A 110,222-nucleotide genomic window follows, 5' to 3' on the forward strand; every position below is an offset into this window, starting at 1 on the left:
GATGGTAGTGTGGCATTCGCCATGCGAGAGTAGGACACTGCCAGGCACCCAATTTAAGAACCCCGCTCATCGAGCGGGGTTTTTTATTGCCTGAAAATTACGCCACTTTCCTGAAAAGCCTCTATTTCCACTAATCCATTCAATCACTTCGCTTTTTAATCCTTCTCTATTCAATTTTGTCGCACCAAAACCGGAGTGATCTTGCTCTCGCCTTTTTACTTGCCCGTCCGGGGTTGGGCATAAAAAGTACAGAATGTGATGATTCTACCTTTCTTGTGATTCCGGCTCTGCTTTAATGCCTTCGTCCACATGGATGGACCAAGGAATCACAATAAATTAAGGAATAGAGACATGTTCAAAAGAACAGTAACGATGATACTGGCGGCGGGAACCCTGGTATTAGGTGGTTGCGCATCCCACAGTGGAGCAGAGCAGGCTGCTGACAATAGCGATTTTGGTGGCAAGTCCATCTATCTGCGCGGTGAGATGAACGACTGGATGGCGACCGATGCGAGCAAGGTGGTCAAGGTAGCCGACAAGCTCTACATGGCGAAAGGCACCCTCAAGAAAGAGTGGGCTCCCTACAAGTTCAAGTTTGCGGATTCAGGCTGGAGCTGCGGTACCAACTTTGGTTACAAGAGCCCGAGCGATGGCGTTGCCGTACTTGGTGGCGAGGCTGTGCCGGTCAATCCCTGTTCCAAATATGAGGATATGAAGTTCTCACCGGATGCCGACGGGGTTTATGAGTTCTATCTGAATATGGCGGGTGATACGCCGACCGTTTACGTCAAGAAGCCCTGATCCATGTCTGAGTGTTAAATCTCTCAGTAAATTAATCAGTTAAGTGCCCTGGCGCAGAAACCTGCTGGCCAGGGCATTTTTTTAGGATAGAATCTGCGCCCTCATAGCAGTACCATCACTATATATTGTGTTGTTTTTTTTAAATGGTGCTATTGGTTGTGTTTTCTACTACTGTCATGACGTTGATGCATTCATATAAGGTTGATTGAAAATGGCTAAATCCAACCCGGTGCTGGAGAGCGAAGCTGGCTCCCGCCTCATCCCCCTCCAGGAAACGTCCCTCGAGATCTGGGATAGCAAATATCGCCTCAAGAGCAAGGATGGGCATCCTGTCGATGGCACTATCGACGAGACCTACCAGCGCGTTGCTCGGGCGCTGGCGGAGCAGGAGCTGGAACCGGAGGCCTGGTATGGGCCTTTCCTGTGGGCACTGCGCAATGGCGCCATTCCGGCGGGCCGGATCACCTCCAACGCCGGGGCTTTTGAGCATAAGCCTGCCACTTCGACCATCAACTGTACCGTCTCCGGCACCATCGAAGATTCGATGGATGATATTCTCGGCAAGGTGCACGAGGCGGGGCTGACCCTGAAGGCTGGCTGCGGTATCGGCTATGACTTCTCGACCCTGCGCCCACGCGGTGCTTTTGTCTCCGGTGCAGGTGCTTACACCTCAGGTCCGCTCTCGTTCATGGATATCTACGACAAGATGTGTTTCACCGTCTCGTCAGCCGGTGGCCGTCGTGGCGCCCAGATGGGCACCATGGATATCCGTCATCCTGATGTGATCGAGTTTATTCAGGCCAAGCGCGAAGATGGCCGTCTGCGCCAGTTCAACCTCTCCCTGCTGATCACCGAGGATTTCGTCAAGGCAGTGAAAGAGGATGCGCCCTGGTCGCTGATCTTCCCCTACACCGCCAAAGAGGTGGAGCAGGATGGCATTGCGCTGGACGATCCTGCGCAGGTGCTCTGGGCTGACTGGCCCAACAAAGAGGGGGTTGTCTTTAACGAGCTGGGGCAGGTCGCCTGCAAGGTCTACAAGACCCTGCCTGCACGCAAGCTCTGGAACGTTATCATGACCTCCACCTATGACTATGCAGAGCCCGGTTTCATCCTGATCGACAAGGTCAACCAGATGAACAACAACTGGTTCTGTGAGGAGATCCGCGCCACCAACCCCTGTGGTGAGCAGCCTTTGCCGCCTTATGGCGCCTGCCTGCTGGGTTCGGTCAACCTGACCCGCTTCGTTCGCGATCCCTTCACTGACAAGGCGGCTTTCGACTGGACAGCATTTCGCAAGGTAGTGGCCATCTTTACCCGTATGCTCGACAACGTGGTGGAGATCAACCAGCTGCCGCTGGCCAAGCAGCGCGAGGAGATCACAGCCAAGCGCCGTCACGGCATGGGCTTCTTGGGGCTTGGTTCGACCCTGACTATGCTGCAGATCAAGTACGGTTCTGCCGCGTCCGTCGCTTTTACCGAGCAGGTATCCCAGGAGCTGGCGATGACCGGCTGGCAGGAGTCCCTGCGTCTGGCCAAGGAGAAAGGCTCTGCCCCCATCATGGAGCAGGAGTTTGAAGTGACTGGCAAGATGCTGCGTCTGCGCCCGGAAATGGCGGCTGATGGCATCAAGGTGGGTGACAAGGTGAAGGGTAAGGTGCTGCATGCGCGCTACAGCCGCTATATGCAGCAGGTTGCCGAAGTGGATCCTGCGCTGGTCGCCGAGCTGGCCGAAGTGGGTGGGCGTTTCACTCACCACAGCAGTATTGCACCGACCGGCACCATCTCGCTGTCACTGGCCAACAACGCCAGCAACGGCATCGAGCCGAGCTTTGCTCACCACTACAGCCGCAACGTTATCAAGCCGGGCAAGAAGAGCAAGGAGAGCGTAGATGTCTACTCCTTCGAGCTGCTGGCCTATCGCGAGCTGGTAAATCCGTCCGCCATGCCCTATGCCGATGATGAGGCTAGCCAGCTGCCGGACTATTTCATTACTGCCGATGACATCACCCCGGCGCAGCATGTGGACATTCAGGCGGCGGCCCAGCGCTGGATCGACTCCTCCATCTCCAAGACTGCCAACGTGCCGACTGATTTCCCGTTCGAGCAGTTCAAGGACATCTACATGTATGCCTCGGACTCCGGCCTCAAGGGCTGCACCACCTTCCGCTTCAATCCGGAGGCCTTCCAGGGCGTGCTGGTGAAGGAGAAGGATCTGGAGAACACCCTGTACGATTTCACCCTGGAGGATGGCTCCGTCATCTCCGTCAAGGGGAACGAAGAGATTGAATACGATGGTGAGCTGCACACTGCCGCCAACCTCTACGACGCCTTGAAAGAAGGCTATTACGGTAAATTCTGAGAACGACATTATGGTCAAAAAGATCGACAAGAAAATCGTCGCCTACAAGGTGCGTACCAAGGATGAGCCGCAAGAAGAGCTGGCCCCGCAAGATGACGTGGTGCACATGCATGAAACCGTGCTGCGTCCGGAGCGACTGATGGGCACCACCTACAAGCTGAAGACGCCGGAGCATGTCTCCGAGCACTCGCTGTTCATCACCATCAACGACATCATTCTCAACGAGGGCACTGTTCACGAAACCCGCCGTCCGTTCGAGATCTTCATTAACTCCAAAAGCCTGGAACACTACCAGTGGATCGTGGCGCTGACCCGCATCATCTCCGCCGTATTCCGCAAAGGTGGGGATGTCACCTTTCTGGTGGAGGAGCTGCGCTCGGTGTTTGATCCCAAGGGTGGATACTGGAACAAGGGCAAGTACGTTCCATCGCTGATCGCCGAAATTGGCAACGTGATCGAGAGCCATCTCACCGAGATCGGCATGCTCAAGGCGCCGGGGCTGGACGAGCATCAGCAGGCGTTTCTGGCCGAGAAACAGGCTGAATTGAAAGCCGCTCAGGAGGCCGAAGAGCAGCAGGCTGGCAGCGGTTTCCCGGCCAATGCGGCGCTCTGCTACAAGTGCCATACCAAGGCGCTGGTGCTTAAGGATGGCTGCATGACTTGCCTCAATTGTGGCGACTCCAAATGTGGTTAATCCGCTAGATAAATAAAAAGACCGGCCCGATGGCCGGTCTTTTTATTGCTGCTTTTCTGTTCGAACGATTCTGGCGATGCAAGTGATTTGTTGCGTGATGGTAAAATCGGGCGTAGCGTTGAAGGTAATAAAACTGTCACGGCCGTGTGGTTTCAATGACATCCGAGATTCACACACGTGGCCCTTCAGTGCCAAGGAGGATGCTTATGGACAATACGGACCGAAAGCTGTTTATCCTGGATACCAACGTTCTGCTTCACGAACCCCTCGCTATCTACTCCTTCAAAGAGCACGATGTGCTCATCCCCATGACGGTGCTGGAAGAGCTCGATAACATCAAGGATCGTCACAAGGATGTCAGCCGCGACGCGCGGGTAGCCATCCGTGCGCTGGAAGATGTGTTCCGCGATGCGACTCCGGAGCAGATTGCGCAAGGAGTACCGCTGGCCGGCGAGGCGAGCGGCCATATCTGCATCTTCAGCGATCACCATCTGCCGCAGGATGCCGAAGTGTTCACCGACAAGGAGGCCGACAACCGCATCATCAACGCGGCCCTCTATCTGCAAAAGCATGAGTTGAAGCGTCAGGTGGTGCTGGTCACCAAAGACATCAACATGCGCCTCAAGGCCAAGGGGGCCGGACTTGCCCACGTCGAGGATTATCGCAGCGACCAGCTGATCGACGATATCCGCCTGCTGGCCAAGGGCTTTCAGGTGGTGCCCGGCAGCTTCTGGGAGCGCGTCGGCGAGTGCGAGAGCGAGACCCACGGCCGCGACACCATCCATGTGATTGATGCCAACCTGCTGGAGGGGGTTCACGTAAACCAGTATCTGGTGGATGAAGAGAATTTCTTCGCAGCCCGGGTGCTCAGTCACGATGGCCAGAAGATCCGCATCAAGGATCTGGGCCGCGAGCGACTGATGTCCCGCAAGGCGTGGGGTGTACATCCCAAGAACGTCTATCAGGGGATGGCGCTGGATGCACTGTTGGATCCGCACATCGATCTGGTGATCCTGACCGGCCCGGCCGGTTGCGGCAAAACCTTGCTGGCCATGGCTGCCGCGCTGGAGCTGGTGATCGAGAAGGGGATCTACGAGAAGGTGATCGTCACTCGAAATACCCCGGAAATTGCCGAGAGCATCGGCTTCCTGCCCGGTACCGAGGAGGAGAAGATGATGCCTTGGCTGGCGGCGGTAACCGACACCCTGGAGGTGCTGCACAAGCAGGATGAGAACATGAGTGGCTCGCTCAGTTACATCATGGAGAAGGCCAATATCCAGTTCAAATCGGTCAACTTCATGCGCGGGCGCAGTATTCAGAACACTTTCGTGCTGCTGGATGAGTGTCAGAACCTGACCGCATCCCAGATCAAGACCATCATTACCCGTTGCGGGGAGGGCACCAAGATCGTCTGTTCCGGTAACCTGGCCCAAATCGACTCCAACTACCTGAGCCCGGTGACCTCGGGTCTGACCTACATAGTCGAGCGTTTCAAGGATTTCGACGGCAGTGCCAACATCTTCCTCAACGGGGTGGTACGCAGCCGACTGGCTTCGTTCGCCGAGGAGAACCTCTGATTTCACCCGATATGTTTGCATTAAAAGGGGAGGCCAATCGGCCTCCCCTTTTTGATCCCGGTGCAGTCTTGTGCCAAGGGCTATTGACCCAGATAGCGCAGCAGCCCAGGGTGGTTGCTGTTTTGCAGAATATCCGGCTTTCCCTGCAGGGCGATGCGGCCCTCGTCTACAAAGAGCACCTTATCGGCAATCAGCTGGGCATCTTCCGGATTGTGGGAGACCATCAGTACGGTAATGCCCTGCTCGCAGGCGAGGCGGGCCACTTCGGCCAGCATCTCCCGACGCAGGGCCGGATCGAGGGCCGAGAAGGGTTCATCCAGCAGCAGCAGCGGTTTGCCCCGAACCAGTGCGCGGGCCAGCCCGACCCGCTGCTGCTGGCCGCCGGAGAGCTGCTCCGGCAGGCGGCTTAGCATCTCACCGAGACCAACCCGCGTGGCTGCATCGATCACCTGTGCCCGCTGGGCGGCACTCAGGCGCAGACCCGGGTGCAAGCCGATAGCGATATTGTCGAACACCGACAGGTGCAGGAACAGGTTGTGATCCTGAAACATGGTGGTAACTGGTCGCTCGGCCGGACCAAGCGGCAACAGATCTTCGCCCTCGAAGCTGAGGCTGCCTGACTCCACCGGCACGAAACCGGCGATCATCCCGAGCAGGGTCGACTTGCCTGCGCCGCTTGGGCCAATCAGTGCGGCGATCTCCCCCTTGGGCAGGGTCGCGCTGAAGCTGACGCGCCAGTCGGGGTAGCTGGTCACCAGCGTATCAATGTTCAGCATGTTTTCCTCCAAGCCCCCGTTCCACCAGCCAGAACAGGGAGAAACAGAGTGTCAGCAGCAGCAGGGCGGTGGCGGCCGCCTCGGTCAGCCGGTAACTGCCGAGCTGCTGGTAGAGCAGCCAGGGCAGGGTGGTGAGCTCCTGGCTGCCAAACATGGCGATGGCGCCAAGATCCCCCAGCGAGAGGATCATCGACAGTGCCATCGCCAGTGCCAGCGGACGGCGCAGCAGTGGCCACTCTACCAGCCGCAGGCGATGCAGGCCGCGTACCCCCAGACTGTCCGCCAGCCGGTCATACTGGCGTACCACCAGCTGCATGGGGGCGGAGAGGGTGCGCAGCACATAGGGTAGCGCCATCAGGGCGTTGACCAGCACCACCAGCCAGGGCCCGAGGGCGAACACGTCGGCAAAGGGCATAAACAGGATGAAGAGACCGGTAGAGAGCACCACCGCCGGGATCATCAGGATCACCGAGCCGCTGGCTTCCCACAGGGCGGCAGCCCGTCGCTTGCGAGCCCGTACCCGCAGATGACGGCTGGTGAGCAGCAGTGCGCCACCGAGCAGGGTGGCCAAGGCACCGGCTGCCAATGCGATCAACAGCGATTGACCGCTCGCCTGCCACAGCTTGGCGGAGGTGAGCGCTGTCAGCAGGCCCGGGTGGAGGCCGGCGACGACGATGGCCAGCAGCGGCGGCAGAAAGATGGCGAGGCCGATACAGAGCGAGAAGAGATCCACCACGGCCGTGCCCGGCTGACGGCGATCCGGCCGCAGACAGGGACGACGGGGTGTCACCCGACTGGCTGGCGTAGTCTGCAGCTTGTGCTGCAGGAGCAGCAGGGTGGCGGTCAGGATCAGCTGCACCAGCGCCAATCCGCCAGCGGTGGCGAGATCGAAATCAAAGCGCAGCGCCTGATAGACGGCCACCTCCAGGGTGGTCGATTTGGGGCCGCCGCCCAGCGCCAGCACGGTAGTGAAGCTGGTGAAGCAGAGCATAAAGATGAGGCTGGCCAGCCCCGGCAATATGCCGCGAATGAGCGGCCACTCCAGCAGCCGGAAGATATGGGATGAGTGCATGCCAAGCTGGCTGGCGAGGCGCCAGCTAGATTCGGGGATACTCTCGATGCTCTGCAGGATGAGACGTGCCGCCAGCGGCATGTTGAAGAAGACATGCGCCAGCAGAATGCCGAACAGGCCGTAGAGATAGTTGCCGGGATCCAGTCCCAAGCTGCGCAGCAGTTGCGGCAGCCACCCTTGCTTGCCGTGTACCGCCACGATGCCGAAGATGGCGATGATGACCGGCAGTACCAGCGAGAGACCGAACAGCTTTATAAGCAGGGTTCGGCCAATGAAGCGGCGCCGAGCCAGCGCGCGGGCCACCGGAATGGCGAGCCCCAGACTCAGTAGGGTGGAGAGCAGCGCCTGCCAAAGGCTGAAGCCCAGCACATGGCGCAGATAGGGGTCAGCCAGCAAAGTGCGCGGCGCCAGTGAACCGGCCTGCCACAGCAGGGCCGCCAGCGGCCCGAGAGACAACAGCAGGATCAGCAGGGTGGCTGCACTGCCCGGCAGCCACCAGAGGGGGCGATCCTGTCGCTTCAGCGCGAGCTGGCTCACTGGGCGACGGCTTGCAGCCATTCGCGGATCCACCCTTTGCGATTGGCGGCCACCTCATCGCTGCTGAAGGCGAGCGGCTTGGCTACGGTGATCATCTGCTCGAAGCCCTTGGGTAGCGGCGTGTCGATAACCGGATACATCCAGTTGCCGGTCGGGATCTCGTTCTGGAAGGCGGGGCTCACCATAAACTGCAGGAACTGGTCAGCCAGCTTCTCCTGTTTGGCGCTCTTCAGCTTGGCGGCCACTTCCACCTGACGGTAGTGACCCTCCTCAAAGGCGGCAGCCTGATACTGGGGCTTGTTCTCGGCAATAAGGTGGTAAGCAGGGGAGGTTGTGTAGGAGAGCACCATGTCCGCTTCGCCATCGAGGAACATGCCATAAGCCTCGGACCACCCCTTGGAGACGGTGACCGTCTTTTTGGCAAGCTCGGCCCAGGCGGCAGGCACCTTGTCGCCATAAACAGACTTCATCCACAGCATCAGCCCCTGTCCCGGGGTAGAGGTACGGGGGTCCTGATAGATCACCTTGAGATCGGGGCGCTCCACCAGCTCTTTCAGGCTTTTGGGCGGCTGCTTGAGTTTCTCCTTGTCATAGACGAAGGCGAAGTAGCCGTAGTCGTAGGGGACAAAGGTGTCATCCTGCCAGCCACCCGGCACCTTGATGCCATCCAGCTTGGCGGGATGGGGGGCGAACAGGCCGCTCTGCTTGGCTTCACTGATGAGTGCATCATCCAGCCCCAGCACCAGGTCGGCCTTGCTGTGGTTGCCCTCCAGTCGCAGCCGGTTGAGGATGGCTACGCCATCTTCGAGGGGAACCAGATTGAGGGTACAGCCGCACTCCTTCTCGAAGGCTTGCTTGATCTTGGGACCGGGTCCCCAGTCGGCAGTGAAGGAGCTGTAGGTGTAGACGGTGAGGGTGTCGGCGGCGAAAGCCTGAGCCGAGAGCAGGCTGGTGGCGACCAGCAGCAGGGTTTTCATCAAGGGCACTCCATTATGAGGTGCCAGCGGATGAGGGCGCAAAAAATGAGCGCCGTGCCTCAAATTCCTCCGCCAGCATTATCTGGATCAGGTTCACGGGTATAATCTCAGCGGTAAACCGCACCCCGTTTGAGAAACGCACCGCATTGTATTAACGTTCTTTTGGGTAGACCAGCACAATTGTGCGTTGCCCATGAGATGATTCCCACTCAACAGAGGATCTTCGCGTGCTTACCAGTACCAAGGAAAGACGTGCCTTTGCACGTATGGTCATCAATGCTCCGGTTACCGTCTATCAGCAGCATCAGGTACTGGAGGGCATCTGTCGGGATCTCAGTGCCAACGGCATGGGGATCTCGGTGGCGGAACACCAGCTTGATACAACCCAGCCGATCCGGATCAGCCTCGCAACCAACAACAACCTGCTTCCCCCTTTCGAAGCCCATGCCCGGATCATTCGGGTGTTGGAGGAGGAGACAGGATTGCTGCTGGCGGTAGAGTTTCAGCCTTTGGGCTGAACCGGTTGTACACTCAACTGCTTGCCATCGACCAGCGTTTTGCTGGTCGATGCTATTTGGCCAGCCGGTAATGCGGCAGGGCCGGTAGGTTCTAGCAGCAGATAGGATTGCCCCTGCCAGCTGATGGTGGCATCACCCGGTTTGGTGGGCAGGTCGACCGCCAGCATCGCGTGGCCCGGGATAAAGACCATGGCCTGCTTCAATTCGGGAAAGAGCTGGGCCAACATGGCGGCCATCAGGGTCACTTTGCTGTCGCAATCGCCTCGGTTCTGTTCCAGTACCTGACGGGGAGTGAGAAACCCCTTGCCCTGCCGTCCGTTCAGACTGTCCAGCTGTTTGTAGGGGATACTCTGGATAAAGGCGAGCATCTCGGCCACGGTTTTCTGGCGCGCTTCCGGCTCGCTGCTCCCCTGCTGTTTCAACTGCTCAGCCAGCGGCGCCACTGTGCTGCGGCTCTCCAACGCAATCCGAACATGGTCCTGTTTCACCGCCAGCTGGCCATCCGGTGGCGTGAAGTACTGGAAGTAGTGTTTGGTCAGCCACGTCTGCTCCTCTTTGCCCCGTTGCGTTTCCAGCCAGGCCATGGCCTCTTTGGCTTTATCCTGATTGTGACTTTTCAGATGCAGCTCGAGGGAGGGGCGGGAGAGGGTAAACTGCACCTCGGGGTAGTTCTCGCGTATCCCGCGTAGCAGGGTTTGCAGTACCTCCTCTTCCATTCGTGCCGGACGATAGGCGATAAGGGGGGGAAGCTTGCCCGGCTCCAGCCGATAGGTGAGCTGGCGGGGTTTGCCAGTGCTATCTTGCCAGCCGACATTGATCTGGCCGAGGCTGTTGGTGAAGTAGGTCTGGGCAGCTGCAACCGGCAGAGCCAGCAAAGTGCAGAGTAAAAATATCGCCGTCGTTCTTTTCATCGTCCTTATCCTGTCTGGAGGCCGCATCCCTGGCCAGCTGGTTGAAGCGCATTGGCGGAAATAAAAGAGGGAGCCGAAGCTCCCTGTTGATTCTACTCGTTTTTTGGCAACTGGCGCGTTAAATCCAGCTCGGCTGCTTCGCTTCAAAAGCGCTGATGGCGGCCTCGTGCTGCAGGGTCAGACCGATGGCATCCAGGCCGTTGAGCAGGCAGTAACGGCGGAACTCGTCGATCTCGAAACCGAAGCTGAGCTCACCGGCGCGCACCTGATTGGCTTCCAGATCCACTTCAATCTGGATGCCCGGTTTGGCTGCCACCAGCTGGAACAGGGCGTCGACCTCCTCCTCCTTCAGGCGCACCGGTACCATGCCATTGTTGATGGCATTGCCGTAGAAGATGTCGGCAAAGCTCGGGGCTATGATGGTCTTGAAGCCGTAGTCGGCCAGCGCCCAGGGGGCGTGCTCGCGACTCGACCCGCAGCCGAAGTTCTCGCGGGCCAGCAGGATGCTGGCGCCAGCAAACTGCGGCTGGTTGAGCACGAACTCGGGGTTGGGCTGCTGGCCAGCATCGTCGAGGAAGCGCCAGTCGTGGAACAGGTGCTTGCCAAAACCGATGCGGTTGACCTTCTGCAAAAACTGCTTGGGAATGATGGCGTCAGTGTCGACGTTGGCGCTGTCGAGGGGGACGACGATCCCTTTATGCTGTTTGAATCCTGTCATCACTCTTTCCTCTTACAATGCGCGAATGTCGGCGAAGCGGCCGGTGACGGCGGCGGCAGCGGCCATGGCCGGGCTCACCAGATGGGTACGGCCGGCGCGGCCCTGACGCCCTTCGAAGTTGCGGTTGCTGGTGGAGGCGCAGCGCTCCCCCGGTTGCAGCCGGTCGTTGTTCATGGCCAGACACATGGAGCAGCCGGGCAGGCGCCACTCAAAGCCAGCCTCGATGAAGATCTTGTCCAGACCCTCGGCCTCGGCCTGGGCCTTCACCTGTTCGGAGCCCGGCACCACCAGCGCCTGCACCCCGGCCGCGACCTTGCGACCGCGGGCGATGGCGGCTGCGGCGCGCAAATCCTCGATGCGGCTGTTGGTGCACGAACCGATAAACACCTTGTCGATGGCGACGTCGGAGAGCTTCTGACCCGGTTGCAGGTCCATGTAGGCGAGCGCCTTGCGGGCAGACTGCTGCTCCATCAGATCGCTGAAGGATTCCGGTGCCGGAATCGGCTCATTGACGGCAATCACCTGACCCGGATTGGTGCCCCAGGTGACCTGCGGGGCGATATCGGCGGCGTCGAGCACCACTTCGGCATCGAAGCGGGCACCTTCATCGCTCTTGAGGCTCTGCCAGTAGGCGATGGCCTGCTCCAGTGCCTCGCCCCTGGGGGCAAACTCCTTGCCACGGATGTAGTCGATGGTGGTCTGGTCGGGGGCGATCATTCCCGCCTTGGCGCCCAGCTCAATGGCCATGTTGCACACCGTCATCCGCCCTTCCATGGTGAGCCCTTCGATGGCTTCGCCAGCGAACTCCACCACGTAGCCGGTACCACCGGCGTGGCCGACCTTGCCGATAATGGCCAACACCACATCCTTGGCGCTAATGCCCTCGGCCAGCTTGCCGTTGACCGAAATCCGCATGGTCTTGGCGCGGCCCTGTTTCAGGGTCTGGGTCGCCATCACATGCTCCACTTCGGAGGTGCCGATGCCGAACGCCAGTGAACCGAAGGCGCCGTGGGTGGCGGTGTGGGAGTCGCCGCAGACGATGGTGGTGCCGGGCAGGGTGATGCCGAGCTCGGGGCCCATCACATGGACGATCCCCTGATATTTGTGGTTGAGATCGTAGAGGCGAACCCCGAACTCCTTGCAGTTTTCAGCGAGAGTCTCCATCTGTATGCGGGCCATCTCGCCGGAGGCCGCGATGTCCTTGGTTGTGGTGGAGACGTTGTGATCCATGGTGGCCCAGGTCAGATCCGGGCGGCGCAGCTGGCGGTTCATGGCGCGCAGGCCATCGAATGCCTGCGGGCTGGTCACTTCATGTACCAGATGGCGGTCGATGTAGATGAGGGGCGTTTCGCCTTCTACTTCCCGTACCACATGGGCGTCGAATACTTTCTGATAGAGGGTCTTGGCCATTGCTTCTCTCTTCCTTGTTATCTGTTCTTCAGCTCAGATCCGGGCGGCGATCTGGTCGCCCATGGTGGCTGTGCTCTGTACCGGATGGTGGGCGCTGGCCTGATGCAGATCGGCGGTGAAGTAACCCTCGGCCAGGGTCTGGGCCACGGCCTGCTCGATGGCCTGGGCGGCAGCTTCCTGACCCAGGCTGTAGCGCAGCATCAGGGCGGCGGAGAGGATCTGGGCGATGGGGTTGGCGATCCCTTTGCCGGCGATATCCGGGGCCGAGCCACCGGCCGGTTCGAACAGGCCGAAACCCGATTCATTGAGGCTGGCAGAGGGGAGCAGACCCATGGAGCCGGTGATCATGGCGCACTCGTCGGAGAGAATGTCGCCAAACAGGTTGGAGCAGAGGAGTACGTCGAACTGGGACGGATCCTTGATGAGCTGCATGGTGGCGTTGTCGATATACATATGATTCAGTTCGACATCGGGATAATCCTTGGCCACTTGCGTCACCACCTCGCGCCACAGAATGGAGGAGGCGAGCACGTTGGCCTTGTCGATGGAGGTGACCTTGCCACGGCGTACGCGAGCCGATTCGAACGCTATCTTGGCGATGCGCTCGATTTCGAAGCGGTGGTACACCTCGGTGTCGAACGCCTTCTCGTTCGCCCCTTCTCCCTCACGCCCTTTGGGCTGGCCGAAGTAGATGCCGCCGGTCAGCTCGCGCACGCAGGCGATGTCAAAACCGCGATCGGAGATATCGGCGCGCAGGGGCGAGAACTGTTCCAGACCAGTGTAGATGCGGGCCGGACGCAGGTTGCAGAACAGCTTGAAGTGAGCACGCAGGGGCAGCAGGGCACCACGCTCCGGCTGATCGTTGGGCGGCAGATGCTCCCATTTCGGGCCGCCCACCGAGCCGAACAGCACAGCATCGGATGCTTCGCAACCCGCGATGGTGCTCTGCGGCAGCGGAGTGCCATGGTTGTCGATGGCAATGCCGCCCACATCAAAGTGCTGATAGTCGAGGGAGAAGCCGAATTTTGCCTGTACTTTTGCCAGTACCCTGACGGCCTCGGCCATCACTTCCGGGCCAATGCCGTCACCCGGCAATACTGCGATCCGATAACTGCTCATACTGTCTCCGTCTTGATTGTGTTATTGCGTTCCATCTGTTCGGCGACCTGATCGGCGCGCCAGATGCTGTTGATCACATGCAGCAGGGCATGGGCTGAAGATTCGATGATGTCGGTGGCGAGCCCCATGCCGTGGAATTTGCGCCCCTTGTACTCGGCGACGATATCGACCTGACCGAGGGCATCCTCCCCTTCGCCCTTGCTCTTGAGGGCATATTTGTCGATGCGGATCTCGTAGCCGGTGATGCGGTTGATGCACTGGTAGACCGCATCCACCGGACCGTTGCCGGTGGCTGCTTCACTGACCACCTCGCCACCTACCTTGAGCTTGACCGAGGCGGTCGCCAGCACCGAGCTGCCACTCTGCACGCCGAGGTACTCCAGCTTGAAGTGCTCGGGCTCCTCGTGGATCTGGCTGAAGAAGGCGAGCGCCTCCAGGTCGTAGTCGAACACCTGACCTTTCTTGTCGGCCAGGGTGAGGAACTTGGCGTAGAGATCATCGAGGTCGTAGCTGCTCTCGGCGTAGCCCATGGACTCCATCCGGTGCTTGATGACGTGGCGGCCGGAGCGGGAGGTCATGTTGAGGTTGTTCTGGGTCAGGCCAATGCTCTCGGGGGTGATGATTTCATAGGTGTTTTTCGCCTTGAGCACGCCATCCTGATGGATGCCGGAGCTGTGGGAGAAGGCGTTGGCACCGACGATCGCCTTGTTGGGCTGCACCGGCATATTGCAGAGCTGGCTGACCAGCGTGCTGGTGCGATGAATTTCGTTGTGACGGATATTGGTGTGTACCCCGAGCAGATCGGCGCGGGTTTTGAGGATCATCGCCACCTCTTCCAGCGAGCAGTTGCCGGCCCGCTCGCCGATACCGTTGATGGTGCACTCGATCTGGCGAGCACCCATCTGCACTGCGCCGATGGAGTTGGCTACCGAGAGCCCCAGATCGTCGTGGCAGTGGACCGAGATGATGGCCTTGTCGATGTTTGGCACCCGGTTGAACAGGGTATGGATGATGCCGGAGAATTCTGTCGGCACCGTGTAGCCGACGGTATCCGGAATATTGATGGTGCGGGCGCCGGCCTTGATGGCGGCCTCCACCATGCGGCAGAGGTTATCGATGGGGGTGCGGCCCGCATCCTCGCAGGAGAACTCCACATCGTCGGTGTAGCGCAACGCATGCTTGATGGCGCTGGTGCCCATCTCCAGCACATCCTCGAAGCTCTTTTTCAGCTTGCTCTCCACATGGATGGAGGAGGTGGAGATGAAGGTGTGGATGCGAAAGGCGTCGGCAACCCGCAAGGCCTCACCGGCGGCATCGATATCCTTGGGCAGGGCGCGGGCGAGGGCGCAGACCCGGCTGTTCTTGATATGGCGGGCGATGGTCTGCACCGAGTGAAAATCGCCGGGAGAGGAGACCGGGAAGCCTACCTCCATGACGTCGACACCGAGCCGCTCCAGCGCCTGGGCAATCTGCAGCTTCTCCTTGACTGTCAAACTGGCCGCCAGGGCCTGCTCACCATCACGCAAGGTAGTATCGAATATGATGACCCGATCTGACATGTGACTTCCCTCTTCCTAAGTTCGGTGACGTGCATCCTGCGGCGGCATAAAAAAACCCGTGCAGGGTGCACGGGTTTTTGTAAATTCCGGCTATGCCTTAGCCCGGCTACAAGGATCCCGCGCGAGTTAACGCGATTAGGGAGATTAGTAGTAGCGGGGTGGCAATACGCATGACGTTGTTGTCCTTGCAGTCGATAACGCCTTACCAATATCGAGATTTTTATGCTGTGTCAACACGCGCAGTCAGGGGAAATCTGCTGGGATATTTAATCGGATTGTAAAGGATTGCAAATTTCCTTGTCCCATATTCGGCCCATGACGGATTATCTGGTCATTCCTGCTGTGCTCTCTATCTCTGCACAACCAGATCGACTTATCAGCATTGGCTGAATTTTCTGAGGTGTTAAATGGAAAAACGTAGACCAGGTCGTCCGGTCGGACGTTCTGACATTCGTGACAAGTTGCTTGCTGCCGCCCGTGAGCGTTTTCTCAATACTCCCTATAGCAAGGTAACTACACGCGAAATCGCGGAGCTGGCTGGCTCCAACTTGGCGATGATCCACTACTACTTCGGCAGTAAAGAGGGTCTTTACAAGGCGGTACTGGGTGATGTCGCCGAGCCGCTTGATCATGCCTGGCAAGATGAACACAGCAACCACAGCCTCAACGAGCTGCTCAACACCTACTATCAGGTGATGGCGCCCAACAGCGAGCTGACCTCCGCTATTTCCAGCGCATTGTCGACCGAGAAGAGCCCGGGACGGGATTTTGTGCTGAGCCGCCTGCTGGAACGTCAACTGCCGCAGTTCGACGCCCTGCTGGAAACCATGAAAACCAACGGCGAGCTGGGTGACAATCTGGATCCCGAGATGCTGAAGATCTCCTTCCTCAGCATGATGTGGCAGCCGTTCGTGATGAAAGATCTTTACGAACAGGTATTTGGCCTGAAAGTGGACGAACAGTTCATGGCTCGTCTGGCGGATCACAACTGCCGCCTGATGGAGACCGGTTTGCGCGGCAATCACTGATAACCGCACAACCCATCGATTAAAAAGGGCCGTTTGGCCCTTTTTTCATAAATCTGTTATCCCCCGTTCAACACCCTGTCATCCCGCCTCCCTACTCTGCAACGAGATCTCGGGGAAGGAGGGGTTATGAACAAGATCCAGCAATGGGACCTGCAGGTATGCCGGGTCTGTCTGCTGCACACCTATAACCGGCAGCAAGCCAGGGTGAGCCGCCTTGTCTCCCGTACCGGTGACGGCCCGCTTTACGCTGTGCTGGCCGCCTTGCTCTGGTGGCAGGGGGAGAGTGAACGCGAGCTGGTAAAGCTGGCGCTGCTCGCCTTTGCCATCGAATTGCCGCTCTATCTGCTGCTGAAAAACAGCCTGAAACGGCAACGGCCAGTCGGTTTGCCGGTCTTTATCACCCCCTCCGATCGTTACAGCCTTCCCTCCGGCCATACCGCCGCTGCCTTCTTGATGGCCACCATACTGGCGACCGGTTTTCCGCTCTGGGCGCCGCTGCTGTTTGGCTGGGCGGCGCTGGTGGGAGCATCCCGGCTGCTGCTCGGGGTTCACTACCTGAGCGATCTGGTGGCTGGCGCCTTGCTGGGGGGCGGCTGCGCCTTGATAGCCCTCTGCTGGAGTCAGGGATGAAGATACTGTTTGGCGTGCAAGGCACCGGCAACGGCCATATCAGCCGCAGCCGCACCTTGGCCCGGGCGCTGCGAGCGGCCGGGGTCGAGGTGGATTATCTCTTCAGCGGGCGACCCGCTGACCGTTACTTCGATATGGAAGAGTTCGGGGAGTACCGCACCTTTGCCGGGCTCACCTTTGTCAGTCATGAGGGGCGGGTCTCGCCGTGGCGTACCCTGCAGGCGGCATCGCCGCTCACCTTCTGGCGGGATCTGCAAAGGCTCGACTGCCACGGGTACGATTTGGTGGTGAGCGATTTTGAGCCGCTGACCGCCCATGCCGCCCGCCGCTGCGGCATCCCGAGCCTTACCGTCAGCCATCAGGCCAGCTTCAACTGGCCGATCCCCCGCTGGGGTGAAGATGGCTTGAGTCGCCAGTTGATGCGCCACTTTGCGCCGGTCAATCAGCCGCTCGGGCTGCACTGGTTTCACTTCGGCCAGCCAATTTTGCCACCGGTGATCGATCCTGTTCGGGTGATGCCGGATAACGGCGAGATCCTGGTTTATCTGCCATTCGAGCAGACCGAGGCGATCGCCGCCCTGTTGTCGCGCTTTGGCCAGCAGCGCTTCGTCTGCTTTCACCCAGCCATTCGTAACCCGAGCCAGTGGCGCAACCTGCGCTTCGAGCCCCCCTCGCGCCCCGCTTTTTTGACGGTGCTGGCGGGGTGTCGCGGCGTCATCTCCAACGCCGGCTTCGAACTCGCCTCCGAGGCGCTCAGCCTCGGCAAGAAGTTGCTGGTCAAGCCCCTTGGCGGCCAGTTCGAGCAGCTGACCAATGGCAAGACGCTCGAGATGATGGGGCTGGCGACCCTGATGGATTACCTCGATGCCAATCTGGTGCGCAGCTGGCTCGACAGCGCATCGCCGGGGATGGTCTGCTACCCCGATGTGGCGAGGGAGTTGGCCTGCTGGCTGGCTGCAGGGGCCGAGGAGAGCGTCTCCTCTCTGTCACGTCGGCTCTGGGGGAGGACGCTTTTTCCCGAAGAGGTGAGCGATCGCCTGAGCGAGCTGGAGGGTGGTGAAGGTTTGTCTGGCTGCTGGTTATCGCAAGTGAGCGCGGTTGACTAGACTGAAAGGCGATCCCACCAAGGAGAGGATGGAGCAAATGCGCTTTACCAATGAAAACGGCGAAGTCATGAACCTGGCTGACAATCTCACCCTGCACGAGCTGCTCGATATGGGTGTCAGCATCTCGGTCAGTGAAGAGACCGATCCGGATCAGCAGATCTGGTTGGCCGAGCCGGAAGATGACCACTAGGTCGCACTACTGCCACAAAGCCCGCCCCTGTCGGCGGGCTTTTTTATTGCCGTTTTTTCACCTGCCAGCACAATTCTCTGCCTATCAGCGTGACAGCTTCCCCTTTCTGTTACCGCCGCTCTTATGGCCGGGCACTGTCTGAAATGTCTGACTGGAACCCGCCGACAAAGCCGTGGACAAGCGTTCATTGGCGGGTTAAGTTGGTTTTTCACCCGATTTTCGGGTCAATGATGGAAAAATCCTTTTTTTCTGCTGCCGACGGGGCTGAATTGGGCCGATCTGCCTTCAGATAACAACAAGAAACGGATCGGGCCGTGCCGGGAAGCACGGCATCGTCGGCGGGATTCGCTAAACGGAGCAAAGCCTGGAGGGCTTTATCATGGAGATGTTATCAGGCGCCCAGATGGTGGTTAGAGCGCTGGAGGATCAGGGAGTGGAGCACGTCTTTGGCTACCCTGGTGGCTCGGTGCTCGACATCTATGACGCTCTCTTCGAAAACGGCAAGATGGAGCATGTCTTGGTGCGGCACGAGCAGGCCGCGGTGCACATGGCTGACGGTTACGCCCGTTCCACCGGCAAGGTGGGAACCGTGCTGGTAACTTCCGGCCCGGGGGCAACCAACTGCATTACCGGTATTGCCACCGCCTATATGGATTCCATTCCGCTGGTGATCCTCTCCGGTCAGGTGCCGACCAGCATGATCGGTGAGGATGCGTTTCAGGAGACCGACATGATCGGTATCTCCCGCCCGGTGGTGAAGCACAGCTTCCTGTGCAAGAAAGCCAGCGACATTCCGGCCGCCATCAAGAAGGCCTATTACATTGCCGCCAGCGGCCGCCCGGGGCCGGTGGTGGTGGATCTGCCCAAAGATGTGCAGAATCCGAAAGAGAAATTCCCCTACGAATACCCCGAGACGGTCTCCCTGCGCTCCTACAACCCGACCAAGTCGGGCCACAAGGGCCAGATCAAGCGGGCCGCCAAGTTACTGGTGGATGCCCAGCGCCCGGTCATGTATGTGGGTGGCGGTGCCATCAACGCCAACGCGGATCATCTGGTGATCAAGCTGGCGGAGCTGCTGAACCTGCCGGTGACCACTACCCTGATGGGGTTGGGCGCCTTCCCGGGCACCCATCCGCAATCCATCGGCATGCTGGGGATGCACGGTACCTTCGAAGCCAACAAGACCATGCACAACTCGGATCTCATCTTCGCCGTGGGAGCCCGCTTTGATGACCGCGTCACCAACAACGTGGCCAAGTTCTGCCCCAATGCCACCGTGGTCCATATCGACATCGACCCCACCTCCATCTCCAAGACAGTGCAGGCCCATGTGCCCATCGTCGGCTCGGTGGAAACCGTGCTGGAGCAGATGCTGGAAGTGATCCGCGAGTGTGGCTTCGATAACGACAAGGAGGCGCTGGCGGACTGGTGGAGCCAGATCAACCAGTGGCGCTCCCGTCACTGTCTGGCCTACGAAAAGTCGGCTACCCAGATCAAGCCGCAGCAGGTGATCGAGACCCTCTACAAGGTGACTCAGGGTGAGGCGTTCGTTGCCTCCGACGTGGGCCAGCACCAGATGTTTGCCGCGCTCTACTACCCGTTTGCCAAACCGCGCCAGTGGATAAACTCGGGGGGCCTCGGCACCATGGGCTTCGGCATTCCGGCCGCCATGGGGGCCCAGTTTGCCAACCCGGATGCGGTGGTCTGCTGCGTCACCGGCGATGGCTCGGTGCAGATGAACATTCAGGAGCTCTCTACCTGCATGCAGTACGGGGTGCCCATCAAGATCATCTCCATCAACAACCGTGCGCTGGGCATGGTCAAGCAGTGGCAGAAGATGTTCTACGGCGGCCGTCACAGCCACTCCTACATGGAGTCCCTGCCGGACTTCGTCAAACTGGCGGAAGCCTACGGCCACGTCGGTATCGCGGTGAGTGATCCGGCTGAGCTGGAGAGCGCCATGGAGAAAGCCTTCGCCATGAAGGATCGGCTGGTGTTCATGGATATCTCGGTCGACCCGGATGAGCACGTCTATCCGATGCAGATCAAGTTTGGCGCCATGGATGAGATGTGGCTGAGCAAGACGGAGAGAACCTGATGAGACACATCATTTCAGTACTGCTGGAGAACGAATCCGGCGCCCTGAGCCGCGTGGTGGGTCTCTTCTCCCAGCGCGGCTACAACATCGAGACCCTGACGGTGGCGCCGACCGAGGATCCCACCCTGTCACGCATGACCATAGTCACCATGGGTGACGAGCGGGTGCTGGAGCAGATCCAGAAGCAGCTGCACAAGCTGGTGGATGTGCTCAAGGTGTGCGACCTGAGTGAAGGGGAGCATATCGAGCGGGAGATCGCGCTGGTCAAGGCGCGTGCCGCCGGTGGGGCCCGTGATGAGCTGAAACGGTTGGCGGATATCTTCCGTGGCCAGATCGTCGACGTCACCCCCGAGCAGTACACGGTACAGTTGGTCGGCACCAGCGAGAAGCTGGATGCCTTTATCAAGACTGCTGCCCAGACCAACGAGATCATCGAAGTGGTGCGCTCCGGTGTCTGCGGCATCTCGCGGGCGGACAAGGCGCTGCGGCCCTGATGGCTGGCGGGACAGCTGATGATGCGTCAGCTGCCACAGAGTGAAAGAAAAGAGGGCTCTGCGGAGCCCTTTTTGTTTGGTTTTTCTTTACGAGGGGAGGGGTGATGTTCGGTATTCATGATCTTGCACTGTTTATGGTCTCGGGGTTGCTGCTCAATATCATGCCGGGACCCGACTCCCTGCTGGTCATGCTTCGCAGTGGCTCGCAAGGGTGGCGTGCCGGTTCGGTCGCGACGTTGGGCATCGGCACCGGTGTCATGGTGCATGTGCTGGCTGCGGCCCTCGGTCTGTCGGCCCTGCTCGGCGCCTCGGCCGAACTGTTTGCCCTCATCAAGCTGGCTGGCGCCATCTACCTCATCTATCTGGGGTTCTCCCTGTTGCGCCAGCAGGCTACGGGTGCAATGGAGAGAGGGGCGACTCTGCCAGCCCTCTCCTATGGCCAGATTTACCGGCAGGGGGTGCTGACCAATGTGCTCAACCCCAAGGTGGCGCTCTTTTTCCTCGCCTTTGTGCCCCAGTTCATCGCTCCGGATGCCCCCGACAAGGCCCTCGCCTTTATTCTGCTCGGCTGCATCTTCAATCTGGGCGGTATCATCTGGTGTCACCTGCTGGTCTTTACCACCGTCTATGCCAGCCACAAGGTACGCTTGTCACAGCGTCTCGGCCGCTGGCTCAACCGGGGCATTGGCACCCTGTTTGTCGGACTCGGGATCAAGCTCGCCAGCGACTAGCGCGCGGCTTTCTGACCTGAGGCAGATTATCGTGCGCCGCGCTGTGGTATGGTCGGCAGTCAGCTGCGGGGCCAGCCCCGCTCTCTCTTTTTCAGGCCAGCCCCATTGGCCGCAGCAGCGAGATCCCTTGCCCAGATGAACATCGCCCGGCTCAAGAACTTTACCGAGATTGTGAAGAACAACTTCAACATCTCGGCGACGGCGGAGAAGCTCTATACCTCCCAGCCAACCCTCAGCAAGCAGATGAAGATGCTGGAAGATGAGCTGGGGCTCGCCCTCTTTACCCGCAAGGGGAAGAATCTGGTCGGCTTGACCAGCGCAGGCGAGCAGGTGATGGAGCTGGCCAAGGGGGTAGTGGCGCAGGTGGAGCAGATCAACCAGCTGTCGCTCGGGGAGCAACTGGCTACCAGCGGGGTGCTGCGTATCGCCACCACCCACACTCAGGCGCGCTACAAGCTGCCAGCGGTGATTACCGAGTTCAGCCGTCGTTATCCCGATGTGGCGATCCAGCTCCATCAGGGGGCGCCTGCCCAACTGGCCCAGATGGTGCAAAGTGGCGATGTAGATATGGCGATCGCCACCGAGTCCATGTATCTGTTCGACGAGCTGGCCGCCGTCCCCTGTTATCGTTGGGGGCGCAGCGTGGTGGTACCCCACGGTCATCCGCTGATCGACTGCCAGCCGCTCTCGATGGCGGATCTGGCCCGCTATCCCCTCATCACCTATGTGTTCGGCTTTACCGGTCGATCCAAGATGGACAAGGCCTTCAGCCGCCACGGTCTGTCGCCGAAAACCGTGCTGACCGCCACCGACACCGACGTGATCAAGCACTACGTCCGGCTCGGGATGGGGGTCGGGGTGATTGCCAGCGTGGCCTTCGACGAGAGGGATCGGGAGGATCTGGTGAGTCTCAATATCGACCACCTGATCGCCTCGAGCGCGACCCACATCTGCTTGCGCAAACATGCCCACCTGCGTGACTACATGTACGACTTTATCCACCTCTACGCCCCCCATATCAGCCGGGAGACGGTGCAGCTGCACCTTATCAACCAGCCGCCGACTACCAATATGGCGGAGTTGCCGTGGCTCTAGCCGCGGGTTGTTTGTCGTACACAGAGCAAGAATGCAGAGACAAAAAAAGAGAGGCCTTGGCCTCTCTTCTGGTTTTATCGGTATGCGGGATTAAGCGCTGCGGGTCGCCAGATTGATAAAGATCTGGACTCCGACCAGCAGGCAGTCGTCATCGAGGTAATAGGGGTTGGCATGCAGGTAGTTGCAGATCCCCTTGGCCTGACAGCCGCTGCCGAGGAAGAACATGGCCCCCTTGCGGCCACGGCAGGCGTTGACCATGTAGCTGAAATCCTCGCTGCCGGTCATCGGCTGACCCTGAGCGTTGATCCCCTCCGAGGGCAATACGTCGGCGGCCGCTTGCAGCAGACGGGCGCAGGCATCGGCGTGGTTCTCGACCGCCGGATACCCGGCATAGACCATCTTGGTTTTGAAGCCGCGCAGTTCGCTCTGGGCCACGATCTCCTTGAAGCTGTTCTTCAGGATCTGGTCGGTCTCGGCATCCATGGCACGGATGGTACCGCGCGCCTGCACATGGTCGGCGATGGCGTTGGGGATGGTGCCGCCGTTGATCATGCCGCAGCCAAACACCGCCGGGCTGAACGGACTGGTGCGCTTGGCGACGATGTAGTCCATGTCCTCGATGATCCGCACCGCTTCGCGGATGGCATCCAGCCCCTTGTGGGGAGTGGATCCGTGGGCGGATATACCGTGCACATCCAGCGTCCAGGCGGAGCCCCAGGAGGACATCACACCGTGGTTGAACTTGATGGTGCCGGTCTCCATGGCGCCGTCGTTATGGAGGGCATAGACCTCGTCCACCCCCTTCATGCAGCCCAGTTCAACCATCTTCTCGGCGCCCGGCACCCGCATGTCCTCTTCCGCCATCTGGAAGATAAAGCGGACGTTGTACTGCAGGCGGGAGCGCTGTTCGGAAAGGAATTTGGCTGCGGTCAGGGCGATCGCCATATGGGAGTCGTGACCGCAGTTATGGGCCATTCCCTCGTGGGTTGACTTGAACGCAACATCGCTCATGTCGTGCATCTCGAGGCCATCCATGTCGGCACGGAAGGCGATGGTCGGCAGCACAGGGTCAACCACCAGATCGCCGTGGAAACCGGTGAAGCCCGAATAGTCGGTGAGGCGATAGCCAAAGCCTGCCATCAGCTCGCGGCAGTAGGCCGAGGTCTTGAACTCGACGCCGGAGGCCTCCGGAATGGTGTGCAGATGGTGGCGCACTTCGTGGCTGAAGTCGCGCAGGGCCAGCAGGGCCGGTTCAATGTGGATGTTGTTCATCAGATGATCCCTTGAATGGAGAAGCCGAGCTGGGCCACCAGCGAGGCGCCGAAGAAGCAGCAGGTGGAGACGATCATGAAGATCAGGATCACTTTCCAGGACATCTTCTTCAGCTCTTCCAGCTGACCACCCACCGAGAGACCGGCAAAGGCCAGCAGCGGTACGCAGCAGGAGAGGAAGGAGATCTTGGCTACGGCGTCGATAAAGAGGCCGCGCACCGGGGTCTCCGGCAGGCAGATGAGAATGCCGATGATGGTGGCATAGGCAAACGCCGGCAGGGAGGAGGGCAGATAGCGCTTGGCAATCAGCGAAGCGAACACTACCAGCGACATGGCGATGAAGCTGTCACCCATCAGCCAGAGCGGGGTGCCGGTGGTCAGGGTTTGGGTAAACATGGCCAGCAGGATCGCCAGAAAGACGAACCGCATATCCATTACGATGCTTTTCATGCTTTCTCTCCTTTGGCAGTCAGGGCATAGATTTTTTCAGCAAGCGGCAGACCCAGATAGGTGAGGGAGAGGGCGCCGAGGGCAGACGAGAGCAGGTTCGAGGCTGCAGCGATACTCAGCACCTGCTGAGCCAGCGCTTCGTCGAGACCGTTGATCAGGGCGCCGGAGGCGGCACTCAGCATGGAGCCAGAACCCACGCCGGAGCCGGCAGCCAGCGCCAGCGGGTGCAGACCGGTGAGCGGAGCGATACTGCCCAGCACGCTGAACCAGAGGGTGCCGATGACGGAGCCGCACAGGTAGATGGCCAGCACGCCGATGTACTCCTGGGAGCCGGTGCCGAACTTGCCCTGAATCACTGCGACGGACGGCTCACGACTGATGGAGGAGCAGGCCCCGATGGCGCGGCGGCCAAAGCCGAACTTCACCGCCAGCGGAATGGCGATCAGGATAGGCAGCAGGTTGCCAATCTCCTGCAGGAACAGCGGCACGCCGACGCTCAGGATCATCTTCAGGTTGGGGATGATCATCCCCGCATACTGGGTACCCAGGATCAGCAGGCTGAAGCCTACCATCTTGCCGCAGAAGCCCTCTTCTTTTTCGGTGAAGAGCTGCTTCCAGCCGGGGATGCGATCCTTGACCGGTTTGGCGGAGACAATCATGCCGATGATGACGGCAAAGAGCATTGGCAGGATCGGGATGATGGCGATGCCGATCCTGATCTCCTGTTTACCTATCAGGTACTGGGCCACAAAGATCAGCATGGCGGTTGCCAATATGCTGACCGTGACCGTCTTGAGGGGGCTGGTTTGCTGCATAGTTTTTTCTCTTGTTATTCCCATGTGTGGCCATCGTCAGGATTGTCCAGACCGATGATGGGGGCATGATAGGGAGGGGCGCGGGGGAGGAATGTGACCTTCATCAAGCTGGCTATATGGCATTTTTTCATGGGGTATGCCCTTTAACCCTATGGATACCAAGGGTTAAATGCCGTTAACAGAACGTCAGCATTGGCAGGACAAGATAGGCAAACAGAAGGGAGATGGTGACACCGCCCCGCAGGGCGGTGACGCGTATCAGACGGGCGTTTTGAGGCGGGCACTGCGCAGCAGCAGGGGCAGTTGGTAGAGCACCAGGGCGCCGAGCACCAGTCCGGCTCCGGCCAGTTTGGCGCCGCCGAGGGGTTCGCTATAGAAGAGGGTGCTCAGGATCAGGGTCCAGACCGGTTCCAGCAGCATCATCAGGGCTGCGTGAGCGGTAGTCATCTTGCTCAACGCATGAGTGAGTAGCCAGTAGCGCAGGGTGGTGGCGATCAAGACGCTCGCCGCAAACCAGCCCCAGATGCCGTGGCTGACTCCAGCCTCGGGCCACTGTTCGGTCAGCAGGGAGAGCAGGGTGCCGAGCAGGCCGGTCATCGCCAGCTGGATGCAGGTGAGCCAGGTGGGGGCAATGGATTGGGCGAAGTGGCGATGGACGGCAAGCTGGATGCCGAGAGTGGTGGCAGCCGCCAGAAACCAGAACAGCGAGAGCGACACGCCCCAGTGGGTGCTGCTGGAGAGCAGCAGCAAACCGGTGATAGCGATGGGCAGGGTGAGCCAGTAGTGGCGGCCGGGTTTGGCCCGAAAGGCGGCCCATGCGGCCAGTGGGGCCATCAGGGTGGCGACGCTCATGATAAAGGCGCCGCTGCCCAGTGCATCGCTCTGGCTGATGGCGGTGACCCACAGCAGCAGGCTGGCACCTAGCAATGTGCCGCAGCCAGCGGCGCGCACCAGTTGGGCGCGGGTCGGCGGCGGTTCACGCAGCCAGGCGAGCGGCAGCAACAGCAGCGCCGCCAGCAGAAAGCGGCTGCCGATAAAGGCGGCAGGGGGCAGTTCGCGGATCGCCTCTTTCGAGAAGAGCCAGCCGGCGGCGGCCAGCAGGGTGACCAGTACCATCAGCAGCAGGGGCGTGCGGTTCATAGCGCTTGTAGTGGGGAAGTGGGAAGGGGAGCATAAAGAAAGGCGCCGGGTATTGCTACCCGGCGCCTTTCATCTTTGCCCTGTTCCGCTTGCGCGGCATCAGGCCAGCAATCAGTTCATGCCGTAACGCTTGAGCTTCTTGCGCAGGGTACCACGGTTGATGCCCATCATCACGGCGGCGCGAGTCTGGTTGCCGCGGGTGTACTGCATGATCACGTCCAGCATCGGCGCTTCGACTTCGGAAAGAACCATATCGTACAGATCAATCACTTCCTGACCGTTCAACTGGGCCAGGTAGTTACGCAGGGCCTGTTGCACAGAGTCACGCAGGGGGCGCTGGGTCGGCTCGGCAGCGTGATTGTGAGTAGTTGTTACCAATGCATCAGAAGTCAGGGTTTGTTCGAACATATTCGGTCGGCTCTTTAGTTATGCGTTAACCTAATCCATCGAAATACGCTTCGAGTGCCTCAAGTTGTGCGTCTGCACAATCCAGGGCATTGAAGTGCTTACGGAATTCTCGGCCCGTCTCTTCTTCATCCAGATACCAGCCCACGTGTTTACGGGCTATGCGCGCTCCCAGATATGCACCATAAAACTGGTGCAGGTTGGTTACATGCTCGTTCATCAGGGTGCGAACCTCTTCCCTTTCGGGAGGCGGCAGCTTGGTGCCCGTCTCAAGAAAATGACGGATTTCCCGGAAAATCCAGGGTCGTCCTTGCGCAGCGCGGCCGATCATCACGGCGTCGACGCCGGTATAGTCGAGGACATACCGGGCCTTTTCCGGGCTGTTGATGTCGCCATTGGCGACAACAGGAATCGATACGGCCTGCTTAATCGCCCTGATAGTGTCGTACTCCGCTTCGCCCTTGTAGAGGCAGGCACGGGTACGACCATGCACGGCGAGGGCCGCGATACCGCAATCTTCGGCGATTCGGGCGATCTCCACGCCATTGCGGTTATCCGGATCCCATCCTGTGCGGATCTTCAAGGTGACAGGCACCTCCACTGCATCCACCACGGCCCGGCAAATTGCTTTGACCTGATCGGGGTATCGCAGCAGGGCTGAACCTGCCAGCTTCTTATTCACTTTTTTTGCCGGACATCCCATGTTGATGTCGACGATCTGTGCGCCCTGCTCCACGTTGTAGCGGGCAGCAAACGCCATCATCTCGGGGTCGGCTCCGGCAATCTGGACCGATCGCAAACCGCCTTCTGCAGAGTGATCCATCCTCATCCGGGTTTTCTGGGTATCCCAGACATCCGGGTTGGCCAGCAGCATCTCGGAAACGGCCATGCCGGCCCCCAGTCGCAAACAAAGTTCACGGAATGGTCGGTCAGTTACACCGGCCATGGGAGCCACGATCAAGGGAGTTTCAAGCGTGTGGGGACCTATCTGCATTCCACGGTTACCATCGGCTTAGGGCGGCGTATATTACGCATTTTTTAGGCAGGAGAAAAGGTTAGTATTTGAGCGTTAGCCATTTTTTTCTGAAAAAAACGTCGCGCCAAGGCTTGCAAATTCTGGAGTTATTGAAAAACGGCCAGATTGACCGTCAGGGAGTGCTGTACCATTCGGGCCAGCCCCTTGCATAATTGTCTGTCCACTTGTCGGCCTCGTTTGCGTTATGATGGCGGGCTTATGCGAGCAAAAGCTCCAAACATTTTTGCAACAATGCGGATTGGGGATCTATGACGTCAAGGTTCATTACATCACTCTGGCCGTGTCTGCTGGGTGCCATGCTGGGGTCGGCGCAGGCACAGACCATCAGTTTCAGCGAGGCCTGGACCCGGGTCATCCAGCAGGATGAGGGGCTGGCCGCCGAACAGGCAGGGGTCGATCGCGCCAAGCAGCTGCGCGAGGCTGCCAAATCCATGTATCTGCCCAAGGTAGATGTGGGCGCCAGCTATACCCACCTCGATCAGCCGATGGAACTCGACATGATGGATCTCAACCCCATCGCCAACCATCCGGAGATGATCAAGGCGCTGCAGGGCATATTGAGCCAATCGAAAGTACCTCTTCCTCAGCTCTCGCCCGACGACTTCGTTACCCCGCTGACCAAGCAGAATGTCGTGACCAGCTCGGTCAAGATGCTCTGGCCACTCTTTACCGGCGGTCGCATCGATGCGGCGCAGGATATCCGCCAGGCGCAGGTGAGCGAGGCGCAACAGCTGCTGGTGCTCAAGGAGCAGTCCACTTTCGAGAGCCTCTCCCAGGCCTATTTCGGTGTGGTGCTGGCAGGTCAGGTAGTGCAGACCAAGCAGGATATTGAGGAGGGGCTGGCCCGTCATCTGGATCACGCCAGGAAGCTCGAAGCGCAGGGGCAGATTGCCAAGGTGGAGCGTCTCTCCGCCCAGTCGGCCTATGACCGTGCCCGCATCGATACCCAGAAGGCGCGTCGCAGTCTCGAGATCGCCGAACTGGCCCTTGGCCGCATGCTGAAATTGCCAGATGCCCAGCCGGGCAGCGGCCTGTTCGTCAACAGTGAGCTGCCGCGTCTCGATGGGCTGGTGCAACAGACCCTGGAAGTTCACCCCGGCCTTAAATTGCTTAGCGCCAAGAAAGAGCAGGCCAAGGGGATGATCCGGGTCGAGCAGGGCAAATATGCCCCCGAGGTGTTCCTGTTCGGTAACTACAACCTCTATGAAGATGATTCGATAGCTTCCAAGACCGCGCCAGACTGGCTGGTGGGGGTGGGCGTCAGCATGCCGCTGGTGAGCCGCGATGGCCGCTCCGAGACGGTGCAGGCTGCCAAGAGTGCCGAGCTGCAGGTCAATCTGCTGCAGGCCAAGACCCGCGAGGATCTGAAGCTGCTGGTGGAAAAGACCTGGCGTGAAGCGGCGCAGGGGCTGGAGGAGTATCAATCCCTCTCTTCCACTCAGGCGCTGGCCGAGGAGAACGTGCTGCTGCGGGACAAGGCCTTCGGGCAGGGGCTCTCTACGTCACTCGATGTGGTGGATGCCCAGAACCAGCTGGCGGGGGTCAAGACCCAGCGCGCGGCGGCGGCTTATCAATATGTGGTGTCGCTGGCTCGCCTGCTGGCCCTCTCCGGCCAGATGAACAGTTTCAATCAATATCAGCACGGTCAGGTGATCGAGGTGAACTCATGATCGCACTCCAGTCCGTGCCTTTTTCTATCTCTGTTTCGACCGCCAAGGGTCGCCCGTTTGTCGAGGTGAAGTGATGAGCCATCCCCCCATCAAAAAGAAGATGAGCCAGGGTAAACCGCTGTTGTTGCCGCTGGTGCTGGTGATCCTGGTGGTCTGGCTGGGCTGGCGCTTCTGGCTCGCCTATCAGCCGGAGCCGGTGCATCTGCAAGGGCAAATTGAAGCACAGCAGTATTCGGTCTCCTCCAAGGTGCCGGGGCGCATCGACGAAGTGTTGGTGAAAAAGGGTGATCAGCTGACCAGGGAGCAGCTGGTCTTTACTCTGGCGAGCCCCGAGATTGAAGCCAAGCTGAGCCAGGCCAAGGCGGGGGAGGCCGCTGCGGGTGCGCTGGCGCAAGAGGCGGAGAAAGGAGCCCGAGCCCAGCAGATCGCTGCGGCCAAGGATCAGTGGCAAAAAGCCAAGGCCGCCGCAGCCCTGCGTGGCAAGACCTATGAGCGGGTGGCCAGCCTGCACCGCGACGGCGTGATGCCGCTGCAAAAACGCGATGAGGCCTGGACTGCCTGGCAAGCCGCCCGCTACAGCGAAGGGATGGCGTGGCAGCAGTACCAGATGGCGCTGGAAGGGGCGCGGGAAGAGACCAAGATCGCCGCCCGCGAGAAGGCCAAGATGGCGGCGGGTTCTGTTGCCGAGGTGGAGGCCTATCTGGCCGATACCCGCATCACCAGCCCCCACAATGGTGAAGTGAGTCAGGTGCTGCTGCGTAGCGGCGAGCTGGCGCCGCAGGGCTTCCCGGTGGTGACCCTGCTCGACATGAGCGATGCCTGGGCCCAGTTCCACGTGCGCGAGGATCTGCTCCCCCGCTTCCCGGTTGGTACCGAGTTCGATGCCCGCATCCCCGGCCTTGGCGATCAGATGGTGCGCTTCAAGGTGACCCATGTGGCCGTGATGGGAGATTTCGCCACCTGGCGTGCCACCGATACCCGTCAGGGCTTCGACATGAAGAGCTTCCAGGTAGAGGCTCGCCCCCTGCAACCGGTTGAGGGGCTGCGGGTTGGCATGAGTGTGCTGGTTGAACTCTGATGGGACGTGAATTTCGGCTGCTGTGGCAGGACCCGTTCAGTCGTGCCCTGATGAGCTGGGTGCCGCTGCTGCTGATGGGGATCCTCTGCTGGATCTTCTCGGCAGGGCTGGCCCGCGACCTCAAGGTGGGGTTGGTGGATCTCGACCACAGCATGCTCTCGCGCCAGCTCGCCTTCTCGCTGGATGGCTCGGCCGGGCTCAAGGTCGCGCAACAGTTTGACTCCATCGATGCCGGGGCGCACGCCCTGCGCGGTGGCGACATCTATGCGCTGGTGGTGATCCCCAACCATCTGGAGCGGGATGCCCGTCAGGGCACCCAGCCGCAGGTGACGGTGTTCAACAACGGCCAGTTCATCCTCATCGCCAAGCTGGTCAACTCTGCGCTGGCGCAGGTGGTAGGCACTCTTAACGGTCAGGTGGGCGTGCTGGAGGCGATGGCTGACGGCAAGGCGCTGCCCGGCGCACTCGGGCAGTCGGTGCCCATCAGCAGTCAGGTGACGGCGCTCTATAACCTCAACTCCAGCTACGCCCAGTTTCTGCTAAGCGCCATTCTGCCCGCGGTATGGCAGATCCTGGTGGTGCTGTTCGGCCTCAATGCGCTGGCCCGTACCGATCGGCTGGGGCTGGACTGGACCACTCGCGGTGTCTGGTTTGGTCTCTGGCGCACCCTGCTGCCCCACGTGCTCATTGGCTGGGGCTGGGGGATTGTCTGGACGCTGCTGCTGTTCAAGGGCTTCTCCTACCCCATGCACGGTAGCTGGCTGGTATTGCTGGTGGGGCTGGGGCTCGCCTCGGCCGCCTGCGTCACCATGGGGGCTTTTTTCTACGGCATCATCCGGGATCCGGCCCGCGCTCTGTCGCTGGCGGGGGCTTACACTGCGCCCGGTTTCGCCTTTATGGGTGTCACCTTTCCGGTGAGTGCCATGGGGGATTTCGCCCGCTTCTGGCGCAGCCTGTTGCCGGTCTCTCACTATGTGGAGCTGCAGATTGGTCAGAGCAACTACGGTCTGCCCCTCGCATCGGCGCTGCCGCAACTGGGGGCGCTGCTGCTGTTTCTGCTTCCCCTGTTGCTGGTGGTGCGCCGTTACAAGCAGCAGGCCGAGCTGGCCCGTCAATCAGCCGCAGTGGCAGTAGCCGAAAAGGAGCCTGAGTGATGCTGGGATTTGTCGATCTGTTGCGCCTCGAGTTGCGCACCCTGCTGGCGGATCGCGCCATCATGCTCACCCTGTTTGGCGGGGTGTTCTTCTACTCCTTCCTCTACCCCCAACCCTATCTGCATCAACTACCGCGGGAAGAGGCGGTGGTGGTGGTCAATGAAGATGGCAGTCAGCTATCGCGCCAGCTGGAATTTATGGCCGATGCCACGCCGCAGGTGAAGCTGGTAGCGCGGGCCAATTCGCTGGATGAAGCACGGCAGCTGATGATGACCGGGAAGGCGAGCGGGATCCTGCATATCCCCAACCACTTCTATCGGGATCTGATGCTGGGCAAGAGCGTCACCCTGAGTTATGCCGGTGATGCCTCCTACTTTCTGGTCTACGGTACCATTGCCGAGGGGCTGGCGCAGGCCGGCGGCACTCTCGCCGCGCAGGTGAAGGTGGCGCGGCTGCTGAGCCACGGCGAGGCGCTGCCACAAGCGGCGATGGGCTGGAATGCGGTGGCCCTCAACGTGGTGCCGGTGTTCAACCCAACCATGGGCTACGTCAACTACGTGGTGCCGGCGGTGTTCGTGCTGATCCTCCATCAGGTGTTGCTGATGGGGGCGGGGATCTTGGGGGCGACCCAGAACCAGCGCGGCTGTCGCGGCGAGCATGGTTACTGGCAAAGCGCGCCGGTGTTGCCGCTGCTGCTGGCCAGAACTCTGGTGCTGGCGGGGTTGTTCCTGCTGCCGGTGAGCTACTTCCTCGGCTTCTGCTTCGATCACTACAACATCGCTCGCCATGCTGACCCTGTGCAGCTTTGGCTGTTCGCCCTGCCATTCCTGCTGGCGACCTGCTGGTTTGGCGTGGTGCTCGGCGCGATATTTACCCGGCGGGATCTGCCCACTCAGGTGGTGCTCATCTCCTCCCTGCCGCTGGTCTTTCTGGCGGGCTTTATCTGGCCGCTGGAGCTGATCCCGGCCCCCCTCAACTGGCTGGCTCAGTGGGTGCCCACTATCCCGGCGATCGAGGGTTTTCTGCGCCTTAACCAGATGGGGGCTGACTTCACGCAGGTTGCCCGTTACTGGTGGCAGCTATGGGGACTGGCGTTGCTCTACGGCGTGCTGGCTTGCCTGCTGCTGCGTTGGCGGCAGCGGTCGTTGCCGGTTGCTGGCACATCAGTCGCTCAGAGTGAAACGAGCGCCGGTTAGCGGGATGGTGCACGCGCCCGTACGGTAAAGCGAGAAACGGTCAGCCCTTGGGCTGACCGTTTTGCTATGTGGTGAGTAGTATGAGCAGTTTTACTGCGGCTTTAGCCGCGCTGTAGTTCGTGATCGCTGATGGCGTAGATCTGCCCCACAGCAGTCTCATCCGCCAGCAGGCACAGCCCTTGGGTGGCCACATCGGCGCGGCGCACCAGTCCGTGCACTTCCTTGTCCTGACTCAGCTCGGCGCGGCCGGTGGCATCTCCATCCTGCAGGCCCGCAGGGCGCAGAATGGTCCACGCGAGGGAGCTGGTTTGCAGCCAGCTCTCCGCCAGACTCTTGAGACGCACCTCGTGGCCGAAGGCGGCGCGGGCACGCTCCGGTAGATATTGCCAGCTGTCGCCACAGCCGAGAGAGGTGACCAGCAGTAGCCGTTTCAGGCCTGTCTGCTCCATGGCATCGATCACATGACGGTTGCCCTGATAGTCCACTGGAGCTGCCTGACGGAAGCTGCCGAGGGTTGAGACGACTTGGGCATCTTGCCCCGCCAGGGCACACGCCTGCTGCACCGCAGCCAGATCCAGCGCATCCCCTTCGATCACCTCAACTCCCAGCGCCTCCAGTTCCGTAGCCATCTCGGGGTTGCGCACCAGCGCAACGACCCGATGACCCTCAGCGAGAGCGTGGTGAGTAAAGGCGCGGCCCAGCCCGCGGCTGGCTCCGAAAATCAGTGTGGTTGGCATAGCTGAGCTCCCTTGGCAAAAAGGGATAGCCTAGTGGCTTGTTCGCCTGCTGTAAATGAGAGTTGTTTCTATTTGTGAGCCAGCAGAGAGGCGCGGGTGCGAGCCGCTTGCGACTCTCACCCGCTGAGAGGGGATCAGCCGTTGTAGTTGCCGATGCTGGGGCGACGGCTGGGGCCGCTCAGGTGGATATCCACCGGATTGAACGCCTTGATCGCCTCATAGCTGAAATCACCGATCGCCTGATGCAGGGTCTGGGGCGTGTGGTTGGTAATGATGATGACGCTTTTTGACAGGTTGCGACGGCGGCGCAGCAGGTGGCCGAGGAAGCTGGACTGGCTCTCCGCCATCTTGGCGCGGTTGGCCGATACCTCGTCGATGATCAGCAGATCCACCTCTTCCAGTGCGCGGCGGTACTGGTTGCGCTCGTCCTGATCGGGGATCACGTTGAAGAAGAGGCGATCGACGATGGAGGCCCACTGCTGGAAGATCACCGATTTCTGGTGACGCTCGATCAGCTCGTGCGCCACTGCTCCCGCCAGGGTCGACTTGCCGGTGCCGTAGTCGCCGTAGATGAGCATGCAGCCGCCACCGCTCTTCTCCCAGTGCTCGAAACCGCTGATAAAGTAACGGGCGGTCTCGATGGGATATTGAAGCGCCGGATCTGTGGCATCCATCTTGTCGAATACCCAGTCGGGGTTGAGGTCGGCCTGGGCGATCAGCTTCTGGATCCGCTCCTGACGGGCCGCCTTCTGCAGCTCGCGCACCTCGGCGTTGGCCTTGGCGTCGTACTCCTTGCGCAGGGTCTCGTAGTCATACTGGCCGCCGCCGGTCTCTTGCTGCAGGCGACGAATGCGCTCCAGCAGGCCACCTACATGGCGGCTCAATTCCGGGTCGTGAACACGGTGGTCCTGCTTGGCCTTGGCGATCTTCTGGCGCTTGGCTTCGATCTCTTCCAGCTCCTGGCGCAGGGGATCTTGCGGGTCAGTCATGGAATGCTCCTTCTGCTTGATCAGGGATGGGACAGGGGTCTGATTCTGCCTGCAGCAGGCAGATGGTATCAATCATTATCCGGTGTCTGGGCAGGCATCTGCTGACTCTCTGCCAGCCGCTTTGCCTCTTCAATCATCTGTTGGGCCCGTTTGCTCGGGCCCGACTCTGCCGGGGCCGGCGTCACCTGCTGATAGCCCTGCACCTCCATCGGCTTGCGACGGGTATAGCGGCGGGTCTTGAGGGCGCGAATAAACTTGAGCATCCATTGATGCTGGGAGTCGAATACCTCGGGGCGCCCCAGCCAGTAGGCGATAAATTCTCCCAGATCCTCTTCGCTATAGCTGGCATCGATCACCCCGCACAGACGGGCGAGGGCGGGCAGCTCTTCGTCCGGGCGCCATTGCAGATGCATCTGGAAGGGTCGCTCTGGCAGCGGGCTGCGCAATTTCTGGGTCAGCAGTGGCAACTGAAAAGGGCACTGATGGTAGTGCTCACTCTCTGGCTGAGCCTCGACCTGCAGCAGGCCCGCCTCCATCAGTTCATCGAACAGCTCGGTGAGCTGGCGGGCATTGACCTGAAACGAGAAGCCACAGGGATCGCCCGGGTCGACCACCGCCAGTGCGCGACCCAGCTCGGGATAGTTGAGCCGGGCCAGCTGATTTTCCAGCACCAGTCGGCGCAGCTGCAGGGTATAGAGACTGCGGGCCGGATGGGACAATCTGGGGTGGGCGAGGGCACTGTATTCGGCTGGAGTCATGGTCTTCTTTATGCGCTTGTGTGGCGGCCATTATCCCCTATGGCAGGGGCTTGCACAATTCGCATGGAGGTAGCGACATTGTGGGGGAAGGCTGTGCTGCTATGTGGTTGTTAATAGAGCAATCTGTCGCTCAGAACCTGACCAAGGTCTATTTTTGACGCATCGTTTCCGCGGATACCTCACTTTTGAACTAGTCTTAATACCTAAATAACCAATTGACTAATAAGAGCTTTATCAAGATGTTAAGAGCCGGGCTACGGATCCTGGTGGTGGAGGACGAAGCCGTTTTTCGCCACTCGCTAGTGAGTTACCTCGCACGGGACGGGGCAACGGTTTTTCAGGCCGAAGACGGGATTGAGGGTCTGTCGGCCGCAGCTCTCTACCATCCCGATGTGGTGCTCTGTGATCTCAACATGCCCAATATGGATGGTCACGAAGTGATCGCCTGCCTCTCTGCTCGCTACCCCGATATCCCGGTTATCGTCATCTCGGCCCAGAGCACCATGGAGGCAGTGGCTGGTGCCCTGCGCGCCGGTGCACGTGATTACCTGCTCAAGCCGCTGGAAGATTATGCGCTGGTCGAGCGCAGCATAGAGCAGTGTCTCAAGAACCAAGGGACACGCAGTCAGCAGCTTGAGCTGATGGATCATATGGAGTACTTCAGTGCCCACGATCGGGCCGCCAGCCGTTTGCTGGCCGGACTGAAACCGCCGGGATTACAGGAGTGGGGCCCCTGGCAGATTACGTTCAAGGGGCTGGGCCAGCTCTTTATTCCCGACACCTTCAAGGTGGGGGACAAGTTACTGGTATTGGTGATGGAGCTGCCCATCATGGGGACGGATGCCGCCTTCTGCGGGGCGCTGGTGCGCTCGCTGATGAATGTTCCTTATCGTCAGTTCCAGCGCAAAGAGAGTCAGCTGTTAAGTCAGCCACACCGGTTGCTCGACTACCTCAATCATCAGTTGATGGAGTCGGGGCTGCGCAGCTCTTTTGCCATGGCGGCACTGCTGTTTGATCAGGAGGATGGGCTGGTGTTTGCCAATGCAGGGCTCACCTCTCCCCACTGGCTGATGCGCTCGGGTGGCTTGCCCCTTGGCTTGATGCGCAGCAGCCACTATGCCCTGCATAAACGCAGCTGGCACGAGCCCTTTGACCTGCAGTTTTGCAGTGATAGCGGCAGCGCCCTTCATGTTCAGGTGCGTTACCACTGACGGCCATGGTGCCACAGTTGAATATCGGTCAGATAAAAAGAGAGGGCGCCCATCGGCGCCCTCTCTTATATCTGCTTGTCCAACTCGCTTATGCGGTAGCGGACTGCAGTTTTTCATCCTGATGGTCAGTGGATTTGGCCGGGCCTTCGGCACCGTGCATCCAGTAGACCAGACGGTTGGCCATGGTCAGCAGGATCGCTGCGCTGATCACGGCAGCCAGAGCGATACCGCCGAAGATAGCGATGGGGCCGGCTTCACCCACGAAGGAGCCGATAAAGCCCGCAGCGTAGTTGGCCAGAGCCACGAAGCCGAACCAGGCTCCCATCATCAGGGAGGCCAGGCGCAGCGGAGCCAGCTTGGTCACCATGGAGAGACCGATCGGGGAGAGGCAGAGTTCGCCCAGGGTGTGGAACAGGTACGCGCCAACCAGCCAGAACATGGAGGTCTTGACGGTGTTGTCACCACCCTGCTGCAGCACTGCACCGACCATGAACAGGAAACCAACGGCCAGGAACAGCAGACCCATGGCGAATTTCACCGGAGAGTTCGGCTCTTTCTTGCCGAGCTTGATCCAGATGGCCGCAACGACCGGCGCCAGAGTGATGATGAAGAAGGGGTTCAGGGACTGGAACCAGGCAGTCGGCACTTCAAAAGAGCCGATCATGCGGTCGGTGTACTCCTGGGTATAGAGGTTCATCAGACCGCCGGCCTGTTCGAAACCAGCCCAGAAGATGATGGTGAACAGACCCAGCACCAGAATGACCTTGATGCGATCCACTTCCTGCTTGGTCAGCGGCGCTTTCTGCTCGGTAGTGCGCAGAGCGGCGGCACGCTGGGCGGCAGTCACACGGCCGATGTCGCCGAGGAAACGCTGGGCCAGAGTCGCCTGGATCACCAGAGAGAGCAGCATACCGATACCGGCACCGACGAAGGCAGCTTGCCAGCCGTAGGCGGTCGCGGCAGCACCACAGATCACGCCTGCCAGCAGGGAGCCCAGGTTGATACCCATGTAGAAGATGGTGAAGGCACCGTCACGACGGTGGTCACCCTCTGCATAGAGGTCGCCTACCATGGTGGAGATGTTCGGCTTGAACAGGCCGTTACCCACGATCAGCAGAGCCAGACCGGTATAGAAGACGCTGTTGACCATATCCGGGAACATGGCGTGGGGCAGGGCCAGAGTGAATTGGCCCGCGGCCATCAGCACGGCACCGATCAGGATGGCACGGCGTTGACCCAGGAAGGTGTCAGCCAGCCAGCCGCCGATCAGCGGAGTGATGTAAACCAGACCGGTATAGATACCGTAGAGTTTGAGGGCGTCTGCCTGACTCCAGCCCAGACCGCCATTGGCAGTCAGGTCGGTCAGATAGAGCACCAGTACGGCACGCATGCCGTAATAGGAGAATCTCTCCCAGAGTTCGGTACTAAAGAGCAAAAAAAGCCCTTTAGGGTGACCTAAAAAGGTCCCTTTTGACGGGTTATTCATTGGAACTTCCACCTGTGTCTTATATTTTTTTGAGTTTTTTATGCAAGGGCGAGAAACACGCCTCAATCCTTATAGAGCATGTGTGAATAAATTACAACATTATGATTTGCTGAGGATTTATTTATTCTTGATTGATTTTTTGTTGCACAAATGAAAAAGGAGCATCATTTGATGCTCCTTGAATACCACTATGAAAAACGGAATTTTCAGCTATTACAACTGCTTGACGAACTGCTTCAGCCAGCCGATGAATTCGCCGTTCAGTTCGCGGTGACGTACGGCATACTCCACATTCGCTTTCATATAACCGATCTTGCTGCCGCAGTCGTGGCTCTTGCCCTTCATGAAATAGGCGTTGACCTGCTCTTGCTCCATCAGCATGGCGATGGCATCGGTCAGCTGGATCTCGTCACCGGCGCCGGCAGGGGTTTTTTCCAGCAGCGGCCAGATATTGGAAGAGAGCACATAACGGCCCACTACCGCCAGATTGGAGGGGGCTTCGTCACGGGGCGGCTTCTCGACGATCGCCTGCATCGGCAGGGACATCCCTTCGGTCAGTGCTTCACCCTTGATGTCGGCGATGCCGTACTTGTCCACTTCACTCTCGGGAACCGCTTCCACCATGATCTGGCTGATCTGGTCTTCTTCAAACATGTGCACCATTTCGGCCAGGTTGTCATTTTTCAAGTCGCTGGCAACGTCGTCGATCAGCACATCCGGCAGCAGCACGGCAAACGGGTTGTCACCGATCAGCGGGCGGGCGCAGAGCACTGCGTGGCCCAGACCTTTGGCCTCACCCTGACGGACGTGCATGATGGTGACGTCTTTCGGGCAGATCTGTTGCACCTCTTCCAGCAGCTGACGCTTGACCCGCTTCTCGAGGGTCGCTTCCAGTTCGAAACTCTTGTCGAAGTGGTTTTCGATGGAGTTCTTACTGGAGTGGGTGACCAGCACGATCTCTTTGATACCGGCGGCGATCGCTTCGCGCACAACGTACTGGATCAGGGGTTTGTCGACCACCGGCAGCATCTCTTTCGGAATGGCCTTGGTGGCGGGAAGCATGCGGGTACCCAGACCGGCTACCGGGAGCACGGCCTTGCGAACAACGAGAGGTGTCTTTTTCATGGAGAGATATCCAGAGATACAAAGTGGGCCCATGATACCCGAAGAAAAATGGGGCAGCCACAGGCTGCCCCATTTGCATATGCAGTGCTCGGACGTTATTTGACGATGATCATGTCACGGTTGGCTTCCAGCGTGGCCGGGCCGATGCCGTTTACATCAACCAGTTGATCAACTGAGGTAAATTTCCCCTGTTTTTCGCGATAGTCGACGATGGCTTGTGCCTTCTTGTCACCAATTCCCTTGAGGTTGGTGAGCTCGGCAAGGGTTGCCGTATTGATATCCACTTTGCCGCTCTCCTGCTTGGCGGCAACCGTGGTGGCCTGCTTCGGTGCGACCTTGTCTGCCGCCAGTGAGGGCTGGGTGAACAACGGGAGGGCGGACAGCAACATGATGATGGGCAAGCTGTTTTTACTCATTTCACACTTCCTTGTGGTGGGGGTTTCGTATGGATGATTAACCAGATTTGGAAGGTGTGACGGCTGTCATTTTTTACAGGTATTGCTAGTGGGTTGCTTTGCTATAAGAGATTGCCGTTTGCGACTAACGATAAGATATATAAAGACTTTTAGCGGCACATACAAAATGGAAGGTGTTGTGCGACAGGGAGCGTAGCGCTCATAGCGCTCTCACACTTTTATCTGTCTGAGCCTGAATCTTCGGCTGGTTATGCTGCCTTCAGAAAAATTCCCAACAAAAAAGGCTGCTCACCTTGGGTGAGCAGCCTTTGTGATCGGTTTTTTTCAGACGGATGCTGATTAAGCTTGTTCGTCAGCCTGGGCAGCCTGGATACCGGTCAGGGCGATGGTGTAGACGATGTCGTCAACCAGGGCACCGCGGGAGAGGTCGTTGACCGGCTTGCGCATGCCTTGCAGCATCGGGCCGATGGAGACCAGGTCAGCGGAACGCTGCACCGCTTTGTAAGTGGTGTTACCGGTGTTCAGGTCAGGGAAGACGAACACGGTGGCTTTACCGGCAACCGGTGAGTTCGGCGCCTTGGACTTGGCCACGTTCTCCATGATGGCCGCATCGTACTGCAGCGGGCCGTCGATGATGAGGTCGGGGCGCTTGGCCTTGGCCAGCTCGGTCGCTTCACGCACTTTCTCTACATCGGCACCGGCGCCAGAGGTACCGGTAGAGTAGGAGATCATGGCTACGCGCGGCTCGATGCCGAAAGCGGCGGCGGAGTCGGCGGACTGGATAGCGATCTCGGCCAGCTGCTCGGCAGTCGGATCCGGGTTGATCGCGCAGTCACCGTAGACCAGCACCTGGTCAGGCAGCAGCATGAAGAAGATGGAGGAGATCAGGGAAGAGCCCGGAGCGGTCTTGATGATCTGCATCGGCGGACGGATGGTGTTGGCAGTGGTGTGCACCGCGCCGGATACCAGGCCGTCAACTTCATTGCGCTCCAGCATCATGGTGCCCAGTACCACGTTGTCTTCCAGCTGCTCGCGGGCAACCACTTCGGTCATGCCCTTGTTCTTGCGCAGCTCGACCAGACGCGGCACATAGCGCTCGCGCACAACGGCCGGATCGATGATTTCGACGCGATCGGTCAGTACTACACCCTGCTGTTCGGCAACGCGACGGATCTCTTCCGGGTTACCCAGTAGCACCGGACGGGCAATGCCACGCTCGGCACAGATGGCGGCAGCCTTGATGGTGCGCGGTTCGTCGCCTTCCGGCAGCACGACACGTTTGTTGGCCTGACGGGCCAGCTCGGTCAGCTGATAACGGAATGCCGGCGGGCTCAGACGACGGGAACGGGTAGAGCTGATGGTCAGCGACTCGATCCAGTGTTTGTCGATGTGGCCAGCGACGTAGTCTTGTACCAGCTCGATACGCTCGCGGTCATCTTCCGGAATATCGACGTTGAAGTTCTGCAGGCTGACGGCGGTCTGCCAGGTGTTGGTGCCGGTCATCATGATCGGTAGGCCGGTGGCCATGGCCTGTTGGCACAGCGCCATTACCTGCGGCTCCGGATGATAGTTGCCGGTCAGCAGCAGGGCGCCCAGCTTGACGCCGTTCATGGCGGAGAGGCAGGCGGAGACGATGACGTCAGAGCGGTCGCCGGAGGTAACCAGCAGGCTGCCCGGACGGAAGTGCTCGACCATGTTGTGGATGGAGCGGGCGCAGAAGGTCACGGTCTGCAGGCGACGGCTGTCCAGCTCACCCTTGTGCAGGATCTTGGCGGCCAGATGCTTGGCGAGATCCTTGGCGCGCGGGGCGATCAGCTGGGTGTTCCAGGGGATGCAACCCAGGATGCGCAGCGGGCTCTTGCCAAACACTTGCAGCACTTCCAGGTTGTGGGCGGCGTCGGAAGCGTGGTGATGGGCTTCGAACATCTCGGTCAGGTCAGGGCGGGTTACGCCATGCTCGTCAACCGGCGCGCCAACCTTGTTGATCACGCAGCCAACGATACGGGGGTTGTTGACACCACCGAAGTTGGAGCAGGCCAGTTCGATGCGCTCTTTCAGCTTCTGGCTGGAGTCATGGCCCGGGTGGGTCACGAATACCATGTCGGCATCCAGCGCCTTGGCAACGTCATAGTTCAGCTTGTTGGCAAAGGGCTGCTTGTCGGTCGGCACCATACCTTCGACAACCAGCACTTCGGCACCGCTGGATTTCACGTGTTCTTCGAAGCGGGCGACGATCTCTTCCAGCAGGATGTCGGTGTTGCTGGAGCTGATCATGTTCTCGGCGTAGGAGAGGGTGAAGGGCTCGGGCGGATTGATGTTGGCAGCTGCGCGGATAACGGCGGTTGAGCGCTCGGCACCGGTTTCACCCGGACGCGGCTGGGCAACCGGTTTGAAGAAGCTGACATTGACACCGTGACGTTCCATGGCGCGAACAACGCCAAGGCTTACGGAAGTTACGCCGACACCAGTGCCGACCGGGATAAGCATAATAGTGCGTGCCACTTTATACCCCTTGTTCATTTTTTGGGATCAGGAAAAGGCCGCCCTGGTGGGCGGCCTCGAGTTACTGCGTCAATTAAGCGCCGACCAGTTCCAGCGCGTCGTGGGCGATAACCCACTCTTCGTTGGTCGGGATTACCAGAGCCTTGGTAGAACCAGCCTTGGTGATCTCGCCACCCTTGCCGAAACGAGCCTTCAGGTTGGCGTCGTGATCGACGTCAAAGCCCAGCAGGCCCAGCTTGTTCAGGGTGATTTCACGGATCGGGGCGGAGTTTTCACCGATACCACCGGTGAAAACAACGGCGTCCAGACGACCGTCCATGGCGGCAGCATAGGCGCCGATGTACTTGGCCAGGCGATAGCAGTAAACGTCCATGGCACGCTTGGCTTCTTCTTTGCTGTCGTAGTTGTCTTCAACAAAACGGCAGTCGGAGGTCACTTCGGTCAGACCCTGCAGGCCGGACTCTTTGGTCAGCATGGTGTTGATATCGGCCACGCTCATGCCCAGCTTGTCGTGCAGGAAGAAGATGATGGCCGGGTCCAGATCACCGGAACGGGTACCCATCACCAGACCTTCCAGCGGAGTCAGGCCCATTGAAGTATCAACAGATTTGCCGTTCTTGATGGCGCAGACGGAGCCGCCGTTGCCCAGGTGGCAGTTGATGATGTTCAGCTCTTCAACCGGCTTGTTCAGCTGCTTGGCAGCTTCCAGACTGATGTAGTAGTGGCTGGTGCCGTGAGCGCCGTAGCGACGGATGCCGTTCTCTTTGTAGAGCTTGTACGGCAGAGCGTACAGGAAGGCTTCTTCCGGCATGGACTGGTGGAACGCGGTATCGAATACGGCCACGTTCTTGTCAGCCAGCGCCGGGAATACGCGGCGGGCTTCACGGATACCGATCAGGTGAGCCGGGTTGTGCAGCGGCGCGTACGGAACGGCGGCTTCGATGCCGGCGATCACGTCGTCACAGATAACGACGGAAGAGGTGAAGCGCTCACCGCCGTGAACAACACGGTGACCGATGGCGATCAGGTTCTTGGACAGTTCCGGATTGAGCGGCAGGATCTTGTTGACGATGAAGTCCAGCGCTTCCTGGTGAGCGGCACCAGCGCCCAGATCGGCACTGCCTTTCTCGCCATTCAGTTTCCACTTGATGCGGGCGTCGTCGAGGTTGAAGCACTCGGCCAGGCCGGACAGCAGGTCATCACCGGTGGTTGCGTCAATGACAGCAAACTTCAGGGAAGAGCTGCCACAGTTAAGAACAAGAACCAGCTTACTCATGAATAAATCCTATCGCAGATTGGGTTGTGTAGGCGGATGCGTTGGACGCCGGACGTCCAAAAACTTTCAACTTATCCTTATGAGGGTTGGCAATCTGTTGCTTGCCCCTTGTATAGTGATACAAGACCCGAAATCCAGACGTCCCTGACAGGTCAATAGCAAGATGCTTTTGACGCAAAAATGGGCGTACAAAGGATAACCCGATTGTTGAAAAATAACAAAGTCATCCTCAACCTTTGTTACTTTGCATCAAATTTTGTCGAGGTTTTGCCGTTAGTACGTTCAAAAAGCGCTCGGAGGTAGTATGAGCATGAACATTTTTGGAACTAAGTTACAGCAAGGCCGCCATTATATGACGCTTTGGCCGCGCCGTCCCGAGCTCAATTCGATGTTTCCTGAAAATCGGGTGATCAAGGCGACCGAATTCGCTCTCAAGGTGATTCCGGCGTTGGCGGTGCTGAGCGTAATGCTGCAGTTCCAGTTTGGGGAGCTGCACTACTGGCCTTCCGTCATCACTTCCGTGCTGTTTCTGCTCAGTTTGCCGCTGCAGGGTTACTACTGGCTCGGTCAGCGGGCCGACACCCGTTTGCCCCCGTCGCTGGCGAGCTGGTATCGGGAGATCAACGGCAAGATGAACGAGCAGGGCGGTCGCCGTCAGCTGGTCTCCCAGCCTCGCTATGAAGAGCTGGCCGATACCCTCAAGGCTGCGTTTCAGCAGCTGGACAAATCGTTTCTCTACGAATAACCGGATTCAAACGTAAAAAAGGCGCCAGTGGCGCCTTTTTTGTTGTCTGGTGGCCAGCCATCAGGCTGCCAGCACTTTGCGGATCTCCTGGATGGAGAGCTTGTATTGGCGCGGACATTGGCGCCACACCTGTAGCATCCGCTGGTATTTGTCGCGCATGGCGATGTCGCTGGAGAGCTCGTCGCACGGGCACTTGAGCTCGGGGAAGCGCTTGTCCACTTCCAGCAAGAAGCAGACATAGTCAGCCAGCTCCCGCTCCTGACTGCGGCTGTAGCCGTTGAACTCCAGCCGGCTGGCGTTGATCTCGCCCTGATCGGCTGCATCCAGATTACCCCATGAGATGGCCAGCGCGTGGTGCAGCTCGAGGGTATCGATCACCTCCTGGCAGGTCGCCAGATCCAGATGGCCGAAGCTCTTCTCCAGCTCGAGGATTTGCAGGCAATAGCCGCGCTCGATGATGGTGCTGGCACGCTGGTAGAAGTCCGCTTTCTCCGGATTGAGTTTTGCCAGAATTTCGTACTGGTTGCTCAGGATCAAACGCTCTGTGTTGCTCATGTTCATGGGATATCTCGCTGGAAGATGATTCTGGGGTCACGTTAACCCATATATAAAATGAATTTTTTGATCTGGGCGGGGGAGTTGGTGAGAAAAATCTTCAGGCAAGGGATGGCTTGTCAGAGCAAAAAGGCCTGCGTGGCAGGCCTTTCAATAATGCAGGGGAGGGTTACCCCTTGAGGAAATCCAGCACCACCTGATGGTGATCGCTGGTCTTGAACTTGTCGAAGTGGTGGGCAATCTTGCCCTCTTCATCGATCAGGAAGCTCTGGCGGTGAATACCGTCATACTCCTTGCCCATGAACTTCTTCGGACCCCAGACGCCAAAGGCATCGGCGACGGCGTGATCCTCATCGGCCAGCAGGGTGAAGTTGAGCTGATCGCGCTCTTCGAACTTTTTCAGGCGCTTGGCCGGATCCGGGCTGATACCGAGCACCACCACATTGAGGGCGGCCAGCTCGGCGTTGACATCGCGCAAGCTGCAGGCCTGGGTGGTGCAGCCGGGGGTCATCGCCTTGGGATAGAAGTAAACCAGCACTTTTTTGCCGCGCAGGGAGGAGAGTTGCAGCGGATTGCCGTTCTGGTCGGGCAAAGTGAAGTCGGGGGCGGGGCTGCCAGCTTGTAATGGTTGCATGGGGTCTCCTTGAGTGAGTGCTCAGGCGTGTTTGCGATTGACGATAAACTCGAACGATTCTGCGCCCAGTTCACGACAGAATCCGGCGAAGGCGGTCTGCGACCGTTCAACCTCTCCCTCTTTGGCCAGATTGAGCTGGAAACTCATCTTGAGCAGGTTGAATGGCTGCTGTTCCAGGGTCATGGATTGCATCGCCTGAATGTTCCAGCCATGTTCGCTGAAGAACTGGGTGCACTGACTTACGATGCCCGGCTCGTCACGGATCAGGATCCCGACGCTGGCGCTCACGTCATACTGGAGCGACTGGTGGCGCTCGGTGCGCTTCATCATGGTGATGAGATCCCACTCCTGGCTGCGCAGGGGGAGGCTGATCTCGAGTTGCATCATGCTGTTCCAGTCGCCCGAGAGCAGCATGATAAAGGTGAATTCATTGCCGAAGATGCCAAGACGGCTGTCCACAATGTTGCAACCACAGCTACTGACGTGACGGGTCACTTCATTGACGATGCCAGGCCTGTCCGTGCCGATGGCCGTTACGACCAGATAGTGAGTCATAAATCTTCTCTCGTCCGTTATGTATCTTGAAAGCCGTACAGGATTGCCGATTTTCGGGCTGTTGATGACCCGCAGCGAGGTGCTCCCCCGACTCTCATTTATTGCTTTTTGTGGCCGATGGTATCACGGCTTGTCCCCTCTCTCCCTTGTTTTTCAAAGGGGGCAGCTTTACCATTACGGCCCTGAAAATCGGGAGAAATATCCATGTTGCGCGGTAGTATTGTTGCCCTCGTTACCCCTATGCTGGCTTCAGGTGAAGTCGATTGGGCCAGTCTGGCCAAGCTGGTCGAGTATCATGTCAGCGCCGGAACCAGCGCCATTGTCGCGGTTGGTACCACAGGGGAGTCGGTGACCCTGAGCGAGCAAGAGCACATTGCCGTCGTTGAAAAGACCGTTGAATATGCTGCCGGTCGCATTCCTGTCATTGCAGGCAGTGGCTCCAACAATACTGCCCACGCCATCGAACTGAGCAAACGCCTGGCCAAAACCGGCGTGGTTGCTGGTCTCTCGGTGACCCCTTACTACAACAAACCCACTCAGGAAGGTCTCTATCGCCACTATTGTGCGATCGCCGAGGCTAGTGGTCTGCCCCAAATTCTTTATAATGTGCCCGGTCGCACCTGCTGCGATCTGAAACCGGAGACCGTGGCCCGTCTGGCCAAGGTGCCCGGTATTATCGGCCTGAAAGAGGCAACCGGCGATTTGAGTCGCACCCCGCTGCTGCGCGAGTTGTGCGGGCCGGATTTTGCGCTCTACAGTGGCGACGATGCCACTGGCTGTGATTTTATGCTGCAAGGCGGTGATGGTGTCATTTCGGTCACTACCAATATTGCAGCGGCCCAGATGGCCGACATGTGTCGTGCTGCGCTGGCCGGTGATGCCGGTCTGGCCCACGACATCAACAATCTCTTGATGCCGTTGCACAAGACTCTGTTCTGCGAACCGAGCCCCACCCCGGTGAAATGGGCCTGTGCCCAGCTGGGATTGATTGCAACAGCAACCTTGCGTCTGCCGCTGGTTGAACTCTCTCCCGAGGGTGAACAGCAGATGGCGCGAGCACTGACCACTGCGGAGTTGATGGCGAGTGTTTAAATCAAATGGAAAGGGAAATAGTGCCCGTCTGGTGCTGACTGTTGCGACCGCTGCCGTGCTGGCCGCATGCAGCACGCCCCAGGATCGCAAAATGGCCAACCGCGACTTCGGTTATGAAGATGCCCGCCTCGAGGGCCGTGCATTCCTGATCCCGTCAGGATTGAGCGCCCCCGCCTTCAACAGCCAGTTCGATATTCCGCCGTTGCCCGAGAGCAGCCGTGACGGTGCCCTCGGCGCCAAGATCGACGTGCGTCCTCCCGCCCAGCTGCTGACTGTGGTGCCGGGTAGCCAGGTCGTCCAGAATGCCAGTGAACCGACCATCGCCTACTATGCCCTGAGCACCAGCCAGAGCGTGGAGCGCGATACCTGGTCGTTCCTGATGAACTTCCTGGCCAAGTACAAGGTCACCACCGAGAAGCTGGACCAGCAGGCCGGCGTGCTGCAGACCGGCTGGTTTGACAACACGGTCGCCCTCGATGGCTGGGGTGAAGATGACGACGATTTCAAAATCCGTCAGCGTTACCAGTTCACCGTGCGCAACGATGCTGCGCGCCACGCCGTCAACATGTCGGTACGGGTATTGGATCACGAAGAGAGCTTCGATGGCGAGACCACTACCCAGCTGAGCCCGGCTGAAGCGCAGCGTTATGCTGTGCGGGTGCTCAACCAGTTCTCTCTCTATTACGACAGCCAGCTCAAGTCCCGCGAACAGCACAAGTCCAACGAGGGCATGGGGCTGGAACTGGGTCTGGACAACAACGAGCTGAGCGCCTGGATTGCCGATGGCTCCTTCGAGCAGGTATGGCGCCGTCTCAACCAGGTGCTGCCGGGCTACGGCTTCGTCATCAAGGATACCCAGCAGTCGCTGGGCTGGATTGACGTCGAGTATGAAGCCCCGTCAGCCGAGTTCTGGAAGGCGAAAGGGAGCGAGCCGTTCAAACTGGAAGAGGAGAAGTACCGCTTCCAGCTGGGTGAAATGGCAGGAGGCAAGACCTCCATCACCCTGTTCGACAAGGACAAGAAGCCGGTGTCGTCCGGGGTTATCTCCCAGATGTACATCAGCATGTCCGAGGCGTTTGCCAAAGGACTGGCTGCACAGTCAGCAAAATCAGAATAAATACAGGGGCCTTGTGCCCCTGTTTTTTTATCTCTGCACGGCTGGCGAGCCACGCAATGTGGATACCGGCGTGCAGGGCATGGATTGATTACCCCCAACGAGAGCGGAGCTTGCGGCTTCTCTCTTATTACCCCCCACAAACAGGAAGTGTTATTAGCCATGAGTCTTGCAGACCAAGTATTGGCGGTGAATGACGATTTGCCGATCCGTACCGATAAGCCTGTCCATTCCGGTAAAGTGCGTAGCGTCTACTGGCTGACCGCCGCAGACAGCGCCCGCCTCATTCGCGAGAAGGGTTATGACGTGCCAGCGGATGCGCCGCTCGCCATCATGGTGATCAGCGACAGGATCTCTGCCTTCGACTGCATCTGGCAAGGTGTGAACGGGCTGAACGGCGTACCGGGCAAAGGGGCGGCGCTCAACGCCATCTCCAGCCACTGGTTCAAGCTGTTCAAGGAGAAGGGGCTGGCCGACAGCCACATTCTCGACATCCCGCACCCCTTCGTCTGGATCGTGCAAAAAGCCCGTCCGGTGATGATCGAGGCGATCGCCCGCCAGTACATCACAGGTTCCATGTGGCGTGCCTACAAGGATGGCGAGCGCGAGTTCTGCGGCATCACCCTGCCGGAAGGGCTCAAGAAGGATCAGAAGCTGCCGGAGATCCTCATCACCCCTTCCACCAAGGGCGTGCTGAAAGGACTGGATGGTGTGCCGGAAGCCGATGACGTCAACGTCTCCCGTGCCGATATCGAACGCCACTACAAGGGCTTCAACTTCAGCAAGCCGGCCGATATCGACCGCTACGAAGTGCTGCTCAAAGAGGGCTTCAACGTCATCAGCGACGCGCTGGCCGAGCTGGATCAGGTGTTCGTCGATACCAAGTTCGAGTTTGGCTACGTCCACGATGCCGCCGGCAACGAAAAGCTCATCTACATGGATGAAGTGGGTACCCCCGACAGCTCCCGCATCTGGGATGGCGCCGCCCTGCGCGACGGCCAGATCGTCGAGAAGTCGAAAGAGGGTTTCCGTCAGTGGCTGCTCAACCACTTCCCGGATCCGGACATCCTGCTCAACAAGAACCGCATGCCGGAACGCTTTGCCCTGGCCCGCGACAACAAGCTGCCGACCGAAGTGATGATGGATATCTCCAGCACCTATGTCGGGATCGCCGAGAAGATCATCGGTCACAAGCTGGAACTGTCGGCCAACCCGAAGCAGGAGATCATCGATATCCTGCGCACGCAGTACGGCCTGATCGACTAAGGGTTGCGCTCTTTTTTGCCATCAAGAAACAAACGTTTGCCGATGGTGAAGAAGAGGCGCAGAGAAACAGACGGGCCCCATTGCGGGGCCCGTTTTATTTTCTATCCGGCGCACGGCGATCAGCCGTTGACCTTGAACACCTGACCGGTCTGGATGCCCAGCACCGACTTCTTGTAGGCCTGCGCCACTTTGGCGGCGGGCACCGGCACGAAACCGGGGAAGAAGTCGGCGTATTTGTCCATCGACTCCGCCAGCACGGTCGGGCTTACCACGTTGATGCGAAGGCCGCGGGGCAGCTCGCAGGCGGCCGCTTTGACGAAGTGCTCGACGGCGCCATTGATGGTGGTCGCACTCGCCCCCCAGTTGATGGGCTCTTCGCTCAGGATACCGCTGATCAGGGTGATGGAACCTTTGTCGCTCAGATGGGGGATAGCGGCGCGGGTCAGGTTGATCTGGCCCATCAGCTTGCTCTCAAGCCCCACCTGCCACTGCTCGTCGGTCATCTCGGTCAGGGCGTTGAAGGCCACGTTGCCGCTGGCCACTACCAGTGCATCAAATTGGCCCAGCCCGGCGAACAGCGCCTTGATGGAGGCGGGATCGCGCATGTCGACCGTGGCATCCCCCTGGCTGTGGCCAACCCGGATCACCTGATGATCTTTGGCGAGCAATTCGCTGACGGCAGAACCTATGGTGCCGGACGCACCCACAATCACAATCTTCATATCTGTCACTCCTGGTTGGGATGTGTTGATTCTAGTGCAACAAAAAAAGAGAAAAAGCGCGTAAAATAAACCCATTGTTTCCATATTGGAGCTAATGATGGATATCGCCCATCTGGCCAGCTTTTACGAGGTGGTTTTGCGGGGCAGTTTCTCTGCCGCCGCCGATGCACTGGGGGTCAGCAAGGGGATGCTGAGTCGCCACGTCAGCGCGCTGGAGTCCTCCCTCAACGCCCAGTTGCTGCAACGCACCACCCGCCGGCTCAGTCTGACCGAGGCGGGGTCGACCCTCTATCTGCAGGCGGGCGAGATCTTCGCGCTGGCACGGCAGGCGGAGCAGGATATTCAGGCGCTGACCGAAGAGGATAGCGGACGACTGCGCTTCACCTGCCCGATCAGCACCGGCGATCGCATGGTGAGTGAGCTGATCGCTCGCTTTGCCGCGCTCTGTCCCGGGGTGGCGGTCGAGCTCAACTTCACCAATCAGGTGGTCGACATGAGCCAGGGGGAGAATGACATCGCCCTGCGCGCCATCAATGAGGTGCCGGACAATCTGGTCGCACTCCCCCTTGGCCGGCTTAAGGATGTGGTGGTGGCCAGCCCTGCTCTGGTAGCGAGAGAGGGAAAACCGGCAACCCCCTATGAGTTGGGGGGACTATCCTGCCTGCCCATGGGGAGCAATCCGGCCTGGGAGCAGTGGCACTTCAGCCGCAAGGGCGAAGAGGCCCATATTCTGGTGCAGGGCAGGGTGCGGGCCAATCAATACAGTACCGTCATTGAGCTGGCCCGGGCAGGCATGGGCTATGCCAAATGCCCGCTGGTGGCGGTGGATGCCCTGCTGGCGACGGGAGAGCTGGTGACCGTGCTCGACGACTGGCAGAGCGGCCTGCACCAGCTTCATGTGCTGCATGCCCAGCAGCGGCGGGTGCCACGCAAGATCCGCTTGTTCAAACAGGTGCTGGCCCAGTGGTTTGCCGATCATCCCCGTTATCTGCTGTAAGAGGGCACATCCCACCGGTCGCCCAGAATGGGGCCCGACTGCGTTATTTTTCTGTCATCTTCGGCTGCTACCCTGCGCCCATTGTCGGCATCAGGAAGCGAGAAGCGATGAACAAGCATTGGAGATGGGCGGGATTGGCGTTGCTGTGCGGCACCGCCAGCGTGCAGGCGGCGGTCGGGGTGAGCGTGCCGGAGAATTTCCGCATCCTCGCGGTGAGCAGCGGCACCTTGCAGGATGAGCAGCACGCCACCCTGAGCGATGGGGAGCAGCAACTGCTGGTGCGTTTCGAGGGGGTCATCCCCAGCCGTAGCAGCAGCGAGAATGATCGGCAGGTTCGCTCCGAGCCGCAGGTTGTGCGCTATCAGGCGAGCAACCAGCGGTTGCAACTGGTGGCGAGCGTACCGGCCGATGAGCAGGGGATGGAGGCCTATGCCAAATCGCCCGCAGTGGCGTTGCAGGAGAGTGGCCGGGCACTTGCCATCCAGCAGGATGCACTGGTGACCAGCGGTATGCTGCTTGGGGTGGATTGGAACGGGAAACTGGCTGAATACAACCGCAGTGGTGGCAAGGCGGCACTGAAGGTGGGAGTAGTTGCGGCTCCGTCAATCAATGCTGTATCTGGCGGCTCTCAACCTGTTGTGGCTGCCAGCGAGCTGGAAGGGCAGTTGCAGCAGCTGTTCCTCAAGGCAGACCCGGCCCTGCGCAAGCGCTTTATCAGTTGGGCCGTGCCGCAGCTTTAAGTTTGCCGCCCGTTGCAGTAACGTGGGCATCCCTGTCGGATGCCCTCTTCATCGTACTCAACGAGGTGTTCATGTTTGAATTGCATTCCCGCCTGCAGGCCGATACCTGCTGGCTTGGCGATCTGCCGCTTTGCCGCGTCCTGCTGGCCAAAGACAGTCAATACCCCTGGCTGATTCTGGTACCGCGAGTAGATAACCTGCACGAGATCCACCATCTGGCACCGGAGCAGCAGCAACAGCTGATGCAGGAGTCCTGCGCCGTCGCGGCCCTGATGGAGCAGGCCCTCAGTCCGGACAAGATCAACATCGGTGCGCTCGGCAATCTGGTGCCGCAGCTGCACATGCATCATGTCGCCCGTTTCGCCACCGATGCCGCCTGGCCTGGCCCCATCTGGGGAGCTCATCCGGTCGTTCCTTACGAGCCACAAGTTTTGGCGCAGCAGGCCGATACATGGCGTGCCCGGCTCGCCAAGCTGAGCGGTTTCACCCCTGTGGCTGCTGATAACGGAGTCAACTGAGAGGCGTGTCGCTATTTCAGTCTTCTGGCCGCGCCATCTGTTAGAGTTATGGTATAGATAAGCCCATTCTCGATGTTCAGGAAGGACACATGATAGTTACAAGATCCGATGATGACGTCGTGTTGACGACTGAGGATGTACTGCTCAGTCTGTGCAACTCGGTAACCGACGTATTGAGTGCCGCGACCATGAGTCAGGTACGTTTTTCCGGTATGGTGCAGCGGATCAGCAAGACCTGCCTCAAGCCCGATATCGGCTGCTTCGTGCTGTTCGATGGCGGCTTCTCCGGTCTGGTAGTGATCAACTTCTCCGCCGCTGCCGCCATGGAGCTCTATGAGAGCTATATGCTGAGCATGGGGCTCTCCAAGGAGGATCTCGCCATCTCCCACACCTCGGACGAGGTGAGCAACGTGATGGGCGAGCTGATGAACCAGATCGTCGGCAGCTTCACCGTCAAGGTGGGCCGCGATCTGCAGACTCACATCACCCAGAACCAGCCGAAGATGCTGGCCCTCAACAAGCAGGTGATGCTGAGCGTCGATACCAATCTCGACAGCCCGGAGTCCCGCCGCGTCACCTTCTTCACCGCTCGCAACAACATCTTCTATCTGGAGCTGGCGATGGACAAGACCGAGTTCATCCGTATTCACAATGAAGGGATGGAGCACGAGGAGCTGGATCCCGATGCGTTGATCGCCCAGGCCAAGCAAGACGCAGCCAAACCGGCGCCTGCAGCAGCGCCAGCCGCGAGCAACGACCACGATGATCTGCTCGACTCGCTCGGTATCTGAAGCAGGTCTACGGCAGCAATGATAAGGCCACCCATGGGGTGGCCTTTTTTATCGCGGCTTTGCTGAGGTTAGAAGTTGTAGAGCAGACCGGTGCTGACGCGGCTCGCTTCGGTATCGTAGAAGCCGATATCGGAGCTGGCATTGGCATAGGAGAGGGTAAAGGTCGCGCTGAGCGGTTTCACCCCGAACAGGCTGTGCCAGAAGAAGGTGCCGTTGATGGCGAATTCGTCCGCATCGGCGCGCTGGCCGAAGATGGGGTTGGCTTCGTCATACTTGCGCTTGCCGGCATAGACGTTGCTGACGATGGACCACTGGGGGCCACGCTTGGCATAGGTCAGTTGCAGGCCGGTGTTTTCGAAGCTCTCGGCACTGCCATCGAGGTTGGCTTGTTTGTAGATCAGCGCAGGTTCCAGAGCCTGACCGTCGGCGAAGGTCCACTTGTAGGAGAGCTGCATGTCATACATCTTGCCATTGCGATCCAGCATGGATGCGTAGTGAGTGCCATGAACCCGGTCATACTGCTGGCCGCTCTGCTCATCATCCATGTCGATGCTGCGGGCGGTGATGCTGCCGTTGAAGTTGCTGCCCCAGATCTTGTCCCAGGCGAAACGCGCCCCTTTGGATTTCAGGTCGGTGGAGCTGCGATCCACGCCGGTGGCAAAAGGATCGCTCCACAGCTCGACCGGCATGGCGTTGAATACCAGCGAGGTAGCGACGATTCCCTTGTCGCCCATCTCCTGACGCAGACCGAACTGCTGGGTAAAGTCGAAGCGGATGGCATCCTGAATGAGGTTACCGAGGAAGATCTGGGTGCGGGTATCGGCAAAGGTGTAGCGGATATCGGCGTTGATGAGCGGTGTCAGCTTGTTCTCGCTATCCGGTGAGCCCAGATCGTTGATGCGACTGTGGTTGTCGTCACCTGCATAGAAGTTGGACTTGTAGCTGGTGGCGCTGACGCCGCCCAGCAGGAAGCCGGACCAACCGGACTGGCGCGGAATTTCGCCCAGATCGGCGTATGCAGCGTGGCTCGCAAGCAGGCCGAGGCCCAGCAAGGTGAGATTGCGCATCAAAAGACTCCTGATATATCAAACTGTTGAGGTGTAAAGCCCGGGATGTTCGTGCTGCTGATGTCACCTTGGTATTGCCCGGGTGAGTGCAATGGTCACATATGATACAGGAATATCCAATTATTGGCTTATCACACAAGAGTTAAGCGCGTTGTGCTGGTATTCTGTCCGGCGAATATCGGGGAGAAAACAACAAGATGAAGCAGATTAAATCCTGGGCGCAATACTACGTCGATCTGATGACCAAGCTGGGGCTGGTGCGTTTCAGCATGTTTCTGGCCACCGGCATCATAGTGCTGGCGGTCGCCATCCAGATGGGGGTCACCCTGTTTTTGCGGGGCAGTATCGATGTCATCGATTTCGTGCGCTCGGTGTTTTTTGGCCTGCTGGTCACCCCCTGGGCGGTCTATTTTCTCTCCATCGTGGTGGATCAGCTGGAGGATTCTCGCCAACGGCTGAGTCGGATGGTGCGCAAGCTGCAGGATATGCGCGAGCGGGATCTCGAGCTCAACAATCAGCTGCAGGAGAACATCAGCCGCCTCAACAGCCAGATCGCCGAGACCAACCGGGCCGAGAGTCTGCGTCTGCAGGCCATCGAGGATCTGGAGAACGAGGTGTTCCAGCGGGAAAAGGCCCAGCTTCATCTGGGAGAGCGCACCGCTCTGCTGCGCTCCTTTATCGACTGCTCCCCCGATCTGGTTTACTACCGCAATGAGGATGAGCAGTTCTCCGGCTGCAACCGCGCCATGGAGGAGCTGACCGGCAAGGCAGAGAGCGAGCTGATTGGCCTTACCCCGTTCGATGTCTACAAGCAGGAGATCGCCAACAAGGTGGTGGAGACCGACCGCCAGGTCTTTGCCAGCAACGAGCCGCTCACCTATGAGCAGTGGCTGGAGTACCCCGATGGTCGCAAGGCCTACTTCGAGCTGCGCAAGGTGCCCTTCTTCGACCGCTTCGGCAAGCGACTCGGTCTGCTCGGTTTTGGCCGTGACATCACCGAACGCAAGCAGTATCAGGACAAGCTGGAGAAGGCGAGCCGCGACAAGACCACCTTCATCTCCACCATCAGCCACGAGCTGCGTACCCCGCTCAACGGCATTGTGGGGTTGAGCCGGATGCTGATGGATACCCCGCTCGACCCGAGCCAGCGCCAGCAGCTCAAGACCATTCACTTAAGTGCGGTCACCCTCGGCAACATTTTCAACGACATCATCGATCTCGACAAACTCGATCGGCGCCGGCTTGAAATTGCGCCAACCCGGATCGACCTGCCTGCCTTCCTCGATGAGCTGGAGACGCTGTCGCGCATTCAGGCGGAGCAGAAGGGGCTCTATCTGCACTTTGATCGCGATGGCGACATGCCGCAGTTCGTGATGGCGGATGGCACCCGACTGCGTCAGGTGTTGTGGAATCTGGTGGGCAATGCGGTCAAGTTTACCGATGAGGGCGGCGTCACCGTGCGCTGCCTCTCCCATCCTGCCGACGAGCCGGGCAAGCTGGCGCTCCACTTCGAGGTGGAAGACACCGGCGTCGGCATTCCCCGCGCCCAGCAGGAGAAGATCTTCGCCATGTACTATCAGGTGCAGGGCAAAAAACACGCTACCGGTACCGGTATCGGCCTCGCGGTCTCCCGTCAGCTGGTACAGGCCATGGGCGGCCAGCTCTACGTGGATAGCGAGCCGGGTGAAGGCTCCTGCTTCACCGCCGAGCTGGAGGTCGCCTGTGTCGAACAGGCGTTGCCTGAACCGGAGGAGGAGATGCCTTCCCTCGACATCCTGCTGGTGGAGGATGTCGAGCTCAATGTGACGGTTGCCTGCGCCCTGCTGAACAAGCTCGGCCATCAGGTCAAGGTGGCGCGCGATGGTTCCCAGGCGCTGGCGATGGCCAACCCGGATGATTTCGACCTCATCCTGCTCGATATCCAGCTGCCTGACATGACCGGGTTCGATGTGGCGGCAACCCTGCTCGAGCGCTACGGCGAAAGTTTGCCGCCCATGGTTGCCTTGACGGCCAATGTAACCGGCGATCGCCAGTACTATCTGGATCGCGGTATGCGCGATGTGATTAACAAGCCGCTCGGCTCGAAGGCGGTGCGTGAGGTGATTGGTCACCTGTTTGCCGATCTGGCCGACGACGAGGCGGACGAGCAGGCTGATGCGGTGGCTCAGGATGCGTTGCTGGATCTCCCTTTCCTCACCGACTATGCCGATACCGTGGGCAAGCCGGTACTGCTCTCCAGCGTCGAGCTGTTCGAGAAGATGATGCCCGACTACATGGCGGTGCTCGACTCCAATATGATCGCGCGGGATCAGGCTGGCGTGGTGGAGGAGGCGCACAAGATCAAGGGGGCGGCAGGCTCCATCGGCCTGCGTCGCCTGCAGCAGACGGCGCAACTGATCCAGAGCCCGGATCATCCCGCCTGGTGGGAGAATGTGGAAGACTGGATTGAGACGCTGCGTCGGGAATATCCGGGCGATATCGCCCGTCTGCGCCGCTGGTTGTTGTCTTGAATCTAATGGGAGCCGCGGACAAGGAGCCACAGGATGTATAGCCGTTTGATCACCCCCGAGCGCATTCACCCATGGGGAAATGAGGATCTGTTGGAGGCGACCGAGCTGGATCGTGCCCGCATAGTGCAGGCGGCGCCGGTGCGCCGGTTGCAGCAGAAGACCCAGGTTTTTCCGCTCGATGTGAAAGCCTCGGTGCGCAGCCGTCTCACCCATTCGCTGGAGGTGCAGGAGACCGGCCGCCAGATCAGTCGCCGCATTCTGGCGGAATTGCCAGCCGGTGTGGTGTGCGAGGGGGCCTTTATCAATCTGGTGGAGATGTCCTGCCTCTTGCACGACGTGGGCAACCCGCCATTCGGCCACTTCGGCGAGCAGGTGATGAGCCAGTGGCTCGGTGAAATGCTCGATCCCCTCTATCAGCTGGCACTGGCACTGCCCCCCTCGGTCCAGTGGGCGGAGCTGCGTCAGGATCTGCTGCTGTTTGACGGCAATGCCCAGAGCTTGCGGTTGGTACACAGCCTGCACGAACTCAACCTGACCCTCGGCCAGCTGGGGGCGCTGTGCAAATACCCGCAGCAGCCGCAACCCGGTGTGAGTTACGGCCAGCATCATGGCTGGAGCAGCAAGCGCGGCATCTTCTTCAGTGAACAGCCCCTCTATCGCGCCCTCGGCCAGAGTCTGGGGCTGGCCCCAGGCTGCCGCCATCCGCTGGCCTACATCATGGAGGCGGCAGATGACATCTCCTACTGCATCGCTGATCTGGAGGATGCGGTAGACAGGCGCATTCTCACCCTGAATGAGCTGCTGGCGGCCCTCTGCAGCGCTGATGGCAGCGATTACATGACGACCCTGCTTGGTGATGCACAGCGCTCCAGCTGGGGGTTCTTCCCCCATTTTCGTCACCGGTTGACCAGAGATCTGGTGGCGCTGGCGGCCAGCACCTATATCAGCGAGCATGAGGCGATCCTGCAGGGGAGTTATCCGCAGGCCCTGCTCCACGGTCAGGCTCCCGCGGCGCGGGTGCTCGATATCCTCAAGCAGGTTGCGCGGGCGCAGGTCTTCATGCGCCCCGAGGTAGAGGCGCTCGAACTGGAAGGCTATGCCGCCCTGCGCGGTGTGCTCGCCACCTACTCCTGCCTGCTGGCAATGCCATCCGAGCAATTTTCCCGTCTGCTGGCGGGCGAGGGGGGGAGTGAACTCTTCTTTGCTCGCCGCCTCTATCACCGGCTCTCGGCGCGCCATATCAAGGCCTATCGGTTGGCAGTGGCCGTGCGGGACGAGCGTTTTGTCTGCGAGCAGGAGCAGGAGTGGTACTACCGGGTACGCCTGCTGCTCGACTACGTCAGCGGCATGACGGATACCTATGTGCTGGAAGAGTACCGGCTGCTCTCGGGGATCTGATGACTCGGACTCCCTTGCGGGCAGCATAAAATGCCGTAAAAACGTTTAAAAAGGAGCCGCAAGAGGCTTGTGTTAAATTCGGAGTTTTTTTAGACTGCTGCAACCTGTTCAACTTTTATCCGGTAAGGAGACGAAAATGCACCATCAGATGCTAAATCTTGCATTCTCTCGCGGCACTGCGTGCGGCGTGAAATCTCGTGCTCTTTTACCGCGTGGCGTAAACAGGTAACCCCTGTCTTTTTATCACCCGCGGTTTGTCCCGCAGGGTGATATCCACTTTCTCCGGGAGAACCGCATGTTCAACTGGAGAATGTCATGTCTATCGAACTGGTTTTACTGCGTAGCGTCGAGTCTTTGGTACAAAAGCGGATCGCCAAGGTCGAGCGTCGTCTCGCCGTGATCAATCTCTCGCCTGCCCTGCTGAAAGATATCGGTCTGGAAGGGTATGAGGGACAGATCTCCCATATCCGTGAGCGCGAGTATCAAACAGGCTTCCGGCTTGGGAATCGAATAACCTGATGTGGTGGGGGCGTTGTGCCCCCCCAATCTTTTAACGTTGCGAAAAAATGACGTGACAGACCAAAATCTGTCACGTTTTTTGCTTTAAAAAGGATTGTTTATTCACATTCAGCCAATATCCCTCTATCCTCTTGGCCCCGTTTATAGCGGAACTGTTTGTTTTCTCACCGGCTAGAGCCATTATCTAGAGGGTCGAGGATGAATCGTATTGGCCTCACTCATCAGGACAAATAGCTCATGTCTCGCGCTTGTCATCTCCTACTGATTTTTTGCTCACTGTTTCTGCTGAGTTGGCACGTTGCTGCGGAGTCATCGCCCGAAGAGGAACAAAGAGCGGTTGATGAGCAGGGCTTCTCTCAGGAGCTGGTGGTGGGCGTCCCCCGTGGTGGTTATCCCCCCTTTATCTACGAGGTGCCATCGAAACAGTACGCGGGGCCGCTCAAGGAGCTGGCCCTGCGCATTGCTGTAGAGATGGGATTATCGCTGCGTTGCGTTTCCTTTAACTCTTATATCGAAGCTCAGGAAGCGCTGATGAAGGGACAGATTGATGTGCTGGTCGGGGTGGAGCTTGATGCCTTGCCGGTGGAGGGGGTGAACCATATCGGTCACCTCGGCTCTTATGGCCGCGCTATCCTGATGCAACATCCCAACCAGCGGTTAACGATCGAGCAGGCAAAAAAAATGCGCTGGGTTTGTATCCGCGGGTTTGGCAGTTGCCGTGAGCTGGCATCGCTGGGAATGCCTAACGTGACCCAGGTCGAGAGCCGTGATGAGGCAACCTATATGGTCAAGCTGGGTCTGGCTGATGGTTATCTGGCGCTGGGTCCTATTCTGGTGCGGGAGCTGCAGCGCCTCCCGGACACCATGGGTATTGCGACACCTCGCTGGTTGAGCAGCAGCGCCCTGACGATTGCGACCAGTGCAAATAATAGTGAGCTGACAGAGCGGATCTGGCAGGCATATCAGAGGATCCCGGTGACCGATTCCCGCCTGCGCCTGGCGGAGGGGGATAGCCGCTTCAAGGTCGATCTGCTGCTGGAGCCTGCCGAGATGGCATGGTTAAAACAGAAAAAAGTGATCCGGTTTGCCGTAGCGCCCTCTTTTTCCGGTATCAGCGAGATCGATGAAGAGGGGAAATTGCACGGGTATGCCGCTGACCTGATGAAGCTTATCAGCCTGCGTTCCGGTGTCCGGTTTGAACTGGTTCCGACCCGCACCTGGCAAGAGTCCATCGAACTACTGCAAGCGCACAAGATTGATTTGATCCCCCTGATGACTCCCCTGAAGGATCGGCGGGAGTTCGCCTCCTTTACTTCCTCTTACCTCAAGTTTGACAGCTACATCGTTGCCAGGATCGGTGCTCGCAGCTTGAAATCTCTGGCTGATTTAAAGGGGCGTCAGATCGGGGGGGTGACAGGTTCCTACGAGGCATCGTTGATTCGCAACTTTGGCGGGAAGATTGTTGAGGTTGGCCGCGATGCAGATCTTCTGAAGTTGCTCGACTCGGGCAAGGTCGATTATGTACTGCTGACCATGACCAACCTTGGCCAGCAGGCGATGAAAGGATTCAACGAGAAGTATCAGGTTGTGCTGGGGAGCCCCGAATTTTCGGTGCCGATCAGTATGGCGGTCGATATTGCACAGCCCGAGCTGACCAGGATTATGGACAAGTTGCTGCAGACCATTACCGATGAAGAGTGGCAGCTGTTCGATCGCCGCTGGCTCAACATCTCGGTCAATATGGCGGTGGACAATAGCCCTCTATACAAATGGCTGGCCTTTGCCGTAGCGGCGCTTGGTACCTCAGGTCTGCTGGTGTTGCTGTGGGCGCGCAGCCTGCGCCGCCAGATTGCCCAGCGCAAGGTTGCGGAAAGCAAGTTGAATGAGCAGCTCTCTTTTGTGCAGACACTGCTCAACTCCTTGCCGACCATGGTGGCGCTGCGTGACAACGAGCAGCGTATTACCCTTTGCAATCAAGCCTACCGCGAGACCTTTTTCATCGAGCATGATGGGCAGCTGCGAGACGATCTCGCACACATGCCCGAGCCGGTTCGTCGCCAGATGGTGCAGGAGGAGCGTGCCGTCTGGCAGAGCGGTCGCCAGCTGGAGGGGGCGGGCAACAGTGTGCGTGCCGATGGTTCACCATTTCATGTGATGTACGCCAAACTCCCCTATCGCGACCCGGCAGGCAAGATGCTTGGGGTATTGACCGTGCTCACCGATGTCAGCCAGATCAAGGATGCGGAAGCGCGGGCACGCAAGGCGGAAATCCGCCTGACCCAGATTACCGACAGTATGCCGGGCATTGTCTACCAGTATCTGTGGCAGGGACCGGGCAAGGGACGTTTTCTCTATGCTTCCCAGGGGGCTCGCGAGATCCTGGGGGTCAGCCATCAGGATCTTTTTGCTGCCGAGTCGGGAGGAGAGATCTTCGGGTTTACCGAGGAGGCGCTGCAGGACTTTGTCAGCAAGGTGGCCAATCATGCCGAGACCCTGGCCCCGCTTGATCTGGAGGTCAAGGTCGAGCGGCCGGAGGGGGATCGCTATCTGCAGGTACGCGGCAGCTTCGTGCGTCAGGAACAACAGGAGCTGATCCTCAACGGGGTGATCCAGGACATTACGGCGCTCAAGCTGCAGGAGCACCAGTTGCGCGAGGCACAAGCCTACGCCGAGCAGGCCATGCAGGCGCGTAGCCGCTTTCTCGCCACCATGAGTCACGAGTTGAGGACCCCCATCTCCGGTATGCACGGCATGCTGGAGCTGTTGCAGATGAGCGAGCTGGATGACGATCAGCGTTACATGGTGCGCAATGTCGTCACTTCAACCAACAACTTGCTCTATCTGGTGAATGACATCCTCGACTTTTCCAAGATAGAGGCTGGCCAGTTGCGATTGCACTATCAGGTCTGTCGCGTGCAATCCGTTATTTGTGACGCGATCCGTGGCCATGCGACGCTCGCGCATAGCAAAGGGTTGCAGGTGGTGCTGGAGTGGGGGCAATCCGTGCCCGATCAGGCCGAGTTGGATGGCGTCAGGGTAGGGCAGGTTATCTCCAATCTGCTCAACAATGCCGTCAAGTTCACCGAGCAGGGGAGCATCACTCTTGCTGTTAACTACCTAGACGGGTTGTTGAGCATTATGGTCGCCGATACCGGTATCGGGATTGCCGAAGAGAAGCAGGCGCTGCTCTTCACTCCTTTTGAACAGGTGGAGTCAGACATCAATCGCCGCTTCGGTGGTACAGGGCTGGGGCTGGCCATCTGCGATCAGCTGGTGCGGAAAATGGGGGGCAACCTGCATCTGGTCAGCAAGCCGGGTGAGGGGTCGAGTTTTACCTTCACCGTACCGCTGCAAAAACCACAATGGGACCTGCCAGCTTTGGCAGGGAGCGAGTGGTGGTATTTCAGCAACGATCCGGTGCTGGAGATGGCCATGAGACGTCTTGGCGCCAAGCTCAAACCCATTGAAGCGTCGAATTTCAGCGATGATTTGCAGGGATTGCTGCTGGCAGACGAACTTTGGCTGGAGCAGACGCTGGGGCCCGAGTGGCAAAGCTGGCTTCAACAAAGGGCTCTCAAAGGGATCATTGTGTCTCCCCGCGAGGCGCTCCGCGGGCGTCTCGGTGATGCTCACTGGTGGCGACTGGGACTTTCCCCTCTCTATCCGGATCTGCTGCTGGAGAGTTGCAACGAATTGCTCAATGAGCAGGTTACCCCCATGCTCACTGCACTCGGGGAGAAGCTGGGAGGTAGGGTGCTGGTGGCCGACGATCATCCGGTCAACCGGGCTCTGCTGGCCAGACAGCTCGCCATTCTCGGGATAGAGGCGCAGGTGGTTGAAGATGGCGAGAAGGCTTTGCGGGCATGGCAGGGGCAGGATTTCTCTCTACTGCTGACCGATTGTCATATGCCGGTGATGGATGGCTATAGTCTGGCCAGAGCGCTGCGAGCCCAGGGAGTGACTGCGCCCATAATCGGGGTAACGGCTGATACTTCGGAAGAGGCGAGTGCGCGGATGGTTGAGGCTGGCATGAGCGACATGCTGTTCAAGCCATATCCCCTCGAGACCCTGCGTCAACTATTGGCACATTGGCTGACTGATGTGGCTACAGTCTCAACAGAAAAACCCGCAGAACAGCAGCAAATCGCCGAGCAGGCGGAACGCTGGCAAGGGCTCTTTGGTGATGAGGAGGCTGCTCGGGCGATGGCAAAAGAATATCTCGATTCCAACCGTCAGGATGGCAAGGATATGATGGTGGCACTGACTTGCCACGATACTCAGGCGCTGGTAGAAACTGCCCACCGTATCAAGGGGGCCGCACGCATGGTGGGGCTGCAAGAGCTGGCAGTACAGGCCGCCAGACTCGAATCGGCCGCACGATTGAAGCAGACGGAGGAGCTGGAAGAGTTGGTTTGCGGGGTACAGGTATTGATGAACGCAATCTCCCACGAAATTGGATTATGGCTCGATGAATAACGTACAAAACGTACACGATGAATTGGTCATCATGGTTGTCGAGGACCATGCGTTTCAACGCAAGGCCCTGATGCACCAGATCCGTGACCTGGGTTATCAACAGTTGCTGGAAGCTCGTGATGGGCAGGAGGCACTTGAGCTGTGCCAGCGTCACTCGGTTGATATCCTTTTTTGTGACCTGCGCATGCCCGGTATGGATGGAATGGCTCTGTTGCGCCGCCTCTCCCTGGGAGGATTCAGCGGAGGCATCATTCTCTCCAGTGCATTGGAGGATGACGTCGTGGAAGCTGTGCTGCGGATGAGTGCCGCCTATGGTTTGCAGGTGCTGGGACGAATCGAAAAACCATCGACCAAGCAACAGTTAAAGGTGTTGATCGAGTCGTGGTCTCCCCGTCAGGAGCAGGCCCAAAAAGAGGATGGGCATCGGCTTGGGCTGGATGAACTGCGACGCGCGCTGGATGATGACCAAATCGTCCCCTGGTATCAACCGAAAGTTAGCTTTGCCACCGGCGAATGGGTCGGGATGGAGGCTCTGGCACGCTGGCAGCATCCGGAATATGGCCTGGTCTCGCCGGGTCGCTTCATTCCGCTGGCGGAAAACAACGGGCTCATCGATCAACTCACCGAAATCATCATCAACAAGTCGCTGCGCGATGGCCATCTCTGGGAGGAGACCGGTCTATCACTCAACTTGTCGATGAACCTTTCAACCACCTCGCTGATTGAGGGGGATCTCTGCAACTCCCTGATCGCGCAATGTCAGCGCTGGAGCATCAATCCAGAACTGATCACTCTGGAAGTGACCGAGAGCTCCTTCGTGCAGGATGTGGGCAAGTCGCTGGAAGTGCTGACCCGACTGCGGATGCATGGATTCGGTCTCTCTATCGATGATTTCGGCACCGGCTACTCATCGATGCAGCAGTTGGCCCTGTTGCCTTTTACCGAGTTGAAGCTGGATCGATCCTTTGTCGATCGCTGCTATGCAGATCCATCCCGTCTGGCCATTATCGAGTCCAGTATCGAGCTTGCCCGCAAGCTGGGGCTTAAATCGGTGGCGGAAGGGGTCGAGGATGAGTTGACCTGGCAACAGTTGGCAAAACTTGGATGTGACGTGTGTCAGGGCTTTTTCTCTGCCAGACCGATGCCGCGCAGTGAATTGCAGGAGTGGCACCGCTCCTGGCAGGAGAGATTGCCTACACTTATATCGATCTGATTCTTTTGGCCTGCGGGCCTCATCTGAACAAGGATGTTCATGAAAATCTCACACAAGCTTCTGATCAGCTTTGGATTTATCAATCTTCTGATCGCCCTCTCCTCTGCGCTGGTCTACTACCGGCTAAACCAGATCAATCAATCCCAGCAGATGCTGTTGGCACAGGCGCTGCCGGCTCTGCAGCGGGATGAGGCTAGCCAGAAAGCGCTGGTCGCCACCGTCTCGGCATTGCGTGGTTATCTCATTCTTGGCAAGGACCCCGCCCAAGCAGCCAGATTGAAGCAGGAGTGGGAGGGGGCTTGGCAGGTTATTACCAGCCAGCAGTTTGATGTGGGGTTGGTACAGTCACTCAAGAGTTTCAAGAGCAGCCAGGAAAAGGTATGGGCGATTGCCCATACAGAGGAGAATCTGCCAGCACATACCCTGATGCTGCAGGAGGCCGGGCCGCTTGCCGAAGCTGCGCTCGATCAGCTGCAATCTTTCGCCAATGAAGAGGTGGCGACTCCTCAGGATCAGCTATCGGGAGATCGCCGCATGTTGCTCAAGCAGGTGGGAGATGCCTACAACAGCTTGTCAAATGCGCTCTCCGCCCTGCGAGATTTTCTTATTTCCGGCGACCCGGAATATCGCAACAAGTATGAGGACTATTACAAGTTCCATCAGCAACGGGTGGCGGAACTCAAGCAGCAGTCCAGTCTCTTTTCCGAAACCGAGCGCAGCCTCTGGCAGTTGTTTGAGGAGATGGGAACCCCCTTTTCGGAGCTGGTGGGCCAGGTCATCAGCAAGCGGCAAGCACCGGATTGGGATCAGGCCAACTATCTGATGGCAAAAGAGATTGAGCCGATGCAGGAGATCCTCTACGAGCGGCTGGCCAAACAGGTAGGGGAAACCCGCAGCAAAGTAACTGCAATCTCAGGAGAGATGACCCAGGCTGGCCACTCCATCACTCGTACTCTGTTGTTGGCAACGGGGAGTTCCATCGTGCTTGGCATGTTGGTGGCGTGGCTCTTCAGTCGTCGTTTGACTCGTGACATCGCCAGTCTGGTTGTGCGGGCAGGCGAGGTCGCCGACGGCAAGCTGGCTGCCAACCCCTTGCCCGTCCTGAGTCAGGATGAACTGGGCGGTTTGACCGGCTCCATCAACCGGATGTCGGCCCAGCTACGCAATCTGGTGAGCGAGCTGCAGGGGGCGGTGGGACAGGTAGACGTTGCCTGTCAGGATGTAGGCAGCACAACTCAGGCGATAGTGACCGATTTGACCGCGCAGGATATTCGGGTAAAAGCGGTCGCCAGCGCGATCGAGCAGATGTCGGTCAGTACGAAAGAGGTTGCGGGCAATATTGCCAATGCAGCCGACAGTGCCCATCAGGTGCAGCAGCAAACCCGGCAGGGACAGAATGCATTGGCACGGATGACAGATGCCATGCAGCAGATCGCCGCCATGATTGGGCAAGCCAATCACGCGATGGGATTGCTTGAGAAGCAGAGCGAGCAGGTCGGCCAGATCACCGAAGTGATTGCCACCATAGCCGAACAGACCAACTTGCTGGCCCTTAATGCGGCAATAGAAGCGGCGCGGGCCGGTGATCAGGGGCGCGGTTTTGCCGTGGTCGCCGATGAGGTACGTCAGCTGGCAACCCGCACCCACCAGTCAACCGCCGAGATCAGCCAGACCATTAGCGCCATTTCCCAGCAAACCCGCCAGACCGTCACCACGGTGAGCGGTGGCACCCAGCTGGTCGAGCAGGGGCGTGATGCAGTCGGGTTGGTAACCGAGACGTTGAATGCGATGAACCAGCTGGTGCAGGCGCTATCTGGCCAGCTGGAGGCCATCGCAACGGCGACCGAGCAACAATCCAAGGTCGCCGCCGAAGTGGCTGGAACGGTAGAGGATATTGCCGCTCTGAGCCGTCAATCCTGTCAGCAGAGCCAGCAAGGTGAGGGCATAGTCGCCCGTCTGGCGGGGGATACCGGCAAGTTGACGGCAGTGATCGCCCGTTTCGAGCTGGAGTGATGGGGGGAGTCAGGACATCCTGCCCACCTCTTAGTCGATTCGTCTGAAGGCGTGGTTTTCGAAGCTGCTGGTGGTCTCTTTATTGAGCAGACTGACCAGCAGAATGGCCCGTTTCTCCCCATCCGGCTCCATATAGATGGCTTCAAACCCTGCTAATGGCCCCTCTTCAATCAATACCTTATCACCCGCATTTGGCAGTTTGGCGTAACTGGCTCGCGCCTCGTCGCTGTCATCGCGGCTCATCAGCTGATAGACCAGCTTGTTGCTGATGGGGGTCCATTCACTGCCGAAGTGGATGATCCGGCTGATACCACGGGTCGATTTCAGGGTGACCGGAGTGACCTCTTCCAGATCGACGTAGATGAAGAGGTAGTTGGGAAACATGGGTTCCTTTACCGGGACTCGCTTGCCCCGACGCAGTTTCTCGATTTCCACCATGGGGTAGTAGGACTCAATGCCCTGGGCATCGAGGTGGGCGCGGGCGCGGGCCTCTTCCTTTGGCTTGCAGTAGGCCAGATACCATTTTTTCATGTGATGTTATATTCGTGTTGCCGTGCTCGCCGATATGATAGCGGCGGCAATAAAAAAGGCCACGCATTGCGTGGCCTTTTTTGTCGAGTGAGCAATTACCAACCTTTTACCAGGCCGCCTTTGAACAGTTCCAGCCCTTTCTTGTAGACATCATCGGTCTGGAAAGCCTGTACGAACTGTTTGACCTTCTCGTCATCCTTGTTGTTGTCGCGGGCGACGATCAGGTTGACGTAGGGGGACTCTTTGTCTTCAACAAACAAGCCATTTTCGGTCGGGGTCAGACCAATCTGGCCGGCGAAGGTGTTGTTGATGATGGCCAAATCCACGTCTTCCAGCGAGCGGGGCAGCTGGGCAGCTTCCAGTTCAACGATCTTGAAGTTGCGCGGGTTGCTGGCGATATCGAGTACGGTCGCCTCCAGACCAGCACCATCTTTCAGGGTGATCAGGCCCTGCTTGGCCAGCAGGATCAGCGAGCGGCCCAGGTTGGTTGGATCATTCGGTACCGCGATCTGGGCGCCATCTTTCAGCTCGCTCAGAGACTTCAGCTTCTTGGAGTAACCGGCGATCGGGTAGACGAAGGTGTTGCCGACCGGCACCAGTTTGAAGCCGCGATCACGTACCTGTGCATCCAGATAGGGTTTGTGCTGGAAGGCGTTGATGTCAATGCTGCCATCGTTCAGCGCCACGTTCGGGGTGACATAGTCGGAGAAGTTGACGATCTCGACGTTCAGACCATATTTCTCTTTTGCCACCTTGGCGGCTACTTCGACCAGCTCGGTCTCAGGGCCGGCAATGGCGCCTACTTTCAGGGTCTTGTTCTCTTCCTTTTGACCGCAACCGGCCAGTACCAGACCAGCCAGCAGGGCTGCCGCAACGGATTTGATGCCAAATTTCATAAAACCTCCTGTCAGAAATCGACGATTAACGATGATCACATTTGTTGACCAGGCGCTCACCCGCGCTCTGGATAAGTTGAACCAGCACGACCAGTATCACGACGGTGACCAGCATGACGGTCGGATCGAAGCGCTGATAGCCGTAACGGATGCCCACATCACCGAGACCACCACCACCGATGGCACCAGCCATGGCGGAGTAGTTCACCAGCGTGACGAGGGTAATGGTGACGCTGTTGAGGATGCCGGGCAGGGCCTCGGGCAGCAGCACCTTGGTGATGATTTGCAATGGCTTGGCGCCCATCGCCTTGGCCGCTTCCAGCAGGCCGTCGGGTACTTCCATCAGGGCACCTTCCACCAGACGGGCGATGAAGGGGATGCAACCGACGGTCAGCGGCACGATGGCGGCGATGGTGCCGATACTGGTGCCGACAATCAGCCGGGTCAGCGGAATAATCGCGACCAGCAGGATGATAAAGGGCACCGAGCGACCCACGTTGACCACCATGCCCAGAGTGCGGTTGAGCAGCGGGTTGGCCAGGATCTGGCCGGCTTTGGTCACATGCAGGGCCACGCCGAGCGGCAGGCCGAGCAGGCAGCCAAACAGGGCGGAGGCAAACACCATGATAAGGGTGTCGCCCAGGGCCGTGATGAGCAGATTAATCATGGCTTCGGACATAACCCATTACCTCCAGCTGAATGTGGTTGTCGATGAGGAACTGCTGGGTCGCCTCGCACTGGGCTTCATCCCCGAACAGCTCGGCCAGCAGGAAACCGAATTTGACGCCACCTGCGTACTCGATGTCGGCGCTCAGAATGCTGATATCGATATTGAAACGGCGGCTCGCCTCGGAGATGAGCGGCGTATCGACTGTGCTGCCGGTAAAGCCAAGCTTCAGCAGCGGGTAGCTGCCGGGCACTCGCTCATTGCTCATCCGATCCTGATACTCCTGCGGTACCTCCAGATGGATGGTGGAGCGGATGAAATCGCGGGCTAGCTGGGTCTTGGCATTGCTGAAGAACCACGCCACTTCGCCCTGTTCGATCAGGCTGCCGTCGCTGATGATGGCCACTTCGTCACAGATCCCCTTCACTACATCCATTTCGTGGGTGATGAGCAGGATGGTGAGCCCCAGCTTGACGTTGATCTCCTTGAGCAGGGTCAGGATCGAGCGGGTGGTCTGCGGGTCGAGGGCCGAGGTAGCCTCGTCACAGAGCAGTACCTTGGGAGCCGGTGCCAGTGCGCGGGCAATGGCGACGCGCTGCTTCTGACCGCCGGAAAGCTCGGACGGATAGGCGTGGGCACGGGCTTCCAGCCCGACCAGCGCCAGCAGCTCTTCGACCCGGCTCTTGATCTGATCCTTGTTCCAGCCTGCCAGCTCCAGCGGAAAGGCGATGTTGGCAAACACGGTACGGGAGGCGAGCAGGTTGAAGTGCTGGAAGATCATCCCGATCTGGCGGCGGGCCTGGGTCAGATCCCGTTCGCTCAGGGCGACCAGATCCTGGCCGTCGACAATCACCTGGCCCTCTGTCGGGCGCTCCAGCAGGTTGACACAGCGGATGAGGGTACTCTTGCCGGCACCGGAGGCACCGATCACCCCGAAGATTTTGCCTTGGGGTACATGCAGACTCACGTCACGCAGGGCGTGCACGGCGTCACTGCCTGTACCGTAGACTTTGTTGAGACCGATCAACTTAATCATGGATTCTTCCGTGCTAACAGCCTTACAGCACAGGGCGCTACAGGCGAGAAAATTGGGCAGAGGTTTCACTAGGTTGCACTGCCATCATGGGGGATGATGCTAAGATGTCCGGATGGCTGTGTCAACGCATGTTTTTACGTCTAGACGTCTAAAAAAGTGATAAGGATTTTCGGTCGGTAGATAAGGAATAGCAGGGTTTGGCGTTGTTCCATATTGAATTTTGCTTTGAGGCTAAAGGACCGAATTAAAGTTGGCTAATGGCGTGTGATGCTCTGTTCTATTAGGTATCCCTGTCGCGACTATCTGGCTGTGGAGCCTACCTCTCACAAGCCCCAGAATTGCATAAAGTTGAACCCCCTGTCTGCCCACTTATATATACCTCGGCCATTTTTGATGCAGCGCAAGAAGATGCCGGATCGTGATTGGGGCTTGGCTGGCCGTTTTTTATACTGAGGTTGTGGATTTCCCATGGAGGGCAGAGCGATGAGATTCCAACAGATCAAAGAGTTGCTGCACTACCTCGAGCAGGTGCATCACCAGCTCGGTCTCTGTTACCGGCGTCTGGGCAATCAGGTGGATAGCGAACGCTGCCGGATGTTGCTGGCCTATCTGCAAGGGCGGGAGGATGCAGCGAGCGTCCATCTGCATGAGTACGCCAGCCAGCTGGGCGGCCCGGTGCGGGAGACCTGGCTGGATCAGAGCTTTAGCGAGGACATGTTGCCAGCAATTATGCGCTGCGAGTTGCCCGCTTCAGCCAGAACCGAAGATATCGTTGCCCTGGTTTGCCGCTGGGAGGAGCAGTTGATTGGTGAACTGGGTCATCTGGCCCGGGAGTGCCCGACTCGGAGCACGGCTGAATTGCTGGATAATTTGGCTCGACTGGAGCAGACCCGCCTGACCCGCTTGGTACACGGTGCCCACCAGCTCGATGACTTGTAGCAAAGACAGAGGATCGATCACCAGATAGAGAGAGGGCCCGACATTGCTGTCGGGCCCTCTTCGTATCGGGAGCTCATGGCACCGATGTGCAATCAGCCCTGATGTCGTTCGGCGGCGTAGAGTGCCGCGCCGATAATTCCGGCCTGGTTGAGACTGGCTGCGGGAATGAGCGGCGCCCGGGTTTCGATGCGATCGACGAACTTATCCAGTTTGGCTGCGCTGCCGCCGCCCAGAATGAAGAGGTCGGGGGAGAAGAGAAACTCGAGGCGAGCCAGATATTTGTTGAAGCGTTTGCCCCAGCGCCCCCAGGAGAGATCCTCGCGTTTGCGCACTGCGTCCGAGCAGTAGTGCTCGGCGATCATCCCTTCCAGCATCAGATGGCCCAGCTCGGTGTTGGGCAGCAGGTGACCGTTGACGAAGACTGCGGTGCCGATGCCAGTGCCGACCGTGATGAGGATGATCACCCCCTTGCGATCCTTGCCGGCACCAAAACGCATCTCGGCCAGACCGGCGGCGTCGGCATCGTTCAGCACATAGCAGGGCTTGCCGGTGACATCGGCAAACAGGTGCTCGGCATCGGTCTCAATCCAGCTCTTGTCGATGTTGGCCGCGCTCTTGGCAATGCCGTTGTGGATGGTGGCCGGGAAGCCGCAGCCCACCGGCCCTTTCCAGTCGAAGTGTTCCACCAGCGCCTTGAGGGTATGGGCAATGGCGGCCGGGGTGGCCGGCTGTGGTGTGGCAATGCGATGGCGCTCGCCAATCAGCTCACCGGTTTCGGTATCGACCAGACAGCCCTTGATCCCCGAGCCTCCAATATCCACTCCCAACATTTGCATCTGTGATGTCCTTTTTGTGTGCCGACCATTGTTGCTCAACCATGGCGTGCTGATCTTTGTGGGTCGGCAGAGCATGAAAAAACTGCTGCAATCCGGCAAGGGGCAGATCACTCAGGCGTGATCCGGCAGACCTTTTTCGATGCAACGGATCAGCAGGCGGGTTTTCTTGTTCGTTTCATCCTGGCGTCTGGCCAGCGTTGCCAGCGCCCATTCAATATGTTCTGCCGCCATGGGCTCTGCTTCCGGCAGTGCTTGCTGCAGGGCAGCCATCACTTCCGGGTTGGCCGGGCCGTTGCCAAGGGCTACCGCCAGATTGCGGCGCCAGCGTTGATAGCCGATGCGGCGGATCGGGCTCCCCTCGGTATGTTTGAGGAACTCGGCCTCGCTCCAGCGCCACAGCGCCAGCAGGGGCGGGCGATGCAGGCTGGGGCGGGGGCTGAAATCGGGCTCCGGGCTAGCATCTGCGTAGCGATTCCACGGGCAGATGAGCTGGCAGTCGTCGCAGCCATAGATACGGTTGCCCATCAAGGGCCTGAACTCTTCTGGAATAGGGCCGTCGTTCTCGATGGTGAGATAGGAGATGCAGCGGCGACCATCCACCACATAGGGAGCGACAATGGCGCCGGTCGGGCAGATGTTGATGCAGGCGACACACTTGCCGCACTGCTCTTTTTCCACCGGCGCATCGATGGGGAGTGGCAGGCTTACCAGCAGCTCCCCCAAAAAGAAGAAGGACCCGGCTGACTCATTGAGTAGCAGTGAGTGTTTGCCAACCCAGCCGAGGCCCGCTTTGGCGGCCAACGGCCGCTCCAGCACGGGAGCGGAGTCGACAAAGGGGCGCCACTCACCAAGGGGGTCAGACGTGCCTTGAAACAGCTCGGCGCATCGCGCTTCGATTCGGTCACCCAGCTGTTTGAGGCGATTGCGCAGCACCTTGTGGTAGTCGCGGCCGAGGGCATAGCGGCTGATATAGCCGAGAGTCGGGTCGCGCAGGGTGGCGGCAAAGCCCGCCTCGAAGGGGAGGTAGTTCATTCGCACCGAGATGACCCGCAAGGTGCCCGGCAGCAGCTCATGGGGGCGAGCGCGCATCATGCCGTGACGCGCCATGTAATCCATGGTGCCGTGATAACCGGCGTCCAGCCAGGCCTGCAATTTCGGCTCTTCGGCCCGCAGATCCGTGTCGGTGATGCCAACCTGGTCAAATCCTAGCTCGCTCGCCCAGAGCTTGATATCTTGAGCCAGCTGGTTGAAATCAGGTGTTGTCATGCTGCATGGCATCCCGGCACTTGAGCACTTGGAGCGAAAGAGAGCAGATCGGGAGCCATCATGGTAGAGGTCATCGGGGACGCTTGGTGCAAAAAAGTGGGAAGCAGTCTATCACAGGGGCTGTGGTCGACTGAACAGATCCGCTTGCGGGAGCGGCGCTGGGCCGAGCGTGAGGGGCAACCCCTCTATGCGTTGATGGAGCGGGCAGGGCTGGCACTGTGTACCTATGCCAGCAGCCACTGGCCCGCGAGCAACTGCTGGTGGATTTTTGTCGGCCCCGGCAACAATGGCGGCGATGGCTATGTGCTGGCCCGCCTTGCCCGTGAACGTGGCCTTGAGCCGGTGGTGATCGCCGCTCGCTCTCCCGACCAGCTGAAAGGGGATGCCAGGATTGCCGCCGATAGCTGGCTGGCGGCCGGTGGTGAGGTCTGGCTGGCAGAGCAGTTCGATCAGGCACTATTTCCTCCTCCCGATCTGGTGGTCGATGCCCTGCTTGGCACTGGTGTCAGTACGCCCCTTGCACCGTTACTGACAAAGATCGTCGCAACAATCAATGAGTTGGCTGCACCTGTGCTGGCGGTCGATCTTCCTTCTGGCCTCAATGGCGATACCGGCAGGATCATGGGGGCTGCCGTGCGGGCGAGCCGAACTCTTACCTTTATCGGTATCAAGCAGGGGCTGCTCACCGCTGACGGGGTCGATGTAACCGGTCAGCTCGATTGTGAGCCGCTTGGTGTCATGCCTGATGAGGAGATTCACCCCGCAGCATGGCGGCTCGATTATCCGGTGCTGCAATCCTTGCTGACCCCGCGTCAGCGCTCCTCGCACAAGGGTTCCCATGGCAAGGTGTTGCTGGTGGGCGGGGAGTGCGGCATGCAGGGTGCCATTGTGCTGGCTGGCCGGGCCTGTCTGCGGGCAGGCGCCGGTCTGGTGCGAATCAGCCAGCACCCGGCGTTGTCGCCGGTCAGCCTCTATCAGCCTGAATTGATGAGCCTGCAGGGAGAAGATGATGACGGTTGGGCTTCGGTTCGGGTCATTGGCCCCGGACTGGGTCAGGGAGAGTGGGGCAGACAGCAGTTTGCCCGCTACCTTACCGAACAATTGCCGCTGGTTTTGGACGCCGACGGGTTGAATTGGCTGGCGCAATCTCCCCGCCATCAGGATAATTGGGTGCTCACTCCGCACCCTGGCGAAGCGGCGCGGCTGCTGGGGTGTTCTATTGCCGACATTGAAGCAGACCGGTTTGCTGCCGTGCGGGCGCTGCAACAGCGTTACGGCGGAGTGGTGCTGCTCAAGGGGGCGGGGACTCTTATCCATGATGGCGAGCGGCTTGCCGTGTGCAATGAAGGCAATCCCGGCATGGCAAGTGGCGGCATGGGCGATCTGTTATCTGGTATAATCGCCGCCCTTTTGGCTCAGGGTTGGTCTGCCACCCTGGCAACCTGGCTGGGGGCCGTGATCCACGGCGAGGCAGCCGATCTGGCTGCTGCTGACGGAGAGCGTGGCATGCTGGCATCAGATCTGCTGCCCTTTATCCGCAAGCTGGTTAATCCCGACACCATAACAAGTTAAAAAAGAAGAACATGGCAAAACAGTTGATGATGACACTGCCGGACGAGGCAGCAACAGTGGCTCTGGGAGGCCGTCTGGCAAAGGCTTGCCAGCAGGCGACGACCGTGTTTTTGCACGGGACGCTCGGGGCTGGCAAAACAACCCTGACCCGTGGCTGGGTGCAGGGGCTTGGCCATCAGGGCAAGGTGAAAAGTCCGACTTATACCCTGGTTGAACCCTACGAACTGGAGGGGTGGCAGGTTTACCACTTCGATCTCTATCGTCTGGCCGATCCGGAAGAGCTGGAATTCATGGGAATTCGCGACTATTTTGCCGCCAATACCCTCTGTCTGGTGGAGTGGTCGGAGAAGGGGGAAGGCTGGTTGCCGGCGCCTGATCTCGAGATCACCCTCACTTATGTAGGCGAGCAGCGAGAAGTTCTGATTGAAGCTCGTTCTGCTACTGGCGAAGCTATTCTGGAACGGTTGTCATCCACGTGCGTTTGATCCTTGTTATTGCTCTCTCCCTGATGGCGTTACCCTCCTGGGCTAATCAGCTCAAGAGCGTGCGGATTTGGCCATCACCTGATAACACCCGGGTGGTGCTCGACATGAGCAGCGCCCCCGATTTCAACTATTTCACCCTGACTGGCCCCGATCGGCTGGTGATCGACATGAAAGGGGCGAGCAACGCTACCAATCTGGCGCGGGTCGAGAACAGCAGCGAACTGGTGCGTAAAATTCGTGAAAGTTCGCCGCTGGAGAAGGGGGGGCTGCGTCTGGTGCTCGACCTCAGCTCCGCCATCAAGCCGGTAGTCTTTCCGCTGGCGCCTGCCGGCCCCTATGGTCACCGTTTGGTGATCGACCTTCCTTATGAAGAGAAGCGCTCGGCCGCTGCAGTGCAGTCCACGCCGGTTGGCGGCAAGGGCAAGGGGGTGGTGATTGCCATCGACCCGGGCCACGGCGGTGAAGACCCGGGCTCCATCGGCCCGCGCCGCACCTATGAGAAGCGGGTGACCCTGGCGGTCTCCCAGAAACTGGCTGCACTGATCGACCGCGAGCCGGGCATGCGCGCCGTGCTGACCCGCCGCAGCGACTACTTCGTTGATCTCAACAAGCGTTCCGAGATCGCGCGCAAGGCCAAGGCCGACCTGCTGGTGTCGGTGCACGCGGATAGCTTCCACAACTCCACCCCGCGTGGCGCCTCGGTCTGGGTACTCTCGACCAACCGCGCCAACCGCGAGATGGGCAGCTGGCTGGAGAAGCAGGAGAAGCAGGGTGAGTTGCTGGGCGGGGTCGGCAAGGTGTTGGCCGAATCCGATCCAAATCCCTATCTGGCGCAGACCTTCCTCGACCTCTCGATGGACAAGTCCCGTGCCGAGGGTTATGACGTCAGCCGCCAGATCCTGCGCTCGCTGGGCAAGGTGGCACGGCTGCACAAGAGAGCGCCGGAGCACGCCAGTCTGGCGGTACTGAAAGCCCCTGACATTCCCTCTGTGCTGGTTGAGACCGGCTTTATCTCCAACCATGCGGAAGAGCAGCTGCTGGCTACCGCCAGCTATCAGGATCAGCTGGCTCGCGCCATTTTCGAGGGTATCCGCAACTACTACCGTGCTCACCCGACCAAGGGGGCAATGCTCACCGGCAAGGGGGTCGCCAGCGCCCCGGCCGCGACCCATAAACAGGTTGCCACCAGCAAACCTGCGCCAGCCAGGCAGGTTGCGAGCAATCCGGCTCCTGTTAAGTCCCCGCCGGTTGTGACCAACCGGATGCCGGCGACGGTGCGCGACAGTGGAAGCGCTTCTGGCAGCTCCTCCGGTGCCGGGGTGATCAAGCCTTATTCCGAGGCGGCCAAAGAGACCGGCGCCCCGGTCACCAGCGTGCAGGAAAACGAGAAGTCGCAGATGATCCGCCACGTGGTCACGCGCGGTCAGAGCCTCTCGCGCCTGGCCGAGAAGTACGGCGTGAGTCAGTCGAGACTGGCGGAGATCAACAAACTCAAGTCACGGGAAATCCAGATAGGGCAGGTGCTCTATATTCCCAAGCAATAACTGAGCGGGAGCTAGCGATGCCGATCCGTATTTTGCCACCTATTCTGGCCAACCAGATTGCCGCCGGAGAGGTGGTGGAGCGGCCCTCCTCCGTGGTCAAGGAGTTGGTGGAAAACAGTCTGGATGCGGGCGCCGACCGGGTCGAAATCGATATCGACAAGGGGGGCGCCAAGCTGATCCGCATCCGTGACAACGGCTGCGGCGTTGCCAAAGATGAGCTGGTGCTGGCGTTGTCGCGCCACGCTACCTCCAAGGTGGCGACCCTCGATGATCTGGAGGGGATCAACAGCCTGGGCTTTCGTGGCGAGGCGCTCGCCTCCATCAGCTCGGTCTCCCGCCTCACTTTCACCTCCCGCACCGCCGAGCAGGCCGGAGCTTGGCAGGCGCAGGCCGAAGGGCGCGAGATGAGCGTCACCGTCAAGCCGGCGGCCCATCCGGTGGGCACCACGGTGGAGGTGGTGGATCTCTTCTTCAATACCCCGGCGCGGCGCAAGTTCATGCGCAGTGAAAAGACCGAGTTTGCCCATATCGATGAGCTGGTGCGTCGCATCGCGCTCTCCCGCTTCGATGTCACCCTGATCCTGCGCCACAACGGCAAGGTGGTGCGCCAGTACAAGGCCGCCAATACGGTACCTGAGCAGGAGCGGCGTCTTGCTGCCGTCTGCGGTACCCCCTTCATGCACCATGCGCTGGCGGTGGAGAGCGAGCACAGCGACGTGCGTCTGTGGGGCTGGCTGGCGACCCCCGAGGGCGCCAGACCGCAGAACGATCTGCAATACACCTATGTCAATGGCCGGATGATGCGCGACAAGCTCATCAACCACGCCATTCGTCAGGCCTATGACGAGCTGCTGCCCGCCGACCGCTTTGCAGCCTATGTGCTCTATATCGAGCTGGATCCCCGTCAGGTGGACGTCAACGTTCACCCTGCCAAGCACGAGGTGCGCTTCCATCAGGCGCGGCTGATCCACGACTTTATCTTTCAGGCACTCTTTACTGCCTTGCGCCGCGAAGGCCGCGCCGTCAACGAGCAAGAGCAGCCGCTGGCCGAGACGCTGGTCGAGCTGCCGGTCAGCCCGCAGATTGAATATCCCGGTCAGGCACCGCGTACCGAGTGGTATGGCGCCGAACACAGCTATCGGGCGCCTGCACAGGTGCGGGAAGGGGGCTGCGGGGGGGCAGGCCGGGCCAGCAACTATCAACCGCCCGAGCCGCCGAGCCGGGAGGCGATGCGTGGCATGGGGGCCTTGCTTAGCACGCTGCCCGTTGCCACAACCGCTTCAATCTCCGAGCCGGGTGTTGCCACTCACACTCAGACTGTTTCAAAACAGGGCGGGTGCCGGGCACTGACTCTGGTGGCGCAGGCTTATCTGCTGTTCGAGCGGGATGGTCAGCTGGCGCTGCTTTCACTCGTACGCGCCGAGCGTTTGCTGCTGCGCTACTGGCTGCTGGAGACCTGGGGCCAGGGGCTGGCAGCCCAGCCGTTGCTGCTGCCAGTTTCCTTCAAGCTGCCGAAGAACCTGAGTTCGCTGGTAGAAGAGCAGGAGCGGCTGCTGAAACGGATGGGGCTGGAGTTGAAAAGCGGGGGGCGCGACACCATGATCCTGACGCGGGTACCTGCTTTGCTGCGTCAGACTGATCTGGTGCGTCTGTTACCCGAATTGCTGCAAATTATCGAGGGCGGATCTGACAGTGATGCTGGCCAGCAGGCTGAAGTATTATGCCAATGGCTGGTGGAGCAGGGGATAAGCCGCGAAAAAATATACGATTTTTCAACTGCCAGTCGTCTGCTGACGGAACTTGTGGCCGATTTCAGTGACCAACTGGCAGATATTCGCATGGCCCGCCCGCTCTCGCTGGCGGCTGTGCTTGAGGAGTTTGAACATGGCGAGTGACTTGCCGACCGCAATTTTTTTGATGGGGCCGACGGCTTCCGGCAAGACGGATCTCGCCATTGAACTGTGTCAGGTGTTGCCCTGCGACATCATCAGCGTCGATTCGGCGCTTATCTATCGCGGCATGGATATCGGCACGGCCAAGCCGACTGCCGATGAACTGGCTCGGGCCCCGCATCGGCTGATCGATATTCTCGATCCCGCCATGAGCTATTCGGCAGCCGATTTTTGCAAGGATGCCCTGCGGGAGATGAAAGAGATCGCCGATCGCGGCCGCATTCCGCTGCTGGTGGGCGGTACCATGCTCTATTTCAAGGCGCTGCTGGAAGGGCTCTCCCCGCTCCCTTCTGCCGACCCCGTCATTCGGGCCGGAATAGAAGAGGAGGCTGCCCGTCTTGGCTGGCAGGCGCTGCACGATGAGCTGGTGCGTATTGATCCGGTCGCCGGGGCTCGTATTCATCCCAATGACCCGCAGCGGCTCAGCCGGGCGCTCGAGGTTTACCGCATCAGCGGCAAGACCCTCACCGAGCTGACCCTGGTGCAAGGGGAGGGGTTGCCCTATCGGGTGCAGCAGTTTGCCATCGCCCCGAGCGATCGCGCCGTGCTGCATCAGCGGATCGAACAGCGTTTCGACAAGATGCTGCAGGGGGATTTTGAGCAGGAGGTGCGGGCTTTGATGGCTCGTGGCGATCTGACCCCGGATCTCCCCTCCATTCGCTGTGTAGGTTATCGCCAAATGTGGGACTACCTGAACGGCGAGATAGAGTATGATGAGATGCGTTATCGTGGCATTGTTGCCACTCGCCAGTTGGCAAAACGGCAGATGACCTGGTTGCGCGGTTGGGCCGATGTGACCTGGCTGGAATCCGGTGAGTCTGACAACCTCGCCCGCGTGCTTGCTCGCGCTGGTGCGGCTTGACACTCCCTGTATAATCAGGTTGTTATATTGAATATCCGGTGTTTAAAAACAACAAACTATAAGGAAAAGAAAAATGGCTAAGGGGCAATCTCTCCAAGACCCGTTTTTGAATGCGCTGCGCCGTGAGCGGATTCCTGTTTCTATCTATTTGGTGAACGGCATCAAACTGCAAGGTCAAATCGAATCCTTCGACCAGTTTGTCATTCTGCTGAAGAACACCGTGAGCCAGATGGTCTACAAGCACGCCATCTCTACCGTGGTTCCGGCCCGTGCCGTCAACCATCATCAGCAGGCTGCCGGTGGCGCCGGTGATGAACAGGGTGATGCCGAGGCGTGATATCCCGGGGCGAGTCGACTCGCCAACTCAGATTCATCATGAAACCTGTTAAGGAGCAAGCGCTTGTTTGACCGTTATGAAGCTGGCGAACAGGCCGTTCTGGTGCACGTCAACTTCAGTGATGAGGGTGAGCGGGAGGATCTGGAAGAGCTCAAAATGCTGGTGAGCTCGGCTGGCGTCAATGCACTGGGAGTCATCACGACCAGCCGCAGTGCGCCCAGCGCCAAGTATTTTGTCGGCAGTGGCAAGGCTGAAGAGATTGCGTACCAGGTCCAGATGCTGGATGCCGACGTCGTCATCTTCAACCATGCCCTGACCCCTGCCCAGGAGCGTAACCTGGAGCGTCTGTTCCAGTGCCGGGTAGTGGACAGAACCGGTCTGATCCTCGATATCTTCGCTCAGCGCGCCCGTACCCATGAAGGTAAACTGCAGGTCGAACTGGCCCAGTTACGCCATCTTTCTACCCGTCTGGTTCGAGGCTGGACCCACCTTGAACGTCAAAAAGGCGGGATCGGCTTGCGTGGCCCGGGTGAAACCCAGCTTGAAACCGACCGACGCCTGTTGCGCGAGCGCATCAAGGCGATTTTGCGCAGGCTCGACAAGGTGGCCAAACAGCGGGAGCAGGGGCGACGTGCCCGCAACCGCAATGAAGTACCGACAGTTTCTCTGGTTGGTTACACAAACGCCGGAAAGTCCACTTTGTTCAACCAACTTACAGCTGCCAGCGTGTATGCTGCCGACCAGTTGTTCGCAACCCTTGATCCAACGCTGCGTAAACTGGTGATCCGGGATGTGGGCGATGTGATTTTGGCCGACACGGTTGGATTTATTCGACACTTGCCCCATGATCTGGTTGCTGCGTTCAAAGCGACCCTGCAGGAGACCCGCGAAGCGGACCTGCTGCTCCATGTGGTGGATTGTGCCGATGAGCAGATGCAGGAGAATATCGACTCCGTGCAACAGGTGCTGGCCGAAATCGAGGCGGATGACCGTCCCCAGCTGATGATCTGCAACAAGATCGACAAGCTGGCTGATCGCCCGGCGGGTCTGGAGCGGGATGATGAGGGGCGTCCGCTGCGGGTCTGGCTGTCTGCCCAGACTGGCGAGGGGTGTGAGTATCTGTTTGCGGCGCTGACCGAATTGCTGGCCGGCTCCATGGTGCACCACACCCTGCAACTGCCGCCTTCTGCTGCGAGATTGCGCAGTGCGCTCTATCAGTTGAAAGGGATCGAGCAGGAAGGCTTTAGCGAGGAGGGGGATTTTGTGCTGGAAGTCCGCCTGCAACTGGCTGACTGGAACCGCCTCGTGAAACAGGAAGGTGAGAATTTACAACGCTTTATCAGGCATTGAACCGTTGATGAGGATAACCGCCTGGCGGTTTCGTCAACGAGCAGTGACCCGATAGAGATGATATCCATCTGCATGTATTAATGGAGACGCTGATGGCTTGGAATGAGCCTGGTAACAACGGCAAAGACCGTGACCCCTGGGGGAATAACGGCAAGAATCAGGGGCCCCCTGATCTGGACGAGATGCTGCGCAAGATGAGTCGTCGCTTTGGCGGCCTGTTTGGCAGTGGCAAATCTGGCGGCGATGTAGGCCGCTTTGGTATCTCCATCGCGCTGGTTGTCGCCGTGGTGGTATGGGTCGTTAGCGGCTTCTATACCATTCGTGAAGCCGAGCGTGGTGCAGTGCTGCGCTTTGGCAAGTTTTCCCATATCGTCGAGCCGGGCCTGCGCTGGAAGCCGACTTTCATCGATCAGGTGATCCCGGTGGACGTTGAGTCCGTGCGCTCCCTGCCTGCGTCCGGCTTTATGCTGACTCAGGACGAGAACGTGGTACGGGTTGAGATGGACGTGCAGTATCGTGTCGTCAATCCGGAGCAGTACCTGTTCAGCGTGACCAATGCCGACGAGAGTCTGAGTCAGGCCACTGATAGCGCCCTGCGTTACGTGGTTGGCCACACCAAGATGGATGATGTGCTGACCACCGGTCGTGAAAAAGTGCGTCAGGAGACCTGGCAGGTGATCGATGGCATCATCGAGCCTTACCAGATGGGTCTGCAGATTGTCGACGTCAACTTCCTGCCGGCGCGTCCGCCGGAAGAGGTGAAGGATGCGTTCGATGACGCCATCTCAGCTCAGGAAGATGAGCAGCGTTTCATCCGCGAAGCGGAAGCCTATGCACGTGAAGTCGAGCCCAAGGCCCGTGGTCAGGTGAAGCGTCTGGAGCAGGAAGCCGAAGCGTACAAGTCCCAGATCGTGCTGAAAGCACAGGGTGAAGTGGCCCGTTTCAACGAGTTGCTGCCCCAGTATCAGGCTGCGCCCGAGCTGACTCGCGACCGTATCTACTTGGAAACCATGGAAGAGCTCTATCAGCAGGCCAACAAGGTCATTGTTGATATGCCGGCTGGCAACAACAGCATGATCTATCTGCCGCTCGACAAGCTGACTGGCAAGCCGGCAGCTGCTCAGCAGACTCGTCCTGCGACTGTGCCGGTAGCAGAGCCTGCGCCTGTTTCCAACGAGGGTGCCAACTCCACTCCGATGCCGCTGCGTAGCGGTGACCGCTTCAGCTCAGGGAGAAACTGATAGATGAAAAAGCTAGCTATTGGTGCAATCGCTGTGGCTGCCATGGTCTGCTTCTCCTCTGTCTTTATCGTTGATGAAGGTCAGAAGGGGATCGTGGTGCAGTTTGGCAAGGTGAAGCGGGTTGATTCCGGTGAGCCCCGTCTCTATGAGCCGGGTCTGCACTTCAAGGTGCCGCTCATCGATCAGGTTCGCAAGATGGATGCCCGTATCCAGACCATCGACAGCCAGGCCGACCGTTTCGTCACCTCCGAGAAGAAAGACCTGATCATCGACTCCTACGTGAAGTGGAAGATCGAGGACTTCTCCAAGTACTACCTGGCAACCGGTGGTGGCAACAAACTGCAGGCAGAAGATCTGCTCAAGCGCAAGATCAACAACGGTCTGCGCTCCGAGATCGGTAACCGCACCATCAAGGACATCGTCTCCGGTGAGCGCAGTACCGTGATGGAAGATGCCCTGAAGAAGATGGCGCGCTCCTCCGAGCTCGGCATCAAGGTGGTGGATGTGCGGATCAAGCAGATCAACCTGCCGGTGGAAGTCTCCAACTCCATCTATCAGCGGATGCGTGCCGAGCGTACTGCGGTGGCACGTGAGCATCGTTCACAGGGTCGCGAGAAGGCCGAGATCCTGCGCGCCGATATCGACCGCAAGGTAACCGTCATGCTGGCGGATGCCGAGAGTAACGCGCGTCAGTTGCGCGGTGAAGGTGATGCAGAAGCAGCCAAGATCTACGCCGAAAGCTACAAGAAAGACCCCGAGTTTTTCAGCTTCGTGCGCAGCATGGAGGCCTATCGCAAGAGCTTCACCGGCGGTAACGAGCTGATGGTACTCAAACCGGACAGCGAGTTCTTCCGCTATCTCAAGTCTCCTCACGGCACCAAGCAGTAATCGCCGGAGTTGTCTTGCCAAGGGCCTGCATTGTCAGGCCCTTTTATTTGTCTGCCAAACCACCGGATAAGGTGGTTTTTGACGGGAGAAGGGCACAATGATGACATCCATACTGACAGGGATTGGCCTGTTATTGCTGTTTGAAGGGCTAGGGCCATTGCTGATGCCAAAAGGGTGGCAGCAGATGTTGCGGCTGCTGAGCGATCAGCCAGCGGAGCAGCTGCGCCGTATCGGCGGTTCGCTGGTTGTTGCAGGCACAGTGATCCTCTGGATGGTGAGCCGCTGGTAGCAAACGCATAAACAACAAGAGGCCCATATGGCCTCTTGTTGTTTATGAAAACAGTGACGATATCAGGCGTTGCGCTGCACGGCCATGTGGGCCAGTGTTTCCAGAGCCTGCTTGTGCTGGGAGTCCGGCAGAATGGCGAGGGCGGCAATCGCCTTGTCAGCCTCTTCCCGGGCACGCATGCGGGAGTACTCCAGCGCGCCGGTACGATCGAGAATGGCCAGGATCTGGTCGAGGTGTTCCATGCCGTTGCGGTGCTCGATGGCATCGCGCACCAGCTGACGCTCCTCGGGCGAACCCACTTCCATGGCACGCAGCAGCGGCAGGGTCGGTTTACCTTCGGCCAGATCGTCGCCGACGTTCTTGCCCATCTCTTCGCTTTGAGAACAGTAGTCCATCACGTCATCGATGATCTGGAACGCGGTCCCCAGATACTTGCCGTAATCGGTCATCGCCTGCTCGACGGGCTCGGGCTGATGGGTCAGCACGGCCGCGAGGCGTGTCGCGGCTTCAAACAGCTTGGCGGTCTTGCAGTAGATGACCGTCATATAGCTCTGTTCGGTGGTATCCGGGTCGTTGCAGTTCATCAGCTGCAGCACTTCCCCTTCGGCGATGGTGTTGGTGGCATCGGAGAGGATCTCCATCACCCGCAGGTTGGAGAGCTCGGCCATCATCTGGAAGGAGCGGCTGTAGAGGTAGTCACCCACCAGAACGCTTGCCGCATTGCCGAACAGGGCGTTGGCCGTTTCGCGGCCACGGCGCAGGTCGGATTCATCGACCACGTCGTCATGCAGCAGGGTAGAGGTGTGGATAAATTCAATAATGGCGGCCAGTTTCAGGTGATCCTCACCTTCGTAGCCCAAGGCGCGAGCTGCCATCACAGTCAGCATGGGGCGCATCCGCTTGCCGCCAGCACTGACAATATAGAAACCCAGCTGATTGATCAGACTAACGTCGGACTGGAGTCGGGCCAGGATCAGTTCATTGACCGCCGTCATGTCGGCGGCACAGAGCGCACGGATAGTCTGTTGGTCCATAAGTCTCGTAACGTGACAGCAGCAATAACTGCGATTTTTAGTAATGCTGGGGATTCTACACGATTTCACAATGGGTTACAGTTAAGCGTTTATCCACGGCGGCAGATATGCGCACAAAATAAACTTTTTGCGAAAATGGCCTTGCCTGAGCAGATCGATTTGCGTAGAATGCCCGCCCATTGTTATAGGTTTTTGTGCATGTCTGCCTTGAGCAAAAGACATGCCTTTACGGAGTTAATCAAATGTACGCGGTATTCCAAAGCGGCGGAAAACAACACCGTGTGGCCGAAGGTCAAATCGTTCGTCTGGAAAAGCTGAACGTTGAGACTGGCGCTACCATCGACTTCAACGAAGTTCTGATGGTTGCTGCAGGCGACACTTTTAAAGTAGGTGCTCCTTTCGTTGAAGGTGGCAAGGTTGTAGCTGAAGTTGTGGCTCACGGCCGTGGCGAGAAAGTGACTATCGTCAAGTTCCGTCGTCGTAAGCACCACCGTAAGCAAGCGGGCCACCGTCAGTGGTTCACTGAAGTCAAAATCACTGGCATCAGCGCTTAATTAGAGGAGTCCGATAGATGGCACACAAAAAAGCTGGCGGTTCATCCCGCAACGGTCGCGATTCTGAAGCCAAACGCCTGGGCGTGAAGCGCTTCGGCGGCGAAACAGTTCTGGCTGGCAGCATCATCGTTCGTCAGCGCGGCACCAAGTTCCACGCTGGTGAGAACGTTGGTCTGGGCAAGGACCACACCCTGTTCGCTACCGCGAACGGCAAGGTGCAGTTCGAAGTTAAAGGTCCGCTGAACCGTAAGTACGTTAGCATCGTTGCTGAGTAATTACGGACCGCAAGGATCCGAAGCCCCGCCAACAGGCGGGGCTTTTGTTTTTCCGAAATGATGACGAAAAAACGGAACGCAGATGACCCGGGCGCAGAGATGGCTCGGTGAGGCAAGATGCGTATCGCCCGCAGGGGTCTGTACCACTATAATTGCGTATCGGTTTTTCGAATTAAGGTGACGGTTACCTATGAAGTTTGTTGATGAAGTCCAGATTCGAGTCGATGCCGGTGACGGTGGTAACGGTTGTGTAAGCTTTCGCCGTGAAAAATATATTCCCAACGGTGGTCCGGATGGTGGCGATGGTGGCGACGGTGGTGACGTGTATCTGGTTGCCGACGAGAACCTCAACACCCTGATCGACTACCGTTTTGAGCGCTTCCATGCCGCCGAACGTGGCGAGAATGGTCAGAGCGCCAACTGTACCGGTCGCCGCGGCAAGGACAAGATCCTGCGTGTGCCGGTCGGTACCCGTGCGACCGACGAAGATACCGGCGAGCTGCTGGGTGACCTGACTCACCACGAGCAGAAGCTGCTGGTCGCCAAGGGCGGCTTCCACGGTCTTGGCAACACCCGCTTCAAGAGCTCGGTCAACCGCGCGCCGCGCCAGAAGAGCAACGGTACTCCGGGTGAAGTGCGTACTCTGAAGCTGGAGCTGCTGCTGCTGGCTGATGTCGGTATGCTGGGTCTGCCGAATGCCGGCAAGTCCACCTTTATCCGCGCCGTATCAGCCGCTCGTCCGAAAGTTGCTGATTATCCCTTTACTACCCTGGTGCCGAACCTGGGCGTAGTACGTGGCGAGAACTCACGCTCCTTCGTGATCGCCGATATCCCGGGTCTGATCGAGGGTGCCGCCGAAGGTGCGGGCCTCGGAATCCGCTTCCTGAAACACCTCGAGCGCTGCCGCGTATTGATCCATCTGGTGGATATCTGCCCGGTTGATGGTTCTGATCCGGCCGAAAATGCTGTGACCATCGTGCGTGAGCTGGAGAAGTACAGCCCCGAGCTGGCTGGCAAGCCGCGCTGGCTGGTGTTTAACAAGATGGACCTGATCCTGGAAGAAGAGGCTCAGGAAGTGATGGACCGCGTGAAAGCCGCCCTCAACCACGAAGGGCCGGTTTACGCCATCACTGCCATCAGCAAGGAAGGGACCAAGAAGGTCTGCTACGACATTCTGGATCTGCTGGATACCATGCCCCGTCAACTGGAGCAGGATGCCAAAGAGGCGATCGAGAAAGTGGAGTTCAAGTGGGATGACTACCACAAGAACCAGCTGGCCAAGGCCGAAGCGGAAGCGCTGGCCGCCTCCATGGCCTTCGACGAGAGTCTCGATGATGATGACTGGGATGACGAAGATGATGATGGCGTGGAAGTGATCTACGTCCGCGATTGATTTCGCTGTTCTTTGCCAAAAACCGGAGCCTGCAGAGGCTCCGGTTTTTTTATGGCTGGCGCCTGGTCTCTGTACCTGATTAGCTTGGGGCGGGCAGAGTGTTTAGTGAATTAATATTCCGCTAGTTGCCTGTTTATCCGTTCACACCGGTTTTGTTTGGGTATTTATTCGTTAATTAATCTGAAATTGCTTTTTTAATCCATTCTATTGGGATATTCTTGCGCCCCGTTTGGCTGGGTGTGCATGAATATGCGCATTATCCGGCATAAGTTTTAGCTATGTCAGGGCAGTAGATTATGTTGGAAAAGAGTCTGGAAGCGCCTGCGGTCAATACCCGCCGCAATCTGTTGATGTTCTTGATCCCCTCGCTGATCGGGATCCTGTTGTTCATGACTCCGGTACTCTATGACGGGAATGTCACCATTCCGGTAGCCGTGCTGGCCAAGCTGGTTCAGCGGGTGTTTGCCGACTATCTGGTCGCCATGGTCAGCGCTGTGATCACCACCACCATGCTGATGACCGTCGTCGCCTGGTTGTTCAAACCGGCGATCCTGGTGCGCCGTCCTTTCCTCAACAGCCTGTTCAACGTCTCCCCCTTCTGGGCCTGTGTGCGGGTGTTGGGCGGGATCTTCGTACTGCTGACCTTCTTCCAGACTGGGCCTGAAGTGCTACATTCCGGCGCAACCGGCGGGCTGGTGCTCAACGATCTGCTGCCAGTGCTGTTTTCCGTCTTTATCTTCGCCGGCCTGCTGTTGCCACTGCTGCTCGATTTCGGGTTGTTGGAGTTCGTCGGTACCATGATGACCCGCATCATGCGCCCGGTGTTCCGGTTGCCGGGTCGCTCCGCCGTGGACTGCTTTGCCTCCTGGTTAGGGGATGGCAGCGTCGGCATTCTGCTCACCAGCAAGCAGTACGAAGGGAAGTTTTATACCCAGCGGGAAGCTGCCGTCATTGGCACCACCTTCTCTGCCGTCTCCATCACCTTCTGCCTGGTGGTGATCTCTCAGGTGAAGCTGGAGCACATGTTTGTTCCCTTCTATCTGACCGTCTGCCTGGCCGGTGTGGTTGCGGCTATCGTGGTACCACGCCTGCCACCGCTCTGCTGGAAGAGGGATGTCTATATCGATGGCACCCCCTTGTGCCGCAAGCAGGAGTCGGTACCGCATCAGCACAGCGTGCTGAGCTATGGTCTCGAGCGTGCATTGACCAAGGCGGAGAAGATGACCGATCTCGGTGCTGTGGTGCGGGAAGGGGTGAAGAACGCGTTGGACATGGTGTTTGGCGTGCTGCCAGTGGTGATGGCGATCGGTACTTGTGCCCTGATGCTGGCTGAACATACCCCCGTCTTCAACTGGCTGGGTGCACCGTTCGTTCCCTTGCTCGAACTGCTGCAGCTGCCGGAGGCCGAAGCGGCTGCCAAGACCATCATGGTCGGGTTTGCCGACATGTTTATCCCGGCTGTGCTGGCGTCCAGCATCGAGAGCGAGATGACCCGCTTCGTCATCGCGGCCATGTCGGTGACCCAGCTTATCTATATGTCTGAAGTGGGGGCGCTGCTGCTGGGCAGCAAGATCCCGGTCAAGTTGTGGGAGCTCTTTATTATCTTCCTGATGCGTACCCTGGTGACCCTGCCGGTGATTGCCGGTATGGCCCATTTGCTGTTCTGATACAGACTGCCATAGCCTTAAGGCCACTCTCTATGGAGTGGCTTTTTGCTATCTGGCGTTTGCCACGGCAGAAAGTGTTCCGTTCGAACATCTCATGGTAGAGTGCCCCTCTGTTAGCAAATTGTGATGCAACGGAGTGTATTTATGTCTGCCATCCCCTATTCCCTTCTCGATCTGGTGCCGGTTGCTGAGGGTTCCCATCCTGCCGAATCGTTCCGCCATTCGCGCGATCTGGCGCAACATGCCGAGCGTTGGGGCTACCGCCGCTACTGGCTGGCTGAGCACCACAACATGCCGGGTATTGCCAGTGCCGCGACATCTGTACTGATCGGCCATCTTGCCGGGGCAACCAGCACTCTGCGGATCGGGGCGGGTGGCATCATGCTGCCGAACCACTCGCCGCTGGTCATTGCCGAACAGTTTGGCACCCTGGCTTCTCTCTATCCTGACCGCATCGATCTTGGCCTTGGTCGCGCCCCCGGTACCGATCAGCGCACCATGCGGGCCCTCAGACGCCAACGCAGCGGTGAGGTGGATGAGTTCCCGGCCGATGTCCGCGAGCTGATGAGTTACTTTAGCGACGAGATAGGCGCGGTACAGGCAGTACCCGGGCAGGGACTGCATCTGCCAGTCTGGCTGCTGGGCTCCAGCCTCTACAGTGCCCAACTGGCTGCGGCGATGGGCTTGCCGTTCGGTTTTGCCTCCCATTTCGCGCCAGCCATGTTGCTGCAGGCGCTGGAGATCTACCGTAGCCAGTACCGTCCCTCTGCTCGCTGGCCCAAGCCCCATGCGGTGGTCTGCATCAACATGATCGCCGCCGACAGCGAGCGGGAGGCGCGCTTCCAGTTCACTACGTTGCAGCAGCAGTTCCTGCGCCTGCATCGTGGTGATGCGGGCAAGCTGCCAGCACCGGTTGCCGAGTTGGGCGAGCAATGGTCGCCGCGCGAGCTGATGGCGATGGAGCAGACCCTTGCCCGCTCTCTGGTTGGCGATCCGGAGCAGATCCGCCATGGCCTTAAAGCGTTGCTGGCGGAAACCCGGGCCGATGAGTTGATGTTCAACGGCCCCATCGTCGATCATCAGGCTCGCTTGCGCTCTTTCGAGATCGCAGCCGGGTTGATGCGGGATCTATAAGCTCGCCTCCCCGCATATAAAGGCGCTATCTTGCAGAGAGAGTCTGGTGTCGTCCTGCTGTCAGGTTCTCGCAACGGGGCGGTTGGGAAACTCGATCCCGGATATCAAGCCTTTATCTAATGCACTGAATTAAAAGGAAAGTCAGGTTGGTGTCAGGCTGCTGTCGTGTCGCGTGCCACCCTCCGGCCCCTATGCTGGCTCCGTCAAGCAACCACAAGGAGTTCGAGATGATCGTCAGGAAGTTGAGATTGCAGCGGGGCTGGTCACAGGAGCAGTTGGCCGCCTTTACCGGCCTGAGCGTTCGCACCATTCAGCGGATCGAGCAGGGTCAGCAACCCGGACTGGAATCCCTCAAGGCCCTGGCCGCCGTCTTTGAGCTCGATGTGGCGCAACTGGACGGCACACGGCAACAGGAGCATGAGATGAGAGGAAGTGACACTATGGGTCAGGATGCGGTGCAGGTATCGGCTGAAGAGCGAGCTGCCATGAAGTATGTGGAGGGGCTCAAGGGCTTCTATCACCATGTCGCCAGCTATCTGCTGGTCATTGGCGGGTTGTTTGTCATCAACTACCTGAGCAACCCGGGTTATATCTGGGCCTGGTGGCCAGCACTCGGGTGGGGATTGGGGTTGGCGTCCCATGCCATTCGGATATTTGAGCCTTTCAAACTGTTTGGCCCGGAGTGGGAGCGACGCCAGATCGAGAAACGGTTGGGGCGCAAGTTGTAACCAGAGCTGTTGTGGAAAAAGAGAGCCCGGCAAGTTGCCGGGCTCTCTTTTTGGTTCAGGTCTTTGCAATCACTGCCCTAGCTGGCGTGAGTGGGGCAGGGGGTGGCAAAGAGGGCATCATCCTCATAGCGCCACAGGGTGAGGCTGTTGCCCCAGACACAGCCGGTATCGAGCGCCTTGATATCGCTCTTGCCTGTGTTGCCCATCAGGGCCGCCCAGTGGCCGAACACCAGAATGGGGTCATCCACGTGATGCTCGCGCTGCTCGAACCAGGGGCGCAGCCCCGGGGTCGACTCTTTGGGGCCCTTCTTGCATTTGAAGTCGAGCCGGCCATCGAAGTAGCAGAAGCGCATTCGGGTGAAGGTGTTGATGATGTAGCGGTAGCGGTCGATCCCGACCAGATCATCTTTCCAGCCATCCGGCTGATCGCCATACATGTTGTGCAGTAGCCACAGGTACTGATCGCCACGCAGCAGGCTCTCTACCTCGCGGGCGCAGTTGCGGGCGGTGCGGGCATCCCACGCCGGAGAGATACCGGCATGCACCATCATGATGGGCAGGTCGGGGTGTTCGGCCAGCAGCGGGCGGTGGCGCAGCCACTCCAGCAGTTCGTCCCGATCCGGCGCATCCATCAGGCTCTGCAGCTTGTCTTTCTTCTTGAGCGGTGCAACGCCATTGGCCACCGCCAACAGGTGCAGGTCGTGGTTACCGAGCACGGTAATGGCACGGTTGCCCAGATCCTTGACGAATCGCAATGTGTTGAGCGAGTCTGGGCCGCGGGCGACCAGATCGCCGCAGAGCCAGAGCACGTCATTTTCGGGATCGAACTTGGCAAGATCCAGCAGACGGCGCAAGTCGTCGTAACAGCCCTGGATGTCACCGACAAAACAGTTCGCCATGAAACCTCAGTTGATAATGTTGGGGATGGCCAGCGTGAAGGGGGCGACGGGCGCCTCAAACTGCTGGCCAGAGCCATCTTGCAGGGTGTAACTCCCCTCCATCACTCCGAGCGGTGTCGCCAGCGGCACGCCGCTCTGGTAGCGGTAGGTCTCTCCCTCGTCAATAAGGGGCTGCTCCCCGACCACGCCGGGGCCCGAGACTTCCTGCATCTTGCCATTGGCATCGGTGATGAGCCAGCGCCGATGCAGCAGCTGCACCGGGCCGGGCCCCAGATTCTCAATCTCGATAAGATAGTGAAACTGGTAGGGGTCTTTGCTATCCGCCACATACGAGGGGTATGGGCGGACAACGATGTGCGGGAGCGCCACCGGATCAGGCCTTTGGCTGATCCGCCAGCCAGTTGGCGATCATGACAAACTGCTCGAGGGAGAGGTTCTCCGGGCGCAGATTGCCATCGATACCAAGCTCGGTCAGCTGGGCGTCGGTGATGAAGTTGGAGAAGCTGTTGCGAATGGTCTTGCGACGCTGGCCAAAGCCCTCGGTGCAGACGCGATTCAGACAACGGATGTCTTTGGCGACTATGGTCGGGTTCTTGTGCGGCACCAGACGAACCACGGCAGAGTCCACCTTCGGCGCCGGTTTGAAGGCGCCCGGGCCCACTTCCAGTACCGGGATCACCTGGCAGTAGTACTGGGTCATCACGCTCAGACGACCATAGGCTTTGCTGCCAGGGCCGGCGGCCAGACGCAGGACCACTTCCTTTTGCAGCATGAAGTGCATGTCTTCGACCCGATCTGCGAACTCGCACAGGTGGAAGATGAGCGGGGTGGAGATGTTGTAGGGCAGGTTGCCGAAGATACGCAGCGGCCCCTTGCCTTCACCCATCAGGGTGCTGAAGTCGAAGCGCATGGCATCGGCTTCGATGACGGTGAGCTTCTCCTTCAGGGTCGGGTGCTCACGCAGGCGCGCCGCCAGATCCCGGTCCAGCTCGACCACGGTCATCTTGTCCATCTGGGCGGCAACCGGCTCGGTCAGCGCGGCCAGACCCGGGCCGATCTCCACCAGGTTTTGGCCCGGCTGCGGATTGATGGCGGCCACGATCTGGTCGATCACGTAGCGATCGTGCAAGAAGTTCTGACCGAAACGCTTACGGGCCGTGTGGCCCATGTGCACCTTACTGCTCATATCTTTTTTTCTCTACCATCTTGATGGCGTGGTTAATCGCGGTGACAAGGCTACCCGAATCGGCCAGGCCCTTGCCTGCCAGATCCAGAGCGGTGCCGTGATCCACCGAAGTGCGGATGAAGGGAAGCCCCAGAGTGATATTGACCGAACTGCCAAAGCCCTTGTATTTGAGCACGGGCAGCCCCTGGTCGTGGTACATGGCGAGTACCGCATCCGCATCCTTGAGGTATTTCTCCTGGAACAGGGTGTCGGCCGGCAACGGGCCGACCAGATCGATCCCCTCCTGACGCAGAGTCGCCAGAGCGGGTTCGATCACGTCAATCTCTTCACGTCCGAGGTGGCCGCCTTCCCCTGCATGGGGATTGAGGCCGCAGACGTAAATTCGGGGTTTGGCGATGCCAAACTTGGTAGCGAGATCCGCATTGAGGATGCGGATCACCTTGCCGAGGCGATCTTCCGTGATCGCCATCGCCACATAGGCAAGGGGGATATGGGTGGTCGCCAGCGCAACCCGCAGTCCCTCGGTTGCCAGCATCATCACCACGTCGGCGGTGCCCGACTGCTGGGCGAAGAATTCGGTATGACCGCTAAACGAGACTCCGGCCTGGTTGATGATCCCCTTGTGCACCGGCCCGGTCACCACGGCGGCAAATTCGCCGCTCATGTTGCCATCGCAGGCGCGCTGCAGGGTCGCCAGCACATAGGCGCCGTTGCCTTCGTTCAGCTCGCCCGGTACCACAGAGGTACCGAGAGAGACAGAACATACCGTCAGGGTGCCGGCTCGCTGCGGTTGTGCCGGTTGACTGGCATCATAAGGCTCAAGCTCGATGGGTAGCCCCAGCAGGGCCGCCCGCTCGCGCAGCAATACCGGATCGGCAATCACCACCAACTGGTGTGGCCAATCCTGCTGGGCAATCTGCAGCACCAGATCAGGCCCAATCCCGGCCGGTTCGCCCGGGGTGACGGCAAGACGACGGCAGTTCATCAGCTACCGGCGCCTTCGATGCGGATGTAGGCCTCGTCACGCAGCTCGTCCAGCCACGCCTGGGACTCTTCCACGAAGCGACGGTTGTAAATGAGCTGGTAGGCACGTTGCTCCTGTGCCTTGTCAGTGGCGTCCTGGCTACGGCGATCTTCCACCTGCACGATGTGCCAGCCATGGCTGGTACGGAACGGGGCACTGATTTGTCCCGGCTGCAGGCGGTTGACCATATCGCGGAACTCGGGCACATAGACGTTGGGATCAGACCAGCCCAGTTCGCCGCCCTGTACCGCAGAGCCCGGATCTTCGGAGTACTTCTCTGCCATGCTGGCGAAGCTTGCCTTGCCGCTCTTGATGTCGTGCAGAATGCCGTCCAGCATCCCCTTGGCCTTCTCTTCGCTCAGGATGATGGAGGGCTTGATCAGGATATGGCGAGCCTTCACCTCGGTCAGTATTACTTGTTGCTGCCCCTTGGTATCGAACACCTTGATGATGTGCAGACCGGCACCGGAGCGCAGCGGGCCAACGATGTCGCCCTTCTTGGCGCCCTGTACCGCTTCCGCCATCAGGGTCGGCATCTCTTGCGGGCTCATCCAGCCCCAGTCACCACCTTCCAGTGCTTTGGGGCCGTTACTCTCGGCAATGGCCAGTTTGCGGAAGTCGGCACCCTGCTTGAGGGCGGCCAGAATCCGCTCGATCTTGCTCTTGGCGGCATCCAGCTGGGCAGCAGTGGGGTTATCCGGCAGGGAGATCTGGATATGGCCGACGTGGTATTCGTTCTGTTGCTGACCCTGTTTTTTCAGGATTTCGACCACCTGCTTCACCTCCTGATCGGAGATGTTGATGCGACGGCGTACCTGATTGCGGCGTACCTCGTTCATCAGGATCTCGCGGCGCACCTCTTCCCGATACTGGGCATAGCTCATCCCTTCGCGGGCGAGCTGGGCACGCAGCTGATCCATGGTCATTTTGTTGTCGGCGGCGATCCCCTGGATAGCTTGCTCCAGCTGGGTATCGCTGATCTTGAGGCCCTGGCGATCGGCCAGTTGCAGCTGCAGACTCTCCTGGATCAGGCGATCCAGTGCCTGCTTGCGCAGGGTGGCGTCATCGGGCAGGGACTGGCCGCTCTCCTGAGCGGAGAGCTTTACCTTGTTGACCAGCGCATCCTGTTGGCTGGCAAGCACCACGTCCTTGTTGACCACGGCCAGCACCTTGTCCATCAGCTCGGGGGCCGCCAGTGCGGCCTGGCTCATGGCGCCAAACATACCCGCGGTCAGCAGGGCAATCAGGGTCTTTTTCATATCCATCTCTCAAGGCTGGACCAGCATCATTGCTGGTCTTTCAGATTAAACGGGCGAACATAGGGCAACAGCTCGGTATCCAGCGTGACGCTGCGGCCACCGGTACCGACACTGCCAAGTCCCTTCATCTCGAATTGAAGACCGATCGATTTCTCGGAGGTGGGCTTCAGAGTGATGTTGTCTGGCTGGTTGTGCCACTCCAGACTCAGGTTGATGCTCCAGCAGCAGGAGTCATATTTAACGCCTATTTTGCGGTCAATATTGACGTTTTGCTGGATGTCACGGTAGTAGCCACCATACATCTGCCACTGATCGGCGATCGGCGCCATCATCACCAAACCTGCCTGGCTCAAGTCTTCGGCCACCGCACTGTTGTAGTAGCTCTTGTTGCCATCCTTGATAAAGCGGTAGTTGACCTGGCTGATGAACTTCTCGTTGCGGTATTCCACAGCGCCATTTGCCGCACTGAACTGACTTTTCTCTGTGTCGTATTGAGTGCCAGCGTGAGCAAACCACTGCTCCGTGACCCGGGCATCCCCCTCAAAGGAGAGCAGGGAGCGAGAGTTGGTGCTCTCGGGATCCGAAGGATAGAGGCGAACCTTGGGTGGCGTAATCTCGAACGCCTGGGCTATTGCCAAACGCAGCCGTTCATCACCTACGTTGTCATAGATCCGGCTGGTGAGACCGGCAGTGACCCGGTTGGCGTCGCTGATGCGGTCGAGACCGGCATAACGGCGATCACTGAACAGGCTGTAGTAATCCTGACGGGTGGTGGTGGAGTCGTAGATCCCGATATCGTCCTGATCCCGATAGGGAACATAGAGATACTGGAACTCCGGCTCCAGAGTCTGGGTGCCCTTGCCATCATACCAGTCAACCGGGCGATCGAAGTTGAGCCCCCCCTTGAGCCGGAAGGAGGGGAGGGTGCGATTGACAGTGCCATCCTTCAGGGTGAGCTGGCCAGTGCTGGAGTCGGTAAAACGCGAGCGATCCGTGTAGACCAGATCCTTGGGCACCTCCTGGTTGTAGGAGGTAAACATCAGCTTGTACTGGCTGGTGAGGTAGTAGCCAGGGGCATCGATGAGAGGCACGGTCAGGGTCGGAGCCAGGTGCAGACGGGTGGTGGTGTAACGCTCACCGGCCTGCTGGGCACTGGCGCTGCCGCTGTCATAACCAAATTTGGTCAGTTCGCTATTCCAGGCCAGATCGAACCACTTGCCCTGCTGGTAGTAGTTGTAGTCGATACGCGGCAGCATCTCGTGGGGCAGCAGCGCGTAGGGGCTCAGAATCTGATAGCGGCGCACCTCGGAAGTGAGGTTCCAGTTCTGCTGGTAGTAACCGGCAGTAAAGGATTGTTGCAACTGGCTGTCGACCTGGGTGCCCACCGGCGGACTGAAGTCGTTGAAGTAGTTGTAATCCTTGTCGCGCACCTGGGTGTAATCGACACCAAAGCGCAGGGAACCATCCATCAGGCTTGAGCCGTGACGCACGTTCATCAGATAGCGGTGGCCATCAGACAGGTAAGGGGAGCCGGTCGACGTGTTGATGAAGCTGGGGTTGCCGGCATCATACTGCTTGTCGTCCGCCAGGTTTTCAAAGTAGAGGATGCCTGCGTGGGCGGGGTCCGGCATATAGCGGAACTCCACCTGCTCCATCAGGCCACGTTTGTCCATAAAACGGGAGGTGATGGTGGCATCGTAGTTGGGGGCTATGTTCCAGTAGAAGGGCTGGGTGATATCCATGCCGTTGCTGGAACTCTGGGTATAACCGGGGTAGAGCAAGCCCGTCTTCCGCTCATCCTTGATGGGGAAGTTGATATAGGGAAAGTAGAACACCGGATAGTCGTAGAGCCAGAGGCTGGCGTTCCACGCCTCGCCGAACACCTCTTTCTGGTCGATGTCGATGCTGCCCGCTTTGAGGGTCCACACCTCCTGACCCGGGGGGCAGGTGGTGTACTGGGCCCCCTCCATGGTGATGTTCTGGTTGTTGTTGGTCATGGTGACCCGCTTGGCAAAGCCGCGCACCGGTGAGCCATGAACCTGATATTTGCCCTCTTCCAGTTCGGAGTTCTTGGTATCCAGGTTGGATTTGAGGGTCTTGTCGCTGGTGACGGTCACCTGACCGTCGTTGTAATAGATGTTGCCGATGGCGATGACATCCCGGCTCTTCTGGTCGAGCTGGGCATAGTCGGAGTCGAACTTGCGAACCCCCTGACGAACCTTGACGTCCCCTTCATAGACGGCGGTGCCGCCCTGCTTGGCTTCGAGGCGGTCAGCATCCACCTCCACAGGTAGCGCATTGGCTTCCTCGGCAGAGGCTGGTTTTTCGACCTTGGGGACATAGTCGTAACAGAGGCTGTCGAGGATCCCTGTGGCTGGCGGCGTCTCAAAAGGGGCAGCCTGAACCATCATGGATGTCAGGGCCGGTGCCAGGCTGATAGTCAGGGCGATGGGATAACGGTATCCCAGTGTCCATTTTGTCATGTGAAAGACTCGTGCAATCCGTGATAGATACGGTTGATCCAAGGCATGCATTTTACGACAGGTTTCATCGAGTTGACATTGCATGTCATTGCTTTATGTTAGCCGGCAATGATAAAGCATTATTGCGGCCAGGGCTAACAGCCAAGTGCTGCTTTCCACCTTGGTCCCCGACTTATGCACGATCGCGATTCCCTGCTATTGCAGTGGGCACGCCAGATTTCAGGCGATGCCACCCTTCAGTTGACCCTCATTTCCGGTGATGCCAGTTTCCGCCGCTACTACCGTGGTGCCGGGCTGGTATGGGTAGATGCCAATCCGAAAACCGAAAAAAATCATGAGTTTGTTCGTAATGCAGCTGCCTTGCGTGCACGTCAGCTCTTGGCGCCAGAGGTCAAGGCTGTTGACTATGAACAAGGTTTGCTGGCGGTCAGCGACCTGGGCGATACCCAGCTGCTCAGCTGCTTGAACGAGCAAAACGTGCTGGCTTGGTATGGCAAGGCGATAGACCTGTTGCCAACTCTGGGGTCGGTAGATCTGGCGCTTGAGCCCTTCGATGCCGCCTTTATGGCGCGGGAGAACAGCATTTTCCCCGAGTGGCTGCTTGGCCATCATCTGCAACTGACCCTGAGCGACGAAGAGCAGCAGTTGCTCGATGAGACTTTTGCCTGTCTCACCGCCTGTAATCTGGCTCAGCCGCAAGGGGTCATGCACCGTGACTTCCACAGTCGCAACCTGATGGTGTGCGGTGGAGACACTCCTGATAGCAGCGAACTCGCCATCATCGATTTTCAGGATATGGTCATCGGGCCGCTCACCTATGACCTGGTTTCCCTGCTGAAAGATTGCTATGTGCGCTGGCCGGACGCGGTGATCGAGCAGGGGATGCAACACGGTTTTGCCACTCTGCAGCAGGCGGGACTGCTTGGCGAGCGCGACTACGCCAGTTTCCGCCGCGATGCCGACCTGACCGGCATGCAGCGCCATCTGAAAGCGGCAGGGATTTTCACCCGCCTCTATCATCGCGACGGTAAGTCCGGCTATCTCAAGGATATTCCCCGTACCCTCGGCTACGTGGTGGATGTCTGTCGCAGCCACGGTAGCGCTTATCCGGTGCTGGGCCGTTTTGGCCAGTGGCTCGAGCAGGTGGTGTTGCCGGGGATCGCCAACGCCGGGGTGAAACCATGAAGGCGATGATCCTGGCCGCTGGCCGTGGCGAGCGGATGCGCCCGCTGACTGACCTGCTGCCCAAGCCGTTGTTGGCTGTCGGGGGCAAGCCGCTCATTGTCCACCATATCGAAAAGCTCAAAGCAGCCGGAGTCACCGAGCTGGTGATCAACCACGCCTGGCTCGGCCACAAGCTGGTCGAGACTCTGGGTGATGGCAGTGCGCTTGGCGTGACCATCCGCTGGTCAGCCGAGGAGAGTGCGCTGGAGACGGCCGGCGGTATCATTCAGGCGCTGCCACTGTTGGGGGATGAGCCATTTCTGGTGATCAACGGCGATACCTGGCTCGATCTCGACTATCGCTCTCTGGTTGAGCTGTCCCTGGGTGAGAATCTGGCCCACCTCTGGTTGGCACCCAATCCGCCCCAGCATCCGGCCGGGGACTTTGCCCTGCAAGATGGCAAGGTCGTAGACACCCCCGCCTTCACGTTCAGCGGCGTCGGTCTTTATAGGCCCGCAGCCTTTGCCGGTCTGCCTGCCGGTGCCCGCAAATTGGCTCCCCTGCTGCGGGAGTGGATGGCGCAGGGGCGGGTAGGTGGCAGCCTGCTGGCTGGCGAGTGGCGCGATATTGGCACTGTCGACCGTCTGCGCGAGCTGGACGAACAGCTTCAGAGCCGTGCTCAATAACATCAAGAGGTCTTGAACCATGCGTATTTGGGGTAAGGCGCTGGGCGCCTTCTTCGGTTTTCTGCTCGGCAACATCATCGGTGCCCTGATTGGTCTCTGGATTGGCCACCGTTTCGATCGCGGCATGGGGCTGCAGGGGGCGTTTCGCCGTACCCCGACTCAGGAGCAACAGGCTGTCTTCTTCCATGCCACCTTCTCGGTGATGGGCCATATCGCCAAATCGAGCGGTCAGGTGACTGAGCAGGAGATCCGGGTCGCCTCCAATCTGATGGATCGGATGCGTCTCTCCGGCGAGCTGCGCAGCCGCGCGCAGGATTCGTTCCGGCAGGGCAAGGAGGCCGGTTTCCCGCTGCGCGAGACCCTGGCCGAGTTTCGTCGTGCCAGCCAGGGCCAGCGCGATATCCTGCGCTTCTTTCTGGAAGTGCAGCTGCAGGCCGCCTTTGCCGATGGTCGGGTAGAGGATGGCGAACGCGCTATCCTGCACACCATTGCTGACGAGCTGGGCTTCAGCCGTATCGAGCTGGCCCGCATTCTGGCGATGGCCGAGGCGCAGATGAACTTCTTCAATCAGGCCCATGGCCAGTATCAGGGGGGCGGTGCGGGTGGCCAGCAGTATCGGCAGGCGCCTCCCTCGGCGGATCGCCTCAAGAATGCCTACCAGTTGCTGGGGGTGAGCGAGAGCGACAGCGATCAGGATATCAAGCGCGCCTACCGCAAGGAGATGAGCAAGCATCACCCGGACAAGCTGGCCGCCAAGGGCTTGCCGCCGGAGATGATGGAGATGGCCAAGGAGAAAACCCAGGAGATCCAGCAAGCCTGGGAGTGGATCCGCGAGGCCCGCGGTATTCGTTAAGCGCCAAAGTCAGGCTGGAACAGACAATAAAAAGCCCCGCAGCAGTGCGGGGCTTTTGTTTTGCCGTTGGGCTGTCTTACTTGGCCGGAATGGCTTCCAGTACGTGTACCAGCAGTTGCCAGAAACGCTCGACTGCCGGGATGTGTACCTTCTCGTCAGGGGAGTGGGCACCACGGATGGTAGGGCCGAAGGAGACCATGTCCCACTCCGGGTAGGCGCTCTTGAACAGACCGCACTCGAGACCGGCGTGGATCACCATCACGTTGGGCATGGTGCCGAACAGGGTCTGGTAGCTGTTGCGCACCAGCGCCATGACGGGGGAGTCCACGTTCGGCGCCCAACCCGGATAGGCACCGGTGAATTCGCAGCTGGCCCCCGCCAGGGTGAACAGGGAGCGGGTCATCTGCTCGATGCTCTCGCGACCGGAGTCGATCAGGGAGCGGATCAGGCACTGGACATACACTTCGCCATCCTGAGTCTTGATGACCCCCAGGTTGGTAGAGGTTTCGGTTACGCCTGGCATGGCATCGCTCATGCGCATCACGCCGTTCGGGCAGGCCATCAGGGCATCCAGCAGGCGCTGCTGCAGGGAGACGCTCAGCAGCTTGGCCGGTTTGGCGACGCTGTTGACCAGCAGAGTCAGGTTCGGCTCGGTGGCGGCCAGCTCGGTCTGGTAGATACCGGTATAGCGGTCAACCAGCGCCTTGAACTCGTTTACGCTGGCAGCGGGTACCAGCAGGGTGGCACGGGCTTCGCGCGGGATAGCGTTGCGCAGGGTGCCGCCGTGGATCTCGGCCAGACGGATACCGAGCGGCTCGGCTGCTTTGAGCAGGCGCACCAGCAGTTTGTTGGCGTTGCCACGACCGCGATGGATGTCGCAACCGGAGTGACCGCCACGCAGCCCTTTGACGGCCAGCTCGAGGGCTTCGCCTTCCGCAGCATCAACCAGCTCAAGCGGGAAACGGATATTGGCATCCACCCCACCGGCGCAGCCCATATAGACCTCGCCATCCTCTTCGGAGTCGGTGTTGAGCAGGATCTCGCCTTCCAGCCAGCCTGCTTCCAGACCGAAGGCGCCGGTCATGCCGGTCTCTTCGTCAGTGGTCAGCAGCACTTCCAGCGGGCCGTGCTTGATGGTCTTGTCCGCCAGCACTGCCAGGCAACCGGCCATACCGATACCGTTGTCGGCACCCAGAGTGGTGCCACGGGCAGTGACCCATTCGCCATCAACATAGGCATCGATGGGATCGGTCGCGAAGTCGTGTTTGGTGTCGGCGTTGGCCTGCGGCACCATGTCGATGTGGGCCTGCAACACCACGCCCTTGCGGTTTTCCATCCCCGGGGTAGCCGGTTTTTTGATGATGATGTTGCCGACGTTATCCTGTTTGACCGCCAGACCTTCCCCTTGCGCCCACTGGACGATCCAGGCACTCAGCTTGGCTTCATGCTTGGAAGGGTGGGGAATGGAGCAGATCTGTTCGAAGAAATGCCAAATCAGTTGGGGGGACAAGGAACTTAGTTGTGCCACGTCAGGACTCCTTACCAGCACGGAATGAGAGAGGCCCCGTCAGTGGGCCTGGAAAGTGGATAACGATAATACAGTCAATCGCAGAAAAATGTGAGCGGTTAGCGCAAATCGCAGGGCGGTTGTGCTGTCGGTGGCCACCGGGGCAGTGCAATTGTCAGGCTCGGGTGACACTGTTTGGCAGAAACGAAATTTATGTGACGAGCTTCACAAAAAGATTGAATTTACGGTGCCGGCTGGTAAATTAGCTCCCGTGGTTCGCCACCCGTCAGGATGACGATGAAAGCCTCCAGGGAACCGAAGCAAAGCAAGTGCGCCTCCATGGAACCGAGTGTTCGTTCAAGGATTTGAGCCCGCATAAAGGTACGTAACTTGTTAAGCAATCAGGAGATTCAAGATGCCAGGCAGCAACTCTACCTATTGGTTCGCCCCATCTCTCTATACCCAGGGTTTCAGCTACCCTAACCCCTTCGTCAGCCGTCGCTAAGACGAGCTTGTCCTGAGGGGCAAGTCACCCGATTGGGTGCAGACGACAAAGCAGCAGGTGCGCGAGGTAAATCCTCCCCCTGCTATTTTTTTATCTGTCGTTTGCCGAAGAGTGCCAATTGTCGCTGACGAGAGGGGCGCAAGATTGGTCATTCGACTCTGTGGTTGGGTCATTTGAAGATGAAGAGGCCAATTTTTCCTGAATTTGGCATACGTTTGCCAGGCATTTTCTCTGCAAAGGGTGCTATCATATCGGCCCAACAGCCTGTCCGCGGTTTTGGCACTCTTATCGACCCAAGCGCCGGATATGTCCATCTTGCTTCCACTGCTATCAGATTTGCTGCCGAGGTCATCCCTCAGGCAGAACAAGTGCAATCTGAATTCAGCCGGACAAGAGCCGCCATTTATTGGCATTCGAGAGGATACTTTCGGATGCCATTATTTTAAGTGATTGTTTTTGTACAACTATTCGAGATCGATAATATGCCGAAAAAGTTTTATGTGTCGTGGGACAACCTGCAACGTGAAGCTCGCCGTCTGGCTCGTCGTCAACTGCCTGCCAACCAGTGGAAAGGGATCATCGCGGTCAGCCGCGGCGGTCTGGTACCCGCAGCCCTGATGGCCCGTGAACTCGGCATCCGCAACGTAGAGACCCTCTGCATCTCCAGCTATGACCATGACAACCAGCGCGAGCTGGTGGTTGTGAAGGGTGCGACCACTGCCGGTGACGGCGAAGGCTGGCTGGTAGTGGAAGATCTGGTGGACACCGGCACAACCGCCAAGGCCATCCGTGATCTCTACCCGAAAGCCAAGTTCATCGCCATTTTTGCCAAGCCGATGGGTGAGCCGCTGCTGGATGATTTCGAAGTTGCCATCCCGCAGGACACCTGGATCGAGCAACCGTGGGATATGGCGCTGGAGTTTGTCACGCCAATCTGCGACGAAGAGTAATGGTTTCACAGGGCTCCTTGAAGGAGCCCTGTTTTTTTGTGTATCAATCTGTTGCGGGGTGGCTGACGGGCAGTAAAAGTGGTTAAGATGAACCATTGCCTGATTGAAAGAGACATTATCTTGGACTTGAACGACGACCTTAATCTGACCGAAAAACTGTTCACCCGGGTCAAGAAGGTATTGGAAACTTCCGAGATCTCCAACTCCAGCCCGGCCGAACTGGCCGAGGCCGAGTCAGACGAGATGTTTATTGACGGCTCCATGTCAAAGAGCTGGTATCGCCTGCTGCGCCGCCCATCCTGGGCCTGGCAGGGGGCAGATCCGGTTGAAGTGGAGCAGACTCTGGCCCGCATCGCCATGGCGACCGGCGAGCGCACCCACGACTGCTACCTCGATACCATCAAGGGCTATGTGCCCGGCAACTGGATCTACGAGTGGAGTCAGGTGGCTGGCACCTATTTCAAGCAGGGCCGCGAACTGTGCGAGCAGGGCGATAAGGAAGGGGCGCTCAAGCAACTGCTCAAGGCGGTGCGCTACTACTCCATCGCCAGCTATCCCCATCTGAAAGATGACGAACTGGCGGATCAGGCCCAACTGCTCGGCAACATGGCCTATCGTGAAGCGGGCCGGCTGTTCAAAGTGCCGCTCAAAGAGATCCTGGTGCCATTTCGCGGCAAGAATATCCAGGGCTATCTCCACCTGCCGGCCACCGACAAGCCGGTGCCACTGGTGATCATCAGCGGGGGGATCGACTCCCTGCAGCTCGATTTTCTCAACTTCTACCTCAAACGGCTCGAACCCAACGGCATCGGTATGTTGTCGCTGGATATGCCGGGTATCGGCTATGCCGAGCACTGGCCGCTGGTGCAGGATACCAGTCGTCTCCATCAGGCGGTGCTGCACTACCTCTCCGAGGTGGCCTGGGTCGATCACCAGCGCATCGCCATGGTCGGTTTTCGACTGGCAGGCAATGTGGCGGCTCGGCTGGCCTTTATCGAACCGTTCAAGCTCAAAACCGTGGTCTGTGTCGGGGCCGGGGTCAATCAGGTGTTTACCAATCAGGAGTTGTTTGCCCGATGCCCGCGCATGATGCGGGACAGTCTGGCCAACCGGTTGGGGGCTGATGCGGCCCAGTGGGATACCATGCGCACCAAGTGCCAGGTATTTTCACTGAAAACGCAAGGATTGCTCGGGACTCGCACATCGGTGCCGATATTAAGTATCGGACACAAGAGAGATTTTATCTGTCCCGAGCAGGATGTCCGGGCGTTGGCGTCGGCCAGCCGCAATGGCAAGGCCATCGTGTTTGACAAGCAACCCTTGCTGGAGGTCTATGACCAGGCGCTGGATGAGATTGTCGAGTGGTTGAAACGGCACCTGTGTGCCTGATATTGCGCTAAAAATCTGACGCCATCATCAGGTGGCGCGGCTTGTTTAACAGGGAGGTTAACATGTCTGAAAGAGTGACCTACAAGCGGCTGCTGAGGCAGTTTGCTGCCATTGGCCCCTATCTGCGCGAAGATCTCTGTGAAGAGGGGCGTTACCGCTTCGACTGTTTGTCTGTCTGCGTCAGCGCCAAACCGGCACCGGACAAGCGGGAGTTCTGGGGCTGGTGGCTGGTGCTGGAGCAGGATGATCACCAGTTCCGCTATCACTATCAGTTCGGTTTTTATAATGCCGATGGCGAATGGCTCGACAAGCCGATCCCCAAGAAGCATCAGGTGGAGGTGGAACGCACCCTCAACCGCTTCTACAAGCTCATCAGCGACAAGTTGGCCACACTTGAGTGTCACTTGTCTCCTGCCGAGCAGGTCACCAACGAGTTGACCGTAACGGCTGCCTGATCCCCTGAAGCCCTGCGAGTTGCATCTGTCACTCGCAGGGCTTCAGTTCTCTCTCCTCCCGTTTTTTCTCCTCTTCCACCGCACTATGAATTGCCTTGCAGGGCTCCATGGCCGTGGGTATAAAGATATTCCTTACTTTTTTAGCCTTTATGCTCCCATGGAAAACAGAACCATAGTCGTCAAGTTGGGCACCAGCGTGCTCACAGGGGGGTCTTCCCAGCTCAATCGTGCCCATATGGTCGAGCTGGTCAGACAGTGTGCGGCCTTGCACCGCCACGGCCATCGGGTCGTGGTCGTCACCTCGGGGGCTATCGCCGCCGGGCGTGAGCATCTGGGCCACCCGCCACTGGCGCCAACCTTGCCCAACAAACAGATGCTGGCGGCAGTCGGTCAGACCCAGCTCATTCGGGTGTGGCAGGATCTGTTCAACCTCTATGGCTTGCATATCGGCCAGATGCTGCTGACCCGCGCCGATCTGGAAGATCGGGAGCGCTATCTCAATGCCCGCGATACCATGCGGGCCCTGCTTGATCACCGCATCATTCCGGTCATCAACGAAAACGACGCGGTGGCGACCGCTGAAATCAAGGTGGGCGACAACGACAACCTCTCCGCCCGCGCCGCCATCCTGGCGGATGCCGATCTGCTGATCCTGCTCACCGACCAGAAGGGACTGTTTACTGCCGATCCGCGCACCAATCCGGATGCCCAGCTCATCGAAGAGGTGCAGACCATCGACGATACCCTGCGTTCGCTGGCGGGTGACAGTGTCAGTGGCCTCGGTACCGGCGGCATGGCCACCAAGCTGCAGGCGGCCGATGTTGCGCGTCGCGCCGGCGTCAACGTGGTGATCGCGACCGGCCAGATGCCGGAGGTGATCGGCCGTCTCGCCAAGGGCGAGCGGATTGGCACCCTCTTCCCGGCGCTTGCCTCCCCGCTGGAAGGGCGCAAGAGCTGGATCCTGGCAGGCCCACCCCCTCACGGCGAAGTGCATGTGGATCAGGGGGCCGTCGCCGCCATGAAGGATAAAGGTTCCAGCCTGCTGCCCAAGGGGATCGTCGCGGTCAAAGGCGACTTTATTCGAGGCGATGTGGTGCGCATTCTTGATCCCAAGGGCGCCGAGCTGGCCCGCGGCATCTGCCGTTACGACCATCTGGAGCTGGATAAGCTGCGCGGCGTCCACTCTGATCAGATTGAACAGGTATTGGGCTATGGCTACGGCTCTGTGGCCATCCATCGAGACGACATGGTGCTGCTCTAATCAGGGCGGCACGGCATGAACAAAGGGAAATGAGATGAGTCTGGAGAAAATGGGGCAGGCGGCCCGAGAAGCCGCCTATCAGCTGGCAACCATCAGCACGGCGCAGAAGAACCGGGCGCTGGCCGCCATCGCCGACGAGCTGGAGGCGCGCAGTGAGCAGATCCTCGCGGCCAACGACAAGGATATCGCGGCAGGCCGTGAGGCTGGCCTGTCAGAGGCGATGCTGGATCGCCTGCTGCTCAATCCGGCTCGGCTGGCCGGTATCGTGGCAGATGTGCGCAAGGTGATCACGCTGGACGATCCGGTCGGCGCCGAAATGGATAGCCGGGTGCTGGAAAATGGCCTGCGCCTCTCCCGTCGTCGGGTACCCATCGGGGTTATCGGGGTCATCTACGAGGCTCGTCCCAACGTCACCATCGACATCGCCAGCCTCTGCCTCAAGACCGGCAACGCCAGCATACTGCGTGGTGGGCGCGAGACCTTCCACTCCAATCTGGAGCTGGTGCGGGTGATCCAGCATGCCTTGGCGGCCTCCGGTCTGCCCGAGGCGGCGGTGCAGTACATCGACAACCCGGAGCGGGCGCTGGTCGGCGAGTTGCTGCGCCTAGACCGCTATGTGGACATGATCATCCCCCGTGGTGGCGCGGGCCTGCACAAGATGTGCAAGGAGAACAGCTCCATCCCGGTCATCATCGGTGGGTTCGGTATCAGCCATATTTTCGTCGACGAGAGTGCCGATCTGGTGCGCTCTCTGGCGGTCATCGACAACGCCAAGGTGCAACGCCCCTCCGCCTGCAATGCCCTCGATACCCTGCTGGTACACGAGAAGGTGGCAGCCACCTTCCTGCCGCAGCTGGTGACGCTGATGAACGAGCGCAAGGTGACACTGGTCGGCGCGGCCAACGCCATGGCGCTGCTGGCGGGGGCCGACAACCTGTGCGAGGCGGGGCCGGAGGATTTCGATACCGAGTGGCTGGGATTGACTCTGGGGGTCAAGCTGGTGGCGGATGTGAACGAGGCGCTGGCCCATATGCGCGAGCATAACGCCGGCCACTCCGATGCCATCCTGACCAACGATCTGGCCAACGCCGAGCGTTTCGTCAATGGGGCCGGTTCGGCGGCTGTCTATGTCAACGCCTCCACCCGTTTCACCGATGGTGGCCAGTTTGGGCTGGGGGCCGAGGTGGCGGTCTCGACCCAGATGCTGCACGCTCGCGGCCCCATGGGGCTGACCGAGCTCACCAGCTACAAGTGGGTGGGGCAGGCCGATTACCTTAGCCGTGCCTGATAACAGTCTGTTTCACATACAAAAATGCCGACCTCTTGGGTCGGCATTTTATTTGGTGGATATCGGGAAGATATCAGGTGCTCGGGTTACTCCCCCTGATAAAGCACCTTGTCACCGGATTTGAGCACATAGCCCTTCCAGGGGAAGAGGGTGTAACCGCTGCCCTGCCACGACCAGTTGCCTTCCATGCCCTGACGGGCAAGCTGGTGCTGCTCGCCGGTGGGCAGGGTCAGCTCGGCCTTGCTCTGATCGGTGTTGAACAGCACGAACGCACTGCTGGTCTGGCTGGCATCGGTCGGATTGAGTCGGATGCCCTGCTCGAACAGGCGCACGCATTTGCCGGTCAGCGCTGACCACTGATAGCCCGCACTGCCGATGCAGCCGTGGCTGTCGCGATCGCTGCCAACCAGATGTTGTTCCGGTGTACTGCATGCCGCCAGTAGCAGAGAGGCGGCCATCAGAGTCAAGGTTCGCATGGTTACTTCTGATCCTCTTCGAGGTTATCCCGTTCGATGACGATATTGGAGAACCCCAGCTCCTTGAAGTAGTTCTCCCGGTAATCCTTCACGCTCTTCTTGTCGCGCCGGCACACCTGAGCCAGCTGAGCCTCCATGGCGTGGAAGCTGGCGAGATCGATCCCTTCGGCAGCGGCAACCGCATCATAGATGCTGTTGAACTTGTCGTTGGCATAGCCGATCGTTTTGGCCTGCTTCTTGTAGGTGTAGGTAATCTTGAACGCCATGGCGTTATTCCTTTGATTTGGCTTGCTTGCGCTGAACGTAGAGGTAGAGGCTCTCTACCTTCTCCCGGGCCCATGGGGTCTTGCGCAAGAACTTCAGGCTGGATTTGACGCTGGGCTCATGGGTGAAGCAGCGGATATTGATCTGCTGCCCCAGCTCTTCCCAGCCGTAGTGCTCGACCAGCGCGGTGACGATGGCTTCCAGCGTCAGCCCGTGCAGCGGGTTGTTCTTCTGCGAGGCGTTCGGTTGCTCGCTCATGCCTGCTCCGCCAGCTTGGCAAAGGGCTGACCCATGCGGGTGGTGACCCCGTTGGCCAGATGCGGTTCGAAACCGGCCAGCATGCCCGGGCCAAACAGGCAGACGACAGTACTGCCCAGTTTGAACAGACCCATCTCGGCACCTTTTTGCAGGGTAATAGCCTCGTCGCCGGTGTAGTCCCAGCGCACCACCTTTTTCTCTTTGGTCGGCGCAATGTTGCCGGCCCAGATGGTCTCGATGCTGGCCACGATAGTGGCACCGACCAGCACCAGCGCCATCGGTCCGTGCGGGGTGTGGAAGGTGGCCACCACCCGCTCGTTGCGGGCAAACAGGTTAGGCACGTTCTCGGCGGTGAGCGGGTTGACGGAGAAGAGATCCCCCGGCACGAACACCATGCTCTCCAGCACGCCGTCCAGCGGCATGTGGATGCGGTGGTAATCCTTGGGCGCCAGATAGATGGTGGCGAAGTCGCCATCCTTGAACGGCGCAACCAGATCCTCATAGCCGCCCAGCAGCTCGCGAGCGCTGTAGTCGTGGCCCTTGGCCTGGATGATGCGACCCTGCTGGATCGGGCCGAGCTGGCTGACGGTACCATCGACCGGCAGCGCCAGAGTCATGGCATCTTCTACCACGGGGCGGATGCCGGGCTTGAGCTCGCGGGTGAAGAACTCGTTGAAGCTCTTGTAGTGGGCCGGGCTCTCGTGCAGCGCTTCGCTCATGTCGACCTGGTACTGCTTGATAAAAGCCTCGATCACTTTGGTGGTGATGTTGCCCGCTTCGGCGGCGGCAAACTTGCCGATCAGACGGGAGAGGGCGTGCTTGGGCAGACAGTATTGACCGGCAATTTTCAGGTTGTCAGTAATGCTCATGTTCATCATCAACGTAGGTTAAACAGGGTCACAGGCGCGCCTGTTGGCGACCGTGACGGGCTTCCTGCATGGTTTCCAGGATGCGGTGATAGTTGTGGAAGCGATCGGCGCTGATAGCGCCCGCGTCGACCGCGGCGCGCAGGGCACAGCCGGGATCGTCCTTGTGGGTACAGTCGCGGAACTTGCAGCCACCCAGATAGTCGCGAAACTCGACGAAGCACCAGGTGATGCGGTCGGCTTCCAGATGCCAGAGGGCGAACTCGCGGATCCCGGGGGAGTCGATGAGATCGCCACCGCTCGGGAAGTGGTAGAGCCGTGCCGTGGTGGTGGTGTGCTGGCCGAGCCCCGAGTTTTCGGAGATCTCGCCGGTGAGCACATCCAGCCCCGGCATCAGGGCGTTGGTGAGCGAGGATTTGCCCACCCCTGACTGGCCGACGAAGATGCTGATCTTGTCGGTGAGCTTGGCTTTCAGCTCATCAAGCCCTTCACCGCTCTCGCAGCTCACCAGCAGCACCTCGTAATTGAGCTTGCGGTAGGTTTCGAGCTGGAGCTCGATGCGCGCTCTGGCGGCATCATCGAGCATATCGACCTTGTTCAGCACGATGAGGGGGCGGATCTCCACATCCTCGGCGGCCACCAGATAGCGGTCGACGATGTTGGTGGAGAACTCGGGCATCACCGCCGAGACGATGATGATCTGGTCGATGTTGGCGGCGATGGGTTTGACCCCGTCGTAAAAGTCCGGCCGGGTCAGAACCGAGTGGCGCGGATGCACCGCCTCGATGACGCCGGCGATGGCGGCATTGAGGCCGGGACGCCACACCACCTTGTCGCCGCACACCAGACTGCTGATGCTGCTGCGGCGCAGGTTGCTGCGGTGGATGGTGCCATCGCTCGCTTCCACGTCCGCGTGCTGACCGAAACGGCTGATCACCACCCCTTCGATGGCCGGGCCAAACAGGGTGTCATCCACCTCTGTGGTGTGCTCTTTTTGCAGCCGACGCTCGCGGTTGGCCTGGACGCGTCTTTGTTGACCCAGATTGAGTTTTGCTTTCTTTGCCACTCGATTCGCCAGTTTATGAACAGATCCAAAGCCAGTATGATACATGCAAATTGGCAAAATTCCGCCATTCCTCCCAACAGAGAGAGTAATCATGACAGTCAGCGCGCAGAACCTGGTATGGATCGACATGGAGATGACGGGTCTCGACCCTGAAGAGAACGTGGTACTGGAGATTGCCACCATCGTCACCGACAAGGACCTGAACGTGCTGGCCGAAGGGCCGGTGATCGCCATTCATCAGAGCGATGAAGAGCTCGCCAAGATGGACGACTGGAACGTCCACACCCATACCAAGAGCGGTCTGGTGGCCCGGGTCAAGGCGAGCCAGCATGACGAGGCGAAAGCCGTTGCCGAGACCCTCGACTTCATTCGCCAGTGGGTGCCGGAGCGCACCAGCCCGCTGTGCGGCAACAGCATCGGTCAGGATCGCCGCTTCATGGTCAAGCACATGAGCGATCTGGAAGCCTTCTTCCACTATCGCAACGTCGACGTCAGCACCATCAAGGAGCTGGTACGCCGCTGGCAGCCGGAATTGCTGGATCAGTTCAAGAAGAGCGGCACCCATCAGGCGCTGGACGACATCCGAGAATCCATCGCCGAGCTGCAGTTCTATCGCAGCCACGTCTTCAAGATCTGATTCCCCGGCAAGGGTTTGTCATGCGCTGGCTGCTAAAATCGACAGTTCGGCCAGCTTTTGAGCGAACGCGCGCAACCAGGCAAAAAAGCCCTTGCAATTGGAAGGACTGCTCTTATAATTCGGCTCCCGTACAGTAGCGCAAGCAACCAAATGCTGTACGGCCTGTTTTAAGGTAGTTGCGGGAATAGCTCAGTTGGTAGAGCACGACCTTGCCAAGGTCGGGGTCGCGA

General features: G+C 59.1%; 104 protein-coding genes and 1 riboswitch. Of the genes, 58 read left to right on the forward strand and 46 right to left on the reverse strand.

Annotated features, from left to right (window positions below; all coding sequences use genetic code 11):
• Positions 1-351 precede the first annotated feature (351 nt).
• The 4 genes from AAHA39_RS16845 to AAHA39_RS16860 all read left to right on the forward strand — a co-directional run bounded on the left by AAHA39_RS16845 (position 352) and on the right by AAHA39_RS16860 (position 5,431).
• Positions 352-801 (forward strand): pullulanase, encoded by a 450-nt coding sequence (locus tag AAHA39_RS16845; protein ID WP_182927223.1) that lies wholly within the window; start codon positions 352-354, stop codon positions 799-801.
• Positions 802-1,012: 211 nt separating this feature from the next.
• A complete protein-coding gene (locus AAHA39_RS16850) occupies positions 1,013-3,160 on the forward strand; it encodes an adenosylcobalamin-dependent ribonucleoside-diphosphate reductase (protein WP_320655396.1) in 2,148 nt (715 codons plus the stop codon).
• A gap of 10 nt (positions 3,161-3,170) precedes the next feature.
• Positions 3,171-3,854: a TSCPD domain-containing protein gene (locus AAHA39_RS16855; protein ID WP_041210370.1), complete on the forward strand. Its 684-nt coding sequence runs from the start codon at positions 3,171-3,173 to the stop codon at positions 3,852-3,854.
• 206 nt (positions 3,855-4,060) lie between these two features.
• Positions 4,061-5,431 (forward strand): PhoH family protein, encoded by a 1,371-nt coding sequence (locus AAHA39_RS16860; protein WP_041210371.1) that lies wholly within the window; start codon positions 4,061-4,063, stop codon positions 5,429-5,431.
• A gap of 80 nt (positions 5,432-5,511) precedes the next feature.
• Here AAHA39_RS16860 and thiQ read toward each other — a convergent pair whose 3' ends face one another.
• From thiQ to thiB, 3 genes are read right to left on the reverse strand one after another with little or no spacing between them, the layout of a single operon-like run.
• A complete protein-coding gene (gene thiQ / locus AAHA39_RS16865; RefSeq protein ID WP_320655392.1) occupies positions 5,512-6,207 on the reverse strand; it encodes a thiamine ABC transporter ATP-binding protein in 696 nt (231 codons plus the stop codon).
• On the reverse strand, positions 6,194-7,837 hold the full coding sequence (thiP, locus tag AAHA39_RS16870) for a thiamine/thiamine pyrophosphate ABC transporter permease (RefSeq protein ID WP_407707125.1): 1,644 nt from the start codon (positions 7,835-7,837) through the stop codon (positions 6,194-6,196). Before thiP ends, thiQ begins: the two co-directional genes overlap by 14 nt.
• Positions 7,813-8,793, reverse strand: a complete 981-nt coding sequence (thiB, locus tag AAHA39_RS16875) for a thiamine ABC transporter substrate binding subunit (RefSeq protein ID WP_320655390.1) — start codon at positions 8,791-8,793, stop codon at positions 7,813-7,815. Before thiB ends, thiP begins: the two co-directional genes overlap by 25 nt.
• 47 nt (positions 8,794-8,840) lie before the next feature.
• Positions 8,841-8,931: riboswitch (TPP riboswitch) on the reverse strand.
• 89 nt (positions 8,932-9,020) lie between these two features.
• Between thiB and AAHA39_RS16880 the strand changes: the two genes are divergently transcribed.
• Entirely contained in the window at positions 9,021-9,311 is a 291-nt protein-coding gene (locus AAHA39_RS16880) for a PilZ domain-containing protein (RefSeq protein ID WP_041210374.1), read from the forward strand.
• Here AAHA39_RS16880 and AAHA39_RS16885 read toward each other — a convergent pair.
• The 5 genes from AAHA39_RS16885 to leuA all read right to left on the reverse strand — a co-directional run bounded on the left by AAHA39_RS16885 (position 9,296) and on the right by leuA (position 15,028).
• Complete coding sequence (locus tag AAHA39_RS16885) at positions 9,296-10,222, reverse strand: transglutaminase domain-containing protein (protein WP_320655387.1); 927 nt, start codon at positions 10,220-10,222, stop codon at positions 9,296-9,298. The genes AAHA39_RS16880 and AAHA39_RS16885 overlap by 16 nt on opposite strands.
• Positions 10,223-10,340: 118 nt before the next feature.
• Complete coding sequence (gene leuD, locus AAHA39_RS16890) at positions 10,341-10,940, reverse strand: 3-isopropylmalate dehydratase small subunit (RefSeq protein WP_041210376.1); 600 nt, start codon at positions 10,938-10,940, stop codon at positions 10,341-10,343.
• A 12-nt stretch (positions 10,941-10,952) separates the two neighbouring features.
• Complete coding sequence (gene leuC, locus AAHA39_RS16895; protein ID WP_320655385.1) at positions 10,953-12,350, reverse strand: 3-isopropylmalate dehydratase large subunit; 1,398 nt, start codon at positions 12,348-12,350, stop codon at positions 10,953-10,955.
• 33 nt (positions 12,351-12,383) lie between these two features.
• Positions 12,384-13,469 (reverse strand): 3-isopropylmalate dehydrogenase, encoded by a 1,086-nt coding sequence (gene leuB / locus AAHA39_RS16900; RefSeq protein WP_320655384.1) that lies wholly within the window; start codon positions 13,467-13,469, stop codon positions 12,384-12,386.
• Positions 13,466-15,028 (reverse strand): 2-isopropylmalate synthase, encoded by a 1,563-nt coding sequence (leuA, locus tag AAHA39_RS16905; protein ID WP_320655382.1) that lies wholly within the window; start codon positions 15,026-15,028, stop codon positions 13,466-13,468. The genes leuB and leuA overlap by 4 nt, the downstream gene beginning before the upstream one ends.
• Before the next feature lie 407 nt (positions 15,029-15,435).
• On the opposite strand from leuA, the gene AAHA39_RS16910 reads away from it, so the two are divergent.
• The 8 genes from AAHA39_RS16910 to AAHA39_RS16945 all read left to right on the forward strand — a co-directional run bounded on the left by AAHA39_RS16910 (position 15,436) and on the right by AAHA39_RS16945 (position 22,400).
• On the forward strand, positions 15,436-16,056 hold the full coding sequence (locus AAHA39_RS16910; RefSeq protein WP_033114941.1) for a TetR/AcrR family transcriptional regulator: 621 nt from the start codon (positions 15,436-15,438) through the stop codon (positions 16,054-16,056).
• Positions 16,057-16,182: 126 nt separating this feature from the next.
• Complete coding sequence (locus tag AAHA39_RS16915; RefSeq protein ID WP_043852146.1) at positions 16,183-16,686, forward strand: phosphatase PAP2 family protein; 504 nt, start codon at positions 16,183-16,185, stop codon at positions 16,684-16,686.
• Entirely contained in the window at positions 16,683-17,792 is a 1,110-nt protein-coding gene (locus AAHA39_RS16920) for an MJ1255/VC2487 family glycosyltransferase (RefSeq protein ID WP_043852147.1), read from the forward strand. Before AAHA39_RS16915 ends, AAHA39_RS16920 begins: the two co-directional genes overlap by 4 nt.
• A 37-nt stretch (positions 17,793-17,829) precedes the next feature.
• A complete protein-coding gene (locus tag AAHA39_RS16925) occupies positions 17,830-17,982 on the forward strand; it encodes a hypothetical protein (RefSeq protein ID WP_104015791.1) in 153 nt (50 codons plus the stop codon).
• Positions 17,983-18,361: 379 nt separating this feature from the next.
• Entirely contained in the window at positions 18,362-20,080 is a 1,719-nt protein-coding gene (locus AAHA39_RS16930) for an acetolactate synthase 3 large subunit (protein ID WP_043852148.1), read from the forward strand.
• Positions 20,080-20,574, forward strand: a complete 495-nt coding sequence (gene ilvN, locus AAHA39_RS16935; RefSeq protein ID WP_005311605.1) for an acetolactate synthase small subunit — start codon at positions 20,080-20,082, stop codon at positions 20,572-20,574. Before AAHA39_RS16930 ends, ilvN begins: the two co-directional genes overlap by 1 nt.
• A 104-nt stretch (positions 20,575-20,678) precedes the next feature.
• Complete coding sequence (locus tag AAHA39_RS16940; protein ID WP_320655376.1) at positions 20,679-21,305, forward strand: LysE family translocator; 627 nt, start codon at positions 20,679-20,681, stop codon at positions 21,303-21,305.
• A gap of 135 nt (positions 21,306-21,440) precedes the next feature.
• Positions 21,441-22,400, forward strand: coding sequence for a LysR substrate-binding domain-containing protein (locus AAHA39_RS16945; protein ID WP_320655374.1), 960 nt, complete (start codon positions 21,441-21,443; stop codon positions 22,398-22,400).
• Positions 22,401-22,490: 90 nt separating this feature from the next.
• On the opposite strand, the gene AAHA39_RS16950 is transcribed toward AAHA39_RS16945, so the two are convergent.
• From AAHA39_RS16950 to dusB, 6 genes are all read right to left on the reverse strand, one after another.
• A complete protein-coding gene (locus tag AAHA39_RS16950; RefSeq protein WP_320655372.1) occupies positions 22,491-23,672 on the reverse strand; it encodes a M20 metallopeptidase family protein in 1,182 nt (393 codons plus the stop codon).
• Entirely contained in the window at positions 23,672-24,121 is a 450-nt protein-coding gene (locus tag AAHA39_RS16955; protein ID WP_033114935.1) for a hypothetical protein, read from the reverse strand. The genes AAHA39_RS16950 and AAHA39_RS16955 overlap by 1 nt, the downstream gene beginning before the upstream one ends.
• Complete coding sequence (locus AAHA39_RS16960; RefSeq protein ID WP_005341166.1) at positions 24,118-24,936, reverse strand: DUF3100 domain-containing protein; 819 nt, start codon at positions 24,934-24,936, stop codon at positions 24,118-24,120. The genes AAHA39_RS16955 and AAHA39_RS16960 overlap by 4 nt, the downstream gene beginning before the upstream one ends.
• Positions 24,937-25,194: 258 nt before the next feature.
• Positions 25,195-26,076, reverse strand: a complete 882-nt coding sequence (locus tag AAHA39_RS16965; RefSeq protein ID WP_320655369.1) for a DMT family transporter — start codon at positions 26,074-26,076, stop codon at positions 25,195-25,197.
• Positions 26,077-26,187: 111 nt separating this feature from the next.
• The gene (gene fis / locus AAHA39_RS16970; protein WP_005309538.1) at positions 26,188-26,484 is read right to left on the reverse strand and encodes a DNA-binding transcriptional regulator Fis; all 297 of its coding nucleotides are present in this window, start codon (positions 26,482-26,484) and stop codon (positions 26,188-26,190) included.
• A 25-nt stretch (positions 26,485-26,509) separates the two neighbouring features.
• The gene (gene dusB / locus AAHA39_RS16975; protein WP_033114933.1) at positions 26,510-27,475 is read right to left on the reverse strand and encodes a tRNA dihydrouridine synthase DusB; all 966 of its coding nucleotides are present in this window, start codon (positions 27,473-27,475) and stop codon (positions 26,510-26,512) included.
• A gap of 290 nt (positions 27,476-27,765) precedes the next feature.
• Here dusB and AAHA39_RS16980 point away from each other — a divergent pair, with 290 nt between their 5' ends.
• From AAHA39_RS16980 to AAHA39_RS16995, 4 genes are all read left to right on the forward strand, one after another.
• Positions 27,766-29,187 (forward strand): TolC family protein, encoded by a 1,422-nt coding sequence (locus AAHA39_RS16980; protein ID WP_320655367.1) that lies wholly within the window; start codon positions 27,766-27,768, stop codon positions 29,185-29,187.
• Positions 29,188-29,260: 73 nt separating this feature from the next.
• The gene (locus AAHA39_RS16985; protein WP_208737008.1) at positions 29,261-30,265 is read left to right on the forward strand and encodes an HlyD family secretion protein; all 1,005 of its coding nucleotides are present in this window, start codon (positions 29,261-29,263) and stop codon (positions 30,263-30,265) included.
• Positions 30,265-31,419, forward strand: a complete 1,155-nt coding sequence (locus tag AAHA39_RS16990) for an ABC transporter permease (RefSeq protein ID WP_043851817.1) — start codon at positions 30,265-30,267, stop codon at positions 31,417-31,419. Before AAHA39_RS16985 ends, AAHA39_RS16990 begins: the two co-directional genes overlap by 1 nt.
• On the forward strand, positions 31,419-32,615 hold the full coding sequence (locus AAHA39_RS16995) for an ABC transporter permease (RefSeq protein WP_208737006.1): 1,197 nt from the start codon (positions 31,419-31,421) through the stop codon (positions 32,613-32,615). The genes AAHA39_RS16990 and AAHA39_RS16995 overlap by 1 nt, the downstream gene beginning before the upstream one ends.
• Before the next feature lie 101 nt (positions 32,616-32,716).
• On the opposite strand, the gene AAHA39_RS17000 is transcribed toward AAHA39_RS16995, so the two are convergent.
• The 3 genes from AAHA39_RS17000 to AAHA39_RS17010 all read right to left on the reverse strand — a co-directional run bounded on the left by AAHA39_RS17000 (position 32,717) and on the right by AAHA39_RS17010 (position 35,099).
• Entirely contained in the window at positions 32,717-33,352 is a 636-nt protein-coding gene (locus tag AAHA39_RS17000) for an NAD(P)-dependent oxidoreductase (RefSeq protein WP_208737005.1), read from the reverse strand.
• A gap of 134 nt (positions 33,353-33,486) precedes the next feature.
• A complete protein-coding gene (locus AAHA39_RS17005) occupies positions 33,487-34,341 on the reverse strand; it encodes a DnaA ATPase domain-containing protein (RefSeq protein WP_041210392.1) in 855 nt (284 codons plus the stop codon).
• A 68-nt stretch (positions 34,342-34,409) separates the two neighbouring features.
• A complete protein-coding gene (locus AAHA39_RS17010) occupies positions 34,410-35,099 on the reverse strand; it encodes a DnaT-like ssDNA-binding domain-containing protein (protein ID WP_043851814.1) in 690 nt (229 codons plus the stop codon).
• A gap of 239 nt (positions 35,100-35,338) precedes the next feature.
• On the opposite strand from AAHA39_RS17010, the gene AAHA39_RS17015 reads away from it, so the two are divergent.
• Positions 35,339-36,310 carry a response regulator gene (locus AAHA39_RS17015; RefSeq protein ID WP_320655361.1) on the forward strand — a complete coding sequence of 324 codons (972 nt, stop codon included), beginning with the start codon at positions 35,339-35,341 and terminating at the stop codon, positions 36,308-36,310.
• An 88-nt stretch (positions 36,311-36,398) separates the two neighbouring features.
• Here AAHA39_RS17015 and AAHA39_RS17020 read toward each other — a convergent pair whose 3' ends face one another.
• The 5 genes from AAHA39_RS17020 to AAHA39_RS17040 form a co-directional block, all read right to left on the reverse strand.
• Entirely contained in the window at positions 36,399-37,796 is a 1,398-nt protein-coding gene (locus AAHA39_RS17020) for a peptide MFS transporter (RefSeq protein ID WP_320655359.1), read from the reverse strand.
• A 213-nt stretch (positions 37,797-38,009) separates the two neighbouring features.
• Positions 38,010-38,921: a UTP--glucose-1-phosphate uridylyltransferase GalU gene (galU, locus tag AAHA39_RS17025; protein WP_108572026.1), complete on the reverse strand. Its 912-nt coding sequence runs from the start codon at positions 38,919-38,921 to the stop codon at positions 38,010-38,012.
• A gap of 95 nt (positions 38,922-39,016) precedes the next feature.
• Complete coding sequence (locus AAHA39_RS17030; protein ID WP_320655356.1) at positions 39,017-39,337, reverse strand: ComEA family DNA-binding protein; 321 nt, start codon at positions 39,335-39,337, stop codon at positions 39,017-39,019.
• Positions 39,338-39,676: 339 nt separating this feature from the next.
• Positions 39,677-41,857, reverse strand: coding sequence for a phosphate acetyltransferase (gene pta, locus AAHA39_RS17035; RefSeq protein WP_041210398.1), 2,181 nt, complete (start codon positions 41,855-41,857; stop codon positions 39,677-39,679).
• Between the two features lie 55 nt (positions 41,858-41,912).
• A complete protein-coding gene (locus tag AAHA39_RS17040) occupies positions 41,913-43,115 on the reverse strand; it encodes an acetate kinase (RefSeq protein ID WP_005339118.1) in 1,203 nt (400 codons plus the stop codon).
• Between the two features lie 304 nt (positions 43,116-43,419).
• Between AAHA39_RS17040 and yfbV the strand changes: the two genes are divergently transcribed.
• On the forward strand, positions 43,420-43,860 hold the full coding sequence (gene yfbV, locus AAHA39_RS17045) for a terminus macrodomain insulation protein YfbV (protein ID WP_005339116.1): 441 nt from the start codon (positions 43,420-43,422) through the stop codon (positions 43,858-43,860).
• Positions 43,861-43,920: 60 nt separating this feature from the next.
• Here yfbV and AAHA39_RS17050 read toward each other — a convergent pair whose 3' ends face one another.
• The 3 genes from AAHA39_RS17050 to AAHA39_RS17060 all read right to left on the reverse strand — a co-directional run bounded on the left by AAHA39_RS17050 (position 43,921) and on the right by AAHA39_RS17060 (position 45,604).
• On the reverse strand, positions 43,921-44,421 hold the full coding sequence (locus AAHA39_RS17050) for a YfbU family protein (protein ID WP_043851808.1): 501 nt from the start codon (positions 44,419-44,421) through the stop codon (positions 43,921-43,923).
• A 163-nt stretch (positions 44,422-44,584) separates the two neighbouring features.
• A complete protein-coding gene (gene bcp / locus AAHA39_RS17055) occupies positions 44,585-45,049 on the reverse strand; it encodes a thioredoxin-dependent thiol peroxidase (RefSeq protein ID WP_042031799.1) in 465 nt (154 codons plus the stop codon).
• Between the two features lie 21 nt (positions 45,050-45,070).
• Positions 45,071-45,604 carry a glycine cleavage system protein R gene (locus AAHA39_RS17060; RefSeq protein WP_041210402.1) on the reverse strand — a complete coding sequence of 178 codons (534 nt, stop codon included), beginning with the start codon at positions 45,602-45,604 and terminating at the stop codon, positions 45,071-45,073.
• A 204-nt stretch (positions 45,605-45,808) separates the two neighbouring features.
• On the opposite strand from AAHA39_RS17060, the gene dapA reads away from it, so the two are divergent.
• The 3 genes from dapA to AAHA39_RS17075 all read left to right on the forward strand — a co-directional run bounded on the left by dapA (position 45,809) and on the right by AAHA39_RS17075 (position 49,076).
• Positions 45,809-46,696, forward strand: coding sequence for a 4-hydroxy-tetrahydrodipicolinate synthase (gene dapA, locus AAHA39_RS17065; protein ID WP_041210403.1), 888 nt, complete (start codon positions 45,809-45,811; stop codon positions 46,694-46,696).
• Positions 46,689-47,813, forward strand: coding sequence for an outer membrane protein assembly factor BamC (bamC, locus tag AAHA39_RS17070; protein WP_182927270.1), 1,125 nt, complete (start codon positions 46,689-46,691; stop codon positions 47,811-47,813). Before dapA ends, bamC begins: the two co-directional genes overlap by 8 nt.
• 159 nt (positions 47,814-47,972) lie before the next feature.
• Positions 47,973-49,076 (forward strand): phosphoribosylaminoimidazolesuccinocarboxamide synthase, encoded by a 1,104-nt coding sequence (locus tag AAHA39_RS17075; protein WP_165791387.1) that lies wholly within the window; start codon positions 47,973-47,975, stop codon positions 49,074-49,076.
• Positions 49,077-49,195: 119 nt separating this feature from the next.
• Here the strand turns inward: AAHA39_RS17075 and AAHA39_RS17080 are convergent, their stop codons facing one another.
• Positions 49,196-49,798 carry a short chain dehydrogenase gene (locus tag AAHA39_RS17080; RefSeq protein WP_043851805.1) on the reverse strand — a complete coding sequence of 201 codons (603 nt, stop codon included), beginning with the start codon at positions 49,796-49,798 and terminating at the stop codon, positions 49,196-49,198.
• Between the two features lie 97 nt (positions 49,799-49,895).
• Between AAHA39_RS17080 and AAHA39_RS17085 the strand changes: the two genes are divergently transcribed.
• From AAHA39_RS17085 to AAHA39_RS17100, 4 genes are all read left to right on the forward strand, one after another.
• The gene (locus AAHA39_RS17085; protein WP_104015691.1) at positions 49,896-50,795 is read left to right on the forward strand and encodes a LysR family transcriptional regulator; all 900 of its coding nucleotides are present in this window, start codon (positions 49,896-49,898) and stop codon (positions 50,793-50,795) included.
• Between the two features lie 107 nt (positions 50,796-50,902).
• Complete coding sequence (locus tag AAHA39_RS17090) at positions 50,903-51,535, forward strand: DUF2057 domain-containing protein (protein ID WP_320655342.1); 633 nt, start codon at positions 50,903-50,905, stop codon at positions 51,533-51,535.
• A 71-nt stretch (positions 51,536-51,606) separates the two neighbouring features.
• A complete protein-coding gene (locus tag AAHA39_RS17095) occupies positions 51,607-52,053 on the forward strand; it encodes an HIT domain-containing protein (protein WP_320655340.1) in 447 nt (148 codons plus the stop codon).
• An 89-nt stretch (positions 52,054-52,142) separates the two neighbouring features.
• Complete coding sequence (locus tag AAHA39_RS17100) at positions 52,143-52,844, forward strand: DUF3334 family protein (RefSeq protein WP_033114911.1); 702 nt, start codon at positions 52,143-52,145, stop codon at positions 52,842-52,844.
• 68 nt (positions 52,845-52,912) lie between these two features.
• On the opposite strand, the gene AAHA39_RS17105 is transcribed toward AAHA39_RS17100, so the two are convergent.
• The gene (locus AAHA39_RS17105) at positions 52,913-53,911 is read right to left on the reverse strand and encodes a DUF2860 family protein (RefSeq protein ID WP_071914428.1); all 999 of its coding nucleotides are present in this window, start codon (positions 53,909-53,911) and stop codon (positions 52,913-52,915) included.
• Positions 53,912-54,108: 197 nt separating this feature from the next.
• On the opposite strand from AAHA39_RS17105, the gene arcB reads away from it, so the two are divergent.
• From arcB to AAHA39_RS17135, 6 genes are all read left to right on the forward strand, one after another.
• A complete protein-coding gene (arcB, locus tag AAHA39_RS17110; protein ID WP_156852481.1) occupies positions 54,109-56,421 on the forward strand; it encodes an aerobic respiration two-component sensor histidine kinase ArcB in 2,313 nt (770 codons plus the stop codon).
• Positions 56,422-56,454: 33 nt separating this feature from the next.
• Positions 56,455-57,819: a dGTPase gene (dgt, locus tag AAHA39_RS17115; protein ID WP_320655334.1), complete on the forward strand. Its 1,365-nt coding sequence runs from the start codon at positions 56,455-56,457 to the stop codon at positions 57,817-57,819.
• Between the two features lie 315 nt (positions 57,820-58,134).
• The gene (locus AAHA39_RS17120; RefSeq protein ID WP_033114907.1) at positions 58,135-58,338 is read left to right on the forward strand and encodes a hypothetical protein; all 204 of its coding nucleotides are present in this window, start codon (positions 58,135-58,137) and stop codon (positions 58,336-58,338) included.
• A 237-nt stretch (positions 58,339-58,575) separates the two neighbouring features.
• Entirely contained in the window at positions 58,576-62,814 is a 4,239-nt protein-coding gene (locus tag AAHA39_RS17125) for an ATP-binding protein (protein WP_320655332.1), read from the forward strand.
• Between the two features lie 31 nt (positions 62,815-62,845).
• The gene (locus AAHA39_RS17130; protein WP_198037939.1) at positions 62,846-64,027 is read left to right on the forward strand and encodes an EAL domain-containing response regulator; all 1,182 of its coding nucleotides are present in this window, start codon (positions 62,846-62,848) and stop codon (positions 64,025-64,027) included.
• Positions 64,028-64,066: 39 nt separating this feature from the next.
• Entirely contained in the window at positions 64,067-66,040 is a 1,974-nt protein-coding gene (locus AAHA39_RS17135) for a methyl-accepting chemotaxis protein (RefSeq protein WP_320655328.1), read from the forward strand.
• A 30-nt stretch (positions 66,041-66,070) separates the two neighbouring features.
• Here AAHA39_RS17135 and rfaH read toward each other — a convergent pair whose 3' ends face one another.
• From rfaH to metN, 4 genes are all read right to left on the reverse strand, one after another.
• Positions 66,071-66,571 (reverse strand): transcription/translation regulatory transformer protein RfaH, encoded by a 501-nt coding sequence (rfaH, locus tag AAHA39_RS17140; RefSeq protein WP_041210416.1) that lies wholly within the window; start codon positions 66,569-66,571, stop codon positions 66,071-66,073.
• 95 nt (positions 66,572-66,666) lie between these two features.
• Complete coding sequence (gene metQ / locus AAHA39_RS17145) at positions 66,667-67,467, reverse strand: methionine ABC transporter substrate-binding lipoprotein MetQ (protein WP_041210417.1); 801 nt, start codon at positions 67,465-67,467, stop codon at positions 66,667-66,669.
• Positions 67,468-67,492: 25 nt separating this feature from the next.
• Positions 67,493-68,146: a methionine ABC transporter permease gene (locus AAHA39_RS17150; protein ID WP_005339070.1), complete on the reverse strand. Its 654-nt coding sequence runs from the start codon at positions 68,144-68,146 to the stop codon at positions 67,493-67,495.
• Positions 68,127-69,170, reverse strand: coding sequence for a methionine ABC transporter ATP-binding protein MetN (gene metN / locus AAHA39_RS17155; protein WP_043851794.1), 1,044 nt, complete (start codon positions 69,168-69,170; stop codon positions 68,127-68,129). The genes AAHA39_RS17150 and metN overlap by 20 nt, the downstream gene beginning before the upstream one ends.
• 483 nt (positions 69,171-69,653) lie before the next feature.
• Here metN and AAHA39_RS17160 point away from each other — a divergent pair, with 483 nt between their 5' ends.
• A complete protein-coding gene (locus AAHA39_RS17160) occupies positions 69,654-70,109 on the forward strand; it encodes a hypothetical protein (RefSeq protein WP_320655323.1) in 456 nt (151 codons plus the stop codon).
• Between the two features lie 92 nt (positions 70,110-70,201).
• On the opposite strand, the gene ppgK is transcribed toward AAHA39_RS17160, so the two are convergent.
• Together ppgK and queG are read right to left on the reverse strand one after the other, a co-directional pair.
• The gene (gene ppgK / locus AAHA39_RS17165; RefSeq protein ID WP_042031782.1) at positions 70,202-70,945 is read right to left on the reverse strand and encodes a polyphosphate--glucose phosphotransferase; all 744 of its coding nucleotides are present in this window, start codon (positions 70,943-70,945) and stop codon (positions 70,202-70,204) included.
• Between the two features lie 111 nt (positions 70,946-71,056).
• Complete coding sequence (queG, locus tag AAHA39_RS17170) at positions 71,057-72,211, reverse strand: tRNA epoxyqueuosine(34) reductase QueG (protein ID WP_320655320.1); 1,155 nt, start codon at positions 72,209-72,211, stop codon at positions 71,057-71,059.
• A 60-nt stretch (positions 72,212-72,271) separates the two neighbouring features.
• On the opposite strand from queG, the gene AAHA39_RS17175 reads away from it, so the two are divergent.
• From AAHA39_RS17175 to AAHA39_RS17220, 10 genes are all read left to right on the forward strand, one after another.
• The gene (locus AAHA39_RS17175; RefSeq protein ID WP_320655318.1) at positions 72,272-73,783 is read left to right on the forward strand and encodes an NAD(P)H-hydrate dehydratase; all 1,512 of its coding nucleotides are present in this window, start codon (positions 72,272-72,274) and stop codon (positions 73,781-73,783) included.
• An 11-nt stretch (positions 73,784-73,794) separates the two neighbouring features.
• Positions 73,795-74,268 carry a tRNA (adenosine(37)-N6)-threonylcarbamoyltransferase complex ATPase subunit type 1 TsaE gene (gene tsaE, locus AAHA39_RS17180; protein WP_139395134.1) on the forward strand — a complete coding sequence of 158 codons (474 nt, stop codon included), beginning with the start codon at positions 73,795-73,797 and terminating at the stop codon, positions 74,266-74,268.
• Positions 74,259-75,812 carry an N-acetylmuramoyl-L-alanine amidase gene (locus AAHA39_RS17185; protein WP_320655313.1) on the forward strand — a complete coding sequence of 518 codons (1,554 nt, stop codon included), beginning with the start codon at positions 74,259-74,261 and terminating at the stop codon, positions 75,810-75,812. The genes tsaE and AAHA39_RS17185 overlap by 10 nt, the downstream gene beginning before the upstream one ends.
• 17 nt (positions 75,813-75,829) lie before the next feature.
• Positions 75,830-77,707: a DNA mismatch repair endonuclease MutL gene (gene mutL / locus AAHA39_RS17190; RefSeq protein WP_320655311.1), complete on the forward strand. Its 1,878-nt coding sequence runs from the start codon at positions 75,830-75,832 to the stop codon at positions 77,705-77,707.
• Positions 77,697-78,626 carry a tRNA (adenosine(37)-N6)-dimethylallyltransferase MiaA gene (miaA, locus tag AAHA39_RS17195; protein ID WP_320655309.1) on the forward strand — a complete coding sequence of 310 codons (930 nt, stop codon included), beginning with the start codon at positions 77,697-77,699 and terminating at the stop codon, positions 78,624-78,626. Before mutL ends, miaA begins: the two co-directional genes overlap by 11 nt.
• A gap of 73 nt (positions 78,627-78,699) precedes the next feature.
• A complete protein-coding gene (gene hfq, locus AAHA39_RS17200) occupies positions 78,700-78,963 on the forward strand; it encodes an RNA chaperone Hfq (RefSeq protein WP_033114894.1) in 264 nt (87 codons plus the stop codon).
• 63 nt (positions 78,964-79,026) lie between these two features.
• Entirely contained in the window at positions 79,027-80,313 is a 1,287-nt protein-coding gene (gene hflX / locus AAHA39_RS17205) for a ribosome rescue GTPase HflX (protein WP_042031773.1), read from the forward strand.
• Positions 80,314-80,405: 92 nt separating this feature from the next.
• The gene (hflK, locus tag AAHA39_RS17210) at positions 80,406-81,554 is read left to right on the forward strand and encodes an FtsH protease activity modulator HflK (RefSeq protein ID WP_320655304.1); all 1,149 of its coding nucleotides are present in this window, start codon (positions 80,406-80,408) and stop codon (positions 81,552-81,554) included.
• 3 nt (positions 81,555-81,557) lie between these two features.
• Positions 81,558-82,442 carry a protease modulator HflC gene (gene hflC / locus AAHA39_RS17215; RefSeq protein ID WP_041210428.1) on the forward strand — a complete coding sequence of 295 codons (885 nt, stop codon included), beginning with the start codon at positions 81,558-81,560 and terminating at the stop codon, positions 82,440-82,442.
• A 97-nt stretch (positions 82,443-82,539) separates the two neighbouring features.
• Entirely contained in the window at positions 82,540-82,731 is a 192-nt protein-coding gene (locus tag AAHA39_RS17220) for a DUF2065 domain-containing protein (RefSeq protein WP_071914458.1), read from the forward strand.
• Between the two features lie 62 nt (positions 82,732-82,793).
• Here AAHA39_RS17220 and ispB read toward each other — a convergent pair whose 3' ends face one another.
• Positions 82,794-83,765 (reverse strand): octaprenyl diphosphate synthase, encoded by a 972-nt coding sequence (gene ispB, locus AAHA39_RS17225; protein ID WP_124241388.1) that lies wholly within the window; start codon positions 83,763-83,765, stop codon positions 82,794-82,796.
• A gap of 242 nt (positions 83,766-84,007) precedes the next feature.
• Between ispB and rplU the strand changes: the two genes are divergently transcribed.
• From rplU to AAHA39_RS17255, 6 genes are all read left to right on the forward strand, one after another.
• Positions 84,008-84,319 (forward strand): 50S ribosomal protein L21, encoded by a 312-nt coding sequence (rplU, locus tag AAHA39_RS17230; protein ID WP_005304210.1) that lies wholly within the window; start codon positions 84,008-84,010, stop codon positions 84,317-84,319.
• A gap of 17 nt (positions 84,320-84,336) precedes the next feature.
• Positions 84,337-84,594 carry a 50S ribosomal protein L27 gene (rpmA, locus tag AAHA39_RS17235; RefSeq protein WP_005304202.1) on the forward strand — a complete coding sequence of 86 codons (258 nt, stop codon included), beginning with the start codon at positions 84,337-84,339 and terminating at the stop codon, positions 84,592-84,594.
• Between the two features lie 190 nt (positions 84,595-84,784).
• The gene (cgtA, locus tag AAHA39_RS17240; RefSeq protein ID WP_041210430.1) at positions 84,785-85,987 is read left to right on the forward strand and encodes an Obg family GTPase CgtA; all 1,203 of its coding nucleotides are present in this window, start codon (positions 84,785-84,787) and stop codon (positions 85,985-85,987) included.
• Between the two features lie 296 nt (positions 85,988-86,283).
• Complete coding sequence (locus tag AAHA39_RS17245) at positions 86,284-87,654, forward strand: YjiH family protein (protein WP_320655299.1); 1,371 nt, start codon at positions 86,284-86,286, stop codon at positions 87,652-87,654.
• Between the two features lie 144 nt (positions 87,655-87,798).
• On the forward strand, positions 87,799-88,788 hold the full coding sequence (locus AAHA39_RS17250) for a luciferase-like monooxygenase (protein ID WP_320655297.1): 990 nt from the start codon (positions 87,799-87,801) through the stop codon (positions 88,786-88,788).
• A gap of 227 nt (positions 88,789-89,015) precedes the next feature.
• Entirely contained in the window at positions 89,016-89,516 is a 501-nt protein-coding gene (locus AAHA39_RS17255; protein ID WP_320655295.1) for a 2TM domain-containing protein, read from the forward strand.
• Positions 89,517-89,593: 77 nt separating this feature from the next.
• Here the strand turns inward: AAHA39_RS17255 and AAHA39_RS17260 are convergent, their stop codons facing one another.
• Genes AAHA39_RS17260 through lptD form a run of 6 tightly spaced genes read right to left on the reverse strand, consistent with a single transcriptional unit; the run spans position 89,594 to position 96,367 of the window.
• Positions 89,594-90,415: a symmetrical bis(5'-nucleosyl)-tetraphosphatase gene (locus AAHA39_RS17260; protein ID WP_043851782.1), complete on the reverse strand. Its 822-nt coding sequence runs from the start codon at positions 90,413-90,415 to the stop codon at positions 89,594-89,596.
• Positions 90,416-90,421: 6 nt separating this feature from the next.
• Positions 90,422-90,784 carry a Co2+/Mg2+ efflux protein ApaG gene (gene apaG / locus AAHA39_RS17265; RefSeq protein ID WP_320655292.1) on the reverse strand — a complete coding sequence of 121 codons (363 nt, stop codon included), beginning with the start codon at positions 90,782-90,784 and terminating at the stop codon, positions 90,422-90,424.
• Positions 90,785-90,788: 4 nt separating this feature from the next.
• The gene (gene rsmA / locus AAHA39_RS17270; protein WP_041210436.1) at positions 90,789-91,601 is read right to left on the reverse strand and encodes a 16S rRNA (adenine(1518)-N(6)/adenine(1519)-N(6))-dimethyltransferase RsmA; all 813 of its coding nucleotides are present in this window, start codon (positions 91,599-91,601) and stop codon (positions 90,789-90,791) included.
• Positions 91,591-92,586: a 4-hydroxythreonine-4-phosphate dehydrogenase PdxA gene (pdxA, locus tag AAHA39_RS17275; RefSeq protein WP_124241384.1), complete on the reverse strand. Its 996-nt coding sequence runs from the start codon at positions 92,584-92,586 to the stop codon at positions 91,591-91,593. The genes rsmA and pdxA overlap by 11 nt, the downstream gene beginning before the upstream one ends.
• The gene (surA, locus tag AAHA39_RS17280) at positions 92,586-93,884 is read right to left on the reverse strand and encodes a peptidylprolyl isomerase SurA (RefSeq protein WP_320655289.1); all 1,299 of its coding nucleotides are present in this window, start codon (positions 93,882-93,884) and stop codon (positions 92,586-92,588) included. Before surA ends, pdxA begins: the two co-directional genes overlap by 1 nt.
• 26 nt (positions 93,885-93,910) lie before the next feature.
• The gene (lptD, locus tag AAHA39_RS17285; RefSeq protein ID WP_320655287.1) at positions 93,911-96,367 is read right to left on the reverse strand and encodes an LPS assembly protein LptD; all 2,457 of its coding nucleotides are present in this window, start codon (positions 96,365-96,367) and stop codon (positions 93,911-93,913) included.
• Between the two features lie 174 nt (positions 96,368-96,541).
• Here lptD and AAHA39_RS17290 point away from each other — a divergent pair, with 174 nt between their 5' ends.
• The 3 genes from AAHA39_RS17290 to djlA are packed head-to-tail and all read left to right on the forward strand — an operon-like array spanning position 96,542 to position 99,070.
• The gene (locus tag AAHA39_RS17290; protein WP_320655285.1) at positions 96,542-97,552 is read left to right on the forward strand and encodes an aminoglycoside phosphotransferase family protein; all 1,011 of its coding nucleotides are present in this window, start codon (positions 96,542-96,544) and stop codon (positions 97,550-97,552) included.
• The gene (gene murU / locus AAHA39_RS17295; RefSeq protein ID WP_320655283.1) at positions 97,549-98,217 is read left to right on the forward strand and encodes an N-acetylmuramate alpha-1-phosphate uridylyltransferase MurU; all 669 of its coding nucleotides are present in this window, start codon (positions 97,549-97,551) and stop codon (positions 98,215-98,217) included. Before AAHA39_RS17290 ends, murU begins: the two co-directional genes overlap by 4 nt.
• Before the next feature lie 19 nt (positions 98,218-98,236).
• On the forward strand, positions 98,237-99,070 hold the full coding sequence (djlA, locus tag AAHA39_RS17300; protein WP_320655280.1) for a co-chaperone DjlA: 834 nt from the start codon (positions 98,237-98,239) through the stop codon (positions 99,068-99,070).
• 76 nt (positions 99,071-99,146) lie between these two features.
• Here the strand turns inward: djlA and AAHA39_RS17305 are convergent, their stop codons facing one another.
• Positions 99,147-100,598: an aminoacyl-histidine dipeptidase gene (locus AAHA39_RS17305; protein WP_320655278.1), complete on the reverse strand. Its 1,452-nt coding sequence runs from the start codon at positions 100,596-100,598 to the stop codon at positions 99,147-99,149.
• A gap of 966 nt (positions 100,599-101,564) precedes the next feature.
• Here AAHA39_RS17305 and gpt point away from each other — a divergent pair.
• The 5 genes from gpt to AAHA39_RS17330 all read left to right on the forward strand — a co-directional run bounded on the left by gpt (position 101,565) and on the right by AAHA39_RS17330 (position 106,425).
• Entirely contained in the window at positions 101,565-102,032 is a 468-nt protein-coding gene (gpt, locus tag AAHA39_RS17310; protein ID WP_033114875.1) for a xanthine phosphoribosyltransferase, read from the forward strand.
• Positions 102,033-102,152: 120 nt separating this feature from the next.
• Positions 102,153-103,421 (forward strand): esterase FrsA, encoded by a 1,269-nt coding sequence (gene frsA, locus AAHA39_RS17315; protein ID WP_320655275.1) that lies wholly within the window; start codon positions 102,153-102,155, stop codon positions 103,419-103,421.
• 62 nt (positions 103,422-103,483) lie between these two features.
• On the forward strand, positions 103,484-103,876 hold the full coding sequence (gene crl / locus AAHA39_RS17320; protein WP_320655273.1) for a sigma factor-binding protein Crl: 393 nt from the start codon (positions 103,484-103,486) through the stop codon (positions 103,874-103,876).
• Positions 103,877-104,033: 157 nt separating this feature from the next.
• Positions 104,034-105,137, forward strand: a complete 1,104-nt coding sequence (proB, locus tag AAHA39_RS17325) for a glutamate 5-kinase (protein WP_320655271.1) — start codon at positions 104,034-104,036, stop codon at positions 105,135-105,137.
• Positions 105,138-105,171: 34 nt separating this feature from the next.
• Positions 105,172-106,425 (forward strand): glutamate-5-semialdehyde dehydrogenase, encoded by a 1,254-nt coding sequence (locus AAHA39_RS17330; RefSeq protein WP_320655270.1) that lies wholly within the window; start codon positions 105,172-105,174, stop codon positions 106,423-106,425.
• Positions 106,426-106,511: 86 nt separating this feature from the next.
• Here the strand turns inward: AAHA39_RS17330 and AAHA39_RS17335 are convergent, their stop codons facing one another.
• Genes AAHA39_RS17335 through rsgA form a run of 5 tightly spaced genes read right to left on the reverse strand, consistent with a single transcriptional unit; the run spans position 106,512 to position 109,355 of the window.
• Positions 106,512-106,901 (reverse strand): hypothetical protein, encoded by a 390-nt coding sequence (locus AAHA39_RS17335; protein ID WP_041210445.1) that lies wholly within the window; start codon positions 106,899-106,901, stop codon positions 106,512-106,514.
• 2 nt (positions 106,902-106,903) lie between these two features.
• Positions 106,904-107,167, reverse strand: a complete 264-nt coding sequence (locus AAHA39_RS17340) for a DUF2960 domain-containing protein (protein ID WP_033114870.1) — start codon at positions 107,165-107,167, stop codon at positions 106,904-106,906.
• Between the two features lie 4 nt (positions 107,168-107,171).
• Positions 107,172-107,423, reverse strand: a complete 252-nt coding sequence (locus AAHA39_RS17345; RefSeq protein WP_005341005.1) for a VF530 family protein — start codon at positions 107,421-107,423, stop codon at positions 107,172-107,174.
• Positions 107,420-108,292: an archaetidylserine decarboxylase gene (gene asd, locus AAHA39_RS17350; protein WP_320655265.1), complete on the reverse strand. Its 873-nt coding sequence runs from the start codon at positions 108,290-108,292 to the stop codon at positions 107,420-107,422. Before asd ends, AAHA39_RS17345 begins: the two co-directional genes overlap by 4 nt.
• A gap of 28 nt (positions 108,293-108,320) precedes the next feature.
• Positions 108,321-109,355, reverse strand: coding sequence for a small ribosomal subunit biogenesis GTPase RsgA (gene rsgA, locus AAHA39_RS17355; protein WP_041233898.1), 1,035 nt, complete (start codon positions 109,353-109,355; stop codon positions 108,321-108,323).
• A gap of 91 nt (positions 109,356-109,446) precedes the next feature.
• Between rsgA and orn the strand changes: the two genes are divergently transcribed.
• Positions 109,447-109,992 carry an oligoribonuclease gene (orn, locus tag AAHA39_RS17360; RefSeq protein ID WP_320655261.1) on the forward strand — a complete coding sequence of 182 codons (546 nt, stop codon included), beginning with the start codon at positions 109,447-109,449 and terminating at the stop codon, positions 109,990-109,992.
• Positions 109,993-110,222: the final 230 nt, after the last annotated feature.

Origin of the sequence: Aeromonas sp. SE22, from assembly GCF_038739755.1 — a bacterium.
Classification (GTDB): Bacteria; Pseudomonadota; Gammaproteobacteria; order Enterobacterales; family Aeromonadaceae; genus Aeromonas; species Aeromonas jandaei.

Bases quoted from the DNA above. Each gene is read 5' to 3' on its own strand.
- AAHA39_RS16845 (WP_182927223.1), top strand. From the start codon at position 352: ATGTTCAAAAGAACAGTAACGATGATACTGGCGGCGGGAACCCTGGTA.
- AAHA39_RS16850 (WP_320655396.1), top strand. From the start codon at position 1,013: ATGGCTAAATCCAACCCGGTGCTGGAGAGCGAAGCTGGCTCCCGCCTC.
- AAHA39_RS16855 (WP_041210370.1), top strand. From the start codon at position 3,171: ATGGTCAAAAAGATCGACAAGAAAATCGTCGCCTACAAGGTGCGTACC.
- AAHA39_RS16860 (WP_041210371.1), top strand. From the start codon at position 4,061: ATGGACAATACGGACCGAAAGCTGTTTATCCTGGATACCAACGTTCTG.
- thiQ (WP_320655392.1), bottom strand. From the start codon at position 6,207: ATGCTGAACATTGATACGCTGGTGACCAGCTACCCCGACTGGCGCGTC.
- thiP (WP_407707125.1), bottom strand. From the start codon at position 7,837: ATGGCTGCAAGCCGTCGCCCAGTGAGCCAGCTCGCGCTGAAGCGACAG.
- thiB (WP_320655390.1), bottom strand. From the start codon at position 8,793: ATGAAAACCCTGCTGCTGGTCGCCACCAGCCTGCTCTCGGCTCAGGCT.
- AAHA39_RS16885 (WP_320655387.1), bottom strand. From the start codon at position 10,222: ATGAAAAGAACGACGGCGATATTTTTACTCTGCACTTTGCTGGCTCTG.
- leuD (WP_041210376.1), bottom strand. From the start codon at position 10,940: ATGACAGGATTCAAACAGCATAAAGGGATCGTCGTCCCCCTCGACAGC.
- leuC (WP_320655385.1), bottom strand. From the start codon at position 12,350: ATGGCCAAGACCCTCTATCAGAAAGTATTCGACGCCCATGTGGTACGG.
- leuB (WP_320655384.1), bottom strand. From the start codon at position 13,469: ATGAGCAGTTATCGGATCGCAGTATTGCCGGGTGACGGCATTGGCCCG.
- leuA (WP_320655382.1), bottom strand. From the start codon at position 15,028: ATGTCAGATCGGGTCATCATATTCGATACTACCTTGCGTGATGGTGAG.
- AAHA39_RS16910 (WP_033114941.1), top strand. From the start codon at position 15,436: ATGGAAAAACGTAGACCAGGTCGTCCGGTCGGACGTTCTGACATTCGT.
- AAHA39_RS16915 (WP_043852146.1), top strand. From the start codon at position 16,183: ATGAACAAGATCCAGCAATGGGACCTGCAGGTATGCCGGGTCTGTCTG.
- AAHA39_RS16920 (WP_043852147.1), top strand. From the start codon at position 16,683: ATGAAGATACTGTTTGGCGTGCAAGGCACCGGCAACGGCCATATCAGC.
- AAHA39_RS16925 (WP_104015791.1), top strand. From the start codon at position 17,830: ATGCGCTTTACCAATGAAAACGGCGAAGTCATGAACCTGGCTGACAAT.
- AAHA39_RS16930 (WP_043852148.1), top strand. From the start codon at position 18,362: ATGGAGATGTTATCAGGCGCCCAGATGGTGGTTAGAGCGCTGGAGGAT.
- ilvN (WP_005311605.1), top strand. From the start codon at position 20,080: ATGAGACACATCATTTCAGTACTGCTGGAGAACGAATCCGGCGCCCTG.
- AAHA39_RS16940 (WP_320655376.1), top strand. From the start codon at position 20,679: ATGTTCGGTATTCATGATCTTGCACTGTTTATGGTCTCGGGGTTGCTG.
- AAHA39_RS16945 (WP_320655374.1), top strand. From the start codon at position 21,441: ATGAACATCGCCCGGCTCAAGAACTTTACCGAGATTGTGAAGAACAAC.
- AAHA39_RS16950 (WP_320655372.1), bottom strand. From the start codon at position 23,672: ATGAACAACATCCACATTGAACCGGCCCTGCTGGCCCTGCGCGACTTC.
- AAHA39_RS16955 (WP_033114935.1), bottom strand. From the start codon at position 24,121: ATGAAAAGCATCGTAATGGATATGCGGTTCGTCTTTCTGGCGATCCTG.
- AAHA39_RS16960 (WP_005341166.1), bottom strand. From the start codon at position 24,936: ATGCAGCAAACCAGCCCCCTCAAGACGGTCACGGTCAGCATATTGGCA.
- AAHA39_RS16965 (WP_320655369.1), bottom strand. From the start codon at position 26,076: ATGAACCGCACGCCCCTGCTGCTGATGGTACTGGTCACCCTGCTGGCC.
- fis (WP_005309538.1), bottom strand. From the start codon at position 26,484: ATGTTCGAACAAACCCTGACTTCTGATGCATTGGTAACAACTACTCAC.
- dusB (WP_033114933.1), bottom strand. From the start codon at position 27,475: ATGCAGATAGGTCCCCACACGCTTGAAACTCCCTTGATCGTGGCTCCC.
- AAHA39_RS16980 (WP_320655367.1), top strand. From the start codon at position 27,766: ATGACGTCAAGGTTCATTACATCACTCTGGCCGTGTCTGCTGGGTGCC.
- AAHA39_RS16985 (WP_208737008.1), top strand. From the start codon at position 29,261: ATGAGCCATCCCCCCATCAAAAAGAAGATGAGCCAGGGTAAACCGCTG.
- AAHA39_RS16990 (WP_043851817.1), top strand. From the start codon at position 30,265: ATGGGACGTGAATTTCGGCTGCTGTGGCAGGACCCGTTCAGTCGTGCC.
- AAHA39_RS16995 (WP_208737006.1), top strand. From the start codon at position 31,419: ATGCTGGGATTTGTCGATCTGTTGCGCCTCGAGTTGCGCACCCTGCTG.
- AAHA39_RS17000 (WP_208737005.1), bottom strand. From the start codon at position 33,352: ATGCCAACCACACTGATTTTCGGAGCCAGCCGCGGGCTGGGCCGCGCC.
- AAHA39_RS17005 (WP_041210392.1), bottom strand. From the start codon at position 34,341: ATGACTGACCCGCAAGATCCCCTGCGCCAGGAGCTGGAAGAGATCGAA.
- AAHA39_RS17010 (WP_043851814.1), bottom strand. From the start codon at position 35,099: ATGACTCCAGCCGAATACAGTGCCCTCGCCCACCCCAGATTGTCCCAT.
- AAHA39_RS17015 (WP_320655361.1), top strand. From the start codon at position 35,339: ATGTTAAGAGCCGGGCTACGGATCCTGGTGGTGGAGGACGAAGCCGTT.
- AAHA39_RS17020 (WP_320655359.1), bottom strand. From the start codon at position 37,796: ATGAATAACCCGTCAAAAGGGACCTTTTTAGGTCACCCTAAAGGGCTT.
- galU (WP_108572026.1), bottom strand. From the start codon at position 38,921: ATGAAAAAGACACCTCTCGTTGTTCGCAAGGCCGTGCTCCCGGTAGCC.
- AAHA39_RS17030 (WP_320655356.1), bottom strand. From the start codon at position 39,337: ATGAGTAAAAACAGCTTGCCCATCATCATGTTGCTGTCCGCCCTCCCG.
- pta (WP_041210398.1), bottom strand. From the start codon at position 41,857: ATGAACAAGGGGTATAAAGTGGCACGCACTATTATGCTTATCCCGGTC.
- AAHA39_RS17040 (WP_005339118.1), bottom strand. From the start codon at position 43,115: ATGAGTAAGCTGGTTCTTGTTCTTAACTGTGGCAGCTCTTCCCTGAAG.
- yfbV (WP_005339116.1), top strand. From the start codon at position 43,420: ATGAGCATGAACATTTTTGGAACTAAGTTACAGCAAGGCCGCCATTAT.
- AAHA39_RS17050 (WP_043851808.1), bottom strand. From the start codon at position 44,421: ATGAACATGAGCAACACAGAGCGTTTGATCCTGAGCAACCAGTACGAA.
- bcp (WP_042031799.1), bottom strand. From the start codon at position 45,049: ATGCAACCATTACAAGCTGGCAGCCCCGCCCCCGACTTCACTTTGCCC.
- AAHA39_RS17060 (WP_041210402.1), bottom strand. From the start codon at position 45,604: ATGACTCACTATCTGGTCGTAACGGCCATCGGCACGGACAGGCCTGGC.
- dapA (WP_041210403.1), top strand. From the start codon at position 45,809: ATGTTGCGCGGTAGTATTGTTGCCCTCGTTACCCCTATGCTGGCTTCA.
- AAHA39_RS17075 (WP_165791387.1), top strand. From the start codon at position 47,973: ATGAGTCTTGCAGACCAAGTATTGGCGGTGAATGACGATTTGCCGATC.
- AAHA39_RS17080 (WP_043851805.1), bottom strand. From the start codon at position 49,798: ATGAAGATTGTGATTGTGGGTGCGTCCGGCACCATAGGTTCTGCCGTC.
- AAHA39_RS17085 (WP_104015691.1), top strand. From the start codon at position 49,896: ATGGATATCGCCCATCTGGCCAGCTTTTACGAGGTGGTTTTGCGGGGC.
- AAHA39_RS17090 (WP_320655342.1), top strand. From the start codon at position 50,903: ATGAACAAGCATTGGAGATGGGCGGGATTGGCGTTGCTGTGCGGCACC.
- AAHA39_RS17095 (WP_320655340.1), top strand. From the start codon at position 51,607: ATGTTTGAATTGCATTCCCGCCTGCAGGCCGATACCTGCTGGCTTGGC.
- AAHA39_RS17100 (WP_033114911.1), top strand. From the start codon at position 52,143: ATGATAGTTACAAGATCCGATGATGACGTCGTGTTGACGACTGAGGAT.
- AAHA39_RS17105 (WP_071914428.1), bottom strand. From the start codon at position 53,911: ATGCGCAATCTCACCTTGCTGGGCCTCGGCCTGCTTGCGAGCCACGCT.
- arcB (WP_156852481.1), top strand. From the start codon at position 54,109: ATGAAGCAGATTAAATCCTGGGCGCAATACTACGTCGATCTGATGACC.
- dgt (WP_320655334.1), top strand. From the start codon at position 56,455: ATGTATAGCCGTTTGATCACCCCCGAGCGCATTCACCCATGGGGAAAT.
- AAHA39_RS17120 (WP_033114907.1), top strand. From the start codon at position 58,135: ATGTCTATCGAACTGGTTTTACTGCGTAGCGTCGAGTCTTTGGTACAA.
- AAHA39_RS17125 (WP_320655332.1), top strand. From the start codon at position 58,576: ATGTCTCGCGCTTGTCATCTCCTACTGATTTTTTGCTCACTGTTTCTG.
- AAHA39_RS17130 (WP_198037939.1), top strand. From the start codon at position 62,846: ATGGTTGTCGAGGACCATGCGTTTCAACGCAAGGCCCTGATGCACCAG.
- AAHA39_RS17135 (WP_320655328.1), top strand. From the start codon at position 64,067: ATGAAAATCTCACACAAGCTTCTGATCAGCTTTGGATTTATCAATCTT.
- rfaH (WP_041210416.1), bottom strand. From the start codon at position 66,571: ATGAAAAAATGGTATCTGGCCTACTGCAAGCCAAAGGAAGAGGCCCGC.
- metQ (WP_041210417.1), bottom strand. From the start codon at position 67,467: ATGAAATTTGGCATCAAATCCGTTGCGGCAGCCCTGCTGGCTGGTCTG.
- AAHA39_RS17150 (WP_005339070.1), bottom strand. From the start codon at position 68,146: ATGTCCGAAGCCATGATTAATCTGCTCATCACGGCCCTGGGCGACACC.
- metN (WP_043851794.1), bottom strand. From the start codon at position 69,170: ATGATTAAGTTGATCGGTCTCAACAAAGTCTACGGTACAGGCAGTGAC.
- AAHA39_RS17160 (WP_320655323.1), top strand. From the start codon at position 69,654: ATGAGATTCCAACAGATCAAAGAGTTGCTGCACTACCTCGAGCAGGTG.
- ppgK (WP_042031782.1), bottom strand. From the start codon at position 70,945: ATGCAAATGTTGGGAGTGGATATTGGAGGCTCGGGGATCAAGGGCTGT.
- queG (WP_320655320.1), bottom strand. From the start codon at position 72,211: ATGACAACACCTGATTTCAACCAGCTGGCTCAAGATATCAAGCTCTGG.
- AAHA39_RS17175 (WP_320655318.1), top strand. From the start codon at position 72,272: ATGGTAGAGGTCATCGGGGACGCTTGGTGCAAAAAAGTGGGAAGCAGT.
- tsaE (WP_139395134.1), top strand. From the start codon at position 73,795: ATGGCAAAACAGTTGATGATGACACTGCCGGACGAGGCAGCAACAGTG.
- mutL (WP_320655311.1), top strand. From the start codon at position 75,830: ATGCCGATCCGTATTTTGCCACCTATTCTGGCCAACCAGATTGCCGCC.
- miaA (WP_320655309.1), top strand. From the start codon at position 77,697: ATGGCGAGTGACTTGCCGACCGCAATTTTTTTGATGGGGCCGACGGCT.
- hfq (WP_033114894.1), top strand. From the start codon at position 78,700: ATGGCTAAGGGGCAATCTCTCCAAGACCCGTTTTTGAATGCGCTGCGC.
- hflK (WP_320655304.1), top strand. From the start codon at position 80,406: ATGGCTTGGAATGAGCCTGGTAACAACGGCAAAGACCGTGACCCCTGG.
- hflC (WP_041210428.1), top strand. From the start codon at position 81,558: ATGAAAAAGCTAGCTATTGGTGCAATCGCTGTGGCTGCCATGGTCTGC.
- AAHA39_RS17220 (WP_071914458.1), top strand. From the start codon at position 82,540: ATGATGACATCCATACTGACAGGGATTGGCCTGTTATTGCTGTTTGAA.
- ispB (WP_124241388.1), bottom strand. From the start codon at position 83,765: ATGGACCAACAGACTATCCGTGCGCTCTGTGCCGCCGACATGACGGCG.
- rplU (WP_005304210.1), top strand. From the start codon at position 84,008: ATGTACGCGGTATTCCAAAGCGGCGGAAAACAACACCGTGTGGCCGAA.
- rpmA (WP_005304202.1), top strand. From the start codon at position 84,337: ATGGCACACAAAAAAGCTGGCGGTTCATCCCGCAACGGTCGCGATTCT.
- cgtA (WP_041210430.1), top strand. From the start codon at position 84,785: ATGAAGTTTGTTGATGAAGTCCAGATTCGAGTCGATGCCGGTGACGGT.
- AAHA39_RS17245 (WP_320655299.1), top strand. From the start codon at position 86,284: ATGTTGGAAAAGAGTCTGGAAGCGCCTGCGGTCAATACCCGCCGCAAT.
- AAHA39_RS17250 (WP_320655297.1), top strand. From the start codon at position 87,799: ATGTCTGCCATCCCCTATTCCCTTCTCGATCTGGTGCCGGTTGCTGAG.
- AAHA39_RS17255 (WP_320655295.1), top strand. From the start codon at position 89,016: ATGATCGTCAGGAAGTTGAGATTGCAGCGGGGCTGGTCACAGGAGCAG.
- AAHA39_RS17260 (WP_043851782.1), bottom strand. From the start codon at position 90,415: ATGGCGAACTGTTTTGTCGGTGACATCCAGGGCTGTTACGACGACTTG.
- rsmA (WP_041210436.1), bottom strand. From the start codon at position 91,601: ATGAGCAGTAAGGTGCACATGGGCCACACGGCCCGTAAGCGTTTCGGT.
- pdxA (WP_124241384.1), bottom strand. From the start codon at position 92,586: ATGAACTGCCGTCGTCTTGCCGTCACCCCGGGCGAACCGGCCGGGATT.
- surA (WP_320655289.1), bottom strand. From the start codon at position 93,884: ATGAAAAAGACCCTGATTGCCCTGCTGACCGCGGGTATGTTTGGCGCC.
- lptD (WP_320655287.1), bottom strand. From the start codon at position 96,367: ATGACAAAATGGACACTGGGATACCGTTATCCCATCGCCCTGACTATC.
- AAHA39_RS17290 (WP_320655285.1), top strand. From the start codon at position 96,542: ATGCACGATCGCGATTCCCTGCTATTGCAGTGGGCACGCCAGATTTCA.
- murU (WP_320655283.1), top strand. From the start codon at position 97,549: ATGAAGGCGATGATCCTGGCCGCTGGCCGTGGCGAGCGGATGCGCCCG.
- djlA (WP_320655280.1), top strand. From the start codon at position 98,237: ATGCGTATTTGGGGTAAGGCGCTGGGCGCCTTCTTCGGTTTTCTGCTC.
- gpt (WP_033114875.1), top strand. From the start codon at position 101,565: ATGCCGAAAAAGTTTTATGTGTCGTGGGACAACCTGCAACGTGAAGCT.
- crl (WP_320655273.1), top strand. From the start codon at position 103,484: ATGTCTGAAAGAGTGACCTACAAGCGGCTGCTGAGGCAGTTTGCTGCC.
- proB (WP_320655271.1), top strand. From the start codon at position 104,034: ATGGAAAACAGAACCATAGTCGTCAAGTTGGGCACCAGCGTGCTCACA.
- AAHA39_RS17330 (WP_320655270.1), top strand. From the start codon at position 105,172: ATGAGTCTGGAGAAAATGGGGCAGGCGGCCCGAGAAGCCGCCTATCAG.
- AAHA39_RS17335 (WP_041210445.1), bottom strand. From the start codon at position 106,901: ATGCGAACCTTGACTCTGATGGCCGCCTCTCTGCTACTGGCGGCATGC.
- AAHA39_RS17340 (WP_033114870.1), bottom strand. From the start codon at position 107,167: ATGGCGTTCAAGATTACCTACACCTACAAGAAGCAGGCCAAAACGATC.
- AAHA39_RS17345 (WP_005341005.1), bottom strand. From the start codon at position 107,423: ATGAGCGAGCAACCGAACGCCTCGCAGAAGAACAACCCGCTGCACGGG.
- asd (WP_320655265.1), bottom strand. From the start codon at position 108,292: ATGAGCATTACTGACAACCTGAAAATTGCCGGTCAATACTGTCTGCCC.
- orn (WP_320655261.1), top strand. From the start codon at position 109,447: ATGACAGTCAGCGCGCAGAACCTGGTATGGATCGACATGGAGATGACG.